Source organism: Brevibacillus sp. FSL L8-0520, from assembly GCF_037963895.1.
In the GTDB taxonomy this organism is placed as follows: Bacteria; Bacillota; Bacilli; order Brevibacillales; family Brevibacillaceae; genus Brevibacillus; species Brevibacillus borstelensis.
In genome coordinates this window covers 3,894,566-4,009,908 of sequence record NZ_CP150171.1, presented here as the reverse complement: position 1 = coordinate 4,009,908, position 115,343 = coordinate 3,894,566, and the positions used below count along the sequence as shown (strand labels likewise).

107 protein-coding genes, 3 tRNA genes and 1 riboswitch (2 of these 111 running past the window's edge) are annotated in these 115,343 nt (G+C 52.8%); of the genes, 77 read left to right on the top strand and 33 right to left on the bottom strand.

Annotated features, from left to right (window positions below):
- From NSQ24_RS19985 to NSQ24_RS19885, 21 genes are all read left to right on the top strand, one after another.
- On the top strand, positions 1-1,370 hold the 3' portion of the coding sequence (locus tag NSQ24_RS19985; RefSeq protein WP_275261608.1) for a putative 2-aminoethylphosphonate ABC transporter permease subunit. Its footprint begins 463 nt before the window's first position; the window shows 1,370 of its 1,833 coding nt (coding positions 464-1,833); its start codon lies beyond the left edge, outside the window; the stop codon is at positions 1,368-1,370.
- A gap of 100 nt (positions 1,371-1,470) precedes the next feature.
- Positions 1,471-2,268, top strand: coding sequence for a phosphonoacetaldehyde hydrolase (phnX, locus tag NSQ24_RS19980; protein ID WP_024983908.1), 798 nt, complete (start codon positions 1,471-1,473; stop codon positions 2,266-2,268).
- Positions 2,265-3,407 (top strand): 2-aminoethylphosphonate--pyruvate transaminase, encoded by a 1,143-nt coding sequence (gene phnW, locus NSQ24_RS19975; protein WP_227277815.1) that lies wholly within the window; start codon positions 2,265-2,267, stop codon positions 3,405-3,407. Before phnX ends, phnW begins: the two co-directional genes overlap by 4 nt.
- A gap of 275 nt (positions 3,408-3,682) precedes the next feature.
- On the top strand, positions 3,683-4,468 hold the full coding sequence (locus tag NSQ24_RS19970; RefSeq protein WP_024983910.1) for a DeoR/GlpR family DNA-binding transcription regulator: 786 nt from the start codon (positions 3,683-3,685) through the stop codon (positions 4,466-4,468).
- Between the two features lie 91 nt (positions 4,469-4,559).
- Complete coding sequence (locus NSQ24_RS19965) at positions 4,560-4,943, top strand: VOC family protein (RefSeq protein ID WP_024983911.1); 384 nt, start codon at positions 4,560-4,562, stop codon at positions 4,941-4,943.
- Positions 4,944-5,068: 125 nt separating this feature from the next.
- The gene (locus NSQ24_RS19960; protein ID WP_243014028.1) at positions 5,069-5,731 is read left to right on the top strand and encodes a CoA pyrophosphatase; all 663 of its coding nucleotides are present in this window, start codon (positions 5,069-5,071) and stop codon (positions 5,729-5,731) included.
- Between the two features lie 20 nt (positions 5,732-5,751).
- Positions 5,752-6,819, top strand: a complete 1,068-nt coding sequence (locus NSQ24_RS19955) for a nitronate monooxygenase (protein ID WP_024983913.1) — start codon at positions 5,752-5,754, stop codon at positions 6,817-6,819.
- 385 nt (positions 6,820-7,204) lie between these two features.
- Entirely contained in the window at positions 7,205-7,855 is a 651-nt protein-coding gene (locus NSQ24_RS19950; protein WP_031931873.1) for a hypothetical protein, read from the top strand.
- A gap of 105 nt (positions 7,856-7,960) precedes the next feature.
- Positions 7,961-9,343 carry an extracellular solute-binding protein gene (locus NSQ24_RS19945; protein WP_051925342.1) on the top strand — a complete coding sequence of 461 codons (1,383 nt, stop codon included), beginning with the start codon at positions 7,961-7,963 and terminating at the stop codon, positions 9,341-9,343.
- Between the two features lie 107 nt (positions 9,344-9,450).
- A complete protein-coding gene (locus NSQ24_RS19940) occupies positions 9,451-10,335 on the top strand; it encodes a sugar ABC transporter permease (RefSeq protein WP_251246962.1) in 885 nt (294 codons plus the stop codon).
- Positions 10,335-11,168, top strand: a complete 834-nt coding sequence (locus tag NSQ24_RS19935) for a carbohydrate ABC transporter permease (RefSeq protein WP_003388939.1) — start codon at positions 10,335-10,337, stop codon at positions 11,166-11,168. The genes NSQ24_RS19940 and NSQ24_RS19935 overlap by 1 nt, the downstream gene beginning before the upstream one ends.
- Before the next feature lie 5 nt (positions 11,169-11,173).
- On the top strand, positions 11,174-13,042 hold the full coding sequence (locus NSQ24_RS19930; RefSeq protein ID WP_031931872.1) for a sensor histidine kinase: 1,869 nt from the start codon (positions 11,174-11,176) through the stop codon (positions 13,040-13,042).
- The gene (locus NSQ24_RS19925) at positions 13,014-14,612 is read left to right on the top strand and encodes a response regulator (RefSeq protein WP_339166450.1); all 1,599 of its coding nucleotides are present in this window, start codon (positions 13,014-13,016) and stop codon (positions 14,610-14,612) included. Before NSQ24_RS19930 ends, NSQ24_RS19925 begins: the two co-directional genes overlap by 29 nt.
- 14 nt (positions 14,613-14,626) lie before the next feature.
- Positions 14,627-16,243: a glycoside hydrolase family 3 protein gene (locus NSQ24_RS19920; RefSeq protein WP_031931870.1), complete on the top strand. Its 1,617-nt coding sequence runs from the start codon at positions 14,627-14,629 to the stop codon at positions 16,241-16,243.
- A 30-nt stretch (positions 16,244-16,273) separates the two neighbouring features.
- Positions 16,274-16,765, top strand: a complete 492-nt coding sequence (locus NSQ24_RS19915; RefSeq protein ID WP_122957882.1) for a GNAT family N-acetyltransferase — start codon at positions 16,274-16,276, stop codon at positions 16,763-16,765.
- 175 nt (positions 16,766-16,940) lie between these two features.
- Positions 16,941-18,110, top strand: a complete 1,170-nt coding sequence (nagA, locus tag NSQ24_RS19910) for an N-acetylglucosamine-6-phosphate deacetylase (protein ID WP_339166448.1) — start codon at positions 16,941-16,943, stop codon at positions 18,108-18,110.
- Positions 18,111-18,575: 465 nt separating this feature from the next.
- On the top strand, positions 18,576-19,073 hold the full coding sequence (locus tag NSQ24_RS19905; protein ID WP_141334132.1) for a hypothetical protein: 498 nt from the start codon (positions 18,576-18,578) through the stop codon (positions 19,071-19,073).
- Between the two features lie 36 nt (positions 19,074-19,109).
- Entirely contained in the window at positions 19,110-19,232 is a 123-nt protein-coding gene (locus NSQ24_RS19900; RefSeq protein ID WP_339166446.1) for a hypothetical protein, read from the top strand.
- A 96-nt stretch (positions 19,233-19,328) separates the two neighbouring features.
- Positions 19,329-20,816 (top strand): IS21 family transposase, encoded by a 1,488-nt coding sequence (gene istA, locus NSQ24_RS19895; protein ID WP_227278712.1) that lies wholly within the window; start codon positions 19,329-19,331, stop codon positions 20,814-20,816.
- A 1-nt stretch (position 20,817) separates the two neighbouring features.
- A complete protein-coding gene (gene istB, locus NSQ24_RS19890; RefSeq protein ID WP_172921002.1) occupies positions 20,818-21,543 on the top strand; it encodes an IS21-like element helper ATPase IstB in 726 nt (241 codons plus the stop codon).
- A 31-nt stretch (positions 21,544-21,574) separates the two neighbouring features.
- A complete protein-coding gene (locus tag NSQ24_RS19885; protein ID WP_339166443.1) occupies positions 21,575-22,444 on the top strand; it encodes a hypothetical protein in 870 nt (289 codons plus the stop codon).
- A gap of 144 nt (positions 22,445-22,588) precedes the next feature.
- Here NSQ24_RS19885 and NSQ24_RS19880 read toward each other — a convergent pair whose 3' ends face one another.
- Genes NSQ24_RS19880 through NSQ24_RS19850 form a run of 7 tightly spaced genes read right to left on the bottom strand, consistent with a single transcriptional unit; the run spans position 22,589 to position 28,414 of the window.
- The gene (locus NSQ24_RS19880) at positions 22,589-23,344 is read right to left on the bottom strand and encodes a purine/pyrimidine permease (RefSeq protein ID WP_339166442.1); all 756 of its coding nucleotides are present in this window, start codon (positions 23,342-23,344) and stop codon (positions 22,589-22,591) included.
- The gene (locus NSQ24_RS19875; protein ID WP_339166441.1) at positions 23,341-23,787 is read right to left on the bottom strand and encodes a hypothetical protein; all 447 of its coding nucleotides are present in this window, start codon (positions 23,785-23,787) and stop codon (positions 23,341-23,343) included. The genes NSQ24_RS19880 and NSQ24_RS19875 overlap by 4 nt, the downstream gene beginning before the upstream one ends.
- Positions 23,784-25,322 (bottom strand): ABC transporter ATP-binding protein, encoded by a 1,539-nt coding sequence (locus NSQ24_RS19870; RefSeq protein WP_024983925.1) that lies wholly within the window; start codon positions 25,320-25,322, stop codon positions 23,784-23,786. Before NSQ24_RS19870 ends, NSQ24_RS19875 begins: the two co-directional genes overlap by 4 nt.
- A 24-nt stretch (positions 25,323-25,346) precedes the next feature.
- On the bottom strand, positions 25,347-25,901 hold the full coding sequence (locus NSQ24_RS19865; protein ID WP_265575874.1) for a BMP family ABC transporter substrate-binding protein: 555 nt from the start codon (positions 25,899-25,901) through the stop codon (positions 25,347-25,349).
- A 14-nt stretch (positions 25,902-25,915) separates the two neighbouring features.
- On the bottom strand, positions 25,916-26,431 hold the full coding sequence (locus NSQ24_RS19860; RefSeq protein WP_265575873.1) for a BMP family ABC transporter substrate-binding protein: 516 nt from the start codon (positions 26,429-26,431) through the stop codon (positions 25,916-25,918).
- Between the two features lie 46 nt (positions 26,432-26,477).
- A complete protein-coding gene (gene rbsK, locus NSQ24_RS19855; RefSeq protein WP_024983927.1) occupies positions 26,478-27,410 on the bottom strand; it encodes a ribokinase in 933 nt (310 codons plus the stop codon).
- Positions 27,407-28,414, bottom strand: coding sequence for a LacI family DNA-binding transcriptional regulator (locus NSQ24_RS19850; RefSeq protein WP_003388957.1), 1,008 nt, complete (start codon positions 28,412-28,414; stop codon positions 27,407-27,409). The genes rbsK (NSQ24_RS19855) and NSQ24_RS19850 overlap by 4 nt, the downstream gene beginning before the upstream one ends.
- A 355-nt stretch (positions 28,415-28,769) precedes the next feature.
- Here NSQ24_RS19850 and rbsK (NSQ24_RS19845) point away from each other — a divergent pair, with 355 nt between their 5' ends.
- Entirely contained in the window at positions 28,770-29,675 is a 906-nt protein-coding gene (rbsK, locus tag NSQ24_RS19845) for a ribokinase (RefSeq protein WP_003388958.1), read from the top strand.
- Positions 29,676-29,754: 79 nt separating this feature from the next.
- Here rbsK (NSQ24_RS19845) and NSQ24_RS19840 read toward each other — a convergent pair whose 3' ends face one another.
- Complete coding sequence (locus tag NSQ24_RS19840) at positions 29,755-30,297, bottom strand: PadR family transcriptional regulator (RefSeq protein ID WP_003388959.1); 543 nt, start codon at positions 30,295-30,297, stop codon at positions 29,755-29,757.
- A 280-nt stretch (positions 30,298-30,577) separates the two neighbouring features.
- Here NSQ24_RS19840 and sugE point away from each other — a divergent pair, with 280 nt between their 5' ends.
- The 6 genes from sugE (at position 30,578) to NSQ24_RS19810 (ending at position 35,797) form a co-directional block, all read left to right on the top strand.
- Positions 30,578-30,898 carry a quaternary ammonium compound efflux SMR transporter SugE gene (gene sugE / locus NSQ24_RS19835; RefSeq protein WP_003388960.1) on the top strand — a complete coding sequence of 107 codons (321 nt, stop codon included), beginning with the start codon at positions 30,578-30,580 and terminating at the stop codon, positions 30,896-30,898.
- A 162-nt stretch (positions 30,899-31,060) separates the two neighbouring features.
- On the top strand, positions 31,061-32,044 hold the full coding sequence (locus NSQ24_RS19830) for an ABC transporter ATP-binding protein (RefSeq protein ID WP_003388961.1): 984 nt from the start codon (positions 31,061-31,063) through the stop codon (positions 32,042-32,044).
- Positions 32,041-32,895: an ABC transporter permease gene (locus NSQ24_RS19825; protein ID WP_003388962.1), complete on the top strand. Its 855-nt coding sequence runs from the start codon at positions 32,041-32,043 to the stop codon at positions 32,893-32,895. The genes NSQ24_RS19830 and NSQ24_RS19825 overlap by 4 nt, the downstream gene beginning before the upstream one ends.
- On the top strand, positions 32,892-33,683 hold the full coding sequence (locus NSQ24_RS19820; RefSeq protein ID WP_003388963.1) for an ABC transporter permease: 792 nt from the start codon (positions 32,892-32,894) through the stop codon (positions 33,681-33,683). The genes NSQ24_RS19825 and NSQ24_RS19820 overlap by 4 nt, the downstream gene beginning before the upstream one ends.
- 44 nt (positions 33,684-33,727) lie before the next feature.
- Complete coding sequence (locus NSQ24_RS19815; RefSeq protein ID WP_003388964.1) at positions 33,728-34,783, top strand: spermidine/putrescine ABC transporter substrate-binding protein; 1,056 nt, start codon at positions 33,728-33,730, stop codon at positions 34,781-34,783.
- A gap of 189 nt (positions 34,784-34,972) precedes the next feature.
- Positions 34,973-35,797 carry an alpha/beta hydrolase gene (locus tag NSQ24_RS19810; RefSeq protein WP_327969798.1) on the top strand — a complete coding sequence of 275 codons (825 nt, stop codon included), beginning with the start codon at positions 34,973-34,975 and terminating at the stop codon, positions 35,795-35,797.
- 74 nt (positions 35,798-35,871) lie between these two features.
- Here the strand turns inward: NSQ24_RS19810 and NSQ24_RS19805 are convergent, their stop codons facing one another.
- On the bottom strand, positions 35,872-36,762 hold the full coding sequence (locus NSQ24_RS19805) for a LysR family transcriptional regulator (RefSeq protein WP_003388966.1): 891 nt from the start codon (positions 36,760-36,762) through the stop codon (positions 35,872-35,874).
- Between the two features lie 154 nt (positions 36,763-36,916).
- On the opposite strand from NSQ24_RS19805, the gene dat reads away from it, so the two are divergent.
- From dat to NSQ24_RS19755, 10 genes are all read left to right on the top strand, one after another.
- Positions 36,917-37,771 carry a D-amino-acid transaminase gene (dat, locus tag NSQ24_RS19800; RefSeq protein ID WP_003388967.1) on the top strand — a complete coding sequence of 285 codons (855 nt, stop codon included), beginning with the start codon at positions 36,917-36,919 and terminating at the stop codon, positions 37,769-37,771.
- Positions 37,772-37,848: 77 nt separating this feature from the next.
- Positions 37,849-38,772 carry a dipeptidase gene (locus tag NSQ24_RS19795; RefSeq protein WP_003388968.1) on the top strand — a complete coding sequence of 308 codons (924 nt, stop codon included), beginning with the start codon at positions 37,849-37,851 and terminating at the stop codon, positions 38,770-38,772.
- 28 nt (positions 38,773-38,800) lie between these two features.
- The gene (locus NSQ24_RS19790; RefSeq protein WP_251255126.1) at positions 38,801-39,868 is read left to right on the top strand and encodes a P1 family peptidase; all 1,068 of its coding nucleotides are present in this window, start codon (positions 38,801-38,803) and stop codon (positions 39,866-39,868) included.
- 2 nt (positions 39,869-39,870) lie between these two features.
- Positions 39,871-41,187, top strand: a complete 1,317-nt coding sequence (locus NSQ24_RS19785) for a serine hydrolase domain-containing protein (protein WP_031931862.1) — start codon at positions 39,871-39,873, stop codon at positions 41,185-41,187.
- Positions 41,188-41,344: 157 nt separating this feature from the next.
- Positions 41,345-41,563: a WYL domain-containing protein gene (locus tag NSQ24_RS19780; protein ID WP_243014037.1), complete on the top strand. Its 219-nt coding sequence runs from the start codon at positions 41,345-41,347 to the stop codon at positions 41,561-41,563.
- Positions 41,564-41,701: 138 nt separating this feature from the next.
- The gene (locus tag NSQ24_RS19775; RefSeq protein WP_251255703.1) at positions 41,702-42,064 is read left to right on the top strand and encodes a VOC family protein; all 363 of its coding nucleotides are present in this window, start codon (positions 41,702-41,704) and stop codon (positions 42,062-42,064) included.
- A 147-nt stretch (positions 42,065-42,211) separates the two neighbouring features.
- Positions 42,212-42,442, top strand: a complete 231-nt coding sequence (locus tag NSQ24_RS19770) for a hypothetical protein (RefSeq protein ID WP_171506416.1) — start codon at positions 42,212-42,214, stop codon at positions 42,440-42,442.
- Positions 42,443-42,712: 270 nt separating this feature from the next.
- Positions 42,713-43,783, top strand: coding sequence for a ribosome small subunit-dependent GTPase A (gene rsgA / locus NSQ24_RS19765; protein ID WP_003388975.1), 1,071 nt, complete (start codon positions 42,713-42,715; stop codon positions 43,781-43,783).
- A 192-nt stretch (positions 43,784-43,975) separates the two neighbouring features.
- A riboswitch (purine riboswitch) is annotated at positions 43,976-44,076 on the top strand.
- Between the two features lie 186 nt (positions 44,077-44,262).
- Positions 44,263-44,856, top strand: coding sequence for a xanthine phosphoribosyltransferase (locus NSQ24_RS19760; RefSeq protein WP_003388976.1), 594 nt, complete (start codon positions 44,263-44,265; stop codon positions 44,854-44,856).
- Between the two features lie 106 nt (positions 44,857-44,962).
- Positions 44,963-46,270: a nucleobase:cation symporter-2 family protein gene (locus NSQ24_RS19755; protein ID WP_122957889.1), complete on the top strand. Its 1,308-nt coding sequence runs from the start codon at positions 44,963-44,965 to the stop codon at positions 46,268-46,270.
- A 685-nt stretch (positions 46,271-46,955) separates the two neighbouring features.
- Here the strand turns inward: NSQ24_RS19755 and istB (NSQ24_RS19750) are convergent.
- Together istB (NSQ24_RS19750) and istA (NSQ24_RS19745) are read right to left on the bottom strand one after the other, a co-directional pair.
- On the bottom strand, positions 46,956-47,699 hold the full coding sequence (gene istB / locus NSQ24_RS19750) for an IS21-like element helper ATPase IstB (RefSeq protein ID WP_025846873.1): 744 nt from the start codon (positions 47,697-47,699) through the stop codon (positions 46,956-46,958).
- Positions 47,696-49,204, bottom strand: coding sequence for an IS21 family transposase (gene istA, locus NSQ24_RS19745; RefSeq protein WP_251256056.1), 1,509 nt, complete (start codon positions 49,202-49,204; stop codon positions 47,696-47,698). The genes istB (NSQ24_RS19750) and istA (NSQ24_RS19745) overlap by 4 nt, the downstream gene beginning before the upstream one ends.
- Positions 49,205-49,326: 122 nt before the next feature.
- Here istA (NSQ24_RS19745) and NSQ24_RS19740 point away from each other — a divergent pair, with 122 nt between their 5' ends.
- Both NSQ24_RS19740 and NSQ24_RS19735 read left to right on the top strand, forming a co-directional pair.
- A complete protein-coding gene (locus tag NSQ24_RS19740; protein ID WP_122957890.1) occupies positions 49,327-49,842 on the top strand; it encodes a hypothetical protein in 516 nt (171 codons plus the stop codon).
- Positions 49,843-49,856: 14 nt separating this feature from the next.
- The gene (locus tag NSQ24_RS19735) at positions 49,857-50,465 is read left to right on the top strand and encodes a hypothetical protein (protein WP_122957891.1); all 609 of its coding nucleotides are present in this window, start codon (positions 49,857-49,859) and stop codon (positions 50,463-50,465) included.
- 178 nt (positions 50,466-50,643) lie between these two features.
- Here the strand turns inward: NSQ24_RS19735 and NSQ24_RS19730 are convergent, their stop codons facing one another.
- Positions 50,644-51,513 (bottom strand): LysR family transcriptional regulator, encoded by an 870-nt coding sequence (locus NSQ24_RS19730; protein ID WP_122957892.1) that lies wholly within the window; start codon positions 51,511-51,513, stop codon positions 50,644-50,646.
- A 263-nt stretch (positions 51,514-51,776) separates the two neighbouring features.
- On the opposite strand from NSQ24_RS19730, the gene NSQ24_RS19725 reads away from it, so the two are divergent.
- The 4 genes from NSQ24_RS19725 to NSQ24_RS19710 all read left to right on the top strand — a co-directional run bounded on the left by NSQ24_RS19725 (position 51,777) and on the right by NSQ24_RS19710 (position 56,161).
- Positions 51,777-52,949 carry a PrpF domain-containing protein gene (locus tag NSQ24_RS19725; RefSeq protein WP_122957943.1) on the top strand — a complete coding sequence of 391 codons (1,173 nt, stop codon included), beginning with the start codon at positions 51,777-51,779 and terminating at the stop codon, positions 52,947-52,949.
- A 155-nt stretch (positions 52,950-53,104) separates the two neighbouring features.
- Positions 53,105-54,106, top strand: a complete 1,002-nt coding sequence (locus tag NSQ24_RS19720) for a tripartite tricarboxylate transporter substrate binding protein (protein ID WP_339166434.1) — start codon at positions 53,105-53,107, stop codon at positions 54,104-54,106.
- Positions 54,107-54,147: 41 nt separating this feature from the next.
- A complete protein-coding gene (locus NSQ24_RS19715; protein WP_327986160.1) occupies positions 54,148-54,624 on the top strand; it encodes a tripartite tricarboxylate transporter TctB family protein in 477 nt (158 codons plus the stop codon).
- Between the two features lie 16 nt (positions 54,625-54,640).
- Positions 54,641-56,161: a tripartite tricarboxylate transporter permease gene (locus NSQ24_RS19710; protein ID WP_122957895.1), complete on the top strand. Its 1,521-nt coding sequence runs from the start codon at positions 54,641-54,643 to the stop codon at positions 56,159-56,161.
- 27 nt (positions 56,162-56,188) lie between these two features.
- Here NSQ24_RS19710 and NSQ24_RS19705 read toward each other — a convergent pair whose 3' ends face one another.
- From NSQ24_RS19705 to NSQ24_RS19695, 3 genes are all read right to left on the bottom strand, one after another.
- Positions 56,189-57,919, bottom strand: a complete 1,731-nt coding sequence (locus NSQ24_RS19705; RefSeq protein WP_339166432.1) for a protoglobin domain-containing protein — start codon at positions 57,917-57,919, stop codon at positions 56,189-56,191.
- 210 nt (positions 57,920-58,129) lie between these two features.
- On the bottom strand, positions 58,130-58,555 hold the full coding sequence (gene fosB / locus NSQ24_RS19700; RefSeq protein ID WP_031931860.1) for a metallothiol transferase FosB: 426 nt from the start codon (positions 58,553-58,555) through the stop codon (positions 58,130-58,132).
- 185 nt (positions 58,556-58,740) lie between these two features.
- Entirely contained in the window at positions 58,741-58,965 is a 225-nt protein-coding gene (locus tag NSQ24_RS19695) for a hypothetical protein (protein ID WP_003388981.1), read from the bottom strand.
- 133 nt (positions 58,966-59,098) lie between these two features.
- Between NSQ24_RS19695 and NSQ24_RS19690 the strand changes: the two genes are divergently transcribed.
- From NSQ24_RS19690 to NSQ24_RS19675, 4 genes are all read left to right on the top strand, one after another.
- Positions 59,099-59,575, top strand: coding sequence for a hypothetical protein (locus tag NSQ24_RS19690; RefSeq protein WP_327926060.1), 477 nt, complete (start codon positions 59,099-59,101; stop codon positions 59,573-59,575).
- Between the two features lie 183 nt (positions 59,576-59,758).
- Positions 59,759-59,835: transfer RNA gene (locus tag NSQ24_RS19685), tRNA-Arg, on the top strand.
- A gap of 65 nt (positions 59,836-59,900) precedes the next feature.
- Positions 59,901-59,977, top strand: a tRNA-Pro gene (locus NSQ24_RS19680).
- A 15-nt stretch (positions 59,978-59,992) separates the two neighbouring features.
- Positions 59,993-60,075: transfer RNA gene (locus NSQ24_RS19675), tRNA-Leu, on the top strand.
- Between the two features lie 139 nt (positions 60,076-60,214).
- On the opposite strand, the gene NSQ24_RS19670 is transcribed toward NSQ24_RS19675, so the two are convergent.
- The 4 genes from NSQ24_RS19670 to NSQ24_RS19655 form a co-directional block, all read right to left on the bottom strand.
- The gene (locus NSQ24_RS19670; protein WP_024982838.1) at positions 60,215-61,027 is read right to left on the bottom strand and encodes a HipA family kinase; all 813 of its coding nucleotides are present in this window, start codon (positions 61,025-61,027) and stop codon (positions 60,215-60,217) included.
- Between the two features lie 134 nt (positions 61,028-61,161).
- Positions 61,162-62,568 (bottom strand): nucleoside recognition domain-containing protein, encoded by a 1,407-nt coding sequence (locus NSQ24_RS19665; protein WP_039071064.1) that lies wholly within the window; start codon positions 62,566-62,568, stop codon positions 61,162-61,164.
- A complete protein-coding gene (locus NSQ24_RS19660) occupies positions 62,546-63,274 on the bottom strand; it encodes a FeoB small GTPase domain-containing protein (protein WP_003388986.1) in 729 nt (242 codons plus the stop codon). The genes NSQ24_RS19665 and NSQ24_RS19660 overlap by 23 nt, the downstream gene beginning before the upstream one ends.
- A gap of 4 nt (positions 63,275-63,278) precedes the next feature.
- Positions 63,279-63,521, bottom strand: a complete 243-nt coding sequence (locus tag NSQ24_RS19655) for a FeoA family protein (protein ID WP_003388987.1) — start codon at positions 63,519-63,521, stop codon at positions 63,279-63,281.
- Between the two features lie 286 nt (positions 63,522-63,807).
- Here NSQ24_RS19655 and NSQ24_RS19650 point away from each other — a divergent pair, with 286 nt between their 5' ends.
- From NSQ24_RS19650 to NSQ24_RS19635, 4 genes are all read left to right on the top strand, one after another.
- Positions 63,808-64,179, top strand: a complete 372-nt coding sequence (locus NSQ24_RS19650) for a metalloregulator ArsR/SmtB family transcription factor (RefSeq protein ID WP_003388988.1) — start codon at positions 63,808-63,810, stop codon at positions 64,177-64,179.
- 572 nt (positions 64,180-64,751) lie between these two features.
- Positions 64,752-66,050 (top strand): group II intron reverse transcriptase/maturase, encoded by a 1,299-nt coding sequence (gene ltrA, locus NSQ24_RS19645; protein WP_024985477.1) that lies wholly within the window; start codon positions 64,752-64,754, stop codon positions 66,048-66,050.
- An 85-nt stretch (positions 66,051-66,135) separates the two neighbouring features.
- Complete coding sequence (locus NSQ24_RS19640) at positions 66,136-66,321, top strand: hypothetical protein (RefSeq protein ID WP_035979956.1); 186 nt, start codon at positions 66,136-66,138, stop codon at positions 66,319-66,321.
- 180 nt (positions 66,322-66,501) lie between these two features.
- A complete protein-coding gene (locus NSQ24_RS19635; protein ID WP_024984833.1) occupies positions 66,502-68,679 on the top strand; it encodes a heavy metal translocating P-type ATPase in 2,178 nt (725 codons plus the stop codon).
- 164 nt (positions 68,680-68,843) lie between these two features.
- Here the strand turns inward: NSQ24_RS19635 and NSQ24_RS19630 are convergent, their stop codons facing one another.
- The 5 genes from NSQ24_RS19630 to NSQ24_RS19610 form a co-directional block, all read right to left on the bottom strand.
- On the bottom strand, positions 68,844-69,368 hold the full coding sequence (locus NSQ24_RS19630; protein ID WP_122957897.1) for a type 1 glutamine amidotransferase domain-containing protein: 525 nt from the start codon (positions 69,366-69,368) through the stop codon (positions 68,844-68,846).
- A gap of 110 nt (positions 69,369-69,478) precedes the next feature.
- Complete coding sequence (locus NSQ24_RS19625) at positions 69,479-69,640, bottom strand: hypothetical protein (protein WP_003388993.1); 162 nt, start codon at positions 69,638-69,640, stop codon at positions 69,479-69,481.
- A gap of 12 nt (positions 69,641-69,652) precedes the next feature.
- Complete coding sequence (locus NSQ24_RS19620; protein ID WP_339166430.1) at positions 69,653-70,879, bottom strand: Ger(x)C family spore germination protein; 1,227 nt, start codon at positions 70,877-70,879, stop codon at positions 69,653-69,655.
- Positions 70,872-71,978, bottom strand: a complete 1,107-nt coding sequence (locus tag NSQ24_RS19615) for an endospore germination permease (RefSeq protein WP_003388995.1) — start codon at positions 71,976-71,978, stop codon at positions 70,872-70,874. The genes NSQ24_RS19620 and NSQ24_RS19615 overlap by 8 nt, the downstream gene beginning before the upstream one ends.
- On the bottom strand, positions 71,975-73,561 hold the full coding sequence (locus NSQ24_RS19610; RefSeq protein ID WP_339166428.1) for a spore germination protein: 1,587 nt from the start codon (positions 73,559-73,561) through the stop codon (positions 71,975-71,977). Before NSQ24_RS19610 ends, NSQ24_RS19615 begins: the two co-directional genes overlap by 4 nt.
- 209 nt (positions 73,562-73,770) lie before the next feature.
- Between NSQ24_RS19610 and NSQ24_RS19605 the strand changes: the two genes are divergently transcribed.
- Entirely contained in the window at positions 73,771-75,417 is a 1,647-nt protein-coding gene (locus NSQ24_RS19605) for a dynamin family protein (protein WP_339166426.1), read from the top strand.
- Between the two features lie 9 nt (positions 75,418-75,426).
- Positions 75,427-77,403 (top strand): dynamin family protein, encoded by a 1,977-nt coding sequence (locus NSQ24_RS19600; RefSeq protein WP_122957900.1) that lies wholly within the window; start codon positions 75,427-75,429, stop codon positions 77,401-77,403.
- Positions 77,404-77,894: 491 nt separating this feature from the next.
- On the opposite strand, the gene NSQ24_RS19595 is transcribed toward NSQ24_RS19600, so the two are convergent.
- Positions 77,895-78,470, bottom strand: coding sequence for a GNAT family protein (locus tag NSQ24_RS19595; protein WP_031931855.1), 576 nt, complete (start codon positions 78,468-78,470; stop codon positions 77,895-77,897).
- 138 nt (positions 78,471-78,608) lie between these two features.
- Here NSQ24_RS19595 and NSQ24_RS19590 point away from each other — a divergent pair, with 138 nt between their 5' ends.
- A complete protein-coding gene (locus NSQ24_RS19590; RefSeq protein WP_122957902.1) occupies positions 78,609-80,030 on the top strand; it encodes a PLP-dependent aminotransferase family protein in 1,422 nt (473 codons plus the stop codon).
- Positions 80,031-80,096: 66 nt separating this feature from the next.
- Here NSQ24_RS19590 and putP read toward each other — a convergent pair whose 3' ends face one another.
- Both putP and NSQ24_RS19580 read right to left on the bottom strand, forming a co-directional pair.
- Positions 80,097-81,563, bottom strand: coding sequence for a sodium/proline symporter PutP (putP, locus tag NSQ24_RS19585; RefSeq protein WP_031931853.1), 1,467 nt, complete (start codon positions 81,561-81,563; stop codon positions 80,097-80,099).
- A gap of 360 nt (positions 81,564-81,923) precedes the next feature.
- Entirely contained in the window at positions 81,924-82,406 is a 483-nt protein-coding gene (locus NSQ24_RS19580) for a hypothetical protein (protein WP_003389004.1), read from the bottom strand.
- 265 nt (positions 82,407-82,671) lie between these two features.
- On the opposite strand from NSQ24_RS19580, the gene NSQ24_RS19575 reads away from it, so the two are divergent.
- From NSQ24_RS19575 to NSQ24_RS19545, 7 genes are all read left to right on the top strand, one after another.
- Positions 82,672-82,878, top strand: a complete 207-nt coding sequence (locus tag NSQ24_RS19575; protein ID WP_122957903.1) for a cold shock domain-containing protein — start codon at positions 82,672-82,674, stop codon at positions 82,876-82,878.
- Between the two features lie 210 nt (positions 82,879-83,088).
- Positions 83,089-83,883: a thymidylate synthase gene (locus NSQ24_RS19570; protein ID WP_122957904.1), complete on the top strand. Its 795-nt coding sequence runs from the start codon at positions 83,089-83,091 to the stop codon at positions 83,881-83,883.
- 30 nt (positions 83,884-83,913) lie between these two features.
- Complete coding sequence (locus NSQ24_RS19565) at positions 83,914-84,390, top strand: dihydrofolate reductase (RefSeq protein WP_122957905.1); 477 nt, start codon at positions 83,914-83,916, stop codon at positions 84,388-84,390.
- A 115-nt stretch (positions 84,391-84,505) separates the two neighbouring features.
- Positions 84,506-85,600 (top strand): YheC/YheD family protein, encoded by a 1,095-nt coding sequence (locus NSQ24_RS19560; RefSeq protein ID WP_003389008.1) that lies wholly within the window; start codon positions 84,506-84,508, stop codon positions 85,598-85,600.
- Positions 85,601-85,805: 205 nt separating this feature from the next.
- Positions 85,806-86,639, top strand: a complete 834-nt coding sequence (locus tag NSQ24_RS19555) for an alpha/beta hydrolase (RefSeq protein WP_003389009.1) — start codon at positions 85,806-85,808, stop codon at positions 86,637-86,639.
- Between the two features lie 120 nt (positions 86,640-86,759).
- Positions 86,760-88,382, top strand: coding sequence for a citramalate synthase (gene cimA / locus NSQ24_RS19550; protein ID WP_003389010.1), 1,623 nt, complete (start codon positions 86,760-86,762; stop codon positions 88,380-88,382).
- Positions 88,383-88,583: 201 nt separating this feature from the next.
- Positions 88,584-89,801 carry a dicarboxylate/amino acid:cation symporter gene (locus NSQ24_RS19545; RefSeq protein ID WP_339166423.1) on the top strand — a complete coding sequence of 406 codons (1,218 nt, stop codon included), beginning with the start codon at positions 88,584-88,586 and terminating at the stop codon, positions 89,799-89,801.
- A gap of 163 nt (positions 89,802-89,964) precedes the next feature.
- Here NSQ24_RS19545 and NSQ24_RS19540 read toward each other — a convergent pair whose 3' ends face one another.
- Positions 89,965-90,195 carry a DUF1128 domain-containing protein gene (locus tag NSQ24_RS19540; protein ID WP_003389012.1) on the bottom strand — a complete coding sequence of 77 codons (231 nt, stop codon included), beginning with the start codon at positions 90,193-90,195 and terminating at the stop codon, positions 89,965-89,967.
- Positions 90,196-90,274: 79 nt separating this feature from the next.
- The gene (locus NSQ24_RS19535; protein WP_003389013.1) at positions 90,275-92,767 is read right to left on the bottom strand and encodes a U32 family peptidase; all 2,493 of its coding nucleotides are present in this window, start codon (positions 92,765-92,767) and stop codon (positions 90,275-90,277) included.
- Positions 92,768-92,926: 159 nt separating this feature from the next.
- Here NSQ24_RS19535 and NSQ24_RS19530 point away from each other — a divergent pair, with 159 nt between their 5' ends.
- Complete coding sequence (locus NSQ24_RS19530) at positions 92,927-93,271, top strand: ATP-binding protein (protein WP_339166421.1); 345 nt, start codon at positions 92,927-92,929, stop codon at positions 93,269-93,271.
- A 68-nt stretch (positions 93,272-93,339) separates the two neighbouring features.
- Here the strand turns inward: NSQ24_RS19530 and NSQ24_RS19525 are convergent, their stop codons facing one another.
- Positions 93,340-93,933: a TetR/AcrR family transcriptional regulator gene (locus NSQ24_RS19525; RefSeq protein ID WP_003389015.1), complete on the bottom strand. Its 594-nt coding sequence runs from the start codon at positions 93,931-93,933 to the stop codon at positions 93,340-93,342.
- Between the two features lie 200 nt (positions 93,934-94,133).
- Between NSQ24_RS19525 and NSQ24_RS19520 the strand changes: the two genes are divergently transcribed.
- The 9 genes from NSQ24_RS19520 (at position 94,134) to NSQ24_RS19480 (ending at position 105,171) form a co-directional block, all read left to right on the top strand.
- Positions 94,134-94,610 (top strand): N-acetyltransferase, encoded by a 477-nt coding sequence (locus NSQ24_RS19520; protein WP_003389016.1) that lies wholly within the window; start codon positions 94,134-94,136, stop codon positions 94,608-94,610.
- Between the two features lie 251 nt (positions 94,611-94,861).
- Positions 94,862-95,560 (top strand): sigma-70 family RNA polymerase sigma factor, encoded by a 699-nt coding sequence (locus tag NSQ24_RS19515; RefSeq protein WP_003389017.1) that lies wholly within the window; start codon positions 94,862-94,864, stop codon positions 95,558-95,560.
- Positions 95,561-95,604: 44 nt separating this feature from the next.
- The gene (locus tag NSQ24_RS19510; protein ID WP_339166419.1) at positions 95,605-96,435 is read left to right on the top strand and encodes a GNAT family N-acetyltransferase; all 831 of its coding nucleotides are present in this window, start codon (positions 95,605-95,607) and stop codon (positions 96,433-96,435) included.
- Between the two features lie 238 nt (positions 96,436-96,673).
- Positions 96,674-98,755 (top strand): methyl-accepting chemotaxis protein, encoded by a 2,082-nt coding sequence (locus tag NSQ24_RS19505; protein ID WP_003389019.1) that lies wholly within the window; start codon positions 96,674-96,676, stop codon positions 98,753-98,755.
- A gap of 98 nt (positions 98,756-98,853) precedes the next feature.
- Positions 98,854-99,609, top strand: coding sequence for a GTP pyrophosphokinase family protein (locus NSQ24_RS19500; RefSeq protein WP_003389020.1), 756 nt, complete (start codon positions 98,854-98,856; stop codon positions 99,607-99,609).
- On the top strand, positions 99,578-101,014 hold the full coding sequence (pepV, locus tag NSQ24_RS19495; RefSeq protein ID WP_003389021.1) for a dipeptidase PepV: 1,437 nt from the start codon (positions 99,578-99,580) through the stop codon (positions 101,012-101,014). The genes NSQ24_RS19500 and pepV overlap by 32 nt, the downstream gene beginning before the upstream one ends.
- Positions 101,015-101,262: 248 nt before the next feature.
- Entirely contained in the window at positions 101,263-102,750 is a 1,488-nt protein-coding gene (locus NSQ24_RS19490; RefSeq protein ID WP_172920286.1) for a DEAD/DEAH box helicase, read from the top strand.
- Between the two features lie 550 nt (positions 102,751-103,300).
- The gene (locus NSQ24_RS19485) at positions 103,301-104,791 is read left to right on the top strand and encodes a serine hydrolase domain-containing protein (protein WP_339166418.1); all 1,491 of its coding nucleotides are present in this window, start codon (positions 103,301-103,303) and stop codon (positions 104,789-104,791) included.
- 134 nt (positions 104,792-104,925) lie between these two features.
- Entirely contained in the window at positions 104,926-105,171 is a 246-nt protein-coding gene (locus NSQ24_RS19480; RefSeq protein ID WP_003389025.1) for a hypothetical protein, read from the top strand.
- A 66-nt stretch (positions 105,172-105,237) separates the two neighbouring features.
- Here NSQ24_RS19480 and NSQ24_RS19475 read toward each other — a convergent pair whose 3' ends face one another.
- Positions 105,238-106,650: an RsmB/NOP family class I SAM-dependent RNA methyltransferase gene (locus NSQ24_RS19475; RefSeq protein ID WP_339166416.1), complete on the bottom strand. Its 1,413-nt coding sequence runs from the start codon at positions 106,648-106,650 to the stop codon at positions 105,238-105,240.
- Between the two features lie 86 nt (positions 106,651-106,736).
- Between NSQ24_RS19475 and NSQ24_RS19470 the strand changes: the two genes are divergently transcribed.
- The gene (locus NSQ24_RS19470; RefSeq protein ID WP_003389029.1) at positions 106,737-107,498 is read left to right on the top strand and encodes a hypothetical protein; all 762 of its coding nucleotides are present in this window, start codon (positions 106,737-106,739) and stop codon (positions 107,496-107,498) included.
- A gap of 29 nt (positions 107,499-107,527) precedes the next feature.
- A complete protein-coding gene (locus NSQ24_RS19465; RefSeq protein ID WP_003389030.1) occupies positions 107,528-108,478 on the top strand; it encodes a methyl-accepting chemotaxis protein in 951 nt (316 codons plus the stop codon).
- A 243-nt stretch (positions 108,479-108,721) separates the two neighbouring features.
- Here the strand turns inward: NSQ24_RS19465 and NSQ24_RS19460 are convergent, their stop codons facing one another.
- The gene (locus NSQ24_RS19460; protein WP_339166414.1) at positions 108,722-110,419 is read right to left on the bottom strand and encodes a M14 family metallocarboxypeptidase; all 1,698 of its coding nucleotides are present in this window, start codon (positions 110,417-110,419) and stop codon (positions 108,722-108,724) included.
- Positions 110,420-110,624: 205 nt separating this feature from the next.
- Between NSQ24_RS19460 and NSQ24_RS19455 the strand changes: the two genes are divergently transcribed.
- Positions 110,625-112,049, top strand: a complete 1,425-nt coding sequence (locus NSQ24_RS19455) for a hypothetical protein (RefSeq protein ID WP_003389032.1) — start codon at positions 110,625-110,627, stop codon at positions 112,047-112,049.
- Between the two features lie 68 nt (positions 112,050-112,117).
- Here NSQ24_RS19455 and NSQ24_RS19450 read toward each other — a convergent pair whose 3' ends face one another.
- Positions 112,118-112,813: a class I SAM-dependent methyltransferase gene (locus NSQ24_RS19450; protein WP_031931842.1), complete on the bottom strand. Its 696-nt coding sequence runs from the start codon at positions 112,811-112,813 to the stop codon at positions 112,118-112,120.
- A gap of 249 nt (positions 112,814-113,062) precedes the next feature.
- Here NSQ24_RS19450 and hppD point away from each other — a divergent pair, with 249 nt between their 5' ends.
- A complete protein-coding gene (gene hppD / locus NSQ24_RS19445; protein ID WP_172920262.1) occupies positions 113,063-114,154 on the top strand; it encodes a 4-hydroxyphenylpyruvate dioxygenase in 1,092 nt (363 codons plus the stop codon).
- 148 nt (positions 114,155-114,302) lie between these two features.
- A protein-coding gene (locus tag NSQ24_RS19440) for a sensor histidine kinase (protein WP_003389035.1) crosses the window boundary here: on the top strand, positions 114,303-115,343 show its 5' portion. It continues 684 nt past the right edge of the window; the window shows 1,041 of its 1,725 coding nt (coding positions 1-1,041); its start codon is at positions 114,303-114,305; its stop codon lies beyond the right edge, outside the window.

Below are 115,343 nucleotides of genomic sequence, written 5' to 3'. Positions count from 1 at the left end.
TGCCGCTGTTTGCCCCGACGATGATGCACGGGATCGGGCTTACCTATCTCTTTGGCAATCAAGGGTTGATCACGACCGGAATTTTCGGGCTGCTGCCGTTTTCCTGGGATATGGAGCTGTACGGTGCCACCGGGATCGTGCTCGCGGAAATCGTCTACGTGTTTCCGCAAGCCTACCTGATTTTGGCCGTCTCGCTGGCCTTTGCCGACTACCGCCTGTACGAGGCGGCAGATACCCTCGGAGCGCGAGGCTGGCGAAAGTTTTGGACAGTTACCATCCCCGGCGTCAAATACGGCTTGATCAGCTCGGCTTTTGTTTCGTTTACACTGTCATTCACCGATTTTGGGGCGCCCAAAGTCGTAGGCGGGCAGTATTCCGTATTGGCGACAGATGTGTACAAACAGGTGATCGGCCAGCAAAACATGACGATGGGAGCGACCGTCGGCCTTTTGTTGATCGCGCCTGCCCTGCTGGCCTTTGTCGTGGACCGGATCGTGCAGCGAAAGCAAAACGCTGCTGTCACGTCCAAGTCGCTGCCCTATCAGATCAAGGAAAACAAGCTTCGTGACACGCTATTCTTTCTCTATTGCCTGGGAGTCACCAGTCTGCTGCTGCTCTTGATGGGAGCGGTCGTCCTGGCGTCGTTTATCAAGGTATGGCCGTACAACCTGACCTTTACTCTCGGCCATTACGACTTCTCGCAGGCAGCGGGAGCGGGGATGGAAACCTTGTACAACAGTGTGAAAATCGCCCTCTGGACGGCCGGAATCGGGACAGTCTTCACCTTTGTCGCGGCTTACGTCCTGGAGAAAATGCAGGTATGGAACAGGCTTCGCCAGGCAGGCTACTTTTTGTCCGTGCTGCCGCTCGCTTTGCCGGGCCTGGTCATTGGGCTTGCGTACATTTTCTTTTTCAACAATCCGGCGAATCCTTTGCACAGTATGTACGGAACGATCTGGATACTGGTGCTGGCCAATGTCGTTCACTTTTTCTCCGTGGCCTTCATTACGGCCACGACTGCACTGAAAAAGCTGGACCCGGAATTTGAAGCGGCTGCGGAATCGATGGGAATTCCCCAGTACAAAACATTTTGGCGAGTCACTGTGCCGCTGTGCCTGCCCGCTATCATCGAGATGGCTGTCTACTTTTTTATAAATGCGATGGTCACGATCTCTGCGGTGGTTTTCCTCTACGCGGCAGACTTCAAGCTGGCCTCCGTGGCGATCGTCAATATGGACGATGCCGGAGACGTTGCCCCGGCTGCGGCCATGTCCGTTCTGATCGTCGTGATCAATATCATTGCCCGCGGCTGCGCAGAGTGGATTTCGTTTCTTTTGAAAAAGCGGACAAACAAATGGCAGGAAAGATAACGTGTAAAAACATGCTGTCCACAAAGGCATTGCATCCAGCAGCGCCGTTCGGTTGACAGGACTTATATGTACGAGATAACGCGAGAAAGCTGGTGAACATGTGTTGAAAGCAGTTGTGTTTGATTGGGCGGGAACGATGATTGACTACGGTTGTTTTGCACCGCTCGCTGTATTTATCGAGGTATTCAAGCGACGGGGGATCGATGTCACGCCGGAGGAGGCCCGCGTGCCGATGGGCTTGCTGAAGCGCGATCACATCCGGGCGATCTGCCGGATGGAGCGGATTTGCACGCAGTGGGAAAAGCTCTACGGCAAGAAGCCGGACGAGACGGATGTGGACGCTCTGTATGCAGAGTTTGAGCCGATGATGGTTACCGTCTTGGAAAAGTATGCGCTGCCGGTCCCGGGAGCGGTGGAATTGGCAGAGCGGCTGCGCGAGCGCGGCTTGAAGATAGGCTCAACGACTGGTTATACCGCCGAAATGATGAAGATTGTGGCAGCAGCAGCCCGGGAGCGAGGATATGCGCCAGATGCGATTGTCGCTTCCGACGAAGTTCCCGCTGGCCGGCCGGAGCCATGGATGTGTTATGAAAATGCAAAGCTGCTGGGAGTCTATCCGATGAGCGCAATGGTAAAGGTAGGAGATACCGTAAGCGATATACGGGAGGGCAAAAATGCCGGCATGTGGACGGTCGGAGTCGTAAAAGGCGGGAGCGAGCTGGGCTGGTCGCGTGAACAGGTGGCAGCAGCCGATCCGGTCTTGCTTGCACAAAAAGCCGCAGAAGCAGCAGAGCGATTCAGACAGGCGGGTGCACACTTCATCATTGATGAAATCGGCAAATTGGACGAGGTGCTGGATGAAATCGTAGATCGTCTGGCGGGTGGTGAAAAGCCATGACAGCCAAGAAAAGCAAACTGCTCGCCAAAACAGAAAGCGGACCGGATAATCCATACCTGCTGCTGACGCCGGGACCGCTGTCCACCTCGCCAAGCGTCCGTGCCGCCATGCTCCGAGACTGGTGCACCTGGGACGACGATTACAACCAATTGGTCCAAAGCATCCGCCGCAGGCTTGTTTCTCTGGCTGCCGCGAAGCCGGACGGCTATACGTCTGTCCTGATTCAGGGCAGCGGAACCTTTTGCGTGGAAGCGGTGATCAGCTCGGCTGTCCCAAAGGACGGCAAGCTGCTTGTATTGACTAATGGCGCCTACGGAGACCGCATCGCCAAAATCGCAAACGTGCACGGGATTCCGATGGCGAGGATGGCCTTCGGGGAAATGGAGCCGGTGAACCCGGACAGCCTCGCGGAAAAGCTGGAACAAGATACGGCGATTACGCATGTAGCCGTCGTTCATTGCGAGACGACGACGGGGATGCTCAATCCGCTTGAACAAATGGCGCATGCCGTGAAGCGTTTCAACAAGATCCTGATCGTCGATGCGATGAGCAGCTTCGGCGGAATACCTCTCGACACGGCAGAGCTGGGGGCTGATTTTCTCGTCAGCAGCGCTAACAAGTGCATCCAGGGCGTCCCCGGATTTGGCTTTGTCATCGCCAAAACGGCGTCGCTAGAGGCGTGCAAAGGACAGGCGCGCTCCCTCTCGCTCGATCTGTACGACCAGTGGGAAACGATGGAAAAGCAAGGCGGAAAGTGGCGGTTTACCTCTCCGACCCACACCGTTCGGGCTTTTTATCAGGCGCTCGTGGAGCTGGAGCAAGAGGGAGGCGTCGGAGCGAGAAACAAGCGCTATGCGGACAACCAGCGCCTGCTCGTTGAAGGAATGGAGGGCCTCGGCTTTTCCTGTCTGCTTCCGGCTCGCTGGCAGTCGCCGATCATCACCTCGTTTCGCTATCCCGATCACCCGGAGTTCCGCTTTGAAACGTTTTACGAACGCTTGAAACAGGCCGGGTTTGTCATCTATCCGGGGAAAATTTCGCAGGCGGAGACCTTCCGCATCGGGAATATCGGAGAAGTGTACGCCGAAGACATCGACAGATTGGTCCAGGCTGTTAAAGCCAGTATGTATTGGCGGTAAGAAGAGAGAGGCGGCCGTGGCCGCAATAAGGCAATGACTTGGCGAGGCTCCAGGAAATCGGCGGGACAGGGCCAGGAATCCTTGATTGTATCGCCCAATTCCTCTACAATTCTCAGAGAGGGGAAAAATGGAACTGAACGGGTACGATTCAATCGCGAGAGGGCCAAGGACGGAGAAAGGCTGTGCTGGCTTGTCTCGCAGAATCTGATAGAACGGGACAACATACAAAAAGAATTTCCGGATAAATGGTAGAGCGGGGCAGGGGGCGTAACGGCGTGTCGTTGAACGGAGAAGAACGGAAAAAAATCATACTTCAGCTGCTGGATGCACAGGGCAAGGTGCGCACCAATGATTTGGTGGAGGCGCTGCAGGTGTCTTCGGAGTCCATCCGTCGCTATCTGGAAGAGCTGGAGGCGGAAAAGAAGCTGAAGCGCGTGTACGGAGGGGCAGTGAAGCTGCGGCAGGAGAGGGCTGAGCCTTCCCATCTGTCGCGAGAGGTGCTCAGAGCCGAGGAAAAGAAGCGGATCGGACGAGCGGCGGCAGCTCTGGTGCAGGATCAGGATACGATCATTATCGATGAAGGAACGACGCCATTGCAGATGATCGAATTCCTCGTGGATAGAAAGGAGCTGGTCATTATCACCAGCTCGGTCACTGCTCTTTCCATGCTCGTAAGCTATCAAAATCAGGGACTTCTGTCCGCCGAGCTGTTTTTTCTCGGAGGCAAAGTGAACGCCAAGCACCACCGCGTTGCGGGCCCCTTCGCCGAGAGCATGATGAGCAATTTCTACGTGGACAAAGCCTTTTTGTCCGTTGACGGCATCATGATGGACAGGGGGATCACCTGCTACGAGCTGGAGAGGGCTTTGCTTGCCAAGCGGTATATCGAGCATGCCAGTGAAGTGATCGTCATGGCCGACCATTCCAAAATCGGTACGAGCACCCTGTGCCAGGTGTCCGATCTGTCTGCGATCGACATGGTGATCTGTGATGAAGCGGCGCCGGAGGAATGGTTGTCCGACCTTGAGATGAACCGTGTAGCATGGATAAAAGCGGAATAACAGGTAAACGAAATCAAAGAGACGTGGTATCCTGAAACTAGGAGACTTCGTCTTTTTCTTTGGGCCACGAACCGCGATGGGAGGAAGAGAGATGATAGACAGACTGGACCATCTTGTGCTTACCGTAGCAGATGTAGAGGCAACCTGTGCATTTTATGAAAAGGTGCTGGGCATGACGGTTGTGACGTTTGGCGGTGGGAGGTTTGCGTTGCAGTTTGGACGGCAAAAAATAAATCTGCATCAAGCCGGGCAAGAGTTTGAGCCCAAGGCTAACAAAGCTGTTCCGGGTTCTGCCGATCTTTGTTTGATCGCTTCTGTTCCGCTGGAGCAGGTCATGGCACATCTGGAGACGTGCGGAGTCCCGATATTGGAAGGGCCGGTAGACAGAACGGGTGCTGTCGGGAAGATCCGCTCGGTCTATTTGCGCGATCCCGATCAAAATTTAATTGAAATATCGGTTTACATAGAGGCCTAGCTGCAGGTCATTCCGATCACAGCAGGACAGACAGAAAGGAACGGCTTGTAACCGGGGTGGAGTATGATCGTCCCAGCTCTATTACCCATGTTTTTCAGGCTGCATGAAATGGAGGCTTGAATCAAATGGCGGACGGAACAAACAGGAATATGGACAAAACGATTGCCGAAGTGGAAGCGGTACTGGGCAAGCACAGGCCGGGAATTATGGGAGAACAGGATTTCTCCCGTTTCGGCGTACTGGTCCCGCTGGTCAGAGGGGAAGATGGGCAATTGTGTGTGCTGTTTGAAAAACGGGCTGCAACGATGCGCAGACAAGCCGGGGAAATCTGCTTTCCCGGCGGCCGGATCGACCCGGAGGATGCGTCCGAGTGGGATGCCGCACGCAGGGAGACGAGCGAGGAGCTGGGATTGCCTCTGGAACAAATTCATTTCGTCGGCATGCTCGATACGCTGGTCACCCCTGCATCCTGTATATACCCCTTCGTTGGATTTCTGGATTCCCTTGAGGAGCTGCATCCGAATCCTGCGGAAGTAGGCGAAGTGTTTTTGGTGCCGCTGGCAGAATTGCTTGCAACAAGCCCTGATATCTACCAGGCGAAAATACGGGTCGAGCCTGGCCCGGATTACCCCTACCACCTCATACCGGGCGGAGAAGACTACCCGTGGCGGTTTGGCTCTGTCTCCCACTACTTCTACCAGCTTAAGGGACGGGTCGTGTGGGGGATGACAGCACGGATTCTGACTCATTTTATCGATTTGCTGCGACGGGCAAAAGAGCAGGAATGACCAGAGAGGAGCGAGCATGTATGTGGACCGGCAACGAAGTGACAAGCAAACTCGGAATCAAACTGCCGATCATCCAGGCGGGGATGGCGGGAGGAACGACGACTCCGCAGCTGGTTGCAGCCGTCTCTCAGGCTGGCGGACTGGGCACGCTGGGAGCGGGCTATATGAGCGGCGAGCAGATTCGCACAGCGATTCGGGCCATTCGCGAACTGACCGACAAGCCATTTGGCGTCAATCTGTTCATTCCGGAAGAAGAGACAGGCAAAACAGTCCCGGGCGAAGCAGTCCGGCAGATTATGAATGAAACGAGGCGCCGTCTGGGCATCCCCGAGGACCCGGAGCTGGGAAAGGTAGCAGAGCCGTTTGAAGAGCAGATGGCCGCTGTGCTGGAAGAGCGGGTGCCTGTGTTCAGCTTTACCTTTGGCCTTTTGGACAAAAGATGGATGGCTGCGTGCAAGCAGCGCGGAATCGTCGTCATCGGCACAGCCACGACAGTACGGGAGGGCGTGGCCCTGGAAGCGAGCGGCGTGGACATGGTGGTTGCCCAGGGAAGCGAAGCAGGCGGGCACCGCGGCTCGTTTTTGCCGGATTCGCCGGACAATCTCGTCGGATTGATGGCGTTGGTTCCGCAAATGGCAGACCGGCTTTCCATTCCGGTCATTGCCGCTGGCGGCATTATGGACGGCAGAGGAATCGCCGCTGCCTTCATGCTGGGAGCGCAGGCCGCTCAGCTGGGAACAGCGTTTCTGTTGACGGAAGAGAGCGGCGCCCATCGCTTGCACAAGCAGGCGGTGCTGTCGGCCAGTGACGAGGCAACGGTCCTGACCACGGCCTTTTCCGGAAAGGCGGCCCGCGGCGTAACCAATGAGTTCATGCAGCTGCTCGCCCCGTACACGGAAGAAATCCCGGCGTATCCGGTGCAAAACGCTTTGACCCGCGATATCCGCCAAGCGGCATCCAAGCAGGAGAGAAGCGAATTTCTCTCGATGTGGGCCGGGCAGGCCGGGGCGCTGGGCAGAGCGATGAGTGCGGAAGAGCTGGTGCGCAAGCTGGTGGAAGAGACGGAAGAATTGTTGGGGAAGCGGTGAGCCACCCTTTTTTGAGCTGTCAGCCGGCGGCGGATGCAAAATTGTAAGGATGGTGGCCGGTGTCCCGAAAGTCTCTCGGGTTCTCACTGTTGGACCTATCGGGCAAGGATTTATCGGACAACGAATACACGAATGGCTTCGCCGATTGACCAGGCGAAGCTTTTTTCTACTTTGTAAAAGTCTAATTTCGCTAACGCGATAGAGGGTGAAAGTATAAGTGCAACTAAGACCACGCCAAAAAGCTTGGCGTAGCCAAGTTTTCTAATTCCCTGCCGGCAAATCCGGCATACTCTCAGCCATCGGTCAATTGTTTCGCGGATGGTTATTGGTTACAATGGATTCGTTCTTGTGGACAGATTTACGGGAGACAAAGGAGACAAAGTCGATGAAAAAATGGCTCGGACTTATTCTTGTAGCTGGATTGGCCGTTTCGGCAGCGGCTTGCACGCCGGTAGAGAAGGCACCGGAGGCAGCCATGCAAGTGAAGCCGGTCGATTTATTTGCAGGCGATGCGCAAAAATTCAAACCGTTCTTGGGACTGATGTCCGGCGCGGTTCAAGTAAAATATCGCGGAAAGAGCAACGAGATCAAAACTACGCTGGAAGTATGGGAATACGGCAAAAAGACGCAGACCCTCGGAGAGCTTGGGGAAAGCATCAGGGACAAAGATGGAAAAGAGGGCAAAGAAGAGCAATACAGCTTTGACGGGGAAGCGATCTTTTCCGTAAAGGGCAGCCAGGGAGAGGACCCGAACAAGACGCATTATGAAATCACGGTTGCCCTCACCGATAAAAACGGCTCAACCAGCAGTCAGCTTGATTGGGTCGTGGATGCCAAGCAGGTCGCCAGCAGTCCGATCGAGCTGGCAGAAGAGCTGAATTTGCAGGAAGGCGAGCGTGCCGCGGTATGGGGCATGCAGGCGACTGATGAACAAGTCATCAAGACCGTTGATTTTACACCGGAATCATTAAAAAATGCGAAATGGGCATTGCTCGTTTTCATGTCGGCCGGGTCTGAGGAAACACCAGCGCCGTAGAGTTTTTTCCCCCTGTTTGTAAAGAAATTTCGACCTACCTGCCAAAAATTTTCAAATCTATAATGATCGTACAAAGGCAAAATCAGGAAAAAAGGGGGGTCTGAAGTGAAACAGGCAATGAAACATGCATGGAAACAGGCGGGAGCCCTGTTGTTGATGTCATCGATGCTGGTCGTCGCCGCCTGTAGCAGCGGCGGCGGTGCCAGCACAAGCACACAGCCGCAGGCGCCGGCAGGTTCGACGACACCTGCCGACAATTCTGGAAGCGCTGTCAAAAAGGAAGTCACCCTTTCGCTCAGACATACGCAAATCAAGGAGACCAGCAAAACAAGACTGAAGATTCTGGAAGATGTCGTCAAAAAGACAGAAGAAAAAAATCCGGGTCTGAAAATCGAGCTGGAAGGCATGGATGAAAACGTCAACCGCGATCAAAAGCTGAAGGCGGAGATGGCGGCAGGGAATCCGCCGAAAATCTTCGAGATGTTTGGCGGAGCCGATACGAAGCTGTACGTCAAGGCAGGAAGACTGCTTGATTTGACTGACTTTCTGGTCGAATCGGGCTTGAAAGACAAGTTTGTCAACCTCGAAGAGTTCACGGTCGACGGCCGCGTCTACGGTCTGCCGATAGGCGGGTACGCCGAAGGATTTTTCTACAACAAAAAGCTGTTTGCCGAGCTGGGTCTCAGCGTCCCGAAGACATGGGATGAATTTATCGCTGTAAATGAAAAGCTGAAGGCAGCGGGAAAAGTGCCGCTTGCCCTGGCGGCCAAGGACGGCTGGGTCAACGCGATGCTGTTCAACACGATATTGGAACGAAATGCCGGGATGCCGGCCATCGAAGGGCTGGTCAGCGGCACCCACAAGTGGACTGATCCGGAAATGGTGAAGGCACTTTCCGACTATGCCTCCCTGGTGAATGCCGACTACTTTACCAAAGGGGCGCTCGGCTTGCCATACTCCGATCAGGGAGCCCAGTTCCTGCGCGGAGAGGCCGGCATGGTCTTCACCGGAAGCTGGGATGCCACTCGCTACAGCGGCGACGAGGCGGGCGATCTGAAAGGGCAGATCGGTTTCTTCCCCTTCCCGGCGGTCAGCGGAGGAAAGGGCGACCAGACCTCGATCAACGCTGGTTACTCCAACGGCTTCGGCTTCTCCAAAGACCTGACCGAGGAGCAAAAACAGATGGTCTATGCCTTTATCAAGGAGCATTTCAACGAAGAGGTGCAAAAACGGATGCTGGTCGAGGATCGGGTGCTCCCGTCGATGAAGCTGAGCGATCTGTCCGGTGCCGATCCATTGATTACCGAGGTCATCCAGACGATCAACAACGCCAGCAGCACCTGGAGAGCGTATGATGCTGTCGTGCAGCCGCCGGTCAAGCTTGCCGTGGAAAATTCCCTGCAGGAGCTGATCGGCAAGGTGAAAACGCCGGAGCAGGTAGCAGAGCGTCTGCAAAAAGAGCAGGACAAGGCCAATCAGAGCAAATAAGCATTCCAAAAGGCCATAAATCAGCATGAAAAGAGGAGCCACTTCGCCCAGTCAAGTGGCTCCCTCTCTTACCCGATCATGCTTACTGGTGAATATGGAGGCATAAAATGAACAACGTGTTGACAAGGCCGTGGCTTTTTCTTATGTTTTTGCTACCAGCAATTGGGTTGTACGTTGTATTTATGGGAATTCCGCTGGTACAGTCTCTCTATTACGCCTTTTTCCAATGGGACGGCGTGACGGAGATGACCTTTGTCGGACTGGACAACTTCGCCGGGCTGCTCGAAGATGAAGTATTTCGCCGCTCATTTTTCAACAACGTGTCCTTTATCCTGTTCAGCACCTTCATCTCCATGCCGATCATCGTGGCTGTCGCTCTGCTCTTGAGCCAGGTGAGACGGTTTCAAACCTTTTACCGTACCGGCGTCTTTCTCCCGACCGTCCTCTCCACGGCGGTGGTAGGGGTCCTGTGGCTTTACATTTACCATCCGGACGCAGGGCTGCTGAACAATTTTCTGCGCCTGCTGAAGCTCGACTCCCTGACCCAGTATTGGCTGTCGGATCCCAAGTGGGCGATGATCAGCGTTTTGGTCGCCAATGCCTGGCAATGGACCGGTTTTTACGTCGTGCTGGTGCTGGCGGCGATACTGGGAGTGCCGCGTGAGCTGACGGAGGCGGCGGAGATTGACGGGGCCAATGCCTGGCAAAAAACGTGGTTTATCACGCTGCCGCTGATCCGGCCCGTCCTGGTGGTCATCTTCTTGCTCAATGTTTCCGGCTCGATGAAGGCGCTCGACATCATCATGGTGATGACAGAAGGCGGACCGTTCCAGACGACCGATGTGCTCGCCACCTACATGGTCACGAAGGCATTCCGCGAATACGAATACGGCTATGGAAGCGCGATTGCCGTCGTGATCTTTCTGCTCACGCTGCTGTTTGCCTGGATCATCCAGCGGGCCAACAAAAAAGAGCAGGAGGTGGAGCTCTGATGCGCACCTGGCTGTACCGCCGGAATGTCATTCCCCACATGCTTTTGACTGTATACGTCCTCGTCACCTTGTATCCGCTCGTCTGGCTGGCGATCTCGTCATTGAAGACGCAGCGGGAAATTACAGAAAGCCCCTGGGGACTGCCGTCGAGCTTTCAGTGGCAAAACTACGTGGAAGCGTGGAAGACGGCGAAAGTGAGCACGTATTTCTTCAACAGTCTCTACATCAGCACAGTCTCCTGCATCTTGATCGTCATCATCGGCTCGGCGGCGGCGTTTGCCATCACGCGGATGAATTTCCCCCGGTTGAGCAACTGGGTCTATCAGTTTTTTCTGCTCGGTCTGGTCGTTCCGGGCGGGGCGCTGCTCATCCCGCTCTACCGGCTGCTGCAGGAGATGAAGCTGATCGACACGCACTTGTCCCTGATTTTGATCAACGCCACATTCGCTCTGCCCGTCACGATCTTTATCCTGTCGGCTTTTATGAAGGCCATCCCGAGGGAGCTGGAGGAAGCGGCGATTGTAGACGGCTTGGGCGCGTTCGGCTTGTTTGTGCGGATCATCCTTCCGGTGACGATGCCGGCGATCGTGACCGTATTTATTCTCAACTTTATCAATGTGTGGAACGAATTCATCATGGCACTGCTGTTTCTCTCCAAGGAAACGCTGCGGACCCTCCCTGTCGGCATGTCCGTGTTCAAGGATGCGTTTCAGACAAACTACGCGCTGCTGTCCGCGGCGGTCATGTACAGTGTCGTGCCCGTCGTGATCGTGTACCTCTTTTTGCAGCGAAAAATCATTGAGGGGGTAACGGCGGGCAGCGTGAAAGGATAAGCCGTATGCTGCGTAACCTGCGCCATAAATTGATTGTCGCGTTTATCGGATTTATCATCATCCCGCTCTGCCTGCTCGGGGCAGTCACGTATGTTCTCTCGCAAAACGCCATTCAGCAGCGCTACGGCGAGCATACGGAAGAGACGCTGAAGGCTTTGGGCAGAAATCTCCAGTACGTTTTATCGGAGATTGGCAATGTCTCCGATGCCGGGATCACCAGCCCTGCCCTCCAGCCGTTTCTCACGGCCAACTCAACCTCGCAGGCCAACGAGCTTCTGGAGACGAACGAGGCGGAGATGGCACTGCGCCGCGTTTTTTTCATCCACCCGGCTGTGCAGTACGTAGCGTTGTACCGGCTCGATGGGCGCATGTTCAAAACGTTTCGCCCGCAGGGGCAGACGATTCCGTACGAGACATTTATCCATCATCCGATTGTCGGGCAGGTCATCGAGAAAAACGGCCACCCCGTGTGGATAGGTCCGTATGAACAGCCTGATCTGAGCGCAAACGACAAGGTATTTACGCAGGTGCGTCTCGTCAAGGACATGAACAACTTTGACGACAGGGCCATTCTTCTGATGGAAGTGAAAATAAACGAGCTGCACCGGATGTTTTCCCAGACGCCGCTGTCCTATCGGCAGAACGGCCGCTATCTGATCGCGAACAAGCAGGGGGCGGTTCTGTACGATTCGCGAACGGAGCTGGGCGGCACCAACCTCTTGAGGTCAGCTCCGTTTCAGCCGGATCTGGAGTATCAGAGCTATCGGGGCATGCTGCAGGACGAGGACAGCCTCTTTTCTGTCTACAAGCTGCCCGCGAGCGAATGGTACCTCGTTTCCGTCGCTTCCTGGGCGACTGTCTCCCATGACAGTACGACGATTGCCCGCTGGGTCGGCGGGGTCTTGCTGCTTTCCCTGATCGCCGCACTCCTTTTCAACATGCTGTTCGTCAACAGAATCACCCAGACGATCATTCAGATCGTGCGTTTGATGAAGCGGGCCGAGCGGGGGGACCTCACCGTTCGGGCAAAGCCGTCCGGGGACGACGAGCTGACGAGGCTGGCCGGAGGGTTCAACAGCATGGTCGGAACGATCCAGCATCTGCTGGAGGAGGTGAAGCGGGAGCAGGAGCGAAAAAAGCGGGCGGAGCTTGCACTGCTTCAGGCACAGATTCACCCGCATTTCCTGTTTAACACGCTGGAGTCGATCAATGTACTGGCGATCCAGAATGAAGGGCACAGGGTAAGCCAGATGATTTACCGGCTGGGCAATATTCTCCGCATCAGCATCAGCGACCGGGAGCACATCCCGATCAGGCGCGAGCTGGAGCATTTGCGCAGCTATCTGGAAATTCAATCGTTCCGGTTTGAAAATCTGTTCTCCTACGAAATTCAGATACCTGTTCATTTGTATGAGTACTCGATCCTCAAGCTAACCCTGCAGCCGCTCGTAGAAAACAGCATCCAGCACGGCTTCGAGGGAATCAGCCGGCCCGGATTCATCTCCATTACAGCGGAAGAGAGACAGGACTCGATTGTTCTCACTGTCCGCGACAACGGCAAGGGAATGACCGCAGACCAACTGGCCCTGCTGGCTGAGTCCGGCATGAGGAAGCAAGCGGAAGGGCAGGCAAAGGGGGCTACAGACGGCCGTCTGGCGAGGGACCGGAACGCGGAAAATGTCTCTTTGCAGGGACGCTCGGACCGCCGGGGCCTGGGCGTGGCCAACGTCGCTGACCGGATACGGATTTCCTATGGAAGGGCGTACGGACTCTTTCTGTGCAGCATGCCGGGCGAAGGGACGACGGTGCGGTGCGTGATTCCGAAGTACAGTCAGGAGGAGTTGCATGAGGCTGAACGTCATGCTGGTGGATGATGAGATTCATATTCTGAAAAATTTGAACATGGTCATCCCGTGGGAGATGCTGGATATGCAGGTCGTCTCCCTGGCGCAAAACGGGGCCGAAGCATGGGCCGCCTTTCAGGAGCATCGGCCTGATCTGATTTTGTCCGACATTCGCATGCCGATCATGGACGGAGTCTCTTTGGTCAAGGAAATTCGCGACGCGGGAGAGGCGTGCGAGGTGATCATGCTGACGGGCTTCACCGATTTTGAGTACACCCGCTCGGCGATCCGCTACGGTGTCAAGGACTACATCGTCAAACCGATCAACTATCAGGAGCTGCATGAGGTGATCGAGAGGGTAGGCGGGGAAATCCGCCAGCGCAAGCAGGCCCGCTTGCTGGAGGAAAAAGTGTGGCGGGAGTTTACCGAGCTGGCCAAGCAAAAGTACTTGTTCGATGCGCTGATGGGGCAAGCGGCAGGGCATAGCCATTACACAATCACGGGGAAAACGCAGACGTGGGGGGAGAAATATGCAGTGTTCGTCGCCGATCTGGACGATTACCCGCAGCTTGCTCGTCACTGGAGCCATGAGGAACGCAACCTGTGGAATTTTTCCGTGCAAAACGTGCTCCGCGACAGCTTTTCCTCGGTTGTGGGAAAAGAGAGTGCCTTGGTCCTGACAATGCGCGAGGGCGAATGGTGTTTGCTGGCGTTGAGAGAAAGTCCACTGGAGGAAGCGGAGATACGCTCCTGGGCAAGCCGCCTGCAAAAGGCCGTCTCCCAACACCTCGCTTTCTCGATCAGCGTCGGCTACTATACGGAAATTGTTGCCGTGCCGGAGCTTTCCGCTGTCTACCAGCAGATGAAAAAAGCGATTCACTTCGATCTCGCACGTCACGAGAAGGCGATTTTTGCTGTAGAGCCGGAGACATCGCAAGAAAGCGCCACCGGGTACAACTGGTGGAGTCTTCTCGAAGAGCTGCTGTCCGGTTTGAAGCGGCATGACCTGGCCTCGATCAAGCGGACGCTTTCCCGCATGCGAGATGACCTGCAGCCTACGTCCAGATATTCGCTGACGCGGACGGAGCAAATCCTGCGCTATTATCTGCTCCATCTGGTGCGGGAGATGAAGGACATGCAGATTATCACCGGACAGCTTGAGGAGCTGGTCTGGATGAAGCTGGAGCGGGCGCAGGGGATCAGGGAGCTTTTGCAGGTCATTCATCAGGTCCTGGAGGACAGCATCCGGGAAAGCGTAAAAAAGAAGACCGGCGACGTGCTGATGATCAGGGCGATGGAATACATCCAAAAGCACCTCACCCGGGATTTGGGCGTAGAAGAGGTGGCCGGGCATCTCGGCATCAGCTCCAGCTACTTCAGCCTTTTGTTCAAGCAGCATACGCGGCTCACTTTTGTCGAGTATTTGACACAGCAGCGAATGGAGCGTGCCCGTTTTCTCCTGTCCATGAGCGGAAAAACCATTCATGAAATCAGCCGGGAAGTGGGCTATCCGGACCGGCGGTATTTTTCCAAAGTATTTCAAAGGAACACCGGACTTACGCCGTCGGAATACCGCGAGCAGGCAGCACAAAAAGAATGAGGGAGTGGAGCGAAATGAGAACGATCGGAGATTTGAGCTTGCGAGAAAAAATCGGACAAATGCTGGTGTGCGGCTTTGACGGCCACCAACCGACGGACGGGATTCGCGACTTGATCCGGCAATACGGGCTGGGCAACATCATCTACTTTAGCCGCAATGCCGGCTCGGTAGAACAAGTGCACAGGCTTTCAAGCGAGCTAAAGCAGTGGGCGGCAGAGCACAGCGACATTCCGCTGGGCATCGCAATCGATCAGGAGGGCGGGATGGTAACCCGTGTGACGAACGGAGTCACGCCCTTGCCGGGAAATATGGCCATTGGAGCTACCCGGGATGAGTCTGCCGCTTTTGAATTGGCCAGGATTAGCGGAAGTGAACTTCGTTTATTAGGCATAAATATAAACTTTGCTCCCGCAGTGGATATCAACAATAACCCGCTCAATCCCGTGATCGGCGTCCGCTCCTACGGGGAAACGCCGGAGCTGGTGAGCAGGATGGGGGTTGCGGCGGTTCGCGGCTTCCAGTCGGCGGGGATCGCGGCGACGGTGAAGCACTTCCCCGGACATGGGGATACGAGCGTGGACTCGCATTTTGACATACCAGTTCTCCCGCTTGATCGCAAGCGCTTGGAGCAGCTGGAGCTGGTGCCGTTCAAAAAGGCGGTGGAAGCGGGAGTAGACATGGTGATGACAGCGCATATCGTGCTGCCTGAAATCGAGCCGAAGAAGCTGCCGAGCACGTTGTCTCCCGCAGTCATTACCGGTATTTTGAGAGAAGAATGGGGCTATGACGGCATCGTGATTACCGATTGCCTGGAGATGGACGCGATCGCCGCTCATTACGGTGTGGGGCCGGCTGCCGTCATGGCAGTCGAAGCAGGAGTCGACCTGATCATGGTCAGCCACCGGTACGACCGTCAGCGGGAAGCGTTTGAGGCCCTGCTGCAAGCCGTTATAGACGGCAGAATCTCTGAGGAGCGCATCGACCGATCCGTCACGAGAATCTTGCGGCTCAAGCAGCAGCGAAAGATGGAGGAGGCCATGCTTCCCTGGGAAGCTGTCGAACCCCGGCTGGAAGCAGCGGAAGAGCGGCGGACTGCCGAGCGGATCAGCGAGCAAAGCATCACGGTCGTAAAGGATGAAGGGAAGAACCTGCCGCTGCGGAGAGGAGCGGACACATGCGTCATCTGGCCGGTGGTCAGGGCGGCCAACGACGCGGACGAACGCTACGCGGACAAGGAGACGCTCGCTTCTTACCTGAGCAGTATGGGGATGCAGATTGTTGAAAACGTCGTAGCGACGAACCCGACACCCGAAGAGATCGCACAGGCAGTCGCCTCCAGCAAAGGCTTCGGGCAGGTCATCGTCGCCACGTACAATGCCGCCTTTTTCCCCGGGCAATCCAAGCTGGTCGACGAGCTGCTCGCCGTCCACGGAAAACGGCTGATCGTCGCAGCCATTCGCAATCCGTTTGATTACTCCCTCTTTCCCGAGGCGGGGACGTATGTATGCAGTTATGAAAGCAGACCGCTCGCCATGCAATCGCTGGCACGGGTGCTCACGGGCCGCGTTTCGCCGACGGGAAAGCTGCCGGTCACGCTGTCGACAAACTTTGCCTTCGGCTGGAGAGGGTAGTTGCGTTACAATAGAGGAGGACAAGGATCGATGAACGAATTTCAAGTCAGAGCGATTACACCGGAAGACAGGGGATGGCTGGCGGGCTTTTTGGAACAGCAGTGGGGCAGTCCGCAGATGGTCTACGGGGATCAAGTGTACCATTGCGACCAGCTTCCTGGTTTTGTCGCCCTGTACGGGGAAAAGACAGCGGGCTTGGTTACGTATACAGAGACAGGGGATGGCTGGCAGATCGTCTCCTTGGACAGCCTCCGCGAGGGAATGGGGATCGGCAGTGCCCTCATGCTCGCGGTAGAGCGGGCGGCTATGCAAAATGGAATAAAGCGGATATGGCTTTTGACGACCAATGACAATCTGAACGCGCTGCGTTTTTATCAAAAGCGCGGCTACGAATTGGTCGAGGTACGGCGAAACGCTGTGGAGCAGGCGAGAAGGCTGAAGCCCTCTATTCCCGTGATTGGCACGGACGGCATCCCTTTGCGAGACGAGATCGAGCTGGAGAAGCCGTTGAAGCTGGAATAACTGGTAAAGCTGGAACAGCTAATGAAGCTGGAGGAACCGTTTAAGCCGGAACAGCTGATGAAGCTGGAATACCCGGCGAGGCTAGGGCAAACCGTTTGCTTCCCCGTCAGGCGCAAGTCGCTCACAAGGCAGAAATCGTCTCAACACTAGCAGCATACGCATGGAGGGATACACAATGTCAGATAGATTTGCCCTGCGGGGAAGGGTGGTAGCGAACGGACAGGACATCCTGGACGGACTGGTCGTGGTGAATGGTACTGCCGTTGAGTATGCCGGAACGGCAGACGGGTACGGAAAGGAATGGCCGGAGCAAGTGGAGCGGGTGGAGAACGGCTTTATTTGTCCGGGGTTTGTGGATATGCATATGCACGGGATTGCCGGCAGCGACACGATGGACGGGACTCCTGAAGCGCTGCAGACGATTTCCCGTGCGCTGGCGGGCTATGGCGTCACTTCGTTTTTGGCGACCACGATGACCGCTCCTTATGCTGATTTGGAAAAGGCGATCCGCAATGTGGTGGCAGTATCTCGGCAGGGAATGGACGGAGCATCCATCGTCGGAATTCATCTGGAGGGGCCGTGGATCAACCCGAGGTACAAAGGAGCGCAAAAAGAGGAAAATATCGCAGTCCCCAAGCTGGAAGATGTTCGTCGTTTGCACGAGCTGGCCGATGGTCTTATGAAAGTAGTGACGATCGCACCGGAACAGCCCGAGGCGACCGAAGCGATTCAATGGCTGAAGGAGCAGGGGGTCGTCGTTTCCGCCGGGCATACCGGCGCCAGCTTCGACCAGGCAGGGAAAGCCGTGGAGAGCGGCGTCTGCCACTTCACCCACTGCTTCAATGCGATGACGGGTCTGCATCACCGCGAGCCGGGAGTCGTCGGCGCGGCCATGTACCACGAGCAGCTGAGCACCGAGCTGATCGCTGATGGCGTGCATGTGCATCCAGCCGTTATGCGGATTTTGTACCGCGTCAAATCGGCGGCGCGGCTCGCGCTGGTCAGCGACTCCATGCGCGCGGCCGCATTGGGCGAGGGCACGTACGATCTCGGCGGACAGGAAGTGCATGTCCGCGGTGCGGAAGCCCAACTGGCAGACGGTACCCTGGCCGGGAGCATCCTGACGCTGAACCGCGCCGTGCAAAACATGGTCGTGCTGTCGGGAGTGCCGCTTGCAGAAGCAGTGGCGATGGCATCGGAAACGCCTGCCAACATCCTTGGGCTTGGCACGCAGAAAGGAAAGCTGCAAGCCGGGTTTGACGCAGATCTGGTCGTGCTTGGGGACGATTTTGAAGTGCAATCTGCTTATGTAAGCGGAAGGCTTGTTTATCGGGTGCAAAAGTAGAGTGACTGGGCGCTGTTTCCCTTTCTGCTTGGTAAGAGATTGCAGTCCAGTGATTAGCTTAATAGATAACAGTGAAAGACCGCCTAACTTATTAAGCTAAAGGCGGTCTGTTTTTGGGTAAAAATAAACTTTTAGATTTATATATTAACATTAGTCCAATATAGCCTAACTTCGAATGAGTGAAAAAAACAAGACTTGTGCATTCTTGATTAAGGCTCTATTTCGTTTTCAGACGTAAATTGCAGTAGTGTCTGGGCAAAGGTTTCAAAAATCTTATAAAGGCTACTTTATACTCGGAGGGATGCGCGAAACGACTGAAATTGCAAAATAATGACCAAATATGGATTATTATGTAACATTCTCTCTTTTGCAACGTTAATGTAAATAGGAGGTGGTATCTACTATGTAATAACAATATGTTAGAGAATTAAAAAATATTAATTACGAAAGGTGGTAGCAAGATTAATGAAAAAATTTTTATCGTTAGGTTTAGCTCTCTCACTTGCGGTTGTTGGTAATTTTACTTTAATTGAAGGTGCATCTGCTAAAATATGTGACAACGACCCTACGTCAAGTTCAGGTTGCACCCATAATTACGATGGTTCTTGGACCTATAAAAGTGGCCAGTCAGGTAGTTATAACAAGGATCATCGCGTAATTTCAGAGCGAGGAGGTACTTGGTATGAATGGGGGATGGGGAGTCTACCAGCAGGACGTGCAACATTAGAAGTATACTTAGCAAATGCTGATTTCACAAATAGGGAAGCTATGTACTATATATTGCACCAAGGTTTGACATATGAGGAATATGTTGGTTCAGTCAATCAATATTCAGCTAGATCGGGTTGGAATGAAGTGGGGACCATGAGGCTAGATTCGGGTAAGACATGGGTTATTTTATATGGTAAGGATGAGAGTGGAAGATCAAATACCCAAACAGGTGCTGACGCTGTTTCTCTGTGATAAAAACGAATATAAATGAAAGGGAGGTTTTAACAGATGAAAAAGAAATTTGTAGCCATTCTTGCAACTTCCTTAGTAGGTCTTGGATTGACTGGATTTTATACACTGAAAGGGACTGCTGTTTATTGCACAATAGAAATGCCTAATATTGCAGCGTAAAAATGCTCAAAACAAATACAAAAAAGGCACTTGTCAGCATCAATAATTCCTCCTACCGTTAGGTTTGGGACAACTTAGCGAAGGAGAATGGAAAGGATGCTGAAAATGCCTCAACAACACTATATCAGGTTTTTACGCGAAGTAGAAGGATGCTCGGTAAACGAGATTGCAGGACGCGTAGGTGTTCACTGGCGGACTGCCAAAAAATATGCCGATAAAACCGATTGGAATGCCTCGATGACAAAACGAAAGGGCAGAAGTCCTGTCATGGGTCCATTTATGGAGATCGTCGATACCTGGTTAGAGGAGGACCGTTTGGTCCCCCGTAAGCAGCGACACACAGGTGTGCGCATTTTCCAACGTTTGCGCGATGAGCATCAGTTTACAGGTGGACAACGTACAGTATTGGCCTATGTGCAGAGACGAAAAAGTGAAATGGAACTGGACCGTGCCAAAACGTACGAACGGCTTGAACATCCACCGGGTGAGGCACAAGTGGACTTTACAACCATTGAGGTATGCCGAGATCATCGATTGGTCACATACAAACTGCTGGTAATGTCTTTTCCGTACAGCAATGCCGCTTTCGTCTATCCGACACCAGCGGAGAATCAGGAATGCTTTTTGGAGGCGATGAAGCTGTGCTTTGAACAAATGGGAGGTGTTCCTCAGCGAATCTGGTTTGACAATCTCTCCGCTGCCGTCGTTCATATCGAGAAGCAGGGCGAACGGCAATTAACGGATGGCTTCCAGCGATTCTGCGCTCACTACCGGTTTGAAGCTGTCTTTTGCAACCCATACAGTGGTCATGAGAAGGGGCACGTGGAGAACAAATGCGGGTACTCCAAGCGCAATTGGGCAGTGCCGATTCCCATCTATGAAAGCCATGAACAGTTAGTTGCCTACTTCGCCGAGCAAGCTAGCCGTGATCGTGGTCGTCAGCATTATGCCCTAAATCGTTGCATCGCAGATCTATGGGAGGATGATCGCCGTAAATTGCTTACCTTGCCGGAGCATGGATTTGAGGCTTTTCGCTTGGGTGCTGCAGTGGTGAATAAGTATGGAGAGATTCGGAAGGATGAATTGACGGTTCCGTTGCTGGGGATGGCAACGCCAGGCAGTGAGGTACTGATCCAAACGTTTTGGGATCGCCTTGTCATTCTAAACGGCCAACACCAGCTAATTCGGGAAGTACCCAGACCTTATACGGGACGAAATGTAGACATTCCGTGGTCACAAGTATGCGCTGGATGGCTGAAAAAACCACGTAGTGTAACGCACTCGCAGTTTCTCCGTATGCTACCGGAGATCTTGCAAGGGTATGTAACCGTGAAGGATCTAACAGAGCGAAAAGATCGTCTTCAGGCAATGTCGCACTGGTGTGATATTTACACCATCGAACAGATTCAAGAGGTAATTGCTCTACTAGGCCAAGACACACCGATTACGCGCATCACGGCCGTGCTAGGCGTAAAATATGGCAGTCGTGACCTCCCTGTCACGTGGGAGGAGACGTTGTCCCCTCCGGGAACTCGCGTAGAAGGTTCTCTCCAACGCTATGATCAACTTGTGGGGGTGAGCTGAGATGCCGACGGCATTGGGAGATTTGTGCCGACAACTCCGATTGGCGCATGTCGTGGACTACGTATCCGTTCAACAGAATGAGCAGATTCGTAGCATTGTGGAGCAAATCCTTGTTGCGGAACTGGACGGCCGCCGCCGTGCCAAGTTAGGTAAGCTTGTTCAGCAGGCGGGGTTCCCGCATATTAAGACTTTCGAGGGGTATGTGTATGACCATATCTCTTTCCCTAGTGGCAGTAGTCCGGAGCTGCTCCAGGAATTGGATTGGCTCGAACGCAAAGAAAATTTACTCTTAATGGGTGCCGTCGGCACAGGGAAAACCCATATGGCAACGGCACTGGGCGTGGAGGCTTGCCGCCGGGGCAAGGCGGTACAGTTCTACCGGGCTTCCGATTTGGTTTCTGTACTTCAGGAAAAATTTGTGGCGGGAACACTCAGCCGATTTCGCGAGAAATTGAAAAAGATAGATTTACTTATTCTCGATGAAGTCGGCTACGTGCCGTTCAGCCAAACCGGTTCTGAGTTATTGTTTAACGTGATTGCGGATTGCTATGAGCAACAGAGTGTGATCGTTACATCTAACCTGGAGTTTGGCCAATGGACATCGGTGTTTGGAGACACGAAGCTCACGTCGGCGCTCGTTGATCGTCTGGTACACCACGCTCATATCCTCTCATTCACAGGTGAGAGTTTCCGCTTCAAACAGGCAATGGATAGGATTCCTTTGTAGTTTCAAACGGCTGGCAAGTGCTTAGGCAATTTTGGCTGCAAAGCTGAGCATTTTCTACTTGCAAAACACAACTGCAGCGGAATCTACATCAAACGAAAGTAGTCAACAATACTCTTCACTTGAGGCGAACTCCACTAGTCATTCCTTGGTTTCCGTTCAAAATAAAATGCTGAATGCAATTGATCATTATCAAAGTGCTACAGGTTCTTACAGGGCTATACTGACGCCAATTGGCGTGGATGAGATAGTAGATTTTGAGGTTTATCGGGGAGCAAATCCTCGAAGCCATGTCAAAGTAATGGACAACAAGAGCAAAGTACTTAAGGAAACAGCTTTTGACGGAAACATGTTCATGTCGATTAATCATACCAATAAAACATATTTACAAAACAAAACAGCAACTCAACAGCAGACTGTGGCACTCGGCCAAAACACTCCTCGCTCATATAAAAATGATCAAGGAGAATTGGTATTCGTAAAAAGGCAGGACCCCGCTTTCTCAGGGGTGGCAAATGATGTATTATTCCCTCAAGACTATGCGTTTTGGTTAACACCTGACAATCATAAAGTAGTAGGAGAAGAAAAACTGTTAAATCGTACTTCAATCGTCATTGAAGGGGAGCATGACGATCCAATTTTGGCTGAAAAACATCAATCTACCCATTTTAAAATGTGGATAGATAAAGAAACGGGAGTATTGCTAAAATTAGTAGAGACAAATAGTATAGATGAAGTTACGAACTCCATAGAAGTCCTTTCTATCGAATTTGATAAACAGCAAGATGTTTCATCCTTGTCCAAAATGCAAGCTGTTCCTTCTGACTATAAAGATGTTTCGAAAAAGTTGAGGGATCGTGAAAATAGAGAGCAGAAAAAATCCGAGAAGGAAAATGAAAATTGAGTACGGAGATCATTTAGTAGGGCAGTTCCAAAAGTCTATCTGATGTAGACGAAAGGGACTGCCCTTTCTTCAGTGCGTAGGAGCTAGGCTTCCCTAAGAGTAGTTAGCCAGTTTTTTAAATCAAAACTACATACAAAAACACTTTTAATCCACGCTTTGTTTTTTCGTTGATTCACTACTCCTCTCCCTCCAAACCTGCTCCAGCCCCATCACAATCATCGTCCCAAACAACAGCCCGTTGCCCAGCGTATACCGGATGACCGACGGCAGCTCCTGAAAGACAGACGGCGGGAAAAACATCGAGCCTACACCAAAGAGCAGGCCGATCCCGATGATGGTCAGGCGGCGCTGGTCGAGCTGTGTCTGGACGAGCGATTGCAGGCCGATGCCGACCATCTGGACAAAGGAGGCGAGTACCGCCGCATACGCGACCGGGCTGGGAAGCATGGTCAGCAGCCGGATCACGCCGGGGAAGAAGGCAGCAGCAGCCATGATCAGGCAGGCCAGGAGAAACGGAATGCTGCTCCTTTGACCAGTGAGCCGAACGAAGCCGGCCGAGCCGGATAGAGGCACCATTCCAACTGTCGAGAAAAGGGCGGACAGCAGATGGGAAAAACCGCCGACTACCGAGCTGCGGGAAAGCTCCGCAGGCTCCAGTCCGGGCGTTCCCGTTTGCACCTGCTTCATCGCCGCGATGCTGGCAAAGGTGTTGGACAGCAGGATCATGACGATCAAAATGCTGGATGCGGCCATGCCTGGATCCCACAGCGGAGCTCCCCAGGCGAGCGCTTCGGGAACCTGGAGCAAGGTCTCGGCGGGGGCCGGATGCTTCCAGATGCCCGCCAGGTAGAAGGCCACACAGCCCGTCAGGATACCGATCAGAACCGCATAGCTTTTCACCCAGCCCTTACCGTAGATACGATCTCGTCGGCTTTGAAATAGGCCTTAAGCACACCGGGCAAAAAGCCGTACAAAGCGCCTCCGATCAGTGACGCCAAAACTACGAGCGGAATGTGTATCCATGGAGACATTTCCGGCAGATAGACGGCCACCAAAGCACCGGTCAACGCGCCGATATACAACTGGCCTTCCGCCCCCATGCTGAACACGCCGCTTTGAAAGACGACGACGATCGCCAGACCGGTGAAGACGAGAGGAATCATCCGGTTGAGAATCGAACCGAAGCTGAACAGCGTCGTAAATGGTTCGATCAGCAATGCTTGCAGCGCCGCGACAGGCTCATCGCTCACGAGAAAGATGACGAAAATACCGATGACCAGCGCCGCGACAATAGCCAATAAGATACCGAGGAGATCGAGGTATACTGCACTTCGCTGATTCATGTGGCACTCGCCCTCTTTTCTTGCTTTTTAACGCCCAACATGTAGAAGCCGATTTCTTCTTCGGTCAGGCTCTCTGAATTTTCCAAAATAACGGCCAGCTCTCCATTGTAGAGAACCCCGATCCGGTCGCTCAGGCTCATCACTTCTGACAGGTCGGCAGAGACGAGCAGGACCGCTGCTCCTTCGTCGCGCTTTTTGACGATCTCCTTGTGGATGAACTCGATGGAGCCGATGTCGACGCCTCGCGTCGGCTGGGCGGCGATCAGCAGCTTGGGATTTTTGGAAATCTCCCGGGCGACGACGATTTTTTGAATGTTTCCGCCTGACAGTGCCCCCGCCAGCGTATCGCGGCTCTGGGTGCGAATATCAAATTCCTGGATCAGCTTGTCCGCATGCTCATTGATTTTCTTTTGATTGAGAAAGAGACCGCGTCGAAACGATTTGTCACGATACAAATCCAGGATCAAATTTTCCTTGATAGAGGAAGTCAGGCAGGCACCTCTGGTCTGTCGATCTTCCGGAATGTGGCCAATCCCGATGTTGCGAATTTCTTCGATGCTTTTTCCTGCCAAATCTTGGCTGAGAAAGGTAATGCGGCCCTTGAAGTTTTTGCGGAAGCCGGTAATGACTTCGATCAATTCAGTCTGGCCGTTTCCTTCCACACCGGCGATGCCGAAGATTTCACCAGCTCGCACCTGGAAGGAAATATCGTTCAACACCTGCTTGCCCGTTTCTGATACATAGCTGACCTCATCGAGTGAGAGAACGGTCTCTTTGGGCTTGGCGGGCTGCTTTTCGACCCGCAACAGCACATCCCGTCCTACCATCAAGCGCGAAATCTCTTCTTTGGAGGTTTCGGAGGTAATCAGGGTAGAGATGGTTTTTCCTGCACGCAAAACCGTGATTCGGTCGGAAATTTCCATGACTTCATTCAGCTTGTGCGTGATAAAGATGATCGTATAGCCTTGTGACACCAGCTTCTTCAAAGATTGGAACAGTTCATCCGTTTCCTGAGGGGTGAGGACCGCGGTCGGCTCATCGAGAATGATGAGCCGCGCTCCACGGTACAAAACCTTCAAGATTTCTACGCGCTGCTTCAGGCCTACGGAAATGTTCTCTACTTTGGCATTCGGATCGACCTTGAGGCCGAACTCTTGAATCAGACGTTGCGTTTCCGCGATGGCTTTTTGATGGTCGGACAGGACACCCTTTGTCGGCTCGGAGCCGAGCACGATGTTTTGGGCGACAGTGAAGGAGGGGACCAGCATAAAATGCTGGTGCACCATCCCGATTTCGTATTTGATCGCATCTTTTGGACTCTTCAGAACGACTTTGTCGCCCCGGTAAAAAATATCCCCTTCGGTAGGGCTCTCAAGACCGAACAAAATCTTCATCAGTGTCGATTTTCCTGCACCGTTTTCGCCTACAAGTGCATGGATTTCGCCTTGTCGGACGGAGAACGAAACGCCTTGATTGGCTTTTGTGCCATTCGGATACACCTTGTGTATATTGCGCATTTCCAGCAGGTCAGCCATGGCGTACCTCCTAATTCATCTTGATTAATCTTGTTTAATCTTGATTTCTCCGCTGACTACTTTTACTTGAAGCTCGTCCATCTTGTCGCGGATTGCTTGCGGAACATGCTCGTTGTACAGATCGTCCTTCGCCAGGCCTACACCTTCTTCGTAAATACCGAGAGACTCGTTTTGGCCGAATGGCAGGTCGCCTTTTTTGTACAAATCGATGGCGCGGTAGATCGAGTTTCCAACGTTTTTCAGCATAGAGGTAAGAACGTGACCCGGTTGTACCATGTTTTGGTTGCTGTTGACACCGATTGCATATTTGCCGGATTCTTTAGCCGCTTCCAGACCGCCGATACCTGCAGGACCAGCAACGGTGAAGATGATGTCAACGTTTTGGGAGTTGTATTGGGCCAGGGACAGCTCTTTGCCTTTTGGCGCATTGTTGAAGTCGCCGACAAAGGAAGAGATGACTTTTACTTCAGGATCGATAAACTGTGCGCCTTGCTCATAACCAGCTTTAAAGTCGTTGATGATCGGAATGTCCATACCGCCGAGGAAGCCGATGGTTTTATCCGGGTTGGCCGCTTTCAAATCTGTGCTCGTAGTTACATCGCGGCAAAAGCGCCAGCCAGGAAGGAGCCTTCGCGTTGGTTGTATCTCACAGAGTAGATGTTTGGCACATCGGTAATGGTTTCATCAAAATAGATGAACTTTTGCTCAGGATAACGCTTGGCCAGATCGATCGTCGTTTCTTTCATTTGGCTTGTCCCAACGACAATGACCTCGTATTTTTTGCTTGCGACCATGGATTCCAGACCGGTAGGCCAGTCGGATTGGTTAGCTCCGCCTTGAACGGTTTTTACTTCGATGCCCAGCTCTTTTTCCGCTTTGTCCAGTCCTTCTTTCGCGGAGTCGAAGAACCCGCTGTCTCCCAGGTTTCCGCTTACATAGTAGCCGACAGACAATTTCTTTTCTGCCGATGCATCTGTTTTTGCATCGCCTTTGCTCGCCTCTTTCGGCTTCGCAGCGTTGTCAGCTCCGGAACCTCCGCCGCAGCCGGTCAAGGCCATGGACAGAATCAAAAGACTTGCTCCAATTTTTCCCAACAGACTTTTCTTCATGTTGTTTCCCCCATTTTTTATATGAAAATTAGTGAAACCGATGGAATTATTCCGGCTGCAGGAGCTGCAATGCGAACGCTTTCACTTCATCCAGCGTTGGCATTCCAGCCTGTGCGCCAAATCGGGTAACGGCAAGTGCCGATACTTTTCCGGCAAAGCGGACGGCCTTGTCCAGTTCGTAGCCGATTGACAGGGCGTAGCCAAGGCCAGCGTTGAAAGCATCGCCGGCGCCGGTCGTATCCATGACCTGCACATGATGGGCCGGGACGGATACGAGATTTTTCCCCGACTCCTTGTACACAGAGCCTGCTGCGCCAAGTGTAGTGACCACACAGCGGGGACCCATTTCCAGGAGGGCATCGATTGCTTTTTCGAGGCCGTCTCCATAAGGGTCAATACCGGTGAGCAGGTAAAGCTCGGAGCGGTTTGGCGTCATGTAGTCGACAGACTGCATCAGGCCCAAAGGAAGCTTTTGAGCAGGTGCTGGATTCAAAATGACGGTTTTCCCGTGCCGCTTCGCCAGCTGTGCCGAAGCGACTACTGTCTCCAACGGTATCTCCAGCTGGAGGAGGACCAGATCGGCAGCGGCAATTGTCTCCTCGAGTCCTTCGATATTCTCGGGCAGGCAAAGTGCGTTTGCCCCAGGAACGACGACAATGTGATTGTCATCGTGAGCAATCATGATAGAAGCAAGACCAGTAGGAGCATCGGAAGTCTTGGTCACGCGCTTGGTGACGACCTGGTTGTCTGCAAGCGACTGTGTCAGCGCTCCTCCGAAAGCGTCGTCACCAACCATTCCGACCATGACGGTATGCGCTCCCAGCCTGGAAGCGGCTACGGCCTGATTCCCGCCTTTGCCGCCGGGGATGAAGTGAGCCCTGGTGCCTGTAATGGTCTCTCCCACTTGTGGAAAACGGGGAGCTTCGACGACGATGTCCATATTCAGACTCCCGATGACCACAATGTTTGGTTGTCTCATGGTGTTTTCATGTCCTTTCTCGTAGAGCCTCTTGCGATCAATTCCACATCGAATTCATAGATTTGATTGTCAACAGCCACTCCCTCGATTTTTTGAATCAATAAGCGGGTCGACAATGCTCCCATGTCATAAATCGGCTGAGAGATGGTCGTCAACTCCGGCTCGGTAATTACGGTCAGCTCGATGCCGTCAAAGCCGCACAGGGCGACTTGATTCGGAACGGACAAGCCCATTTGCTGCAATTTTTTCAAAGCCCCGAGCGCCATCAGGTCATTGCCGGCAAAGATGCCGTCCACGTCGGGATGACGGGCCAGCAGATGTTCGACGGCCTCCATCCCTCCGTTGATCCGGAAGTGGCCGGGGACCATCAGGCTCGGGGTAAACCACTCAAAATGACGGACGGAGTCCTCGTAGCCGAGCAGTCGCTCTTTTCCTGTCGCCGTTTCCTGCGGTCCGTAGATGTGGGCGATTTTTTTGCACCCGATCTCCAGCAGATGGCGGACAGCCAGGGTCGCTCCCTCGTAATTCTTGGAGCGGACGACATAACAGGAGGCTTTTGAAGGAGCACGATCGAGAAGGACGAGTGGAATGCCGGCTTCGTTCATGGCGCTGATATCGGCCGCCTTCAATGAATGCGTGGCAAACAGAATGCCGTCAACATACCGTTTTTTCAGCACGTTGATATACGTTTGCTCTTTGCCGGAATCGTTGTCGGAGTTGCAGATCAGTACGGTATACCCGTACAAACGAGCGACGTCTTCCACTGCACGGGCCAGCTCGGAAAAAAACGGGTTGGAAATATCGGGCATGATGAGTGCGATCGTTTCCGTTTTTTTGCTGGCCAAGCCTCTCGCCACTTTGTTCGGTTCGTAGTTCAACATTTTGATGGCCTGCTGCACGGCCTGTTCCGTTTCTTTGTTGACGTAACCGTTCTTGTTGATGACACGGGAGACAGTTGCTACCGAGACACCGGCGAGCTTAGCCACATCTCTAATCGTTGCCAATCAGCACCATCCTCTTTGTAATCAGGATTGCAATGAAAAACCGATTACATATTGATGAAAAAGGGTGAAAACCTAGATTTTTCAGGCGTTTGCGAGTGTTTTTGATCATTGTGTGTAACCGGTTACACATCGGATAGGTCTAATAGTAAGCGATTAAGGATAATCTTGTCAAACATAAGATTCAGAATTTTTTGTTTCCATTATTTAGAAAATTTATGTAAATCTCTCCTCTGGCAAGGATGGAGTCCGACAGGGAAAACGATCGGACTGATCGGAATCAAAGGAAACGAAGGGATGAGAAGCGAAAATGGAGAGAATGAGAAACAGGCGATGTTAGAAAGCGGGGAAATCAGAGATGAATATTGTTGTTGTCGGCAGTCTCAATATGGATCTCGTATCGCACGTCCCTCGCTTGCCGAAAGCGGGGGAAACGATTACGAGCACATCGTTTCAAACCATTCCGGGAGGGAAGGGCGCCAATCAGGCTGTAGCCGCGGCAAGGCTGGGCGCTAACGTGCATATGATCGGAAAGGTGGGCTGCGATACATATGGGGACATGCTGCTGGAAAGCTTGGCTGATTCACTCGTAAATACAGGAGGCATCGGGAGGGAGGGGACGACGGGAATGGCCTTGATCAACGTCAGCGGCCGCGGCGAGAACAATATTGTGCTTGTTCCGGGCGCCAATGGCATGATGGGAAAGGCGGACATTGATCGGCACATACGGCTGCTGGAGGGCTGTGACGTTCTGTTGGTTCAACTGGAAATCCCGCTTGCAGTCGTGGAATATGCAGTCAAACTGGCGCATGATAGGGGCAAACTGGTTGTTTTGAATCCGGCTCCCGCCCAATCGCTGTCGCCTTCGTTTTTGCGGCATGTCGATACGGTCACTCCCAATGAAACGGAGCTTGAGCTTTTGTCGGGAATGCCCGTAGAGACGCTGTCCGAAATCGAAGCGGCTGCGGAAAAGCTGCTCGGACTAGGTCCGAAGCGTATCGTTGTGACGATGGGAGAGAAGGGGGCGCTCATCGTCAATGCGGATGGAGCGACACACATCCCCGCCCTTAAAGTGCAGGCGGTGGATACGACGGCTGCGGGGGATTCCTTTACGGCAGCCTTTACCGTCGGAATGGCAAAGGGGATGACCGACGAAGAGGCGGGCACATTCGCCAGCAGGGTTGCGGCGATTGCCGTGACCAGGCACGGAGCGCAGCCTTCCCTGCCGACCCTCGCGGAGGTGGATGCCCTGCAGGCAGAATAAACATGAAAGACAGGGAACGGCTGCAGCGGCGCCACCACAATGGAACGCTGCAGCCAGGTCCAAGGACAGGCAGCGTAAATTAAGCCTGCTGATCCAGCAGCTCCATCACCCAGCGGCACCAGTTCAGCTCCTCGCGCATACTGCTAACTCCCCTGCTCAAGAGGATGTATTCGCCGAAATACGGTGAACCGTGGTCTTGAGGCGTACCGTCGCAAGCAAGCTTCAGCTCTTCCAAAAAGGTTTCATACATGTTCAGTTGTTCCAGGCAATGGGCTTCTCTTTCTTCAAACAGCTTTCGAGCGGTGTTGCGGTCAGTCAGCCAGAGGCAATACGTTTTCAGAAACAGCTCGTCGCGCAGGACCGGCTCGGAGGTGGACTGGGTCAGCCACTCGCGAAGTGCAGTCCGCCCTTTTTCTGTAATGGAATACACTTTCTTGTCTGGCCGATCTGTCTGCGGAACCCGCGTAAATTCCAAATAGCCCTCCTGCTCCATCTTGGCCAGCAGAGGATAGATTTGACTGTGTTTGGCCTGCCAGAACGGTTGCAGTTGGAGCATCAGGTCATAGCCGGAGCTGGGTGTACGCGCTACCAGTCCAAGCAATCCATACGCCAGAGTGTTCAAGGGTGTACCCTCCTGATTCCTATTAATAGCGTAATTATATAAAGAGAGGACAGGGGTTTCAACCGAGCCTTGAGCTGTTGAAAGCCTCTTTTTTTGACGTTTCGCTAAATTGCTGGTAGTAGTGTGTGTAAAGAATGGATAGGTTATTTTCAGCAGGTGGGCCGCAAAGGTCACTGAGCATGCTCTCTCGCGTTCTTGCAGGCCGAAATATAACCCTGGCCGGGTATCAGTTCCTTCGGTGTTTGAAACAATAAGGGGGAACATCAGGAGGGATGGCAGCATGGCTTGGGTTTATTTGGTGATTGCGGGATTGTTTGAAGTCGTTTGGGCGATCGGGTTGAAATACAGCGAAGGGTGGAGCAAGCTGGTGCCGAGTGCAATTACTGTAGTTGGCATGGGCATCAGCTTTTACTTTTTGTCTATGGCACTCAAAGCGCTTCCAATCGGGACGGCATATGCGATTTGGACGGGCATTGGCGCGCTTGGAACGGTCGTTGTCGGCATGATCGCATTTGGGGAGCCGAGCAATATCATGCGGATCGTCTTCTTGCTTTGCATCATTGCGGGGATTGTCGGATTGAAGCTGACAGCCGGAGGGTGATTGAACGGTCGGGAAGCATTTTTCTTCAGGAGCAGCAAGGTTTTCTCCTGTCGGCAAAAAAAGTTTGCGCAACCTTTCGAAACTGTTTACAAAACGTGTCATACACGATATATTTACCTAGATTGGTATGAGCAAATAGACATATTGTGAGAAGATGACCGAATGAAAACGATGATAAATCTGGAATCAATTGAAAAACACTTTTCCGGTTCTGTCGTGGTTCCGCCACTCTCCCTTTCCATCCAGGAAGGGGAATTTCTAACGCTTTTGGGGCCAAGCGGCTGCGGGAAGACGACACTGCTCCGCATGATTGCCGGCTTTGAGCAGCCGACAGCGGGGGAAATTTACCTGGACGGCAAGGCGCTGACCAGCATTCCTCCCTATCAGCGGGACATGAACATGGTTTTCCAGCAATACGCCCTGTTCCCCCACATGAATGTCGAACAGAACATTCTGTTTGGACTGAAGATGAAGAAAGTAGAGGCGGCGGAGCAACAGCGGAGGCTGGAGGAAGTGCTGCAGTACACGCAGCTTGTCGAGCTGCGCAAGCGTACGCCGAAGCAGCTCTCCGGAGGGCAACAGCAGCGGGTGGCGATCGCGCGGGCGATCGTGAACAACCCGAAAGTGCTGCTGCTTGACGAACCGCTGGGAGCACTGGATTACCAGTTGCGAAAAAGCTTGCAGCTTGAGTTGAAAAATTTGCAGAAAAATTTGGGCATTACATTTATTTACGTAACGCACGATCAAGAAGAAGCGATGGCTATGTCTGATCGCATCGCCGTCATGAACAAAGGGCGGATCGAGCAAATTGCCACGCCGGCAGAAATCTACAATCATCCCAAGACGCTGTTCGTCGCTACCTTTATCGGGGAGAACAATATTTTCAGAAGCGGCGATGCCAGCATTGCGGTCAGACCGGAGAAGATCAAGATCTATCCGAAAGATTCCGAGCTGGACAAGCATCGCAAAAACGGCACGATCACCGATATGGTTTTCCTCGGCAACATGAGCAAGCTGTTTATCCGCCTCGAGAGCGAGGAGATGACGGTGCTGGCTCATGAGTACGCGACAGAGAGCCGGGGCTGGCAGGCAGGGGATCAGGTGGCGATCGGATGGTCGCAGGCAGACGAGGTGATGCTCACTTGAAAAACGGAAAGCAGTTGAAGATTTTGGCGCTGCCGGCTTTCGTTTGGCTGGGGGCGCTCTTCGTCTTGCCGATGTTGATGATTACTGCGCTGTCTTTTATGAAGCGCGGAACATACGGGCAGGTCGTCTATGAGTTTACGCTGAACAACTACGCCCGGATGATCGATCCGCTCTACATTCAGATTTTTTTTGACACCTTTCTCGTAGCGGTGCTGACAACGGCCATTTCTCTCGTGTGCGCCTACCCGATGGCTTACTACATTTCCCGCATGGATCGGTCTGCCCAGAAGATCTGGCTGCTGCTCGTCATGATCCCGTTTTGGATCAACTTTCTGGTCCGTTCCTACGCCTGGGTCATCATCCTGCGTTCGCAGGGAGTGATCAACACGTTCCTGCTCTCGACCGGATTGATTCAAGAGCCTTTGCCCTTGCTGTACAATTTCGGCTCGGTGATGGTAGGGATGGTGTACACGCTGCTGCCGTTCATGGTCCTGCCGATTTACGTTTCGCTGGAGCAGCTCGACAGGCGGAAGCTGGAAGCCGCCTACGATCTGGGCGCAACGCCGTGGAAGACGTTTTGGCACGTAACCCTTCCCTTGACGAAATCGGGTGTCATTACCGGCTCGATTCTGGTCTTCGTCTCCTCGATCGGGATGTTCGTCGTGCCCGACGTGATGGGCGGAGCGAAGTCCGCGCTGATGGGAAACGTCATCCAAAATCAGTTCTTGTCAGCTCGTGACTGGCCGTTCGGGTCTGCTCTCTCGATCGTCCTGATGCTGCTGTCCATGGTGTTGATCTACCTCTACTACCGCGCGGTCAACGCCGCCGAGGCAAAGGAGGGGACGGCATGAAAGCGCTGAGACATCGTACAATGGCCGGATATTCCTGGGCCATGCTCGTCTTTTTATACTTGCCGATCGCTGTATTGATGCTGTATTCGTTCAACGACTCGCGGATCAATGCTGTCTGGTCGGGCTTTACCTGGAAATGGTACGTATCCCTGTTTGACAACAGGCAGGTCATGGAGGCTTTGTGGAACAGCCTGAGCATCGCCTTGATCAGCAGTGTGCTGGCGACTGTGTTTGGCACCGCTGCCGCGCTTGCGATGAAGCACTACTCGCTCAGATGGAGAAGCGTGTTCAACGGGCTGACCTACTTGCCCATCGTTATCCCGGAAATCATGATGGGTCTGTCTCTGCTGGTCTTGTTCAGCCAGATTCATCTCGAGCTGGGCAAACTGACGCTGATCATGGCTCACGTCACCTTCAGTCTGCCGTACGTGATCGTCATCATCAACACGCGGCTGGCCGACATGGGCAAGGAGCTGGAAGAAGCGGCGCAGGATCTGGGCGCGACTGCGTGGGAGACCTTGCGTCACATCACGCTGCCTTTGATTTCACCCAGTATTATCGCCGGGTTTCTGATGTCCTTTACCTTGTCGCTGGACGATTTTGTTATCTCGTTTTTCGTAGCGGGTCCCAATTCGACGACCTTGCCGCTGTACATCTACGGACTGGTCAAACGCGGTGTATCTCCTGAGGTAAACGCCCTGTCGACGCTGCTGATCGTCTTTACTGTACTGCTCGTTGTTGCGGCTGAGTTGTTCCGCCGCAAAGATTCCAAGTCGCTCACTTTTTAAGTGGACATACACCCAAACAAAAGACTGGAGGTTGAAAAAGAAAGATGAAAAAGTGGAAATCCCTGATGATTGGCGCCGTGGCCGCCGCTCTTGCCGTTACTGCCGCAGGCTGTTCTTCTTCTTCTACCGAAGAGGAGCAGGTGCTGAATATCTACAGCTGGGCAGACAACTTCAATCCTGACGTGATCAAGGACTTTGAACAGAAGTACAACGTCAAGGTAAACTACGATATTTACGGCAGCAACGAAGAAATGCTGGCGAAAATCCAGGCGGGCGCATCCGGCTACGACCTGATCCAGCCGTCGGATTACATGGTAGCCACCATGATCAAGCTGGGGCTTCTGGAAGAACTGAACAAAGAAAATATCCCGAACGAAAAAAATATTGTTTCTACCTTCCAAACGCCGCCGTTCGACCCGGGCAACAAGCATTCGCTCGTCTACACCTGGGGAATTACGGGAATCGCGTACAACAAAAAGTACGTGAAAGGCGAGATCACCAGCTGGCAGGACCTGTGGAATCCGGAGTACAAAGGCCGTGTCATCATGCTCAACGACCCGCGTGAGGTCATGGGCGTCGGGCTGATCAAAAACGGGTTTTCCAACAGCACCAAGGACAAGGGCGAGCTGGAAAAAGCATTTGCAGACCTAAAAACGCTTTTGCCGAGCGTAGTCGCTTTTGACACGGACAACATCAAGCAAAAAATGATCGCAGAGGAAGCGTGGATCGGTACAGTCTGGTCCGGCGACGCAGCGATCATCAACGGCGAGAACCCGGATGTCGAATACGTCGTGCCGAAAGAGGGCGCAACGATCTGGGCAGACACCCTGGCAATTCCGAAAGGCGCCAAGCACAAGGAGCTGGCGGAGAAGTTCATCAACTACCTGATGGACCCGGAAGTAAGCGTGAAAAACTACGAGTGGATCGGCTACAGCAATCCGAACGAAAAGGCCTATCCGCTGCACAGCGAAGAATACCGCGCAAACAAGATGATCTTCCTGGATAAAGAGGACATGGCTCGCGCAGAGTGGCTCGTTGACGTAGGGGATACCCTCCAGGAGTACGACCGCTACTGGACAGAGATGAAGAGCGGCCGCTAAGAGACGAGTGGCTTCGTTGTACAGGATGGGACATAAGGTTTGACAACAGCAGCAGCCGAGCAGAAAATTTGTTTTCTGCTCAGGCTGCTTTTTTCGTTGCGCGATAAAATTGTGAAAAATATATGTTCCTTCGATATTTTCTGGATATTTAACGGCATCTGTGAGATAGTGAAAGGGAGGTGACAAAAAATGGGAAAAACTTCAGGGAGAGCAGCGGGGTTTATAGAAGCAAACGGCACGTCTTTTTACTATGAAGCGTGTGGCGAAGGAGAGCCTCTTCTATTGATTCACGGTCTCAATTTGGACACGCGGATGTGGGCCGAGCAGCTTTCCGCCTTTTCCGAGCGGTATCGGGTCATCAGCTTTGACCTGCGAGGGATGGGACAGACACCGAATGCAGAAGAGCCGTTTACCCTCTACGATGATGCCAGAGCAGTGCTGCAAGGACTCGGGATAGCCGCGGCTCGCGTTGTCGGCCACTCCTTTGGCAGTGTAGTCGCACAGGAGCTTGTCCTGGCCTACCCGGAGATGGTGAAAAGCCTTGTGCTCGTATCTCCGACCTTGACAGGGTATCCGCGGTCTGAGCGAAGGATGCAGGATTTTGCCCGCTTTGTCGAAATCTATGAAACAGGTACAAAGGGAGAGACCGTAGAAATGTCGGCCCGGATGTGGTTTGACGGGCCAGGACAAGCAGCACGGGATGAAAGCCAGCAGGCGAGAGCAAAGTACCTCCAAATGACAGCGCACGCTTACGATCTGCCGCAGCTGAAAAACCCGCCGCTCTGGCTTGCGCCTCCTCCGATTGAGCGACTTGAAGAGATCGCTGTGCCTACGCTGGTGATCGCTGGGCAGAAAGATTACGAAGACTTCCAAAAGATGGCGGAGGAGCTTGAAGCGCGGATTCCAAACGCTGAAAAAATCCTTCTTCCAGACTCGGCCCATCTCCCGCCAATGGATCAAGCCCCTGTATTTAACCGGATTGTCCTGTCGTTTTTGGAACAGGCACGACAGTAATGAGCTGTTTCAATCGGCCCATCTGCAGCGTTTTGCAGGCGGACAAGCATGCAGTCAGGCAGTCAAGCATGCCGTCATCCTTTGGTCCGGTTGGCAATCAAAAAGTCAATAAATGTCTTTGTAATTCCGTTTATCGTCGCGTCTTTGTGGTAAATCAGCTCAAAATTCCGATTGATATGCGGCAGGCTCAGCACTTCCACTTCCTTTAAGTCAGCCGCTGCTACTTCCTCCTGAATCGAGAAACGCGGCAAGAAGGCGATTCCCAGTCTCTGCTTCACCATGCGTTTGACCACTTCGATATTGTCCGCTTCCATCACAACATTGTTCTCTAGCTGATAATGGCTGAACGCTCCATTGACCAGCGTCCAGTCCAGAGATCCCCTGTTAAACAAAATCAGCTTTTCTCGCGACACGTCCTCAAGCGTAACTTGTGTTTTGTTTTGAAACGGGTGATCCGGATAGACAGCCAGCACCATTTCGTCAGGCATGAGCTGGACCCGCTTGATTTGGGGATGATTCACTGCTCGCGCGATCCCGAACGACACCTCATGGCGCAGCACCATCTCCAGGACTTGATGGGAGTGACCCGTGAAAATTGTCAGCTTGATCTTGGGGTAGAGCTGCGTAAATTTTTCCACCAGCTCTGGCAAAATGTAAAAAGCGGCCACGAATACAGCGGAGATGACCAGCTCGCCTTCCAGACGGCCGAATGAACGCTGGATCGCCATCTGCCCGTCCTGCAGCGATTGCAGTACGCTCTTGGCGTATGGGAGAAAAACATCCCCCTCCCGCGTGAGAAAAACGGTATTGCCGGAACGCTGGAACAACTTGCAGCCCAGTGTGTTCTCCAGCGCTTTGATCCGCATGCTGACGGTCGGCTGTGACAAGTACAAAAGATCGGCTGTTTTGCTGAAGCTGCCGGTTAGTGCGACAAAAATAAAAGCTTCGATTTGCTCCGCATTCATGTTGAACCCCTCATTGAAAATGTTAATAACGCATATGGCATTATTCTATTGGATTCGTGCGAAAAAATACATTACTTTGAAAGGGAGGATGGCTGCTTGCCGCAAGCGGCCAGGGAAACACCGTTACTTATCTAACTGAAGGAGGATAATTGAGATGAGCGTAGCTTATTTTAACGGTACATTTGTTGATTCAAACGATCCGGTGGTTCCAATAGATGAGAGAGGACATCAATTTGGCGATGGCGTCTACGAGCTTATAAGGATCTATAATAGCAAGCCGTTTATGCTGGAAGAGCATCTCGACCGGCTGTATATGAGTGCAAAAGCGATCGCATTGCCGTTTGACCAGGAGCGCGAGAGCTTCAAGGAGATCATCTTTCAGTTGATCGAGCGAAGCGGTCTGGACAATTTGGATGTCTATATGCAAATTACAAGAGGCATGGCTCCGCGCAATCACCTCTTCCCGGATGCGCCTGTTTCAATTTCGATGACAGCCAAGCCTTTTCGCAGCATCCCGCCAGAGCTGAGGGAGAAGGGAGCAAAGGCAATCCTGCATCCAGACGAACGCTGGATGAATTGCTATATCAAATCGCTCAACCTTTTGCCGAATATTTTGGCGAAGCAGGAGGCGCACAAGGCAGGCTGCCTGGAGGCGATCCTCCATCGGGATGGAAAGCTGACCGAAGGAACCAGCACCAATGTATATGTCATCAAGGATTCCCGTATCCAGACCACGCCGCTGTCCCGCCATATTCTCGCAGGGATTACGCGAATGGCTGTTCAGAAAATCGCTATGGAGGCCGCAATACCCTTTGAGGAGAAGCACGTGGACATCGAGGAGCTGTACGAGGCAGATGAAGTGTTCATCACCAGTACAACCAACGAGGTGATGCCAATCGTCCAGGTTGGCGACAAGCTTATTGGAGATGGACAGCCAGGGCCGATGACCCGGTTGCTCCAGCGGCACTTCCAGGAATTGACGACGACAACGGTGTCTGCTGACGCATAACGATCTAAACGAAGCACTCCGGATGGTCGATTTGTTGAAAGAGCCTGATATACCTGCTCGGAAAGGAACGATAAGCGATGAACATCGTAGATTTTCACTGTGATGCCCTTTATAAAATGTGGAAAAGCAAGGAACCTCTTTCATTCAGGGATTCTGCTGAGCTGCACACCAATCTGGAGCGTTTGAAGCAAGGGAGGGTAAAGCTTCAATGCTTTGCCCTCTACGTGCCGCCGCAATTGAAATCCGAGCAGCAATTTCAAGCAGTGCTGGACCAGATCGACTACTTTTACGAGGAGGTCCTGAAGCAGCCCGAGATGAAGCACGTCAAGGAATGGGCCGACCTCGACACTCTGGGGGACGGCGAGATCGGGGCGATGCTGACGCTGGAGGGCGTGGATGCGATCGGCAATGATTTGAAAAAGCTTCGCATCCTGTTCCAACTCGGCGTGCGTTCTGTCGGGCTGACCTGGAATTTTGCCAACCTGGCCGCCGATGGCGCATTGGAAAAGCGAAATGCCGGCTTGACAGCGTTCGGTAAGGAAATCGTCCGCTTAAACAACGAGCACAAGGTGCTGACCGACGTTTCCCATCTGTGCGAGCAGAGCTTTTGGGATGTCATGGAGCTGGCGGACTATCCGATCGCCAGCCACTCCAACGCCAGGGCGATTTGCGACCATCCGCGCAACCTGTACGATGAGCAGGCCAAAGCGATGTTTGACAAGGGCGGGATGATCCATATCGTCTACTATCCGCATTTTGTCAAGAAGGGCGGGCAGGCGACGATCGATGACCTGATCCGCCATATCGACCACTTTTGTTCGCTGGGCGGTGTCCGCCAGATCGGCCTTGGCTCCGACTTTGACGGGATTGAAAGCTTTGTGGAGGGGCTGGAGCATGCAGGGATGATTGACAACCTGCTCAACGAACTATTGAAGCGTTATTCAGAAAGCGAAGTGCGGGGCTTTGCCAGCGAAAACTTCCTGCAGCGGCGCCCGCGTTAACGAAGAGCAGACAGAGGGGCTTTTGGATATGAATCGGAAAAAAATTCGCGATCGCGGCATCGTCATCGGGAAGCTGCCGACCGGCAGGAAAAATTGCTTGACGGATGTGGAGGGCGTCCTGGTAGGACATGTGACGCTTGATTATTCGCTGGAATCGGGCGAAGGGGAGTACGTCTGTACAGGAGTGACAGCGATCCTTCCGCACAGCGGCAGCCTCTTTCGCGAAAAGGTGACAGCAGCAAGCTATGTGTTCAACGGCTTCGGGAAGACGACCGGACTGGTTCAGGTAAACGAGCTGGGGGTACTGGAGTCGCCGATCATGCTGACCAATACGTTTTCCGTACCGGCTGTCACCCAGGGGACGCTCAGCTACATGCTGGAGCAAAACAGCGAAATCGGCGATACCACGGGGACGGTCAACATCGTCGTGGGAGAATGCAACGACGGCCATCTCAATTCGATCAGGGCGTGTGCAGTAAAGCCGGAGCATGCGATCGAAGCGATCAGACGGGCGTCGGCGGAGCCAGCGGAGGAAGGGGCCGTCGGCGCTGGAAAAGGAATGGTCTGCTTTGGACACAAAGGCGGGATCGGAACCTCCTCGCGGCTTATCCGGACGCAAGAGGGGGAGTACACGGTAGGCGTACTCGTGCTGAGCAACTTCGGCAAGCCCGAAGACTTCCAGTCTGAGCGGTACGAGTGGCTCCGTTCGTCAGGGGTCCGCCCGCTGGACAACCCGCCGGACGGATCGATCATCATCGTGCTGGGCACGGACGCGCCGCTCAGCGACCGCCAACTGCTCCGCGTGGCCAAGCGGACGGGCATCGGACTGGGCCGGACGGGCAGCCATTACAGTCACGGCAGCGGCGACATTTGCATCGCCTTTTCAACAGCGCATAAAATCCCCCATGCAGCGGAGCAGATAACGGAAGCGAGGACCCAGCTTCGCGAGGACCACCCGGTAATGAATCAACTGTTCGCCGCAGCCAGTGAAGCGACGGAGGAAGCGATCCTCAATTCTCTTTCTCAGGCCGTCACGACGACAGGGAGAGGCGGCCGGACGATTTATGCGCATCCATTCGCCGAACAGGGGGAATAGCCGTGAGTGCAGGCCAGTGGCCGCTTTTTGAGGAGTATATGTCCCGCAAAATGGAAGAGGAGAGAATCGCAGGGGCGGCGGTTGCCGTCTCCCGGCATGGAGAGCTGCTGTTTCAAAAAGGCTTCGGCGTGCGCGATCTGGAAACGAAGGAACCGGTCACGCCGGATACGGTATTTGGCATCGCATCCGTGACGAAGTCCTTTACGGCGATGGCGGTCATGCAGCTGGCAGAGGAAGGGAAGCTGTCCATCGAAGATCCGGTCAACGCTTATTTGCCGGAATTTTCTCTGGCATCGCTAGAGGACACCTCCAGCGTCTGCATTCATCATTTGCTGAGCCACACGACCGGCCTCGCGCCGATTCGCCGCAGAGAGGAATTGTGCAGGCTGTCGGACCATCTGGAGTACCTGGCCGGGGAGCCGCACGAGCTGCTGGGCAGACCGGGCGAGTATTTCAGCTACTGCAACGACACTTTTTTGCTGCTGGGGCTGATTGTCGAGAGAGTGACAGGGCGCCTGTTCCGCAGGCATGTGACCAGCAGGCTGCTTGACCCTTTGGAGATGAACCGCTCCACCTTTAGCCTGGAAGAGGTGAAACGGCTGTCCGACGTATCGGTTCCTTATGTCAAGGATTCGGACGGCAATGGCCTGAAGAGGGCGGACTGGCCCCTGCTGGGCAATTATGAGGTAGGGGGAGGCATCCGCTCCAATGTCCGGGATTTGCTCAAATACGGTCAGCTTTACATAAACGGCGGATATTGCCAGGGGGAAAACATCGTCAGCGAGGCTTCGCTCAGACGGATGTGGCACCCGGTCCACAAGATCGGCAGAAACACGTACTACGGGTACGCGCTGAAGTCGACTCTAGGCCGGGAAGGAATGACGCTTGTCGAGCACGGGGGCTCGCAGCCGGGCGTTTCGTCCCACTTCGGCTTTGTGCCCGAAGAGGGAATTGTCGCGGTCGTCTTGACCAATGTCGCGGATGTGCCCGTCCGGGATTTGTGGCTCGCTGCTGTCCGCAACGCCCTGGGCCTTCCGTTGGAGCAGCAGGAGAAAGAGCCGGAATACGAGGCATCTGTCGAGGAGCTGGAGCGCTTTGTGGGCACCTATGCCTGCGCGGAAGGCAGCAGCGTACGTATAACCTTTGCAGGCGGAATGCTGCAAGCGGAAATGGCCGGCGAACAGTTCGCGCTTCGGGCGAGTGACAGCCGTACGCTGGTCATCCGGAAGCACGAGATGCCGCTTCCGTTTTTCTGGAAAGAGGGAGAAAAAGCATGGGCTGTTCTCCTTGGTTCTCGGATGTTGACGAGAAAGAAATAGCGGTTCGCATGGGCTTGTTCGCATGCGGAAACAAGACCTCTTTGGAGGGCGAATGCAGGCACGAATGCTCTGTAGTCCGCTCTTTGAAGGGGTTTCTTGCTTTTATCAGGCGTGTTCGTTATAATGGGAACAAATGTTCTTGTGTGGTGGTGACATCATGAGAAGCGAATTGGAGCGATATTGCCAGCGGCAGCAGACGGTCGAGCTGATCTACTTGAGCCGCTCCGGCGAGACGACCAAGCGAGCTGTAAATATTATTGCGGTAAACGGAGACCGGATAAAGGCGTACTGCTATACCCGCCGCGCATACCGGGTGTTTTGTCTGGCCAACATCCTGGCAGTTGCACCTCGCGACGATCAGGCAGCGGGCATGTGAGGAGGCCTGTCTGTTTATTCTGGGGAACCTATGCGTAGGCACGGTCATCCGTGTGCAGAATGTATGGTATATGGTATGGTAAATACGGCTACATTCATCTTTGCGACTACATTCATTTACTACAGGAGGCACATCGTTATGATTAAAAAAATTGCTACAGTGGCTGTTTACGTGGCGGATCAGGCGAAGGCTCGCGAGTTTTGGACCGAGAAGGTGGGGTTTGTCGTACATCGAGACGAGCCGATGACCCCCAATGCCTCGTGGCTGGAAGTCGGTCCAGAGGGAGCCGAGTCGCATCTCGTCATCTATCCCAAAGCGATGATGCCCGGATCTGAGCAGATGAAGGCCTCGATCGTATTCGAATGCGAAGACATCGACAAAGCCTATCAGGAAATGAGCCAAAGGGGCGTAATCTTTTTGGAGGAGCCAAAGAAAATGGCCTGGGGCAGCTTCGCCCGGTTCAAGGATGCGGATGGAAACGAATTTCTCTTGAAAGGCTGATACCACTGTTGCTCTATCGTTCTGTGACTTGCGGCAGCATGGCGGGTGCGGGCATTGCGTAAACCAGCATTGCGTGAACCAGAACTGCAACTCGTGCTATACTGTTAGGACAGGTAGAAAATAACAGAACGGAAGGAGAGCGATGGAGTGGAGATCTTTATTGGCGTACTTGTCGCATTTGTGCTGCTCATCGGATTTATGTCGCTAGCCTTTAAGAAAGAAGGACCTGGAAGACGTCATGCCTCCGGAGGAGACTCAGGCGGAGCCACGTCGTTTTACAATGACAACGACAGAACCCGCGATTCCGACAGCTCCTGGGGAGACGGAGGGGCCAGCGACAGCGGCGGGGGAGATGGCGGCGGCGGTGGCGGAGATTAGGCCAGTGAAAAAATTTCTGGCTGCCGATGGAAGCTGTCAGGCATCCGTGTTACAATGATTGGGAAATCATGACGTACGGATCGGGGAACCGGTCTGAAAGGAGAGATGTTTTATGGTATGCATGATGATTGTCGAGAAGAGCATTGCAGCAAGGGTCACAGGAAAGATCCTCCTTTCAGTCGGGCAGTAACCGTTCTTTAAGTGAGGATTTCCTGTGGCCGGTTTTGGAAAGACATCCAAATCAAAACCGAATGCAGGAGGAATCCGCACGTGAACCAATATCTAAAGTCTTTGGGCTGGAACGATTTTTTTGCCGGCCATGTTTCCCCTTTTATCGAGCAGGGATTTGAAGTAGGGCGTATCGCTCTTGAACATAAAAGGCTGTATCGGATTTTGACCGAACACGGCGAGCTGTTGGGCGAGGTTTCCGGAAAGCTTCGCTATGAAGCCGCTGGCCGAGAAGACTACCCCGCTGTGGGCGACTGGGTAGTGATCAGCGCCCGGCCTCATGAACAAAAGGCCACGATTCACGCGATTCTGCCGCGCAAAAGCAAGTTTTCCCGAAAGGCTGCCGGCGAAGGCGTCGAAGAACAGATCGTCGCTACCAACGTGGATACCGTTTTTCTCGTGAACGCTCTAAACAACGACTACAATTTGCGCCGCTTGGAACGCTATCTGATTTTGGCTTGGGAAAGCGGAGCCAGTCCCGTGATTGTACTGAGCAAATCCGATCTGTGCGACGACCTGGAAAACAAGATCGCCGAGGTAGAGTCAGTGGCAGTCGGAGTGCCGGTCCATGCGATCAGCTCGGAGCAGGGAGAGGGGCTCGATGCCTTGGCACCGTATTTGGGAGAGGGGAAGACAGTCGCTCTTCTCGGCTCTTCAGGTGTGGGGAAATCCACCTTGATCAACCGCCTGTCCGGAAGGAATGTCCAGCTCGTCAAAGAAGTACGCGAGGGAGATGACCGCGGGCGGCATACGACGACCCATCGCGAGCTGTTTCAGCTGCCTGGCGGCGGCCTGATGATCGATACGCCGGGGATGCGCGAGCTGCAGCTCTGGGAGGGAGACGAAGGCTTTCGCGATGCCTTCGACGACATCGAGACGCTGGCCGCCCAGTGCCGCTTCAGCGATTGCCTCCACGCCAAGGAGCCCGGCTGTGCGATTCGGCTGGCGATCGAAGAAGGCACACTGGATCGTTCCCGTTTTGACAGCTACCGAAAATTGCAGCGAGAGCTGGCCCATCAGGCGCGCAAAGAGGATGCCAGGATGCGGGCAGCCGAAAAAGACAAATGGAAAAAGATCAACATGGCTCTCCGGCAAACGAAGCCAAAGCGGTAGCCGTCTGCCGCGTCTGCAATCACAATCGGATCGGTGCCTTTTACACACCGGATCACATTGGCCCCCTTTGCAAGGCAAGGGGGTTTTTTCTATGTATGGCCGTTTCATTTTCAGCACGGGCTCGTGCTTTTCCTGAATTCCAAAAAATACGCTTGCCCCTTTCATAGCGGATATGATAGATTTGTCAGTATCAATTGAACATAGCTGATGACTCGTATAATTTTGGGAATTGGCCCATGAGTTTCTACCGGGTGACCGTAAATCGCCTGACTACGAGTGAACGAGCGACCAGGAGTTAGTCCTTTACCCGTAGCGGGAAACAGCCTCCTGCTGTCGCTTGCACGTTTTCGTGACCCCTGAAGGGATGTGCCCGGAGGGACAGGTTTCACTTGGAGTCGGTTTGAAAGACCGGCGAGTGGACTGTCTCGTCTGGGCTTTTTTGTTTCCATATAGATGAAAAATGGATAGGAGGAAATCGTGTGAAAGAATTGCAAGAGCGAATCATTCGGGACGGGCGAGCGCTGTCCGAAACTGTATTAAAGGTGGATGCTTTTCTTAATCATCAGGTTGATGCGGAGCTGACGATGAAAATTGGGCAAGCATTTGCGGATCTTTTCCGTTCGGAGAAAGTGACCAAGGTCCTGACGGTGGAGGCGAGCGGTATTCATTTTGCTCTTGCAACGGCGTATGCGCTGGGGGTTCCATTCGTTTACGCGAAAAAGAAAAAAGCGGTGACACTCTCCGATGACGTGTACTCTGCGCCTGTCTATTCCTTTACCCGGAAGGAGAACTACCAGATCAGCATCGCCAAGCAATACCTCAGCGCAGAAGAGCGCGTCCTGATCGTGGATGATTTTCTGGCGACAGGAGCAGCTTTGGTTGGACTGACACAAATCGTCGCAGATGCCGGCGCTCACCTCGTCGGCGTGGGTGCTGTCGTAGAAAAAAGCTTCCAGGAAGGAAGAGGATTGCTGGAGAAAGCAGGCGTCCGGGTGGAATCGCTGGCACGGATCAAGTCGATGAAGCCGGGAGAAATTCATTTCGTAGAGACAACGCCGGTTCACACATCCTAAAAGCACCACATGATACATGCTGCTGTCGTGATCAATCGCGATTTACAGGTACTGTATAGCGAATCAACATATCCTGCGCAGTCAATAAAGGAGAGGAGTTACGTTCATGTTGTCCAAACAAAAAACGCTCACGCTGGGCATGCAGCATGTGCTGGCGATGTACGCCGGAGCGGTCATCGTTCCTCTGATCATCGGGGATGCGCTGAATTTGACCCCGACGCAGATTGCATACCTGATCGCCGCTGATTTGTTTACCAGCGGGATTGCGACACTGCTGCAGGTGATCGGTACGCGCTATACCGGCATCAAGCTTCCTGTCGTTCTGGGCTGTACCTTCACAGCGGTCGGACCGATTATCGCCATTGCGTCGTCCAGTAACCTGGCCACGGCCTATGGAGCCATTATTTTATCCGGATTATTTGTCGTGCTGGCCGCTCCGCTGTTCGGCAAGCTGCTTCGGTTCTTTCCTACCGTTGTACAAGGTTCCGTGGTTACGATTATCGGGTTGTCGCTGATTCCTGTGGCAATGAACAATGTGGCCGGAGGAGCGGGCAATCCCGATTTTGGACATCCGCGCAATCTTCTCTTGGCACTGGGGACACTGGTTGTCATCCTGCTTGTCAATCGCCTGTTTAGTGGCTTTATTCGCGCTATTTCAGTGCTGATCGGACTTGCAGCAGGCACGCTGGCCGCGTACTTCATGGGAATGGTCAGCTTTGAAAGCGTGGCATCCGCTTCCTGGGTGAGCGTCGTTCAGCCGTTTTATTTCGGCGTACCTGAATTCAATATCGTTGCCATCGTGACGATGATTCTCGTCAACATTATCAGCATGGCGGAATCAACAGGAGTTTACTTCGCATTGGGCAAGGTGACCGATAAAGAAGTGACGAAGCAAGATGTCGTCAAAGGGCTGCGCGGGGAAGGCGTGGCGATTGCGCTCGGCGGTATTTTCAATGCGTTCCCGTATACGGCCTTCTCGCAAAACGTAGGGCTCGTCTCGCTGACCGGCATCAAAAGCCGCGACGTCATGATCGGTGCTGGCGGAATCCTCGTCGTGCTGGGACTTTTGCCGAAGCTGGCCGCCCTGACGACGATCATTCCCGACCCGGTGCTCGGAGGAGCGATGATCGCGATGTTCGGGATGGTTGTAGCGTCCGGCATCAACATCCTGTCCCGCGTGGACCTGCGCCAAAACGAAAACCTCCTCATCGCGGCCTGCAGCATTGCTGTAGGACTCGGTTCCGCAGCAGTTCCAACGATGTTTGACCAATTGCCGAACATGCTGAAAATGCTGATGCAAAACGGCATTGTCACCGGTTCGTTGACCGCGGTTATTTTAAATATCGTGCTCATTCATACGAAGAAAGAGAACAGGCAGCCTGTTCCGGCAGCCTCGACTGTTCCAGAGGTGTGAATTTATTTTCGTTTCAAGAAAAAAAGATGCTCCCATGGTTTTACCAATGAGGAGCATCTTTTTTTCTTGGGACAGAAGAACGTGTGAAATTGGGAAATTACCCAAAAAGGGAATTCTTGGAGGTGAATTTAGGGCTAAATAAGTTCGACATTTTTTGTTCATTGCTCGAAAACCCAAACAGAAATAAATACCGTAGCATATTATCTTCTTAATAACAAATAACCCGTAAAGTAGCACTGTTTTTGATTGCCTTAAAATCAATGATAATTTAGTCAATTTCCATTAATGTTACTTTTTTGTAACCAAACATTACCTTTATTTTACTATTATGGGTTTTGGATATAGCTCACAAAGAATTGTCGAAGTGGCTTACTTCTTAGGTTATTACATCAGCTTATTAAATACAAATGGTAAGGAGGTGGCCATCTGGAAATATATCTAGTTAGGTTTTCTTGTTTTTAGATATCACCAAGTGAAACTAATGGCAAAAAAGTAAGGGACCATCGATCAAGACTTTTTAGTAGGTTATTTGTGTAAATAGGTAATTGCCTTAGGGTTAAGTAGAAAGGGGATTGTTAAAATGAAAATGTGAATGTCAATCAAAATGTTGACCACCGTGCTCATCAAAAAATTGACCACCATGGCAAAAATCAATCCACCCGTCGGGTGGGTAACTTTTTCATGATCACGATCTTTGAATGCTCTGCTTAAAGCGATAGCTGTCTCCATTCATTGCAAAGATATGGGCACGATGGGTAAGCCGATCAACCAGGGCTGACGTCATTTGCTCATCTTTGAAAATCTGTGTCCATTCCGTAAATTCCAGATTACTGGTAATGATCATGCTTCCTTTCTCATAGCGGGCCGCACAAAATTGGAATAATAACTCCGCCCCGGTCCGACTCAGAGGGACAAACCCGACTTCATCCAAAATAATCAAATCTGTTTTCAACCATTGCCTCTCTAGCTGGAGGATTCGCTTTTGGGACTGAGCTTCCATAAGCTCGTTACATATTTTAGCGGCAGTCCAAAACTGAACGGAATAGCCATGATGGCAAGCTTCCTTCCCGAGTGCAATGGAGAGATGAGTTTTGCCAGTGCCAGAGTTTCCGATAAACATGATGTTCTCTGCCTTTTCGATGTACTCACAACGAGCCAGTTGAAGCAATTTGGGCTTATTGAGGGACGGAATCGCCGAGAATTCAAATTGATCGAGCGTTTTCATAGAAGGGAATTTGGCGTGCTTGATGCGACTCGCGATTTGGTTAGCATCCCTTTGCTGAACTTCTTGCTCTAGTAGGGCTAAGAGGAACTCCTCGTAGGGAATTTGCCGTTCAGCAGCATCATGGGCGATTTCCTTATAGACACGTTTAATCGCAGGTAAGCGAAGGCGTTTCGCGTAGGTTTCAAGCAGGAAACTCGTACTCAATGAACCACACTCCTTTTCTGTAACAAACGATTGTACTGGCTAAGATCTGGGGCCTTTACCTGAATACGTGGAACAGAGCTATCCTCCGCCAACGAGAGTTGGGGCAAACGGTGTTCCGGCAATGTTCGCTGAAACAATAATTGCCTTACGGCATCATACTGGAACATCCCTTTTTGGCAGGCCTCCCCCAGTGCTTCTTCGACGAGAGAAGTATCGAATTCACGGTGCAAAAGCAAGAGTCGAACGAACTCCTTCATCCCTCCTGGTCGGTTACGGCACTTGTCCAAGAACTTTTGGTAAATGGCGGGTAATCCTGCCTGATGCAATGGTCTAGCATAAAGAACTGCTCCTGGGCGAATAAGAAGTAAATCCAGATAATGATCGTATTGCAAAATCTCCTTTCCTTTTTCCAAGCACCGCTCATGCGTCGCAATCAGGCTTTTTCCGTGATACACCTCAATTTTTTCAGCAAATACTCGGCAAATAAGTTGGGTCGATGCATAGGAAACCGGGACGGAATAGGCATTTTTTTCAATGTGGATCATGGATAGCGTATTGCTTTTCACGGGTACAACACGGAAACAATCCAATGGCCGTGGAGGCAATGGAAGCATGATGGGCAACTCTTGAACAAATGCTTCTCCAACCGTTAGGGAAGACCGGGGAACGGTTGTATTCTCGTAAGAGATACATTTTTCGAGGAGGATTTGATTTAGCTCCTCCAGAGAAGAAACACTAGGAACAGGTGCAAAAAATTGCCTCTGGGCAAACTGTACGAGGTTTTCCACTTGGCCTTTTTGATGCCCTTTTCCCGGATCACAGAAATAGCTTTCAAACAGGTAGTGGGCACGTAGCTGAATAAATCGCTCTTGTTCCTCGCGATTTTTGCCTTCCAATACCTTCTTAACGGCTGTTGTCAGGTTGTCGTATGTGATGACTTGGGGAACAGCACCGAAAAATTCAAAAGCATCTACATGACCTTGGAGAAGAGCCTCTTGCTTCTGATGAGCAAATGTCTTGATGAAAATCTTTCTGCTGTATGTGCAACGCATACAAAAGACTTGAACCTTCACTTGTTTCCCTTGTAAATGAACCGTAACCTCACCCCAGTCAAATTGGGCAAATCGCCCTGGCGGGAAATCAAGAGGGACAAATGCTTTAGGAGGAGAAACCCGCAACTCTCTGACGTAGCGTCGTACAGTAGATTCACCGCCGGTGAATCCATGTTCGTCAACGAGTCTCTGGTAAATACGTTTGGCAGTATGACGCTGCTTCGGGGGAGCCTGTTCATCTTGACGCAGCCATTCCAAGATGATGGGCTTGACAAAATCAATGACTGGCTTCGGCTTCGGTTTTGAAAGCTGGTATACAGGGATTTCCGTTGATGTCAAGGCTTTTCGTATCACTTGACGCGAGTAGCCAGTTTCGCGAGAAATTTGACGAATCGACTTCCCTAGCAGAAAGTGTTGTTTCCTGATAAACTCATAATTAGCCATCTGAAGCATTTCCTTTCCTCCTATATCTTGTTGTCTAGACAACTACAAGATACAGGAAAGAGGTGCTCAGGTGGTCAACTTTTTTATGAGCGATGTACCACTAGGTGGTCAATTATTAGATTAGCATTCACATGAAAATTGGAAAAATTAGTTTGACGATACTACTTACCTCATTTTTTGTCTTAATATTTAGTTCATCAAGTTTTGCCAAAACAAAAGAAGGCGGAGATTCTTTTCTATCACACTTTTACCATCCAGACTGGGGGTACAAAAATATCTATTATACAGTACATACTATTGAGGAATATTATGTCTATACAAAATATGATGAAGTTGAGTTGGATCATCATCATGCAGTAGCTATCGGCAAAACTAGCGGATACCCCTATAGTCTGGAACTTTATGTTTCAGGAGTATACAAAGATGACGCTGGAACAATTGGAAAAATTAATGCTTCTGATTGGAGATGGAGAGATCGGTTAACAGATTATATAACCGATCGTGGTGAAACAGTATATGGCGGGGGGAATACAAAAACTTTTTATAGTACCGTAACCGACAGGCCAAAAGTTACTTTTACCAGTGGTGCTGTTGCAGATGGAATCTATTATGGCAGTACAGATGAAATAAGAATGTCGTTATATTAAAAGGAGTGACAAGTATGAAAAAGACGTGGGTTTTGCTCTCTGTGGTTGCCGTTGTGTCGCTAGGCAGTATCTCATATTCATTAGCAAACATTGAATTAAATGACCATGATAAAGGAACTGAATTCGCCAAGTATTACAAAAAAGCTTTGGAGAAAAATAATGATAACAAAATCACTATAGATACCGAATCCGAAAAAATCAGCCAAGATGAACTAACAGATAAACTAGCAAGGTACCAAGCATATTCAAAAGCTTTTGGCATCAAGCTAACTGAAGAAGACGCTATGAAGAAATTAGAAGAAAGAACAGTTCTTGCGGAATATGCAAGAGAACATGATATTTACCCTACAGAAGAAGAAATTAAAAAGCATATCAAGGAAATGGCTGATTCCTATAAAGAGCATAAATATGATGTTGTTGCTGGTATCATTGAAGGACTGGATATTACCGAGGATGAGTTCTTCTTTGAATTCTCAAGAGACGGTTATGAAGAGGAGTTGGTACGGTTGAACATACTCAACAAAATAAAGTCGGAGAATGAAATGTTAGATGGGGAGGATGAAATCGAGTATCACAAAAGGATGTTAAGTAAACTTAATGATTTGATAGAAGAATTAAAATAGATCATAATGCGAAGCCCCTTAGAACAAGGGGAGCAATCAGTATGTGACTTCAACAGTTTCAAAGGTGTAAACGGACAACGCTCCAATTGGATAAGCAGAAACAAATACGAACACACAAAAAAGATACGAAGGGTGCCCCGCCGTGAAAACACGGATGGGCACCCTTTTTTTGAGCCTTTCATCTGTATGGATGTTCTCTCTCCTCCAAGAAATTTACAAACGCTTTGACCACGGAAATCTCCAGGGATTCGTTGCGAAAGATCATCCAGGTTCTGCGGACGACGGGGACGCCATCCTTCGTCGTGCAGCGGGTGACGTACAAATCTTCGTTGGGGTCCAGCAAAATGCTGGGCAGGATCGCATAGCCGAGGCCGTTTATCACCATTTCTTTGCAGGTCTCCATTTTGTCTACCTCCATGGAGATCAGGGGCGGGTCAGAATAGCGTTCATGCCACCAGTTGTCGATCAGCTTCTTTAAGGAAGTATCCGTGTTGTAGTAGATGCGGGACAGATTGGGCAGGTCCTCGATGTCGATTTCGTGCTTGGAAACGATGAAAATTTCTTCGTCCATCAGCAGCTTGCGCTGATCGGGCCAATTGTAATCGCCGCGAATGATGCCGAGATGCACTTTTTGCTTGTAGACGGAGTTGATGACCTCCTCACTCCATCCGGAGGTAACGTTAAATTCTACATCGGGATACTGCCGGTGGAAGTCCTTCAAGATAGATGGAAGCTTGTAGCGGGCAAAAATGCTGGAAACGCCCAATCTCAAGGTTCCTTGCACTTTGTCGCCCATGTTTTGCAGGGCTTCTTTTGTCTTGCGCAGATGAAGCGTCATGTCGCGGGCGTATTTGACCAAATGCTCACCCTGCGGCGTGAAGGTAACGCCTCTTCTGCTGCGATAGACGATGGTAATGCCAAACTCCTGCTCCAACTGCTGCAGCCGGTAAGTAAGCGCCGGCTGCGAGATGCGAATTTTCTCCGCAGTTTTGGTGATATTCTTTTCGTCGTACAGCGTCGTTAATATGACCCAATCTCTGTCATCCATATGGTTCCAACTTTCTTTCAATAAAAAAAGTAGTGAAATTGGCTAAAAACGGAATGGAAAAACTTATCGTTAATTGTACAGAAAAGTCATGAATGATCAACATTCTTTTTTCAAACGAAAAACAAAAACATAAAAAATACTTATGGATCTTTATAAAAAATAAGTATTTTTTTTATTGCTTTTCTTTGGCTACTATTGTTGTAGAGTTAAACGAATATTCATTCTCTTTAATCTGTACTATCATGAAGGAGTTGGAACAACAGATGTACGTTTATGGGCAAATCTATCGAATCCCAAGCACGTTGGTGCGCGGGGGTACCAGCAAGGGGCTCATCTTGCGTACGGTTGATCTCCCCAAAGACCCGGTTGCCCGCGACCAGGTGATCCTGAAAGTGTTCGGCAGTCCCGGAAACAACCAAATCGACGGGATCGGCGGGGGAACGCCTCTGACGAGCAAGCTTGCGCTCATCGGACCGCCTGCCAGCCAGGATGTTCACATCCATTACACATTCGGGCAGGTCAGTCTGGAGAAAAAAGTGATTGATTACCATGTCACCTGCGGGAACATGGCGTCGGCAGTCGGGCTGTATGCGGCTGAAGAAGGATACGTGGAATTGCAGGAGCCGTTTACACGAGTTCGCATCTTCAATACCAACACGAACAGAGTGATTGAAGTGGAGGTCCCGGTCGTAAACGGGCAAATCCAGTACGAGGGGGACTTTTCCATCGCAGGAGTGTCTGGCACCGGAGCGAAAATCATGGTGAATTTTCTCGATACGGGGGGAACCTTTTCCGGCAGGACCTTGCCCACTGGAAATCCGATAGACACCATCGCATTGGATGACGGCAGAAAATTCCCGGTGACGATCATCGATGCGGCCAACATCCTCGTGTTTGTTTTGGCACAGGATGTCGGAGCGACCGGAACAGAGCTGTCCAAGGACCTAAACGGAAATGCCCGCTTGCTGGAAACGCTAGAGAAGATTCGCGTAAAAGCCGGAGTGATGCTCGGAATCATTGAGGATGAAACGACGGTCACCCCTGCGACACATGCTCTGCCCAAGATCGCGATGATATCCGCAGCCTGTGATTATCAGACCGAGGACAAGCAAATGGTACGGGCGGACAGCCTCGACCTTTTGGGACGCTATCTTTCCATGGGGACGCTGCACAGGGCTTTTGCAGTCAGCGGTTCCATCGCTTTGGGAGCGGCCGCGAACATTCCGGGCACCCTGCCGAACCGGTTGGCGAGGGGCACGGAAGCCGGCCTTCGGATCGGCCATCCCACAGGGACTTTGTACGTAGAAGCGCAGGTAGAACGAGAGGGGGAGGACTGGAGTGTGAAGCGGGCCGCCGTTGGACGGACTGCGAGAAGGCTGATGGATGGGTATGCCTACGTTCCGGTCTCGTCTTTGACAAGCGTGGTTCAAGCGTAGCGGCGAAGGGACGGGGGTTTCCCCGCCTCCGCAGAAAACAGTCGGCTCTTTGCAGACGACTGGAAGCGGTTTCAGCATGATCGGTTCAACCCCGATTAGTTTCATTATGATTCATCAATACCCTTATCCCGATTTGGTTTATGAGGAGGACTGACATGAAACGAACAGCGATCTGTTTATCGCTTACACTTGCTCTTGCCTTTAGTCTTATCGGCTGTTCCAGCCAACCGTCGTCTACGGCTGGCGGTTTGACGGAAGGCTACCCGAAACAGCCCATCGAGATGGTCGTTCCTTTTGGCGAAGGCAGCGCAAGCGACACATTTGCCAGAAAATTCGCCGACTTGCTGAACAAGCAAACGGCTCAGCCGGTTCAGCCGCTCAACAAGGATGGCGGCGGCGGTCTCGTCGGACTTCTTTACACATACAAACAGAAGAATGACGGATACACCCTATTGGAAATCACGCCTTCGCACGTCATTGCCGATGTGCTGGGAAAAGGGAAAAACATCAAATTGATGGAAGATTTCGAACCTCTTGCCCGGATCCAGAGCGATATTTACCTGCTGTCCGTACCGGCAAATAGCGGGATCAAGGACTTCGACGACCTGGTAAGGCAGGGCAAAGACAAGGAAATATCCTTCGCCGGCATCAGCCCGGGGGGGCTGGGCGACTTGACATTGAGCGCTCTGGCTGATGCCACCGGAATCAAGATCAAGTTCATCCCTTACAAGTCCGGTTCAGAGGTCAAAGCGGCGGTTCTGGGCGGAGAAGTCGACGTGTACTTCGACAAGCTGATCTCAGCGGTGTCATACATCCAAAACGAGAAGGTAAGGCCGATCGTCGTGCTGCATGATGAACGGGTGACGCAAATCGAAGAGTTGAAGGACACCCCGACAACGGTGGAAAAGGGGATTGATTTGACGATAGGCTCCTGGCGCGGATTTGCCGTAAAAAAAGATACGCCAGCCGAGGTGAAGCAGTATTTGATCGACAAAATGAAAGCGGTTTATGAGACGGACGAGTACAAGGAGTTCGCCAAACAAAATTTGGCAGATATTCGCGAGGGGTTCCTCGGCCCGGATGATTTCAAAAAAGAGTGGGAAGAGCAGTATCAAATTTTTGACAAAATTGCCCAAAAAACCGGGCTGAAAAAGTAGGATAAGCGGTTTTCCGCCGCTCTTCTTCGGAGGTGACCATAATGGGAGAAATCGTGTTTCATGTTCTGCTGATTGGAGCAATCGGCTACTTTTTCAAAGAGTCGCTTTTCATCGATACGGCGCGGGCCAGCGATCCGATCGGCCCGGCAGGTTTTCCGCAAGGCATTTTGATCCTGGCGATTCTGCTAGCTCTTTTCTCGTTTTTCCAGACAATCCGAAAGAGAAAAAAGAGTACCGGGGAGCAGCATCGGCCGCCTGAGCTTTCCAAGGAGTTTGTCGGGCTGCTGGTCAGCATCGCCGCCTTCGTGCTCGCCGTGGATATCATTGGCTTTCTGATTGCCTGCTTTCTTCTGCTGCTTGTTCTTCTCTTGCTGCTCGGAGAAAAAAAGGTGGGAAAGGTAGTCGGCCTATCGGCGGTCATTTCGATCAGCTTTACGCTTTTGTTCGGCAATCTGCTCAGTGTTCCGCTGCCAAGAGGAGTGGAAGCGCTCAAAACGCTGAGTTACTACATCTACTGAGAACGGGGAGAATATCATGGACATCAATTTATTTGCCGAGGGTCTGGCGACGACCTTGTCCCTTGGCAATTTGGCACTCATCCTGCTGGGCATGCTTCTGGGAGTGCTGTTCGGGTCGCTGCCCGGCATCAGCTCCTCCATGGCCATCGTGCTCATGCTTCCGTTCACCTATTACATGGGAATCATTCCCTCTATCATCCTGCTCGTGTCCATATATGCAGGGGCAGCGTACGGCGGCTCGATTACCGCGATCCTGTTCAATACGCCGGGCACTCCCGAAGCGGTCGCCACAACGTTTGACGGTTATCCCATGGCCAAACAGGGCAAAGCGGGGCGGGCATTGGGTTTGTCTATCAGCGCTTCTGCTTTTGGCGGTATCTTTTCCGTATTTGTCATGCTGTTTCTCTCTCCGCCGCTGTCGCAGGTGGCACTCAAAATCCAGAGCGCCGAGTATTTTGCTCTCGCATTTTTAGGCATAACGGTCATTTCCGCCATCGGTTCGAAAAACATGACAAAAGCGCTGATTTCCGGTTTGCTCGGGATTGCAATTGCGATGATCGGGATTGACCCAATCGTCGGCACGGAGCGTTTTACGTTTGGCCAGATTGAGCTTTTGAACGGGATCGAGTTCATTCCGATCATGATCGGCGCTTTTGCGCTGGGCGAAGTGCTGAATCAGGTGGCGGAGAGAGCAAAGACACAGAACTTTACGACCACCGAAAAAATCAAGCTGGAAGGGTACAAGCTCAAAGATTTGTTCGTCCATAAGTGGTGCGTGTTAAAAGCCTCCGTGATCGGGACCTTGATCGGAATCCTGCCGGGGACCGGCGGTTCGATCGCTTCGATTGTGAGCTATGGAGAAGCGATGCGGTCCAGCAAGAACAAAGAGAAGTTTGGCAATGGAGCAGAAGAGGGCGTGATCGCGCCGGAAGCAGCCAACAACGCCGCGGCCGGCGGAGCGATGATCCCTACGCTGGTGCTCGGGATTCCCGGGAGTCCGACCACCGCCGTTATCCTTGCGGCGCTGACTCTTCAGGGCCTGCAGCCCGGACCGCAGCTGATGACGGAGCAGCCGCTGATGCTGTACTGCATTTTCTTTGCGATGCTGATCGCCAGCGCCATCACGTTTATCGGTGGGCGCGTAGGCGTCAGAAGCTTCGGTCTGGTTCTCAAGCTTCCGTATTCCATACTCGCCTCGATCATCATCGGCTTGTCCGTCATCGGTTCGTACGCGGTTTCCAACAACATGTTTGAGGTGTGGCTGATGCTCGCGTTTGGACTGATCGGGTATTACATGAAAAAGTACGAATTCTCCCCGGCTGCGCTGATTTTGGGGTTAGTTCTGGGAAAGATGATGGAGGAAACCTTCCGTCGGCAGCTCCTGATCACCGACGGAGACTTCACTTCTTTTCTCACGCAACCGATATCGGCGGTCATCTTGCTGATGGCTGCAGTGTCGCTGTTGTACCCGCTTCTCTCAAAATCATTTTCACTCGGGCAAAACAAGCGTAAACCCCAGGCAACTGAAGTGAAGTAAATGGGCTTCATCGCTGCCAGGACATGCCTATAAGCTGTCAGCCAACTCATCCAGGCACCGGATCACCGCTTCGGACACCTCTTCCAGACGGGAGAAAGCTGCTTGTGCCTCCTGGTGTCTGCCTTCCTTTACATGGAAGAAGATAGAGCGTACCAGCTCGTGAAATTGGCGATGCGGCTCCTCGAGCTTTCGGAACGTTTCCAGAGAGCCGAGCGAGCCGTTTTCTTTGGCCGCGTCGTACCATTTCCCCAAACGGCATTGGTGATGGTTGACCAGCTCATTTTCTTCGATCTGGTGATATCCGAGCATGAAGTTGTAGAGCCACCACTTCCACAGCAGGTGATCGGTCTTGACGATTCGCAGGTAGTGCTTGTCCCGCAGGGAAGAGGTTTGGCTGATGCTGAGTTTATGCAATTCGTTGACAGCGACGCCGATGTCGTACACGTTCTGGCCAGCGGTGGACACATTGGCTGCGATCAATTCCATGTTTTCCTGAACGCTGGAGACGCGCCTGGTTATGTCGGAGGTGGCGGCGGACTGTTCTTCTGCGATGGCCGCGATATGTTCCGTAGAGCGGCTGACCTCTTTGATGCTCTCCACAATCAGGTTGAATAGCTGAATGGCCTCCCTTGTATGGGCGACTCTTTCATCGATCTGTCCGGTCATCCGCTCAGCCGTTTGGCCTACCAGATTGGCATCCGACTGAACATTTTGAATGGTGGCGGTGATCGTTTGGACGGAGGATTTTGTCTGTTCCGCCAATTTCCGGACCTCCCCGGCCACGACCGCGAAGCCCCGTCCTTGTTCCCCCGCCCGCGCTGCCTCGATCGATGCGTTGAGGGCGAGCAGATTCGTCTGATCGGCGATGGAACGGATCATCTCCACGACCTGGGATACTTTGTCAATCGACTTTTGCAACTGGGCGATTTTCGCTTTGGTTTCGTAAAATTCTTCTGCCATGGCCAAAAAGCCGATGAGGGAGGAGGCGATAATTTCCTTGCCCCTGTCCGCTTGTTCCATGGCGGACAGGGCATTTTCCGCTACCTCGGCTGACGATTGGGCCACCTTTTGAACGGACAGGGAGAGCTGCTCCGCAGCGGTGCTCACATTGCCAGCCTCGTCGGTGGTGCGGCCGAGCCTGTCCAGTACGTGTTTGATTTTATCGATCTGCATGACGAGCTCCAGCACATTGCCCAGCCGGTCAATTACCTTGAAGTCGTTGTCCGCCTGATAGGATTCCAGCACGATTTGAGAGTCGAGCGTTATGACCTTGAGCAGTGCGAGAAGGGCGTCAGACAGCTCCGCGGGACGTTTGGCGTAAGCGCTGACGATGGCTGGCACCAGATGTTCGTAGACACGCAAATACGAGCCCATGTACCACTCAGGGGCCAATCCGATTTTGCTATGAATGACACCGATTTTTTCCCGGCCGGCAATATAGTCCTCAGTCAGTTCTCCCGTGGCGAGCGATTGCAAGTAGCGGCGAAAAGAACCGGACAGCCGCTCAATCGTCGTGTTTTGGTCGATGATCGACAGAAGCTCGGGAAATTCGCCCAGCATGCGGTAATGCTGATCGGTAATGACAGGCGTTACCTCCTGCAAGAGTGGCTGCAAGCGACGGATCATCTCCAGATCGTGATTGGTCAGATGCAAAAATTTGACCTTGCTCTCAATTCGCTCGGGGGGCTCCACGTCGCTATCCTTGATCGGGAAGGCTCTGCTATTGGATGCGATTGAATTCGAATGTTTCCATAACATGAAAAATACCTCCGCTGTCGTAAAAATGACCTATTCCTGACAAGGAGATAGGCCGGTTTTTACACTGTTGTCTCTCACCGTTTTATTTGTGGGGAAAAAAGCTAATAAAATAGTTCTTTTGAACTAGTCTACCATGGATGACAAGCGGGAAAAAGGAAATTTCTCATGAATGGGAAGATTTTGCCACTAATTAGTCCGTAGCGTCTGGTATTAGTCAAAAAAAGTCATGTGAGGCTTGGTTTCCCGGTAGTAAGCCAGCCGATCCTCCCTGGTGCCGGTATGCAGCTCAAACTTGTGGCCATCCGGGTCTGTAAAGTAAATCGACAGCTTGTCCCGCTCATCCCGCTCGCGCCCGGGCAAAATGGCAGCACCCGACGCTATGAGATGATCTTTCCACTCTTCAAACTGGTTCTCCTCCACAGAAAAGGCGATATGTGTGTACGACTGGTGAATTTCATTGCGGGGGATGTCTGTCTCTTCATTTAGGGCGAGCCACAGGCCGTTTAAGTCAAAGTAGGCCAGCTTTCGGCCACGGACAAGCAGCTTGGCTCCAAGTGCGTCCTGATAAAAGCGGATGGAACGCTCCAGGTCGGAAACAGAAAAAAGCAAATGATTGATACCTTGCAGTTGCAACATGCGAATCCAGCCTTTCCAATAGGTTTGCTTCTGCTATTGTAACTGGGTGAACGTGCAGAAAGCAAAAAGACACTCCTGACTTATGCCAGGTCGGAAACGCGCTGATTATCGGTTGTTTCCTTGCAAAAAGCTCTTGGGTCTCTGGGAAAGGCAAAGGGCAGACCGCCACGGATCTGCCCTATTTTTCAGGCTTGCTGTCCTTGCTGTTGAGACTGTGTCTGGATCGTCGATTGCACCTGGGAGACCATCGTTTGCGCCTGGGCAATCTCTTCGGAAGCTTGCTTGAGTGCTTGCTCCGCCAATTGCGGGTTGGCGGCGGACTGTTCAATCGCCTGCGTAATTAGCGTTTTGGCAAGAGTGGCGGATACCTCCGCCTTTTTCAATTGGTCGGTGTTGATTTGTGCTGGCACGAGCACCATTCCTCCTGTTCGTCATCATCTGTCTCATTTAGATTGTCCGCCCGGAGGAAAATTATGTGGCATGACAGCAGCACAACCGTGCAGAAGGACAGATGCATACCTTTAAAACAGGAGGTGTTTGCGGATGAACAAAGCATGGATACGGGCGATTGCAAGGGCCGAGGATTCGTTTTGGACGATCGTCTTTTCGGCCAGGAAGCGAATCGGGGAAAGAGGAGTTTTGCTCCCGGAGCGCTTCAATTCCAAGGTAAAAATCAAGCGGTACTTGCAAAAAAGCATGTCTGCTTGTCTGGCGGAGCGAGTGATCCGGAATCTGCAATTGAGAAGGATTGGGGGACGTCTGGCCATACCCGTAGGGGACGGAATTGGAGCGCCGCCCATTCTCAAAAAGAAATTGCTCTCTCATGCAGAAGGCAGGGTGACGATCGCCGTCTGGTTTGGCTTTGACAAGGACGACCGGTTTTTCCGCGTGTATCAATTGCGCCGAAACGCAAAGGGACAATGGATTGTTTACGGACGCCATCCATTGGACTATCCGTTCAACCGATCTTTTCGAAAGGTATCGACGGGCTGCTGCTCTGCCTGTATCAATTGCGCGTAAATGAGCGGCAGCGGTCTTCCTGTACTCGCAAGCGAAACCTGCCTGTATCGGGGTGAAAAAAGCAGTCTTCCCGGGATGCAAGGGGAAGGAAATGAGGAGGTGGTAAAGATTTTACTTGCTTTTTTACATAAAAACATGTATATTATTGAATTGTCGCCTAGGTGCGACAAAATCAGACAAAATGTGCCCTTAGCTCAGCTGGATAGAGCGTTTGACTACGAATCAAAAGGTCGGGAGTTCGAATCTCTCAGGGCACGCCATTTGCCTCAAAAAGCTGGTTTTCCGAAAACGATATCTTTTCGGGAACCTGCACCACAGTCAATGTCGGGAAGTAGCTCAGCTTGGTAGAGTACTTGGCTTGGGACCAAGGGGTCGCAGGTTCGAATCCTGTCTTCCCGACCATCGAATTTCATACGTGCCGGTATGGCGGAATTGGCAGACGCGCGCGACTCAAAATCGTGAGGGAAACCGTGGGGGTTCAAGTCCCTCTACCGGCACCAATACATATTGTTTGCAAGGTGGGAAACAGTGATCAACTCCTGTTTCTCATCTTTTTTTTATCGAATATTTTCTGTACACGGCTGGTCGGCAGGGAGATGATCCGCTGCCTTTTCAGGAGCGCTTTCGACTTGAGCAGCTTCAGGTAGCAGGCCGGATGTGGGCCAGGACATCGTTCATGATGGCGGGCAGCGTTTTTTGTCTTGCGCACAATAACCTCTTGATATAGGCTTTCTCCGATTTTTTCAAGTATTTTTGCGGTACCTTGTTTATGGCTCTCTTGATATCCTGGGGAGACAAGGCTTGTATTTTTTCAACCATTTGCGAAACCAGTGAACGTTTGTCCGATGTGAAGCGTTTTAACCCGGCTGGAATGCGCAACTGCTTTTTTCTTCTGTTGGTACGGGGAAAGAGGGCCCCGCTTCTCTGCGGTCGGCGCGCTTTTTTGGTCTTCCACCTCTCCGGCGATCCAAACAGAGCAATGCCGTGATCGATCAGGTACCAACGGTAGCGATCATCGGCTTGATTGCGGTATAGAATCAGGTTTCGGTTGGTCCGATCCGGATTCATGATCCAGGCATCGAAAACCGCAAGCTGAGCCAACAGGTCTGATTGATGGACATGCTGCTCCGGGTTCCGGTGAACCTCTGGCGAAGCTTTCTTCCACGGGATCACTTCCTTTGCCGTGGCTTTCAAGGAAACAATCCCCCGTTTTTTCCATCCTCTTCGCCCTTTTACTCTGATCTCCTTTACCTTGGCTGCGGGGAGTCCGACAAGCTTGGCAAGCTCCGCTGCGATATACTCGTTTGCGAGCAGAATACGATAGTTTTTCCGCTGTCTGGTCACCGGGAATTTAAAATACCCCTGCGTTCCCTCTCGGTTTTTCACGATCCATATTTCTCTTCCGTATCTGTTGCGAAGAACCTTTTTGAACTTCCATTTCCATCGTCCCACAATGGTCCTCCTGAAAACATAAGTTTCATACAGTGTATGTGACGAAAGGTTATTTGGAGGTGAAAAAAGAAGGAAGGCGGCCAATAAGGGCCGCCCAAAATCGTTTGCTTCCATTTTTTCTTGTCGAAAAGGAGTTATACCCAGCCAAATGCATAGGCAATCTGTGTCGTTGCATACGTGACCGCAATGGCGATGCAAAGCGGAATGGCTGCCGAGAGCACCGTCCATTTGACGCTTTTTGTTTCTTTGTAAATAGTAAACAGCGTGGTTCCGCAAGGGTAGTGCAAAAGCGAAAACAACATCATGTTCAGCGCCGTAAGCCATGTCCAGCCGTGTGCCAGGAAAATATTCTTGATGTTCGCCGTGCTTTCCAGATCGACCATCGCGCCGGAGGAGAGATAGCCCATCAGGAGGATCGGCAAAACGATTTCATTGGCAGGCAGGCCGAGCAGAAAGGCCATGATGATATAGCCGTCCAGTCCGAGCGCGTGAGCAAATGGATCAAAGAACGAAGCCATATGTGCAAGGATGCTGGCATCTCCTACCGTGATGTTGCCCAAAATCCAGGTGATCACCCCTGCCGGTGCCGCAACAATAATCGCGCGGTTGAGAACACTCAGCGATTTGTCCTTGGAGGCGAGGAGGACGGTTTTCAGAATTTGCGGCTTGCGAAACGGCGGCAGCTCCAATGTATAGTGCGTCGGTACACCGCGCAGCGCAGTCTTGGACAAAATCCAGGAGACGGCAAGCGTCACGACGATGCCGATCAGTACCATTCCCATCAGGACCAGAGCTGTTACGAGCGTGGTGTACTGACTGGCGACGCCTGCAGCCATAAAGAGGGAGGCCAATAGGATCAAGGTAGGCCATCTGCCGTTGCAGGGAACGAAGTTGTTGGTCAGAATCGCGATCATTCTCTCGCGGGGCGACTCGATGATCCGCGTCGACAGAATCGCAGCCGCATTGCAGCCGAATCCCATGGACATGGTCAATGCCTGCTTCCCATGGCCCCCCGAGCTTTTGAACAAGCGGTCCATGTTAAAGGCGACTCGCGGCAAGTATCCGAAATTTTCCAACAGGGCGAAGATCGGAAAGAAAATCGCCATCGGCGGAAGCATGACGGAGACGACCCAGGAGGTCCCGCGATACAGCCCCAGAACCAGAACGCCGTACAGCCAATCCGGCGCATGAACAGCCTGGAATCCGGCAGTCAAATAGTCTTCGATTACGCCAAAGAAAGAGGCTAGCATCGAAGAGGGAACGTTGGCACCAGCGATCGTCAGCCAGAAGACCACGCCAAGAATGGCCAGCATGATGGGAAAACCCCAGATGGGAGAAGTCACGATGCGGTCGAGACGATACGTCTGCTCCAGCCTTTTTTTGTCCTCGTACTTTACGGCTTCGTGGCATATGGAATGAGTCGCTCTGTAGATGTCGCCGACGATCTCGTCACGGATCGACTCTCCGTTTGCCAGCCTTTGCGCCATTGCATAGAGAGCATCTAGCGAATCCGGTTTTTCAGTGGCAAGAGGCGTTCCCAAGCTGCATCACCTCCCCGGCTTCCGCCGCTGGAGCGCCCGCAGGCGACTTCAGTGTGGAGATGAGATCCGTGTCGCCGTCTAGGAGGCGAAGCGCCACCCAGCGCGGAGGAAACCGGTTCCCTAAAAGGCGGACAACGTGAGGCTCCAGCATTTTGATTTTTTCCTCGATCTCCCGGCTGTACACGATTGGCGCAGGCTCAGGGATCAATTGTCCTGAAGCGACTTGCCCGACTTTTTCCAGCAGTCCGTCGATGCCGATTTTTTTGCGGGCCGAAATCGTTGCGACTGGTACGCCAAGCCGTTCCTGGAGCTTTGCGACATCGATGCGCACGCCCAAACGCATGGCTTCGTCGATCAAATTGATGCAGAGGACGACCCGATTGGTCATTTCCATTACTTGCAGCGCAAGATTGAGGTTACGTTCCAGCGAAGTCGCATCCAGGACGACAACAGTAACATCGGGCTGTTCCAGAATAATATAGTTTCTCGCCACTTCTTCGTCAGTGGAGTTGGAATACAGTGAATACGTGCCGGGAAGATCAATGATCCGATATGCCTGGCCTTGGTATTCAAAATGGCCGGCAGCCATCGTGACGGTCTTTCCGGCCCAGTTTCCCGTATGCTGGGACAATCCGGTCAGGGCATTGAACAGCGTGCTTTTCCCCGTGTTTGGATTTCCTGCCAGAGCGATTGTTTTTTCCATCATGTGATTACACCTCCAGCAATTCTGCGAAGATCAGACCGCTTTCCTCTTTTCTGAGGGCAATCGTTGTATTGTTTACGCGAAAGGCAGTCGGGTCTCCGAGCGGGCTTTTTTGCAGAACTTCCACCACGTTTCCGGGGACAAACCCCAGATCGAGCAATCTTCTGCGAAGCACCCCTGTGACTTCCAGCTTTGTCAATCGGAGCTTGGTGCCGGTTTTCGCGTCGAGCAAACGGATTGGTGATGACATGGACACCTGCCTCCTTCTAAATAAAAGGCAAATTGCTTCCTCTTCCTTACACTATGAGCAATTGTCTATATGTTTCTCTTTAAAATTTAGTATAGACCAATATTTTTCGCTCAGCAACAAAAAGTTTACCGAGTGCAACTTTTGGGCCGGGTCTTCTCCGTCATGCGTAAAATGGGGCTGCGAGCAGGGCCGCGAATGCTCATGAATGATACAGTCGCGGACGACACCTTGCGCGAATTTTGCTATACTGACAAAAGAGGGTTTATTGATGAGGGTGGTGTGTTGGATGGGTCAGAGCGAAATGCAGGAAGCATGCGATGATACGTGTCAAGGGTCGGAGGCTTTGGACGCCGCAAGACTTGAGGATAAAATGATAGATGATCAAACGGCTGTTGATTTGGCCGATCTCTTCCGCGCACTGGGAGATCCGACGCGGGTCAAAATCATTTACGCGCTGCTGCAGCAGGAATTGTGTGTCCACGATATTTCGACGGCATTGGGGATGGGGCAGTCGGCTGTATCCCATCAATTGCGGTATCTGCGGAATTTGCGGATTTTAAAGCGGCGCAAGGTGGGCAAGACGGTCTTCTACTCGCTGGATGATGACCATATGGAACAAATTTTTGTTCAGACCCTGCAGCATCTGAAGCACGAATAAGCAAAAATAGCAGATGTTTTAGGAAAACTCGGTATCTGCCGGGTTTTTTTATTGGGGCGTGCCCAGCAAGCCGTTAATTGCTAGTTGGTGAAAGTCCAACCGAGGCAGGAGCCAAGTCACCTCGTAGCTGACAGGCAACTGGTGGAGAAATCCTAAGGTTGAAGCCCTGTGACAAAGTAACTCGAAAGAGTGCGAGCAAATCAGCAGGCCGTAACATAAAGTGAATCCTGCAGCCTCGTTAAGAAAGACCACCGAGAGGTGGACAAAGGGAAGCCGAGCTTGTTTCATATGGGCGAAGGCCAAGGACGGTGTGGAGAACTTGGAATACAGCACCTATGAATCCCTCGGGGTATGGGGAGCGGTATGTTGAGAAAGTAGTTAACGGAACTGGGGAGACCCTACTCTGCACGCCCCGTCAGGAGCGTAAAACGGAAACCTATAACCGTAAGGGAAGTGGTGGATGGCAGAGAGGGAGTCGGAGGGGTTCATAGTACCGATGAACATAAGGACAACACAACCTTATGGAGGGAAGGAGCCCTGCTTTGTTCACGGGTCGAAGGAGGTAAGAGTGAGTGAATGCAAGTAAACTTGCTAACTACACCGATGTAAAAGCTCGACAACTTTGGACAACCCTATATCTTTGTGCCAAGGCAAACTCAAAACGGCGATTTCATGCCTTGTATGACAAAATCTACCGCCCGGATATTCTAGCGACAGCTTGGAGGAGAGTAAAAGCAAATAAAGGGAGCGGAGGAATCGACGGACAATCCATCGCACAGATTGTGGAGGAGTATGGGGAGAGCCGTTTTCTTAACGAGATCTATCTAGATTTAAAAGAAAAGCGGTATCGTCCACATCCGGTTCGTCGAACTTACATCCCTAAACCGGATGGCAAGAAACGTCCACTCGGCATCCCGACGATCAAGGATCGGGTGGTCCAAATGGCTACTAAGCTAGTCATTGAACCGATCTTTGAAGCTGATTTTCGGGACTGTTCTTATGGCTTTCGGCCAGGAAGAAATGCTCACCAGGCAATTGCACAGATACGCAAAGCAAGCAAGAGGTGTTATTGGGTCGTAGATGTTGACATTAAAGGGTATTTCGACAACATCAACCATGAGAAGTTGATGAAACTGGTCGAAATGAGAATCAGCGACAGACGTGTTCTGAAACTTATCCGACAATGGCTGCAGGCTGGGGTCATGGAAAATGATCAATTCCATGAAACAGAACTGGGAACTCCGCAAGGAGGGGTAATCTCGCCTCTTCTTTCAAACATCTATCTAAACTACATGGACACCATTTGGGAAAATCAATTCTCCCATCTTGGCACACTTATCCGCTATGCGGATGACTTCGTTATCATGTGCAGAACCAAACAAGAAGCATTGGAAAGCATTCAAGTGCTGATGGCTATTCTAAACAAGCTGGAGCTTAGTCTCAGTAAAGAGAAATCTAGACTCGTTAATATTTGGGACAATTCCACTGGGTTTGACTTTCTTGGGCTGCACCATCGCAAATTCCCCGTGTTCAACAAAGGGGGGAGCAAGGTATTTGCTATGTCTCATGTACCAGCTAAGAAAGCAATGAAGGAAATGAGACGTAAAATTAAGGAATACACTGCACCAAGGAACAAACTGTTTCTGTCTCTAGAAGAGCTAGTGAAAGGGCTAAATCGCAAGCTAAGGGGGTTCAAGAACTACTACTTCATCTCGCCCATCGCCAAACGATGGGCAAGACGGATAGACTGGTATGTGATTGAACGCCTTACAATCTTCTGCAACAAGAAAAGAAGCAAGCGGAATAAACATGCCGGAAAGCTGAAGGTCATACAAAACACGCAGGGTAGTTTATTGAAATTAGCCGGATAAAGTAAGCCGAATGCCAAAGAAAGAAGAACATCGGAAAGCCGTATGAGGGAAAACCTCACGTACGGTTTGATGAGGGGGAGCTGAAATGAGCAAGGCGACCATACGGTCGCCCGAAAGTTTCAGTTCTCTACTCTACAAAAGGAAAGGACATGCACTCAAAAAAGCTGACGAGGCTATTTTGCGAAATCTTGCCATGGGAGAAAAAAGGGTGTTGACTTTTCGGACGATGGAAAAATATGATAAGGGTGAGATTTCAAATATGAACAATTAATCATATGTTGGGGTGTTGGAGATGTCCAGAAAACCTGGTTGTTGTGAGCCCCTGGTCCAGTCAGAGACGCTTGTCAAGGCAGTCTCACACGGAAGTGAAGCCGCTCCAGGCTCACAGTCTGCCTCATGCTGCAGTTCACATAGTCATTCGCACAGTCATCACGATGGGCATCATCATCATATGCACGATGGGGAAAAAGGTCCGGATGCCGCGGTAGCATCGGCCGATATCCAGGGGGACGGGCAGCGAACTGTCTTTCGCATCAGCGGCATGGATTGCGCAGACTGTGCCCGCGGCCTGGAAAAAAAGGTAGGGGCGCTCGCGTCTGTCTCTCAAGTGGTGGTCAACTTCGGCGCTGCCAAAATGACTGTGCTGCACGAAGAGAACGCTGAGGAGGCGATTGTTCGGACAGTCAAACAGGCCGGTTATGACGCGGTACTGGAGAAGGACAAGAAGCAGCTGGAAAACAAGAGCTTCTGGCAGCAAAACAAGAAGGCGTGGTCGACGCTGATCTCCGGTTCCATTTTTCTCGTGGCGTGGACGCTTGATCTATGGGCCGGGATTCCGGAGACCGTCATCACCTTGCTGTATGCGGCAACGATTGTCATCGGCGGCTTTCGCATTGCCAAGAGCGGGATATACGGCTTGAAGTCCAGGACGCTTGGCATCGATTTTTTGATGACGATTGCCGTTCTCGGCGCTGCGGCTATTGGTGAATGGGCAGAGGGGGCGGCTGTTGTCTTCCTGTTTTCACTTGGGGAGACACTGGAGGCGTATACGATGGATCGGACGCGTCAGTCTCTCCGCAGCCTGATGAAGCTGGCGCCGGAGGAAGCGGCCGTCATAAGGGAGGGGCGGGAAGTAAGACTTCCTGTCGAGTCGATCCATGTAGGGGAGATCGTCCTCGTCAGGCCCGGCGAGAAGATCGCGATGGACGGTACGGTCATCGAGGGTGTTTCCACGGTCAATCAGGCCCCGATCACAGGAGAATCCGTGCCGGTCGAAAAGAACGCAGGTGACGACGTCTTTGCGGGCACGATCAACGAGCAGGGCGCGCTGAAGATCAAGGTAACAAGGCGATTTGAGGAGAATACCTTGTCCAAAATCGTCCATCTGGTGGAAGAAGCGCAGGCGCAAAAAGCTCCATCGCAGCGGTTTGTGGATGTGTTTTCCCAGTATTATACGCCGGCAGTGATCGTGGTCGCCGCTTTGATCGCCGTCGTTCCCCCTTTGTTTCTGCAGGAGCCGTTTGAGCTCTGGTTTTACCGGGCACTGATGATGCTGGTAGTGGCTTGCCCGTGTGCGCTCGTCATTTCCACGCCTGTTTCCATCGTGTCTGCGATTGGCAACGCAGCCAAACACGGCATTTTGATCAAAGGCGGGGTCCATCTCGAACGGCTGGGCGCGATCAGCACCATCGCATTTGATAAAACGGGAACACTCACAGTTGGGAGGCCAGAAGTGACAACCGTCATCCCGCTGGAAGGAAGAGATGAGGCTGAGGTAATGGCCATCGCTGCTTCTCTGGAAGCGATGTCCGAACATCCTTTGGCAGCTGCGATCCTGCGGCGGGCACAGCAAATCGGAGTGAGGCCCATGCCGATCAACGGTTTTACATCAGTGACGGGGCGCGGTGTGCAAGCGACTGTGGACGGCAACGACTACTATCTGGGCAACCCACGCTGGTTCCAAAATGAGCTTCATTTTGCGCTCGACTCTGTACAGTCGAGAATCGAGGCGCTGCAGCAAAAAGGTCAGACACTGATGCTGCTTGGTTGCGGACAGCAAGTCATCGCCCTGATCGGATTGGCTGACCAGGTGCGGGAGGAGAGCGCTTCGGTCGTCGCCAAACTCCGGCAGCTGGGCATAAAACAGGTAGCGATGCTGACCGGGGACAACAGAGGAACGGCCCATGCCGTAGCGGAGCGGTTGGGGCTGACCGCGTACAAGGCAGAACTGCTCCCGGCCGACAAGCTTTCTGCGATTCAAGCGTGGCAGTCCACCTCGAAGGGCGTAGCCATGGTGGGGGATGGAGTCAATGATGCTCCGGCTCTGGCTGCGGCAACAGTGGGGATCGCGATGGGCGGAGCCGGCTCGGATACGGCGATGGAAACCGCCGATATTACACTGATGGCTGATGACTTGTCCAAGCTGCCATACGCGATTGGCCTCAGCAGGCGGACGCTTCGCATCATCAAGCAGAATATCGCATTTTCTCTGCTCGTCAAAGTTGTCTTTCTGCTGATGATTCTGTTTGGCTACTCGACGCTCTGGATGGCTGTGCTCGCCGACACGGGAAGCTCGCTGATCGTGATTGCCAACGGCATGAGACTCCTGCGCTCAAAGGATGGAGGATAAGACCGCGCCGCTTGCTGGAAAAACGCCTCGTATGCAGCGAGGTCGTCTTGCCGGGCATTTGGCCCATCCGCATACGATAAAAGACAGCAGCCGAAAGCAATAGCAAAAACAAAAGCCACCTTCCTGAAATACAGGGGTGGCTTTTGCCGCTTCAAAGGAATGGCTTATACACCTGCCAAGCGATCGCAAAATGCTTTTGCGTAAGCCGGCAAATCGGGCGGACGTCTGCTGGAAACAAGATGTCCGTCGACCACGACTGGTTCATCCAGCCAAATCGCGCCAGCGTTTTCCATATCGTCGCGAATGCCTGGCGTCGAGGTAACCCTGCGGCCATCCAGGATTTTTGCGGAGATCAAAACCCATCCTGCGTGGCAGATCTGTCCGATCGGCTTTTCCCGTTCGTTCATGCGGCGTACAAAAGCGAGCACTTCCGGATAGCGCCTCAGCTTGTCGGGCGCCCAGCCGCCAGGTACCAGCAGACCGTCGTATTCGTCGATGTTGATGTCAGCAAAAGCAAAATCCGCTTTTGCAGGCACGCCGTATTTGCCCGTATAGCTTTTGCAGCTGACGGGACCTGCCAGATGAACGACTGCTCCTTCCTCCTGCACTCTGTAAATCGGGTACCACAACTCCAAGTCCTCAAATTCTTCATCAACCAGGCATAAAACCTTTTTACCTGCAAGCCGCATCGAAAATACCTCCCCCAAGCGATGTTTCTGTATGCCATTATACATGAATCAAAATCAACTTGCGCTGTTCTTTGCAGGCTTCCCTTGCTCAGCAGGAAAAAAGGGGGAGGTCATTCCCCCTTCTGACCGGTGCTTCCATTTTTCCACGGCGGATCGCCATATTGGTGAAGCTTTTGAGAAGCCTTGTAGAACAGCCACGGGATCAAGATGGACAAAACCGCCCCGAAAAATGTCAAATAAGGCGGCAGAGTACCGAATATCTTTCTGAGCATAAACCGATCCTCCTAACGGATTTCCGTCCTGTTCACCGACCCTCCATTGCGGATGTAGACAACGGCCTTCACTTCAATCTCGCTGGAGGCAAACAGATTTCGGCCGTGGTCCCAGTCCTCTTTGAGTTGCTTCCACAGATCAGGATGGGTTTGTTTTACATATGTGCCCAGTTCCAACACGTCGGTTTTCATTTTCTTCTGCACTTTGCGGATGGCATCATGTGAAAGCCTTTCAATCTCTGCCGCGATTGTCTTTTGAAGGTTATCCATGATGCGACTCTCCATAAAGTCCAAGCGCTCGAAGGACTCGGCGATTACGCCCTCGCATTCGATGAAAAACTGAAAACGCATGCGTTTTTTATCCCGGACGTCGGCCTTGATCGTTCTTTTCGTTCCCTGAATATTGAAGATCACGAGATTGTCTTTCACTTTGGTTTTCAGCAGCCCTCCCTGGACGTTTCCCAAGAGAAAGTTCAATCCTTCCGTCTCCTCCTCTCCGAGAAAGCCGATCATCTTGTTTCCCTGGCCTTGAAATACGGCAGCGCCTGCTACTTTCACTTCATTGTTGGCGGCGACAATACGCGGGAGGACAAAGCTGAACTCGTTGATCATATCTTCATGTACTTCCCCCAAGCGAACCTCGGGGATCATGCGTGCTGTGCGGTCTGTATTTTCCGCAACAGAGTTGATGTAGAGGGAAGGGAGCTTTTCCGTTTTCGGTTTTACCTCCAGGACAGGCTTGGCCTTCCCTTTGGAGATCATGACCTTGCTGGTCCTCCTCAAATCAGGATCGCGCAAGAAGTAATCGAGAACATCGCCAAACGTATTGGGCGATTTCGCCACTTCCTCGGAGACGATGACAACCTTTAAATGTTGATAAAACGGTGAACGGCTTGTCCGGACAGCCAGCTCACGCGAGATTTCGAACAGAGAATCTCCCTCAGACGTCAGGTTCTGGAACGGGTCGCCCGTGCTGCTCTGGCTGCCGCCTCCTCCTTGCGAGTTTGAGACAAGTCCTCCCGGAACGACGAATTGATGCGTAACGAGATACCGCCGTTTCCCTTTCGGTTTGTCCGGAGCCTCCTTTTCTGCCTGTCTTTCCATCTCTTTGGAGGACGGCAAATCAATTCCAACGCCGACTACAAAGCCGCGTTCCTCGATTTGTACCTGGTCCCAGCAGCCGGAGAGGAGGGAGACGGATAATACCGCCACTAAAAGGCGAGCCGAGCTTTTACTCATCTCCCCGCACCCCCCTCCATTTGGCGATCAGCAAGAGAAGAATCGGGACCAGGTAAGTGATGAATATTCCAAAATAGACGAGCTGGTCCCCCAGCGAGAAAAACTGAACCAGATTTTGCGGCCAAAGCGAAATCATGTAGACCAGAGGGGAGATGATCAAAAGCCAGGTGAACTTTCTGACGTTCGGGAAAATCGATCCCAGGTTGAAAATCGCCAGATCGAAAAAGACCGTGCAGGAATTGAAAATCGTCATGATCCAGATGGTGAAAAAGAGCGACTCCACACGTTCGATAAACCCTCCGGGCACTTCGACGTCTTTGGCCAGTTCAATCGTCGGGTAGGTCAAGTTTTTCACCACCTCAGCGGAGAATACGCCGATGACAAAAATGTAGATCGTCAGGTACAGGAAAATAGGGATCAACAGTCCTTTCACGACGGCCTTGGGAGCGTCCTCGGCCCGGGTCATCAGCAGCGTATAAAAAAGGACGACCTCGTAGCCGGAAAACGACAGATTGACTTCTTTTGAGCCTTGCAAAAGGGCACCTAATCCGGTAGTGAACAGCGGTCTGACGTTATCCAGCTCGAGCATTTGGATCGAATAGAGCTGCACAACGGCACTGATCAGCAGCACAATCGGAAAAAACAGCATGTTCAGCCGCAGCAGGGCGATCCGTGTGCCAGCCACAGCATATTGAACGATCAGCAAGAAAGCGAGCGTAATCACTTCAACAGGAGTAGTCGTAAACAAATACTGCTTGGCGATATTGCCGAGAGCCCTGGCTTCAAAAGAAACAAACAGCAGGAAGTAGATGCCGACAAGAAAAGTAATGACCTGTGCGACGGGCCGGCTTACGATCAGGGACGCATATTCAAAAAAAGAGTTTGCGGGAAAGCGACTGGCCAATTTGCCCAGCAGCCAGCCGATCACCGAAGCCACCAGACCGGAGATGAGGATCGAGATCCATCCGTCGATCGAACCCGTCTTGGCAGCCAGAGTCCGGGGGAAAGTGAGAATGCCCACCCCGATGACGACATTGGCGACAATAAACACCATCTCTTTTTGTCCAATCTTCTGATCCGCGTAGGGTAAGGTGTTCATTGCGATCTCCCTGCTTTCATGCGGGTTTTGTCTTTCGTTTGCAGCATGTCCGGCCGTTTTTTGAAGAACGTGATAGGAGCGCGCAGGATGTAATCTTTCCAGTCGGAAACAAGCTGCGGAGCAAGTGGTGCCAGGTAGGGCACACCAATGCTGGTCAGATTGGTGAGATGGATGACGATGAGGATAAAAGCCAGAACCACGCCGTAGAGGCCAAACATGGCAGCGGCAAGCATGGCGCCAAAACGGATCATCCGAAAAGCGATGGCCAGATTATAGGAAGGAATGGCGAAGGAAGCGATCGCAGTAATCGCCACGACAATGACCATGACAGGGCTGACGATCCCGGCGGAAACGGCTGCCTCGCCGATGACAAGCCCGCCGACGATGCCTACCGTTTGTCCGATCGGCTTTGGCAGACGCAAGCCCGCCTCCTGCAGCAGCTCCATGGTGGTTACCATGATCAGGGATTCGACGGCAGCCGGAAACGGAACGCCGTCCCGGGTGGCGGCGATGGAAAAGGCGAGATCCGAGGGAATCAGTCCCGGATGAAAGGTGACCAGCGCGATATAGAGGGCTGGAGAAAAGACGGCCAGATAAGAGGCCAGGTACCGAAGCACCCGCGCAAGCGAGCCTACCATCCACCGTTCGTAAAAATCCTCGGGAGAATGAAGCATGATGCCCAGTGTAACCGGAGCCAAAAGCACCATGGGGGTACCGTCCAGGATGATGGCAACACGCCCCTGAAACAGGGCCGATGCGACTTTATCCGGACGCTCCGTGTTTTGTACTTGCGGAAACGGCGACAAGAAATTATCCTCGATCCATTGCTCGATATAACCTGACTCCTCCACCTGATCGATGTCAATGGTGGAGATGCGCCGTTTGATTTCGTTTACGATATTCGGATGTGCGATGTCTTCGATGTATGCGACGATCAGGTCTGTTTTGCTCCGCCTTCCGACAGTAGTGGCGTCAAAACGAAGCTTGGGATCCCGCACACGGCGGCGGATGCGGACTATATTGTCCCGGATGTTCTCGTTGAAGCCGTCTCGAGGTCCGCGTACGAGACCTTCCGAAACAGGTTCTTCGATGCCACGCGTCTCCCAGCCCCTGCTGTCAATCAAAATGGTTGTATGGGAACCGTCCACGAAAAAGGCGGTATCTCCCACCAGCATGGCGTCCAGGACTTCCTCCATGGTGGTTCCGGTTTTCACCTCAATAATGGACAGCACTTCATTGAGCATAAAAGCCATGATATCTTCGTCGGGTGCCGGGATAGCTTTGCCGGCGGGAGACATCAGCAGCTGTATATGTTTTACTACCTTGTCGTGAACGAGCTCGCTGTCTACCAGTCCATCGATGCAGGCTACAGCGCAAGCCCGTCCGCTATTGTCGATCAGAAATGGACGGATGATCAGGTCTTGCGGGTTCCCCAGGCGCTGTTTGATGATATCGAGATTTTCCTGCAAGCTTTCGGAAAGCGGAGTTTTATTGGAAGCCTGTTGATCAGAATGGCTGCTTTGCTGTTTCCGGCGAGATGCTACTGCTTTGTTTTTCCATTTTTCCCATACTCTGCGAAACAATCGGATTCGCCCCCCTCCCTTACAGGAAAAATGTGAAAGTTCTTATTGGGATTTTTTCCAATCTGCAGGAAAGTATGCGGGGCTGTCCTGAAGACAGATGCGTTTTCCTCTGTTCTCAAACAGTTCCAATGGAAACTTTCGCGCAAAAGAATTGATCAACCGGGGGAGGTATGATACATTCGGCATGGTAGAGTAGGAGAATGGAGAGGATGGTACAGGTGCAAAGTCACGTCATGGAGCGGGCAGCAGATTTCGCCCAGCTTGCTGATCGACTGGAACGGATGGCGTCGTCTATTGAAGAGACAAAGGACGATGCGACACCGGGGAAGCTGCTTCAGCTCGCGGAGAAAACACGCGGAGCGGAGTTGAATATCGCATTTTGCGGCCACTTTTCGGCCGGTAAGTCTACAATGATCAATACACTGTTGGGAGCCAGTCTCTTGCCTTCCAACCCGATTCCGACCAGTGCCAATGTTGTCAAAATCCGCGGCGGCGAAAAGGCGGCGCGTGTATACACGCATAATAACGGCGTGCTGACCTTTGACCCTGACACCGAAATGGAAAAACTCAAGCAATTTGCCGTCGACGGCGATACGGTTGAGTGGGTGGAGGTCTCCTATCCGGGGACTATGCTCAATGAGAAGGCCAGCTTGCTTGATACGCCCGGAATCGACTCTACGGACGCGGCTCACAAAATAGCGACAGAGTCGGCTTTGCACTTGGCGGATGTCGTCATTTACATGATGGATTACAACCACGTGCAGGCGGAAGAGAACTTCAATTTTACCAAAACGTTGAAAGACCGCGGAAAGCCAGTTTATCTTGTTATAAATATGATTGACAAGCATATCGATTTTGAACTCGATTTTGACAGCTACAAGGAGAGCGTGGAAGAGGCTTTCGCCACGTGGAATATTGAACCGGACGGGATCTTTTACACGTCGCTGGCGGAGCCTGATCACGAGGAAAACCAGTACGAAGCATTCCGGGCGTTGCTGGAGCAGCTGATCGCGGACCGCGAAAAGCTGGTCAGCAAAACGGTGGCGGACGCTGCCGAGCATTTGATCGAGGAACACGTTCAAGTGCTGCGCAGACAGAACGCTGCCGAGCGCCAGGAGTTGGAAAACAGGCTGGATGAGCTGCAGCTGCCCGCTTTGGACAGCCGGGATGCCGGTCGGGTAAAGAACGCCTTGCAAACAGCCGAGGAAGCAGCAAGCGAACTGGCGAGCCGGGTGGACAAGGCGCGCAAACAGATGGAAAAAGAGCTGGCGGCGCTGCTGGACAATGCCCGCCTCACCTATTACAGCACGAACGAGGCAGCGGAACAGTATTTGGAAAGCCGCAAGCCGGGCTTCAAGATGGGGTTGTTCTTTTCCGGGAAAAAGACAGAGGAAGAGCGGGCGAGAAGATTGGACGTACTGCTTGCAGACTTCCGCGAAAAGGTAGCGGCCAATCTCGATTTTCACTTCAAGGAGCTGCTCAGCAAATTTCCGGAGCAATTCGATCTGCGTGACGAGGCTTATCATGCCGCAGTCCACGCCACGACGATCGAGGTAACAGCCGAATTTCTCGCCTCCCACGTAAAGGATGGGGCGAGTACCCGCGAGTATGTCATGAATTACTGTTCGGACATTTCGAACGGTATCAAGACAGAATACCGCCGTGCCGGATTGGGCTTGATCGACCAGGTAGCAGCGCTCATCAGGAAGCAGACCGAACAGGAAAGCATGGCGCTGCAAAAGCAGCTCGCGGTGCTTCGTGAGCTGATGCAGATCCACACCCGCCTGGGGCAGCTTTCTGCGATGGAGCAGGCTGCACGGCAACGATTGCAAGCGATTTTGCGTGAAGGAGCGTAACTTTCAATCATGAACCAGCTAAAAGACAAACTGATCGCTGCGGCACAACGTCTGCAGCAGGCAAGCAGGGAGATTCAGTCAATACCGGGGATGCAGGCGCAAGCCGAGACCATGCTGGAGCGAGCCGAGCGCTTGCAGGCCAATCGTTTTACCGTCGCCCTGTTCGGAGCATTCAGCGCAGGGAAATCGTCGTTTGCCAACGCCTTGATGGGAGAGCTGGTCCTGCCGGTTTCGCCGAATCCGACGACGGCGGCGATCAATAAAATCATGCCGCCGACAGAAACGCATCCGCACGGCACGGTTCGCGTCGTGCTGAAAAGCCGGGAAGCCGTAGAGCAGGACGTCATTCGCTCGCTTGCGATTTTTGGCCTGGCTGCCTCCGATCTGGAGGAAGCGTTGGCAGAGCTGAACAAAATCGATGTTTCCAGCATCCCGCCGACGGCCAAGCCGCATTACACGTTCTTGAAAGCGGTCACCAAGGGCCTCGGCGAGATGTCCGCTCACCTGGGCGGCGAGCTGCTCGTCGACATGAAAGCCTTCAAAGGGTTTGTGGCAAAAGAAGAAAAGGCTTGCTTTGCCGAATATATTGAACTGTTTTATTCTTGTCCGCTCACCGATCAAGGGATCGTGCTGGTGGATACGCCGGGGGCCGATTCGATCAACGCCCGCCATACCGGTGTCGCCTTTGAATATATGAAAAATGCCGACGCGGTTCTGTTCGTTACGTATTACAACCACGCCTTCTCGCAGGCGGACCGCGAATTCCTGCTCCAGATGGGGCGTGTCAAGGACACATTTGACATGGATAAGATGTTCTTTCTCGTCAATGCCGCCGATCTCGCGGCTTCCGAGGAAGAGCTTGCCGGGGTTGTTGCCCATGTGGAGAAAAACCTGTTGAGCTGCGGCATTCGCCATCCGCGCATTTATCCGGTTTCCAGCCAGACCGCCTTGCTGGCCCGTATGCACGAAGCCGGGAAGCTCGCAGGCTCTGCGGAAAAGGTCTACCGTCAGCGCACAGGCACGCCGGAGGAGGAGCCGCTCGCTCCTGCAGAGGAAGCCCTTCGCCTGTCGGGCATGGCCGTGTTTGAACAGGATTTTCTTCGCTTTACGCTGGAAGAGCTGACGCAAATCGCTGTCAATGCAGCGATGGGCGAAATACGCCGGGCACACACCACCCTCGAAGAATTCATCCGCATGGCAGAGGCTGATGAATCGGAGCGCGACGCCAGAAGGCAGGCAGCCACGAAGGCTCGCGAAGCGGCCCTGGCTGCTGTGGAAGGCCTGTCGATTGCCTCGGCGGAACGCGATTTGCTGAAAGAGCGTGAAGAGCTGGTGTACTATGTAAAGCAGCGCCTGTTTTTCCGCTTTAATGAACTGTTTAATACCGCCTTTAACCCGGCCGTACTGAAAGAGGACGGCCGCAATATGAAGCAGGCGCTCCAAGGCTGCCTGGGCGATCTGCTCCGGTCGATCAGCTACGATCTGGCTCAGGAGCTGAGAGCGACGACCTTGCGTCTGGAGAAGTTTCTGGGCAAGCAGGGAGTGGCTCTCGTGCAGCAGTGGCAGCGGGACGTTCAGCAGTACGCATCCGGCTTGACGCTGGCGCCTTATCAGCCGCGAAAGGTGGAAACCTTGTCGTTTGCCGATGAGCTTCCGGTCTCTCTGGCAAGCCTCCAGCCATCCTTGTCGCTGTTCCGCAGCGCGAAAGACTTTTTTGAACAGGATGGCAAGGCCAAGCTGCGCGAGGATTTGGAAAAACGCCTGCAGGAACCGGTATCTGCCTACCTGAATACAGGAAGCGCCCAAGTAGGCGAGCAATTCGCGTCGCTCTTGACGCAAATGGTGGCCGAAGAACGAAGCCGCGTGGCCGGCCAGGTGGAAGCGTACTTCACCGGCATCTTTGCCGCTTTGGACATGAATCTGGACATAGATGAGCTGAAGGCCAAGCTGGAGCGTGTGGCTGCTCTCATAACAGCGGAAGAATAAAGTTTTTGATAGAGACTTTGAAACAGGAGAGAAGAAGTCAGGGCGATGGCGCGGAAAAAGCCGTCCCCTGACTTTTTTGCGCTGTCCCAAAAAAAAAGAAAGCCTTAGCCCCAAGCTCTCCAAAGCGGACCGCAAAACTGTCGAATTGCGCTCGCACGCATTTTCATTCTTTTGAAAAACGGGTGAGGATATTGAAAAGATCCTTCTTTTCTTCTCATCCCTGATCTACCCGCAAAAAAGCCAGGAATAGACCAACCGCTGTAGAGATGAAACAGGAGAAAAAAGCGAAGGGTCTTTGGGACACTACCCAGGCTCGCATGCAAAAGCAGAACCCGCATTTGCGTCCAACCTCTGAGATGCTGCCTGAATCGGCTGCTTTTGGACGCAGGTTCCGCTTTTGCATACGAGCCGGACAGTCAAACCTCCGAGAAGGTGTCCCACCGAACCCTGAGCGTTTTCTCCTGTTTCATCTCCTTCACACAAAGCACGATCTACTGGCTTTTCCGCGCCTCCCACTCTTCCCGCAAAATCCCCATCTTGATCGCATCGTAATACTCGCCGCGAACAATCCGCGCTTTCCGCACACGGGCTTCCTCAATCATCCCGCAGCGCTCAGCCAGCCTCATCATCCGCTCATTGCCGGACCAGGTGCCAATCCCCAACCGGACCGTATCCATATGCGTAAACAAATAATCGATCCACATCTGGAAGGCCTCGCTGCCGTAGCCGTTCGACCAGTAGCGGGAATCGTAAATGACGATGCCGATTTCAAACCAGTTGGTCACCTCCGACACCCAGTAACGCCCGACACTGCCCTTGAGCTCGCCGTCGATTTCGATGATCAGCTCGTGGCGGGGCAGTGTCGTGCCGACGACAGAGAGCGCTTCCTGATGTTTCGGCAGGTTGCGGTATTCCTCCAATGTCATCGGATCGGGATCTTTGTATGGGCCGTTCCAGCGGAGATGCTCGCGATCTTCGGCCTCGTAGGTCCAATAGTACATCGTGTCCAAATCCTCTTTGCGTATATCGCGCAAGGTTACTTTTTTTCCCTGAAGCGTTATGTTCATCGGATTCTTCCTCCTGATGAGATGATTTGATAGACTAACTGTACAAAAAATCTGTGCTTGTCGATAGTGACAGTTTGAAAGAATATGATAGGGACAATAGATGATTCAGTAGGAAGAACGAAAAGGGGGAAACGCACGATGAACATGGCTCCTGTTTTACATGTAAGTGGAGACCAGCCCCTGTACCAGCAGCTTTATGCCTACATCAAGGGAGAGATCGTTTCCGGACATATTCCGGCTGGCTTCAGGCTCCCTTCGATCCGGCAAATGGCGGTGCTGGCCGGCGTGGGGAAAATCACCGTAGAAGCTGCATACCAGCAGCTGGTGGCGGAAGGCTACCTGATCAGCAGGGAGCGAAGCGGATATTTTGCCGCCGACATCGAAAAATGGGTGGAAGCGGAGGCAACTGGGACGGCGCCGATCATGCCCATGCCGAAGGAGTTAAAAAAGAATAAAGGGGAGCATCTTTCGTACCGGTACAACTTTCACGGGTCGGTCGTGGACACGGAGCATTTCCCATACGCACTGTGGCGCTCCTGTATCCAGGAGGCTTTGCAGCGGTACCCGGAAGACTTCGCGTTTTACGGAGACGATCAGGGGGAGTGGGAGCTGCGGTTGGAGCTTGCCCGCTATTTGAGGAGGGCTCGCACGCTCATATGCGAGCCGGAGCAAATCATCATCGGAACGGGGCTGCAGCAGGCCCTCAGCTTCCTCAGCCTGATGACAAGAGACACTCACCCTGTCGCGGCCGTAGAAGACCCCGGATATGCCGACGCCAGAGTGGTTTTTCAGCATCACGGCTTTACGCTCGCGCCCATCCCCCTGGAGGAGGACGGCCTGTCGATCGAGGCGCTGGAAAAAAGCGGAGCCCGCATCGTATACGTGACGCCGGCCCACCAGTACCCGCATGGAATGGTTATGCCTGCCGCCAAACGGCTCCGTCTCCTGCAGTGGGCGAAACAAACCGGCGGCCTGATCATCGAAAACGACTACGATGGCGAATTTCGCTACAATGCAAAACCGACCCCTTCGCTGCAGGGGATGGACCAAGCAGGCACGGTTGTTTACATCGGCAATTTTTCCAAAGCGTTTTCTCCTGCGCTGCGGATGGATTATATGGTGCTTCCCCCTATGCTGCTGCGCCGTTATCTGGAGGAGTTTCAGGCGTATCCCTCCCCGGTTCCTCGTCTGCAGCAGCGGGCGATGCAGTTGTTTATGGAAAAAGGGTACTGGGAGAAGCACGTCAGAAAAATGCGGACCTTGTACCAGAGGAAGCATCAGCTTTTGCTGCAGGCGATTCACACGCATATGCCGCCGTCTGTCGCGGTGCTTGGCCATTCGGCAGGGCTGCATATTCTCCTGGAGGTAGATACGACGCTTACGGAAGCAGAATTGATTGGGGCAGCTGCAGAACGAGAGGTGCGGGTCTATCCCACTTCCCGCAATTGGCTTTCATCCCAGGCTCCGCCTCGCCCGCGGATCATCGTCGGATTCGGGGGGATGAAGGAGGCGGACATCGAAGAGGGGATCAGGCGGCTTGCGTTAGCCTGGTTTTCGTAAAAGAGCATTTGGCAGGCAAAAAAGCCCCTTGGTGCGAGAGGCTGCCAAGGGGCTTTCAGGGAATACCTATTCCGTTACTTTTTGATAGCTGTCAAACTGCTCTTCGATTTCTTTCGCCGGTCTCTGCGTCAACAGGCTCACTACGACGATGGCGAGCAGACTGACGGCAAATCCCGGGATCATTTCATAGAGGAGATCTTTCAGCATATCGGATTGCGTCCAGAGAATAACGGTCGCTGCACCCGCCACCATACCGGCCAGCGCCCCCCATTTGTTCATCCGCTTCCAATACAGGCTGAGCAGGATCAGGGGACCAAAGGATGCGCCAAATCCGGCCCAGGCATATCCGACCAGATCGAGGATCGTATCGTTCTTGCTGTAGGCGAGAATCAAAGCGACCAAGGATACAATCAGAACAGACAGGCGACCGACAAAGACGAGCTCCTGATCTGATGCTTCGCGGCGGAAGAACGTCTTGTAAATATCCTCGGTCAAGGAGCTGGAGGTTACCAGCAGCTGGGACGAGATCGTACTCATGATCGCCGCCAGGATCGCTGCCAATAGGAAGCCGGTGATCAGAGGATGGAACAAAATTTTCCCCAGTTCGATGAACACAGTTTCCGGATCAGTCAGTGCAAGGCCCTTCTTGGAGTAAAAGGCGATGCCGACCAGTCCTGTAAACATCGCGCCCACGATGGAAAAGATCATCCAGCCCATGCCGATGAAGCGGGCCTTTTTGATTTCTTTTACCGAGGAAATCGCCATAAAGCGGACGATGATATGAGGCTGTCCGAAGTAGCCAAGTCCCCAGGCGAAGAGTGAAATGATTCCGAGCAAGCTGGTGCCCTTGAAAATATCGAGCAGTGCGGGATTGATTGCATGGATTTCCGTAAACGTAGGACCGATGCCGCCTACGTGGAAAATAGTGACAAGCGGTACCAAAATAAGTGCGATAAACATGATCAATCCTTGCACGAAGTCAGTCCAGCTAACAGCGAGGAACCCGCCGAACAATGTGTAAGCGATTACGACAACAGCGACGATCCAAAGGCCCGTGTGGTAATTCAGATGGAATGTGTTTTCAAACAGTACGCCGCCGGAGACGAGTCCGGAAGAGACGTAGAAGGTAAAAAAGATCATGATGACCAGCCCGGATACCAGACGCAAAATGCGGGAGGCGTCCCCAAAGCGGTTTTCCAAAAAAGCGGGAATGGTAATCGAGTTGTTCGCCACTTCTGTATAGGTTCGAAGGCGAGGGGCAACATACAACCAGTTGGCATAAGCACCCAGCGTCAGCCCGATGGCTATCCATGAAGCGCTTATTCCTTGGGCAAACATGGCCCCCGGCAAGCCCATCATCAGCCAGCCGCTCATGTCGGAAGCGCCGGCACTAAGCGCCGTGACAGCCGGACCGAGCGTTCGTCCGCCCAACATATAGTCGGTCAAATTGGAAGTGCGTTTGTAAGCAAAGTAGCCGATGAGCAGCATGCCAACCATGTAGACAACAATAGAAGAAAGAAGCTGCAGGTCCATTTTTTAGCACTCCTTGATCATTTTTAATAATTGTAAACAAATTGTGAACGATTTATACTTTACCACGGTCATGTATAAAAATCTACTGCTAAAATCAGAAGATTCGATAACGTAAGCGCTTAAATTTTTTTTATCGAGAAAAGCCTAGAAAGTCTGTACCGATCATCTTGTGACAACGCTTCTTGTAATTTTTTCCGCCGGGTCGGTTTCCATGAGAAAGAGACAAAAGAAACCTGCATCGGGTACGCAGGTTTCAAGTCCATACTGGTTTTATATTCGCCCCGCAACGGTTCGGTTCGGGTCATCAGCCAAGAGAAATCGATGCTCGAAAGCAGGCTCGCACAGGCTCCTTAGCTTTTTTTACTGCACCTGGATTTGTCCGTTCGTATCCAGCGAGACGTTAAATTCCTTCACCACCTGCGGTTCCTCGCCTGGATTGTTCAGGTTTTTCTTCAGGACCTTGAATTTTCCGTCGCCGGTCAACTGGCCGGTATATTCAACGCCGAACAGGTCCGATTTGTAAAAGCTGAAGCTGGCCAGCTCCGTTTTTTGCAGCTCTTCTGCCAGCAATGTCCCGTCACCGCTGAACATCGCTTTGCGCAAAGGCTCAGACGATTCGTATTTCTGCTGCAGGTAGCTCTTCAATTGCTGTGCGATCTCGGATTCTGCCAATTGTTTCCCCGCTTCGACGACCTGCTTGCCAGCTTCAATCGCTTGTTTTCCGGTCTCTACAGCCTGCTTTCCGGTTTCTATCGCTTGCTGGGCAGTCTGTACCCCTTCCGATACCTCGGAGCAAGCGGTCAGCAGCAAGCTGCTGAGCAGGACGATCACCATTTTGCGCATGTGAGGACTCTCTCCTTTTCTGTCGAATATTTATCTTGTGAAGCTCTTTTGCGCCTGACACTCCTTTCAGCATTGTAACATAGACGGACGGGGAAATGAGTCCGACTCTGGCCGGAGATTCACCTTGGTCCAAAGGGAAAGCCGCGCTGGACTTATGCCCCTTCTGGCACACGAAAAAGCGCTGTTTCGTTGTCTCCACTTTCTCCGCTCCCGCATATGCTATGGTATGAAACAAAGCTGTTCCGAAGACAGGGAGGAAACAACGATGCAGGGGAAAGTCAAATGGTTCAGTAAGGAAAAAGGCTACGGTTTTATTGAACGAGACGGGGGACCGGATGTGTTTGTCCATTACTCCGCGATCAGCGGCTCAGGCTACCGCAATCTGGAGGAAGGCGAGCTGGTTACGTTTGAAATCGTCAATGGCCAGCGCGGTTTGCAGGCGGCCAATGTAACCCGCGCCACCAACGGATAACCAAAACAACACGCAAATGAAAGCCGGTTGTTCCATCAGGAGCAAACGGCTATTTTTATGATCCGCGTCCAGACTTTCGATTTGCTGTGGTCCCCTGCGGACGTTCCGCGCTCTTTTGAATTCACCAGTCCTCTGCTATAATGATGATGGTTTTCTTGGCGCGTGAGAAGCGGCATTTGTCATGACCAGATTTTGAAAACGAGGTGGCTTATGAAGGCTTATTTGGAACTGCTTCAAGATATATTGGACAATGGTGTAAAGAAAGAAGACCGTACAGGCACAGGGACGATCTCCGTCTTCGGAAGACAACTGAGAATGGATCTTCGGCAAGGATTTCCGCTTTTAACCACAAAAAAGGTGCATATGAAATCCATTATTCACGAGCTTCTCTGGTTCTTAAGCGGGGAGACGAACATTCGCTATTTACATGACAACGGCGTTACGATCTGGGATGAATGGGCGGACGAAGAAGGCAACCTGGGGCGAGTGTACGGTGCTCAGTGGCGTACCTGGCTTGGTCCAAACGGACAAGTCGTCGACCAGATTGCAAACGTCATCGAGCAGATTCGGACCAATCCCGATTCTCGGCGTCACCTCGTCAGTGCCTGGAACCCAGCCGAGGTGGAAGATATGGCGCTGCCGCCTTGCCATTACGCGTTTCAGTTCTATGTGGCGAATGGCCGCCTGTCGTGCTTGTTTAACATGCGGTCGGTGGACACCTTCCTCGGATTGCCGTTTAACCTCGCTTCGTATGCCCTCCTGACCCACATGGTAGCGCAGCAACGCGATCTGGAAGTAGGGGAGCTGATCTGGACAGGCGGGGACGTTCATATTTATTCGAACCATTTGGAGCAGGTCAAGCTTCAGTTGACGAGAGAGCCTTATCCTCAGCCGACGTTGCAAATCAAGCGGAAACCGGACTCTATCTTTGATTATAAGTACGAGGATTTTGAATTGGTTGGCTATCAATCTCATCCCGGCATCAAAGCACCAATCGCAGTGTAAGAGAGACAATTTGGGAAGGGAGGGATCGGTATGATCAGCCTGATCGTCGCCCATACGCGCAATCGCGTAATTGGCAAAGACGGGGCCATGCCTTGGCATCTGCCCAATGATCTGAAGCATGTAAAAGAAATTACGACCGGACAAACCATCGTCATGGGGCGAAAAACCTTTGCTTCCATCGGCAAGCCGCTGCCATACCGGCGCAATGTCGTTTTGACGAGGAGCAAAGACTTTTTTGCGGAGGGCGCAGAAGTCGTCCATACCAAGGAAGACGTGCTGGCTTTGGGCGATGTGATTATTTTTGGCGGAGCCGAGCTGTACCGCCAGTTTTTGGATGTCGTCGATCGGATGTATATTACGGAAATCGATATGGAAACGCAGGGCGATACGTTTTTCCCCGAATGGGACCGGGAGGCTTTTGAGCTGGTATGGAGACGGGAAGGCGTCGTAGACGAGAAAAATCCTGTACCGCATACGTTCTTACTCTATGAACGGATCCGGAGCTAAATAAAAGACAATCGCGTAAAAAGGCGTCTGTCCCTATGTGGATATGGCGCTTTTTCCTTTGGGCAACCATAAGCTAGAGATGAGGACTTTTCCGAGAAAGAAGGTGTTGCCACAAGTGGACAAACGAATCGGCATCTTGGTATACCGGGGAGATAAAGGTTATGGAAATCCGGCTTTTTTGCGTCGTCTCGTGGAAGAGGGGACGTCAATGGGAGTGGAGGTCTTTGTCTTTTCCCCTCAGGATGTAGATAGGATATTCCACCAAATCAGGGGCTATGAGCCATACGGTGCGGGATGGAAGTGGAGATGGCGCGAGTGGCCGGACATCGTCATTGACTATTATCGCTATTATCCGTTAGCAAAGCATAGGCATTACTTGCCCATTCGAGAGGGGAGCATCTTTCGCTTTGCGAACAATCGTTTCGCCAACAAGTTCCGCGTCCATCAGATCCTAGAGCAGGAACCGGAGGTGTACCAATGGCTCCCGGAGACAGTGCCGTTCAGCAAGAAAAATCTCAGTGACATGATCAAAAAGCATCCTCGTCTGTACCTTAAACCATCAAACGGCACTGCAGGCCGAAGCATTCTGCGGATTGAGCGAAAGGGAGACCGCTTTCTTTTGTGCGGACGGACCAAAAAGCAAGGACAGAAGAACGAGATTCTGCCGAACACAGCCTCCTTGACTCAGCGTATCAAACAGTGGGTGGAGCAGGAAAAGCGGGGAGACGAACATTTTTTCCTGCAACAGGGGCTTGACCTCGGCTTGCTGTCTGACCGAACCGTAGACGCCCGCCTGCTGATTCAAAAAGACGGGCAGGGAGTCTGGCGGACGACCGGTATGGGAATGCGTGTCGGGCCGGCTCACTCCTCCACGTCGAATCTGCACGGCGGGGGTACGGCTTTGCCAGCTGGCCAATTCCTGTCCAGCCGCTTCGGGGTGGACCTGGCCGAGATCATCATACACCAATGCCAGGAGCTGGCCCTGGTCACCGCCGAGAAGCTCGAAAGCCATTTTGGTCAGATGATGGAGTTTGGCTTTGATCTGGGGATAGACACAGAGGGGCGCGTTTGGATCATTGAGATCAACCCCAAGCCGGGACGGGACATCTTCCGTAAGCTCGGGCAGCTCAGTCGTTACCGGCAAGCAGTACGCCGGCCGCTGGAATACGCCTTGCACCTTTTGGAAAAGGATTCGCTTGTTTCACAATAGGCATAATGAAAAGTAATAGGTTGAAAAAATCGTCATGGGAGAATGCAGCATGTACGGACGTTCCAGAGTGTATCAGGACGTCCGTATGTGCAAAAGATCCGTCAGGAAAGGAAAAACATTCGGGCAAAAATGGACAAGCTGTCTTCATTTCGGGACCGATACCACGCATAATTAATATAGAAAAACAAAATGGAGGTGTCAGGAAATGATGGAGTCATTTCGCATTCCTGTCGACGAAGAATTGGTGATTCGGGGAGATTTTCATGCGCAGGAAAAGGACGCAGGACAACCGCTGTTGATTTTCTGCCACGGCTTTAAAGGCTTCAAAGACTGGGGAAGCTTTCCTTATGCGGCAAATCGGTTGGCGGAGCTGGGTATGGCTGTGGTCCGGTTCAATTTTTCCTGCAACGGTGTGGGAGAAAGCGGAACAGAGTTTGTTGAGCTCGAAAAATTTGGGCGAAATACGTATGCTCGTGAAATCGCTGACCTTCGGGTACTAACCGAGTGGCTGCACAGCGAAGCTTGCCCGTTTAAAGCTGCGTTTGACAGGGAGAAGCTGTTTGTCATGGGACATAGCAAGGGGGGGGCTGACGCCATCCTGTTCGGGGCGAACCATCCGCTTGTCAAAGGGATCATCACATGGAACGGCACGGCTGATGTCGACCTGTTCGACGCCAGACTGCGACAGGAAATTGCCGAAAAGGGAGTCGGATACATCGCCAATGCCCGGACCGGCCAGCAGATGCCGATCACAAAGGCAGTCATCGACGATGTCGACCAAAACCGGGAAGCGTACAATCTGCTTGCCAAAGTGAGCTCCATGGAGCAGCCGCTCTGCATCATTCAGGGAACAAAGGATTACGAACGCCTGGTAAAAGGGGCCAAGCGTCTGCAGGAAGCTGCCAAGGACGTCCGTGTCCACTGGATTGAGGAGGGGGACCACACGTTTAACACGCGCCATCCTTTCGCCGGTCCAAGTCCGCAATTGGAGAGCGCGATCGAGCATGCAGCAGCCTTTGTCCACGCCCTGTGTACATAAGCAAAAGCCGCGAAATCACGCGTTTTCTTTCCCTCTGGGCTATGGTATACTGAATAGCGTCATAAAGATAAATTCAGTGACAATTCTGAAAAATGAAGAAACTCATGGGGTGGAGAAACGATGAAACCAAACGTATGCTTGTACGATACGACTCTCCGGGATGGCACCCAGGGAGAGGGCGTCAGCTTGTCAGTGGAGGACAAGGTGAAAATCGCCCTCCGTCTGGATCAGTTCGGTATCGATTTCATCGAAGGCGGCTGGCCGGGGAGCAATCCAAAGGATATGGCTTTTTTTGAGAGAATCAAAGAAATTCCCCTGCAGCACGCAACGATAACCGCATTCGGCAGCACCTGTCGTCCGAATGTGCCTGCAGCCGAGGATGAAAACCTGCGGGCGCTGCTCCAAAGCGGCGTGAGTGCCGCAGCGATCTTCGGAAAATCATGGGATTTGCATGTCACAGACGCACTCAAGACGACCTTGGATGAGAATTTGCGCATGGTTGCCGATTCCGTCGGATTTCTTAAATCAAAAGGACTGACTGTTCTGTTTTTGGCCGAGCACTTTTTTGACGGATATAAAGCCAATCCGGTTTACGCTCTGCGCGTACTGGAAGCGGCGGAAGGGGCGGGAGCTGATTGGATCGTGCTGTGCGATACAAACGGCGGCAGCTTGCCCCATGAAATCTATGAAACAGTAAAGACGGTAAAAGGGAGCCTGCAGACGCGGCTCGGCATTCACCCGCATAATGACTGCGAGCTGGCCGTCGCCAATGCGCTGGCTGCCGTTCAGGCCGGAGCGGAGCAGGTGCAGGGGACGACAAACGGCATCGGGGAGCGCTGCGGCAATGTCAACCTGGTATCCGTCATTCCCAATCTGCAGTTGAAGATGGGATACCAATGTGTCGAGCCGGAGCAATTGCAGCAGTTGACCAAGCTATCCCGCTTCGTCGCGGAGGTAGCCAATATGGCAATGCCGAACAATCAGCCGTTCGTCGGCAACAGCGCGTTTGCCCACAAGGGCGGAATCCATGTAAGCGCCGTGCTGAAGGACCCGAAAACGTATGAGCATATCGACCCTGAGCTGATCGGCAACAAGCGGCGCGTACTCGTCTCCGAGCTGTCGGGACAAAGCAACCTGCTCGCCAAGACTGATGAGCTGGACATCGATGTGGCGCTGGATAAGCAGGAAGCGCGAGAGATCATCCAGCGGATCAAAGAACGGGAATTCCAGGGCTACCAGTATGAAGGAGCAGAAGCTTCTCTCTCGCTGATGCTGCTCGATGCCGGAGGCAAGCTGGAGCAATTGTTTACTCTGGATTCCTTTAAAATTTTGATGGAAAAGTCAGCGGACCGGTCGATTCTGTCCGAAGCGACTGTAAAGCTGCATGTGAACGGACAGTTGGTTCATACCGCCGCCGAAGGAAACGGCCCTGTCAACGCGCTTGACAATGCGCTCCGCAAAGCGTTGGAAAATCACTTTCCTTGTCTGTCCGAAATGCATCTCACCGACTACAAGGTGCGTGTATTGGACGAGAATGGCGCCACCGCGGCAAAAGTCCGCGTGCTGATCGAATCAGGCCGCAAAGGGGAGAAGTGGAGCACTGTCGGCGTCTCGACCAACGTGATCGAAGCGAGCTGGGAAGCGCTCGTGGACAGTATTCGCTACCTGTTGTGGAAGGAAGGCTGCGAGCTGTCCGAACCGCAGGAGCAGGCAGAAGTCCGTGCGGGCATCGTCAATCACTAGTCTCTGACGAGAAGAATATAGAGCTTATTGTGAAGTCTATCAAAGCGATAGGCTTCTTTATTTTGAAGAAAGGTTATCTGACCCCGGCTCCTCAGTGATCTCCCTCTCCGGAATTCCTCTATGCTGATCTATTTGTCCGCCTCTTCGCATAGATTTGTAGCAAGAATTCCTATCTTTCAAAATCAAGGGAGGGGGATTGGGATGAAAAAAGCGTGGAGTGGGAATCTGATCACGCAGATCATGGTCGCATTTGCAATCGCTATCATTGTGGGGATCATCGCAGGCACGAGCGCGGAGACCGTCAAGCCGTTGGGAGATTTATTTTTGCGTTTGATCAAGTTCATTATCGTTCCGCTCGTGTTGGCTTCACTGGTCACAGGTGTTTCCAGTACGGGAGATGTCAGAAAGCTGGGGAGGATGGGCGGCAAAACCATTGCCTATTACCTGGTGACGACCGCTCTGGCTGTGATCCTCGGTTTGATCATCGCCAGCCTGATGTCGCCCGGAGCGGGACTGGAGCTGAAGCCGGAGGAGGCCAGGGTAGAGGCCAAGGAGACTCCGGGAATCATCGACACCCTGCTTGCCATCATCCCGACCAATCCGTTCGCCGCACTTGTACAGGGCGACATGCTGCCCATTATTTTCTTTGCGATTTTTCTCGGTATCGGGATTTCGCTGGCAGGAGAGAAGGCGCGGACCGTTCAACTGTTTTTCGAGCAGTTCGCCGAAGTGATGTACAAGATTACCGGCATCGTCATGCGATTTGCTCCGATCGGCGTTTTCGGACTCGTGGCGCCGATCGTCGGGAAATACGGTCTCTCCGTATTGCTGCCATTGTCCAAAGTCATTCTCGGTGTCGCGATCGGCTGTTTGCTGCATGCCGTGATTGTCTATTCGCTGAGCGTCAAGCTTTTTGCCGGGATGAAGCCGCTGCAGTTTTTCAAAGGCATTGCTCCTGCCGGGATGATCGCTTTTTCCACCTCCAGCAGCTCGGGTACACTCCCCATCACGATTCAAAACGTGGAAAGCAATCTGGGCGTCTCCAAACGGGTAAGCAGCTTCGTCCTGCCGCTCGGAGCGACGATCAACATGGACGGTACGGCGCTGTACCAAGGTGTATGCGCCCTGTTTGTCGCCCAGTTCTACGGGATCGATCTGTCTTTTGCCCAGCTGCTGACGATCGTCCTGACGGCTACGCTGGCGTCGATCGGAACGGCAGGAGTGCCGGGGGCAGGCTTGATCATGCTGACAATGGTGCTGACCTCCGTCGGGCTGCCGCTGGAGGGAATGGCGCTGATCGCTGGGGTGGACCGGATTCTCGACATGTTCCGGACCTCGGTAAACGTCATCGGGGACGCTTCTGCGGCAGTCGTAGTTGCTTCCTCTGAGGGAGAACTGGAGCAAAGCGTCCATGTCTGAAGCGTGAAGATGCCAGAAGACAGACATAGAAAAGGAATCTGACAACACGGATCAAAAAAGATTCTCACGAAGCACAGAAATCACCGTTCGAAAACGGTCGCCCGTACACAACAAAAGCGCCGCTCCCCAACGGATACGGCGCTTTCGCTTTGGACACATATGCTTACGACTGCTTGCGCATACCGCCCAGCTCTTCGACGATGGCAGTCATTTCATTGATGCTGAAGCTCGCTTTCTTCTGAACCATATTGTACAGGTACAAAAGGTCTTCGTAATGCTCGAGGTCAAAATCCTCCGGCCGCATAACGGCGGTGTTGGCCATGTTCAGCTTCGCTTTGATGCCTTCGATGATCGTAGCCAGGTTTTCTTGCGTTGGCAAAGTCAGGTCTGCCATGGGCTATTCTCCTCCCTGTATCGGAAATGGGCGTCCGTCGCACAATTTCCGTGAGATATACATCAATTGGACTTCCGGTTTATTTGATCAGCTGGCCGCGGGTTACACCCAATTGGTTGGTCGCTTTCAGCGAGCGCCATACGTGGGAGCCGCTGACTTCGCCGCGCAGCGCTTGGCGGTACAGGCGAATCACTTCTTGCACTCGCTCCGGCTCTTCCTCCAAAAATTCGATCCGGTAGCTGCCTACGCCCAGCTTGGTAAATTCGCTCAAGTACTCGGCGCCAGACTGGTCGATGGCGTTGTAAACGGTATTGCGGCAGCCGGTATCGACACGCACCGGATGGGAGAAGCCGACCCGGTCGCGCAGCGAAACGCGGGAGGTTTCGCAAGGCGTTCCGCAGTTGGTATGGTCGGTGCCGGGACTGAGGAACGTGCAATATACGCAGTGCTCGGTGTGGAACATCGGCAAATGCTGATGAATGACCACTTCCATCTTGGACGCGTCCGCGTTTTCGAGGAGATCGACCATCTGCTGGATGTTCAGGTCATAGGAAGGCGTTACCATCTCCAGCCCGCAATCCAGGAACAGCTCGACTGCCTTATGGTTGGCGATATTGAGCGAAAAATCCCCGATCAAGGGAATACCCAGCTCGTGTCTGCGGGCCATGTAATAGTGAAGCGCTCCCGTATTTCGCACAAGAATGGCATCAGGCTGGCTTCTGGCGATCAGGGCGAGGACCCCGTTCTCGTCAGGCATGTGGATGCGCATTGTTGCGATTGCGATCTTTTTGCCATAGCGATGCGCCAGTTTGACCGCATCCGGGTACTGCTTGACGAATTCAAAATCGGCGTACAGGAAATCGACGTCGGTCTGAGCAGCGGCTTCCACTTGCTCAAGCGAACGGCAGAGAGCAGTCAGCTTCGGTTTTTCCACTTGGCCGCGCTCTTTTACATCTGCGTACGCGTCAACAGTGCGTTTTTGATAGACGGGCGGCTTGGTCCGCAGGAAGAGCAGCTGTTCGACAGCTTCCCGGCGCATCCGGTTCAGTTCGCTGACAGGCACGATTACCTCGCCGTCGAGTGCTACCGTCAAATCTGCCGCTTCGAGGCGGTAGATCGTGCCGCCGAGGCGTCCGAGCTGATCGAGCAGCAGCTCTGCAGTCAACGGGCGCTTTACGGCTGCTTCCAGCGGTATCTCCGATTGGCTCGTGACGGCGTTGTTCGCCATTTTGTCCACCCACGTGACAGACAGCTTTTCCCCGAGCTTGCCGCTCACATGTACGCTGAGCGGGAAGGTCCGGTACGGCTTTTCCGTTTCAAAGGTTTTGCGCAGACGTTTGTCCAGCTCCGGATCGCTCGTTTTCCAGACGCGGTCGCCGACATGAATGCGCTGCAGCTTGACGTCGTTTCGTCCCATGACGATCTCGTAGAGCCCGCTGTTTACTTCGCCCTCTACTTTTTTGCCGCGCTGGAGCAGATCGTACACGCGTCCGCCCTCTTCCTTCTGGGTCGGATCACCAGCGTCAAATACGATTCCGTCGCCGCGCTTCAATGGTGAAGACAGCTCGACGAGAACAGCGTTTTTGAGCACCTTCTTGACGGTTCCGAGGAAGACGCCGCGGCTTTTCGGGAAGCTGCCGTCCAGCAGGGTCTTGTTGTTGGTTCCCTCCAAAAAGCCGTGCGTAAAGCCGCGGGAAAAGCTTTGCTGCAGCTCCCGGATGTCCTGCTCGCTCACAGAGGCGTCCTGTCCGGCAAAATAGCGGTCGATGGCGGCGCGGTATTTGCTCACAACATTGGCCACGTATTCAGGCGATTTCAGCCGGCCTTCGATTTTAAACGAGGTGACGCCCGCTTCGATCAGCTCCGGTACCAGCTCGATCGCGGCCAAATCCTTTGGTGAAAGCAGGTAGGCGATATTGCCCATCTCTTTTTGAACACCGTCGACGATCAAATCGTACGGCAGACGACAGGCTTGCGCACACTCGCCGCGGTTTGCGGAGCGGCCTCCCCACATTTCCGAAGTCAGGCACTGACCGGAGTACGATACGCAGAGAGCGCCGTGGACAAATACCTCCATCGGCAGCTTCGCTTTTTCGCCGATGACTTTGATTTCCTTCAATGAGTTTTCCCGTCCCAGGACGACGCGCTCGATCGAGAACGGCTTCGTGAATTCGACTGCCTCCGGCGAGGTGATCGTCATCTGGGTGGACCCGTGAATCGGAAAATCAGGGGAGATTTCACGAATCAGCTTGACCAGCCCCAGATCCTGGACGATCAGCGCATCCACGCCGGCGTCAATACAGGCCTCGACCAGCTTGCGGGCTTCGTTCATTTCATCTTCAAAAACGAGAATGTTAAAGGTCAAGAAGCCCTTGACTCCATACATGTGCAAAAAAGCCATAATCTCCGGCAGTTCCGCCATCTGGAAATTTTCGGCTCTTGCCCGTGCGTTAAACTTCTCCACACCGAAAAAGACGGCGTTTGCTCCGTTGGCGACTGCAGCCTTCAGACACTCCCAGTTTCCTGCGGGCGCCAAAAGTTCAATATCTTCACGTTTGATACCATTTCGCATTTGTGTATGTTACCTCCAAGGTCAAAAACAGGCTATCTTCATCATCATAGGGAAATGTCCCAGTCTCCGCAAGGAAAACCTCGATCCAATGTGCGTTTTCAAAAACTTCCCTTTCCGTTTGTACCGACAGACTATTTTTCAGGGAAGAGTCAGACAATTGTGAAGAGCCGAGAGTATCATGCTGATTGTAAAAACATCCTGTTCCAGTTGCTTATCATTATGGTGCCTGCCTGGCTGTACAAAGCATATGGTGGGACAGGTCCGTATGAATCTGTTGAAAAACGGCATGGAAGCGATGCAGCATGGCGGAATGGCGGAATTTTGGAAATAGGAGCGAAACGGCAGGACAGGGATGTGGTTGTTTCCATTAAAGACGAGGGAAAAGGCATGACACAGATACAGCTTGAGCAGGTGGGAGCTCCTTTTTATTCGACACAGGAAAAGGGAAATGGACCGGGGCTGATGGTGAGGTGCAGAATTGTGGAAACGATAGGGGGAACTTGACCTGTGTATGGGGGAACGGGGGCAGCTGTCAATGCCGCCAGTATGAGAGAAGGTCCGGACGTCAGATGTTATTCTGCGTCCAGGCCTTCAAAAACAATCGAGACCTTCTCTTCCATGATTTCTTCCAACGCCCAGGCACCTTCGTTGCGTACCCAATCGTAAAGCGCATTGTAGTAAATATTCTCCAGCATGTTGGCTGCCACCAACGGATTGAAGCGCGTTTTCAGCCGGCCTTTTTCCTGCGCTTCCTCGATCAGATCGGCAAACAACTGGCGCAGCTCATAATAGACGTTTTTTTCGTTCTCCAGAATCTTTCTGTGCTTCATGGAGGACTCTACCAGCACTTTGATGAAGTCGTAGTTTTGGATATTGACCTCATTCATGATTTTGTAGATGCGAAGTACTTTTTGCTTGCAGCTATCCCCGTAATCCCACTCTTCCCGGCGTTCCTCGATTTCATGCAACCGCTCATATCCCCAGTTGGCGAGGATTGCTTCCTTTGACGTGAAATGAAGAAAAATGGTTCCGCGGGCAACATCCGCTTCTTCAGAAATCATGTCAATCGTGGTGGCTTCAAACCCGTGCTGTTTAAATAGTTTGATAGCGGCATTAAAGATTTTTTCGCGCGTTTCCCGCTTCTTTCGTTCTCTGCGTGTCGTCAAAAGGAAGACACCTCCTTTTTGGTTATAGAAGATTATAGCACAACTAATTCCTGCAAAAAAATTCCTGATCGTCGAAAAAACAAAAAAGAGGGGCGAAAAAAGGATAGACTTCTCACGATACCGGATGTATATTTATATATCATAATGAATATTTATTATGCCATAGATGACTGTGAGAGCATGGAGTGGGGGAGAGTAAAATGGTTGTCACCAAAGCGATAGCGGTGCGAAAGGCAACGATGAAAGACGTAGATCAGATGCTGGAGATTATTAATCAATATGCACAACAAGGACTGATGCTCCCGAGGACAAAATTATCGGTTTGTGAACATTTGCAGTCGTTTGTTGTCGCTCACGACGGCGAATCGGTAGTCGGCGTGGCGGGGCTGCATATTTTGTGGGAGGATCTGGCGGAGATCCGTTCTCTGGCCATCGCGGAGCGGGCAAAGGGATTGGGGGTAGGCAAACAGCTGGTGCTTCACTTGGTTGATCAGTGCCGGGACCTTGGCATCAATCGGGCATTGGCTCTTACCTACCAGAAGGAATTCTTTGAAAAGTGCGGTTTTCATATCGTCGCCAAGGAAACGCTGCCGCAAAAAGTATGGAAGGACTGCATCAATTGCTCCAAACTTCCTATGTGCGATGAGATTGCCATGATTTGCGAAACGGCTGTGTAAACAAAAGAAAAAGAGTTTCGAGAGAGAAGAGTCGTTGGGTGTGAGGTGTGCCGCTCTCTGCTGCTTGCATGGTCCAATCCGTGCCGGCGGTTTAGAGAACGGTGCAACCTGAAACCGGCGGCTCTTTTTTGCCTTGCAGCTGAGCGGGATTGTCAAAACATGAAAAATAGTCATTTTTTCGTGAACCGGTTGGCTCACTCGCGCGTCTAGACTCATGTAGATGAAATTGTGGACAAAGGAGGCTTTCCCATGTGAACAGCGAACCGAGCATGCTGCAGGATGTCCTGCTTGCAAAAAACGGCGACAGAGATGCTTTCGGCAGGCTGGTTGTGGCCTATGAGCGGAGACTTTACGGTCTGGCAAAAATGTATCTCAAACGCGACGAGGATTGCGCTGACGCGATACAGGAAGCGATTCTCAAATCGTATCGTGCCCTTCGCAGTTTGAAAGAGCCTGCATATTTCAAAAGGTGGCTGTTTCGGATTCTGATTCGCGAATGCATACAATTGCTGCGCATGCAAAAACGGATGCGGATCATCCAGTCGGGATTTTGCGGTGAAACCGTGGTTGGTCTGCAAGAAACGGTTGCATTGAAGGAGGCCGTCGCCGGATTGGATAACGATCTGCGCGTTGTCGTCCAGCTTCATTACTTCAAGGATCTGCCCGTCAAACAAATCGCTGAGCTTGTAGGTGTCCCGGCAGGAACGGTAAAATCCCGCCTGCACCGGGCTCGCATGATTTTGGCTGAAATTCTCGAATCCCCCGATGAAAGAAGGATTGATTATGACCCGATTATCAGAGGGGAGCACTGGCGCAAACGCTCTGCTCCCCTGCCTATCCCCGTACCGAAGCGAGTCGTTCAAGCATCCATGAGGATTCTGTTGAAGCACTTGAAGGGCCGGGACATTCATGAACAAAGAACAGACGGGGGGTGCCTGCATGCCCTTTAGACGAAAAGAAAAGCCGAGCATCGGCAAGAAAGGAGCCTGGACGAGTGATTTTCAAACTGGACCGGCAGGATCATCGCAAGGTCAGGAGCCTGCTCCCGGCAACGGAGCAGATCTACAACAGAACGGTACATGCAATTATCGATGGCGTAAACAGAGGGACGATTTATGTTGACGACCTGAGCCAGCCGAAAACGGCGCTGGTCGATGTCACGGGAATCAGCTCCTTATTCATCGGCGATCCGCACAATCAGAAATTTACTGCCCCTCTCCGGGAGTTTATCGACACAAAGCTGAAAATCGACACCTACGAATCGTGCGGAGGCACCTATTTCATCGCGGTATTGAGCGATGAAGCGTGGGAAAAAGCCATTGAAGAAGCAATCTCACACAGAGACTACGAGCCGGATTTTGAATGCTACTTCACGTTTCATCCCGATCGCTTTTTGGTCGCGAAGAGCAGCTTCAAGCCATTGCCAGGCGGGTATAGCGCGAGGAAAATAGACGCTGCGGTGATCGAAAGAGATCGGGACGAGTACCTGTCGAACGCGATTGCGGAATTCTGGTACTCGGTCGACGATTTTCTGAAACAGGGTCTCGGGTATTGCATCATGAAGGGCGACGAGGTCGTCAGCGCGTGTTTCTCCTGCTGTGTATACGGCAAGCACCACGAGATCAATGTGGAAACGTACAGGGAAGAAGAGAGAAGCCAAGGGCTGGCGACAGCAGCATGCGTCTTGTATTTGGAGCACTGCCTGCAATTCGGGCTTACCCCGCATTGGGCGACAATGGAAACGAATGAGGCGTCCATCCGGTTGGGAGAAAAATTGGGGTTCCAATACGACTCCAGGCTAAAGACGCTGGAATTCGAGTTTTGAAGAGCTGCCGGGAACGTATCGATTGTCTGAAAGAGGAAAAGAGTAGATGCCAGTTGCCTCGGGTTTACGGAGCGGCTGGCATTTTTTGCTGCTTTCTCCGGTTGCATTCCTTGCTTGCCGATCCCTTATTTAGGAAAAATGGTATGCCTCTGTGACATGTTTTCTGGTACTATGTTCTTACTAGTCATAAAATTTGAAAATATCTACCGGAGAACAAGAGAGACAAGGGGGCAACTCTATGAAACTGGGGGCTCGGATGTTGATTGCCTTGCTGTTGGCAGGAATTGTGCCGCTGACAGCTGCGGGTGTATTTGCCTATTCGCAAACGAAGCAGGAGCTGTTGGAGGGGAGCGCAGCCACACTGGAGGCGCTTCGCAACAGCAACAAGGAACAGGTGGAAAACTATTTTCGCGAGCGATCCAAGAACCTGGAGACACTGGCTGCATCCGGCTCGGTGATTGATGCCTTGCCTGCTTTTGAAGCCGTATGGAAACAGGGCAGGGAAGCCCCCGTTTATCAGGAGGTAGAGGAAGCGCGGGGCAAGGAGTTGAAGATGGAAGTGGCGAGATACGGCTTCGCCAATGCGTATTTGCTGAATGACAAAGGAGAAGTCGTCTTTGAGACAAAACCGCAGGCTGATTTTGGCACGAATCTCCTCAGTGGGCCATATAGTGGTACGACATTGGGGCAGACGGTGGCAAAGGCATTCAAAGGCTTGAGCCTTGAACTGTCAGATGTCAGCCGGTATGAACCGTCTGGCGGCGCTCCGGCCATCTTCATGGCAGTCCCGATCTTTGATCACGGCACCGTCATCGGACAATTGGCGGCAGAAGTCCCGCTCGATTACATATCCCGGCAACTGAACAGAAGAGAGGGACTCGGCGCCACTGGGAAGGTGTATTTGATCGGACAAGACAAACTGATGCGGACTGATCTTGGCGGCGGGGAGCCAACTCTGTTGCAGGTGAAGGTCGACACGGAGATTGCCGATCAGGTGTTGTTTTCCAATCAGACCGCTGCTACCGTGCAGTCGACAGACTATCGCGGAGAGGAAGTGCTGGTATCGTACGATCAGGTGAAGGTGGGCAAGCTGACCTGGGCGATCCTGGCGGAAATGGACATGACGGAAATTATGGCCGGACCGAACAGTATCCGCAATGCCATTTTGCTGTTCAACGGAATCGTCCTGATATTGGTGGTGGTTATTGCGTCTGTCACCGCTGCCTGGCTGCGCCGCTCTTTTGCCGGAATGCTGCTGGTAGCCAGAAGGATCGGGCAGGGCGACTTTACCTGTGCTGTTCCGCCTGCTCTTTTGAAGCGAAAGGACGAATTGGGAGAGCTGGCGCGATCGCTGTTTGCCATGCGGGATCAGCTGAGCGACATTTTGATCCAGGTCCGGCACGCCTCTCATTCGGTTGCGGAGTCGGTACGGGAGATCCACGGAAATACGGGGGAAATTTCCTCATCCAGCGGGCAAATTGTGCAGGTCGTCGACCATGTGGCAGCATCTGCAGATCGACAGGTCGACAAGCTGGCGCGCACGTTGCACTTGGCAGAGGATTTGACGGCAACGGTCTCGGGCGTAACGGGACACGTCGAGCAGGTGGCGATCTCCTCCAGGGAGATGAGAATTCACGCAGAGGAAGGGCGGCAGGCCATCGAGGCTGTCGTCAGCAGCATGGATCAGATTAACAGAGCTGTGGAAGCGACGACACAAGTCATTCACGGACTCGAGCTGCGCTCACGGGAGATTTCCAAAATCATCGCAGCGATTACGGAGATCGCCCGTCAGACAAATCTGCTCGCGCTCAATGCCAGCATCGAAGCAGCGAGGGCAGGCGAGCACGGCAAGGGATTCGCCGTCGTGGCCAATGAGGTTCGCAAGCTGGCAGAAGGTACGAATGAAGCCGCCCAGCAAATTGTCGCCATGATCAGCGACGTCCAGGCGAGCACGACTGCCGCTGTGGAGAAAATGGCCGAAGGCACGCGCACCGTCAAGGACGGTTCCCGTACAGCCCGTCAGTCCGGCGAGCTGTTTCAGCGAATCGAAGAGAATATCCGCAGAGTCTCCTCCGAAATGGAGGGGGTTCGGCAGGCTTTTGCCAGGATCGCTCCAGAGGCCCAGCAAGTCGTTGCAGTCGCACAGGAAGTATCCGCTGCCTCGACAGAAGCGGCTGCCGGTGTCCAGAGCATCTCCGCAGCGGTGGAAGAGCAGAGCGCAGCCATGGAAATGATCGCGGCTTCAGCCGATCAGCTCTCTGCACTTGCCGACAGACTACGAGAATCGCTGGCAGCCTTCCGGTTGGATGCGAAAAATTAAGAGACCCGCTGCGGTCTCTTTTCTCATTCAGGGGAGGATATCTCTAGCAAAATGTTGAATCATAAGGACGATGGAGTTTCGGGTCGGAGGGAACTAGCATGCAGAAACTAGACTGGGAACTATACCTGCTACCGTTCGAACAAGCCGTGGAAGAGATCAAGGTTAAGCTGAAAAACATCCGCAACGAGCTGCGGAAGCGAAAAGAGCACTCTCCTATCGAGTTCGTCACCGGTCGGGTGAAGTCGGTCCCGAGTATATACAACAAGGCAAATCGCCTTCAATTTCAAATCGATGAAAATATTTGCTGGGAGCTCCGGGATATAGCAGGAATCCGGATCATCTGCCAGTTCATTGACGATATTCCAGCTGTGGTGGAAATGATCCGGCGCCGCAAAGACATGCGGATTTATTTGGAGAAGGACTACGTGTCCAGGCCAAAGGAGAGCGGGTACAGAGGCTATCATCTGGCCGTAGCGTACGAGCTGATGACAGCCCGGGGGCAGGCGGTCATCCCTGTGGAAATCCAGATTCGCACACTGAACATGAATTTCTGGGCGACGATCGAACACTCTCTCAACTACAAATACGAAGGAATCATTCCCTCCGCGATCCGACAGCGCTTGATTGAAGCCGCCAAGGCGTCATCCAAGCTGGACAGCGAGATGAACAATATCCGCGAGGAAATCAAGGAGGCCCAGGTGGAGTTCACCGCCAAGGAAGTAGCGATGGAATCGCTGATTTCACTTGTGGAGCTTGATTTGGACGTGGACGATGAGGAAACGGGAGAAGGCATGAAGACCAAAGAAGGGAAGAAACATCTACATGACGACGATGAACTGGCTGCAGGAAGTTGAAAAGCGAAAAGACGACCTGATTTCCACGACGCAGGGATTTTTGCGGATCAAAAGCTTGCTGGACCCATCCACAGCACGGGAAGGGGCTCCTTTCGGCGAAGGCATCCGTGAAGCGCTGGACTTTGTGCTTGAACAGTGCAAGCAGGCAGGAATGACGGTAAAGGATGTCGGCGGCTATGCCGGTCATGCGGAGTTTGGCCAGGGCAGCGAATTGATCGGCGTGCTCAGCCACGTGGATGTCGTTCCAGAAGGGGACGGCTGGACTTCGCCGCCATACGCTGCGGAAATTGTGGACGGGAAGATCGTCGCCCGCGGAGCGATTGACGACAAAGGACCGACGATTGCGGCGATTTTTGCGGCGAAGCTGGTCAAGGAATCCGGTCTGCCGCTGTCCAAACGGGTCAGACTCATTTTTGGAACGGACGAAGAGTCTGGTTGGCAGTGTGTCAAAACGTACTTTGAAACCGAAGAGATGCCGACCATGGGCTTCACGCCGGATGCCGATTTTCCTTTGATATATGCGGAAAAGGGACTGACAGACCTGACTGTTTTGCAAACGCATGAAGCGTTCCTCGGGCAGCAGCTCCCGTCGGCCGACAGCCCGGCAGCTCAGCTTCTGGAGCTTGCCTCTGGCAGAAGGATGAACATGGTGCCGGACAAAGCGGAGGCCAGATTGTTGCCGATGGGCATGGGAGCCGAGGAATTGATTCAAGCATACGAGGCGTATTTGAACGATTCGGGCATGAAGGGCAAGGCCGAATGCTCAAATGGGCATGTGCTGCTCCATATGGAAGGCGTCTCCGTCCACGGAATGGACCCTGGCAAGGGCGTCAATGCAGGCACCGAGCTGATTCATTTTTTGGGAACACTGACGCTGGATGCCCGAGCGGATCAATTCGTCCGCTTCACCGAGCAGTACCTGTATCGGCAGCATTACGGCGAAGCGCTCGGCATCTCTCATCATGACGAGGAGATGGGACCGCTCACGCTGAATACAGGCGTAATTCAGTATGAGGCAGATGGCGATGCCCTGTTCCAGCTCAACATTCGCTATCCTCACTCCTTGCCGTTTGAAAAGTGGAGCGCCATTTTCAAGGAGCGGATTGCCCAGGCTGCATTCGTGTTCGAGGTGGTCGAGCATTTGCGCCCTCACCGGGTAGACCCGAATCATCCACTGGTGACGACTTTGCAGCGGGTTTACACGGAGCAGACCGGACTGGAAGCGGGAATTATCGCGATTGGCGGCGCTACTTACGGCCGTTCGCTGGACGTAGGCGTTGCCTTTGGCCCGCTTTTCCCCGGCCGTCCCGACTGCGCGCATCAGCGGGATGAATACATTCTCATAGACGATTTGATCAAAGCGACGGCTATCTACGCTCAAGCGATTTACGAGCTGGCGAAATAACCGGAAATGCAGGCGGTTCGAAGCAGCATGCACGCATGCAGCCGAGCCGCCTGTTTCATCCCTTTTGCGAAGCCAAAAAGGGGCATTCTGACCGTTTTGTTGTGTTTTTGAAAAGACTCCTATACTATAGGGAGACAGAACCAGCGCTCGTCGCTGAAAATGAAGGACGGATGCCGTTATCCGCTCGTCAGGCAGGGATGGCCGACAGACGGGGGAGGGCGGCTTCCTTTGAAAAGGAAGTGAGCATCATGACAAAGACATTTGCGTCGTTTGGCTTTCGCCCGGAACTGATGCAAGGCATACAGGATTCGTTTTACAAGGAACCGACGCCGATCCAGGCTGAAGCGATACCATTGATAACAGAGGGCAAGGACGTCATCGGTCAAGCGCAGACCGGTACGGGGAAAACAGCGGCTTTTGTGCTGCCGATCCTGAATCGTCTGCAAGCGGGCAGGAAGGATATCCAGGCTGTGATCCTTACGCCGACGCGTGAGCTGTCAATCCAGATCGCCAAAGAGGCTGAGAAGCTTGGCAAGCATATGGGTGTCAACGTTCTTTCTTTGCACGGCGGCACGGATATTGAAAAGCAGCTGAACAAATTGAAAGAAACGGTTCACATCGTCGTGGGAACGCCGGGACGGGTACTGGACCATATGAAGCGGGGCTCCCTGCACTTTGGCCGCATATCCACGCTCGTTCTGGACGAGGCCGACAAAATGCTGGAGATGGGCTTTCTCGAGGATGTCGAGCAGGTCATCGTGAACACGCCGCAGCAGCGTCAGATTCTTCTTTTCTCCGCCACGATGCCCGATCTGGTGAAAAAGCTGGCGCAGCAGTTCATGAAGCAGCCGCCGCATATCAAGATCGAATCGAAGCAAAAGACGGTTGAATCCATTGAGCAGTTTTACTATGTGGTCAACCAGACTGAAAAGACGGATGCGCTGGTCGATCTGCTGGAGCAAGAAAAGCCATATCTTTGCATTGTGTTTGCCAACACCCAGGTGCGCGTGCAGCAATTGACTGCGCGGCTTCAGGAAAACGGATTTTCGGCAAGCGCGCTGTATGGAGACTTGTCGCAAAACAAGCGGGAACAGCTAATGAAGCAGTTCCGCGATATCAAATTCCAGTTTCTCGTGGCTACCGACATCGCGGCGCGCGGGCTGGATGTGGAAGGCGTCACTCATGTGATCAACTACGACCTGCCAAATGACGTGGAGAGCTACATCCACCGCGTCGGACGGACGGGACGGGCCGGACAAAAAGGGAAGGCGATTTCGCTCGTCTCTCCTCGCCAGAAAAGCATGATGATCCGGTTTGCAAAAGCGACAAAGGCGTCGATCGAGGAAAGGCTGCTGGTAGTCGGACGCCATCTCGACGCGGGACGCCGCGAGCGCGCCAAAGAACGTGAAGCGTATTTTATTGAACTGCGCGAGCAGAAGGCAAAGGAAGAAGCGAAGGAAAAGGACAAGCAGATCGCTCCGGTCCGCGAAGCCATCAAAAAGAAGACAAAGGTAAAGCCGGGCTACAAGAAAAAGCTGGCTCGCGAGCTGGAAGAGCTGCAGACCAAATACGAAAAAAATCGCCGCCGCGCAGAAGCGATCGCTGCCCGCAAGGCAGGGAAATCGGGTGATGCGGGGAAAGCTGGCGGCGCTGGCAGATCCGGAAAACCGGGCGGAGCTGGCAGCCGTGGCGGAAACCGCTCAGGAAATTTCGGCGGGAAACGTCCGCGCGGTTAACAGTCGACGGGTAGAAGCAAAAGCACCCAGCGTGCCAGCCCAGAGTATGTGGCTAGCCTAAGTCTGGGGCAATTGATGCCGAAACAGCCTTAGTCCTGAATTTGCAGGGGCTAAGGCTGTTTGCTGTACAGATATTCTGGCAGCAGGATACCTTTCTGTTTCCAATGTCGGTATCATTTTCGTCACCTCAATCATTTGATTTTTTGATGGATAAGGGCGGCCAGAGACGAAGCGGACATAGGGCAGGTGGTCTTTGGATTCCATTTTGCGCATGCGTTTCCCAGCTTGGCAGGCCAGATCGTTGATCGCTGCGAATAATCATTGTCTGCTGGAGCGAAAAGAGCTGCGAGATTTTTTGAAAGATAATCAATTGGCTGACAGAGTGCTGGTACCCGAGGACGGAGAGCGCTTTTCATTTTCGCAAGCCGGGCCGCAGGTCCGATTTCCTCTCCGCCTCTTGACGGATTTCCAACTTGGTTTCATCTGGTAATGTAGTCATCGACAACGATTGACGCAACCGCCTCAGGATGACCAGGAAAAGGAGTCTGTCATGAAGAGCTTATTATCCGTGCAATCTTTTCGGTTTTACAGCTATTTTTTATGTTTGTCCTTGATCGTCTCAACCCTGATTTTGCCTAGTCAGCATGCTTCTGCGGCACAGCAGGCGATTTCCGCCGAGCTGCAAGCCAAGCTTGATGAGATCGATGCCTACATCGATGATGCCGCCGCGAAGCTGGGTGCCCCCGGAGGCTCCATGGTGCTGGTAAAGGACGGGCAGATTGTCTACAGAAAAACATGGGGAGTGACCGGAGACGGGAAGACGGCTGTGACGGCACAAACGCCGTTTTTGCTCGGTTCTCTCAGCAAGGGTCTTACTGCCTATGGAATCATGCTGCTTGTTCAGGCCAATAAAATCGACCTGGATGCGCCTGTCCGGCAATATTTGCCTTCGTTTACGCTAGAAAGCGAAGAGGACGCCGCGAAAATCACTGTCCGCCAACTGCTCACGCAAACGAGCGGGCTTGGTACGGAATCCGGCATGAAATTTGCCGACCAGGGAGCGGACGACAGCGAAGCAGTCCAGCGATATGTTCGTGAGCTTTCTACGGAAGCCACCACCGCACGGCCGGGTGAACGGCACCAGTACAGCAACGCAAACTACGGGATACTCGGAGCGCTGATCGAACGGATTTACGGCGTTTCGTTCGAGGAGTACATGGATAAATCCGTATTCGAGCCGCTTGGCATGTCCAACGCTGCAGCCAGTGTCCGGCAAGCCAAAGAAAAGGGCTGGATGTCCGGTTACCGCTCCTGGTTTGGTCTGTCTGTCCAAAGCGACATCGCATATGACAACGGGGGAGCTCCTTACGGGTACATTGCGGCAAGTGCCGAAGACATGGGACATTATCTGATCGGAATGCTGCAGCCGGATGCCGTGCTTTCTGCCCGCTACACCAGGATGATGATGGAGCCTGCCGTCTTGACAAGAGCCAATTCACAGACCTCTTACGGCTTCGGCTGGAGGATCACGCCGCTGGCTGAAGGCGGAGAACGCATCTGGCATGCAGGCTCAACCCCCGATTATCGCTCGGAGATCATGCTGCTGCCCGGGGAAGGATGGGGAGCCGCCATTTTGACCAATCGCAACAATTCGCTGGAGGAGATCAGGCTTACGCAAGTAATGAACGGGGTCCAGCAGATTTTGCTGGGAAAAAAGGCGCAGCCCGTAACCTTTTCAGTGCCGATGGAAAGATGGCTGTTTGCAGTTGTTTTTCTCGTCCTGCTCTTGGTAACGGCAATGGTGGTCTACAGATTGTTCCGAGTACGGCGGAAGTCAGGGAACAGGCGGATATGGGCCGGGCTTGCAACAGTCTTTATCCTGCTTGCCGTTCTCTTGCTGCCGGTGCTCCTGTACGGATTGAATGTGACCTGGCATACCTTTTCACTTTTTGTGCCCGATATGGCTGCTTTGGCTGTCGGATGCGTCGTTTTGCTTACCGCAAGCGGTCTTTTGTCAGTGAAAATGGCAGTGAACGGCTGAATCTAGTTCTATAGATGCAGGGTTTTCCTCTTACCCTAAAACGGGTACAATAAATAGAAGTACCAGAAAATATCGGCCACTTTGGACCTGGGTCCTGCTCAGGGGACAAATCAGGGTATGAGGAGAAAGCTGTCATGACTCAACTATTCTGTGAACAATGCGGTTTGCCTATTCCGGCGGCTGAATCGGCATGCCGTTCGTGCACACAGGAAGAACTGGATGAGTATCGGGTAGTTCGCGAGTATCTGCGAATGAACCCCAACTCCAATGCGATGCAAATCGCCAACGCAACCGGTATTTCCGTATCCAGAATCCTTCGTTACATAAAAAACGGCTCCTTGACGATGGTAAACGACGGGCCGAATCGGCGGAACCGCTAACAAAAACCCACCTGCGGGAAGAATCTGTGCTCCCGATGCAGGTGGGCTTTTTTCTTGCTAGCTGGATTACAGCCAGCGCAATCCCTTGGGATAATGGTTTTTCAGTTGTCCGTCAGCCTGCTTGCCCCAGCCGATGGGGAAGCCGTCCACACAGACCAGAGTCCAGCCAGCTTCTCCTTCCCGCGATAATGCTTCTCCCTTGAGATAGCGGATCAGGTCAGGATCGGCTGCAGAAAAGCTGGCGACGCGTGCTGCTGCCTCCGCACATACTGCCAAGGCGAGAGCGTGTGAGGGCTCCAGGCGATTTTTTTTCAGCGTTCCCAGGTGCAAGCCGGCCCGGTTGATGCGAAGGCCGTCCAAATCCAGTCCGGGTCGCGGGGTATAATAAAGCTGGTCGCCGAAGAGGAGAAGGGCAGAGTCGTCGGCGTACAGATCGCCAAGGTTCGGCAGGGCTTCCCGGACAAAGCTCTGCCAGATTGCGACCGCTTCCTTTTTGCCGGCAAAAGAGGCAGGTTTTGCTTTTTTCTTCGGACGGCTGCGGGACAGTTCTGCCGTGTCCGTTTCAGCCGACTTTCTCAGCTTGGCGACAAAGTGGCCTTCCCCTCGCAGTTTATGGGGCCAAAGGCGTGCGGCCAAAGACACATCCTGCAAGGACGGGTCGGCCCACTTGGGCTCGCCGGGCGAATACGAGTCTGCGGAAGGAAGCGGGATCATGTCAAACTCGGGATGGCGCTGTAGAAAGGCAGCCAAGGATTGCTCGTTTTCCAAAGGGGCGAACGTGCAAGTCGAATAGACAAGCGTCCCACCGGGCTTCAGCATGGCGCTGGCCGCATCCAAAATATCCAGCTGCATGAGGTGGCACTCCGTCACTTTTTCCGGTGTCCACTCCGCGACTGCCTCCGGGAGCTTGCGAAACATGCCCTCGCCGGAACACGGCGCGTCGACCAGTATCCGGTCAAAGAACAGCGGGAATCGCTCTGCCAGCCGCTCCGGTGTTTCGTTGGTCACGATAGCGTTGGTGATGCCCAGCCGCTCGACGTTTTCCGAAAGGGCCTTGACCCGCGACGGGTGAATTTCATTGGCGATCAACAGCCCGCTCCCTTTCATGGCCGCAGCCAACTGGGTTGTCTTGCCGCCCGGAGCCGCACATAGGTCGAGTACTGTTTCGCCGGGGAGCGCCTCCAGTGCTTCCGCAGGGGACATGGCACTCGGCTCCTGCAAATAGTACAGACCGGCTGCGTGGTAAGGATGCTTGCCGGGACGATCTCCTTCCCTGTAGCAGAAGCCATTTGGACACCATTCCACCGGCTCCAGGGAGAAGGGGGAGAGCGACAGGAAATCAGCCGGCGCAAGCTTCAACGGATTGATTCTGAGGCCGTGGCTCGCAGCCTCTTCATAGCTCGCGATAAAGGCTTCGTATTCGTCTTGCAATAGCGCCTGCATACGTGCCGTAAATGCAGCGGGCAAAGGGTTTTTCATGGTAGCCTCCGATGTCAGATTTTGTCTGGCCCTAAGAGGAAATTGGTGAATCATGGCGAATCCATTTGAAAGTGAGGTGAGAACAATTGAAAGAATCCCGTGCGGAAAGGTACCGCTCTCGCCGGCGCAACGATTCCGAAGTAAGCCGGTTTTGGATCATGGGTTTGCTCTTCTCACTGCTGGTACTCGCCTTTGAATTTTTGTTTGAGATTCCTGCCGATGCCACTTGGCTTCAGGAGATGGAAATGGCATTGTTCAGCGCGAGTTTTACTCTGCTTGCCTTTTATCTTTTGGGGCTGACGTTTGTTTTCTCGCGCCAGCAGGAGGCAGGCAAGGTAAACCACCATGTGATTATTTACGCATGGCTGGGGGCAATTTTGTTTCATCTGTTCTTGCTCATCAGCAACCTGGCAAACCAACATGTATACAAAGCAGGAATCATTTTGTTTTTGGGGCCTTTATTTTTAACTGTTTACCATTTTATCACGTACCTGTCCGCTTTGCGCGCCGCAAGACAGGAACAGGAACAAGCGACGGCCGCCTCCTATGAGCGCGCGGCTTATCAACTGATTCTCGAAGGTACCAAGGTATACGGTGAAATCAATCGGCTCAAAACCGCCTATCCGGAAGTGGAGCAAATGCTGCGGGCCAATGAATTTTACGGCAAGCTGGAGAGATACGCCCTGGAGATGCAGCAGTATTTGCAGACGAAGCAGTTTACCCGCAAGGACGTGGAAGTGCTGGAAGGCCATTATTACTACCTGGAAAACCTGCTTCTTTTGGCCAAGCAGCATCCGGGAATTATGGAATCGCGCGCTTTTGCGCACCGGGAGAGCCACACACGCTAGCCAGAAGAAAAAAGAGGAGAGTGACGTCAATGTTCTGGAAGAAAAAGAAGGACGAAGCCCAGCAGGAAATAGCTGCGACCGCCGTAGCACTGCAGGAGCCGGATGCGCGGGGAGACCGCGAAGAAATCAAGCGAGAGCTGATGGCGGTTTACGAGCAAATGGGCGCGATCATTCATCAGCATGGCGTTGTAAACGACCAGCACGGCTCCCTTGCCGAGCTGGCAAACCGGATGGAAGGCATTATCGCGAAAATTCAGCGGATCAGCACAGAGTCCGAGGAGTCGGCCGACAACCTTTATTCCCGCGGAGAGCGTTTGACGAGCATCTGCATGCAGTCCGTAGAACGGGCAAATGAAGGCAAGCTCTCAATGGCAGAGGTCGTCTCGGTGATGAGCGTGCTGGAACAGCAGTCTGCCAGCACGTCCGCATCCATGGGCCGTCTCGAAGAGCGTTCGTCGGAGATTACCAGCATCGTTCAAGTGATCAGCGATATCGCCAATCAGACGAACCTGCTGGCTCTCAATGCAGCGATTGAAGCCGCTCGCGCAGGCGAACAGGGAAGGGGTTTTGCGGTCGTGGCGGACGAGGTTCGCAAGCTGGCAGAAATGACAGCCAATTCGACCAAAAACATTGCCGAGCTGATCGGCAAAATTCAGGAAGAGACAAAAGAAGCGATCGCCAACAGCGAGAAGAGCGGCAGTGCGATCCAAAAAGGCTTGTCGACAAGCAAGGAAGCGGCTGAAAAAATGGAAAGCATCGTATCCGCCCTGCGGGAAGTGAGTGAAGAGACGGCGGGTGTCATGGAAACGATCCAGCAGCAAAAGCGCTACACGGACGAAAACAATCTGCAGGTCCAGGAAGCAAAACGGGCTCTGGAGCAGATGAATGAGGCGCTGCGCCATCACGTTCAGGAAGCGGGAGCAGTCGACAGGCAGCTGGAAGCCAGCTACCAAGACGTAAAACGATTGCTGGCTGAATAAAACAGCGCAAGCAAGTGAGCAAGTAATTATGTAAGGAAAAACCTCTTTGACAAAAAACGTCCCTCAACCGGCTGAAACAACCGGTGCAGGGACGTTTTTTTATTAGGTCGGGGTACCTGAGTGCCGGGGTACCAGGGTGCCGGGGTACCAGAGTGCCGGAGTATCTGAGTGCCGGGGTACCAGGGTGCCGGGGTACCAGGGTGCCGGAGTATCGGAGTGCCGGGGGACCGAAGTGCCGAAGTGCTAATTCGCCGGGAGCGGCTTTTCGGACATATAGCGGTATATAGGGATACGGTCACCTTTTTGCACAGGGAGGTAGCTGTTCGTCACGAAGCTGTCCACGGACTCCGGCTCCAGCGCGAGCGCAATAAAGTTGGCGAGCGGCTGGTCCATCGTAAATACGTAGCTGCCGGCAGGAAAGGTCACCTGCTCCTCAGTGACCCAGGTCTCCACCCGGTTGGGAAAACGGCCGTTTTCAAGGCGAGCCTGTACCTTGTTATCCGTGACAAGATAGCTTTCTACAGGGAGAGCAGCAGGCTCGGACAATGTCGCGATGTTCACGCCCAGCCGCTCCAGCCGGTCAGCGATATGGTGATAAGCGGGAGGCATCAAATAGGCAGTCGGCCTTTTCCTCTCCAGGGTCGGATAAGCATTTGTCGCGCTCACCCACGCAACCGGGATGGAGACGCGCTTGGACTGTGCCAAATCAATCACATCCAGTGAGTAACCGGTCATTCGTTTGTTTTCGCTAGTGACGACAATCCGGTCGTCGTCATCAGCTTTTTTCCCCTGCTCGATCAACCGGCTGCGTGATCTGGCGACCGTCTGTTTTATTTTTTCTGCATGTCGGGCTGTGGCCTGGATAAAGGCGGCATGTGTCGTCACCTGTCCATATACACGGCGTTCAAAATCGGCCCGGCCGATGCCGATTCCCCTCGTCTCCACCAAAAAGGAAAGGCTGTTTTTCAATCCGAGGGCATTGCGGCCGATTCGCGTTTCCGTACTGCCTTCTGTCGCGATAATCTGCCCGTCCTTGTTCTGGGATAACGTGTAGTAGGGGTGATGCGTCAGTTTGGCCTCATCCAGCGCTTTTTCAACTTCCGGCAGCAGCAGTTGATCGGACATGCTCCGCAGTTCTTTTGGGATGTTCAAATTTTTGGCCGAAGAGATCAGCACATCATAGGAAGAAAGCGCTCCTTTTTTCCCTGTCTTCGCCAGGGAAGCGGACGTGACGCCATACTCATGAGCGTCCAGCACGACATCGGGCCGGAAGCGGTCGAATGCCTTGTGGATCGCCTGCACCTCGGGGTATTCGGCCTTCATGTAATCGCGATTGGCATCTTGACCGACAGCGATCGTTCTTTGAAACCGGTAGGACCCATCGGGGTTGATTCGCGGAACGATGATTACATGTACCTGGTCCAAAAGGTCTTTTCCCAGATGTTCTGTTGCCAGCCATTGCGCGATGACCAGAGCGGACTCACCTGAAGCGGGCTCATTGCCGTGAATTTGGGCCTGGAGCCAGACGATAGGTTTTGTCTTGTCAGTTTGGACCTGGTCAGGCTGGCGGGACAGGATCAAAAGCGGAATGTCCCGACCTTCGAGGGATTGCCCGATGATTTCCAGGCGGACGTGAGCGTACTGACTGTCCAGCTTCTTGACGAACGCCATCATTTCTTCCTGACTGGTAAAGGCTTGGCTGGCCTTTTGAAAAGCAGGCGTATCGAAAGAAACAGAAGGGACGGGAAAAAGCGGGGCGATTGACCCGGGCTGCACGTAAACCTCTCCGGTCCCAAAATAGGGGAGAGGCTCTTTTGGCTCTTTGGCTGAAGGTGCTGCGGCAAGCGTCGGATGTGATTGGATTCCCCAAGCTGCCGGCGGGCAGGCGGCCAAAGAAATAAAGAAAAAGACGAGGGCAGCAGAAATAATTTTGTTTGTCATGACATCCCCTCCGTGTCGAATGTAATAGTCGCTTTCCCTACATCTTTATCAGATTGCAAGGCATTTCATCATGGTACTTTCTAATCATATTTGATAAATAATGGAGGAAATGCGAAGATAATGTGGAACCTATTACATCATGGCGTGGCAGTTACTCCGAAAACAGAGCGAGCGGGTTCGCAAACTTCTGAGCAAGGGGGATTACATGACCAAGGTAAGAAAGTCCGTATTGTTTTTTCTCGCATTGCTAGTCTCACTCGCAATGCCCCCTTCCGCCTCAGATGCTTTTCAGTGGGAAAAGCCGACGATCAAGGAAGAGTCTATTTCGGTAAGCGGTGGAGCTTTGAAACAGAAGATCTACCAGTTTAAAAATGGTGACGTGTTTCGCATGTACAGGCTGGAAGGGCAGATCGACAGCAGTCCGTATGTGCTGTCGGTGCCGTTTGCAGGCGAAGGGTCAACCTTTCGCCACGTTCTGAGCACGGATAATAATGGCCAGATCACGCGGGTATGGAATTTGCTCTCTTTGGCGGAGACAAATGAATTGCCGCTGGTTCCCGGCTTTATTGAATCACCAAGTCGTTACTTCTGGGTCGCCTCGCCGATTGTCTACAATCCTCTGGGGAGAACGACAATCGAGGAAAAAAAGGAATTGGCTCTGCCCATTGCCGTGAAAAAAGAGTGGTATCGCATGCATCTGGAGGTACAGCTCCCGGTAAAGGCGGGAATGGTCAGCGAATGGTGGATCATGGAGTCCAGCTCCCCGCTGGTTCCCTGGGATAGTGAGCCGACAGCCAATCTTTGGCTGGGAGTCGATCTCTCGGATAAGGCCAAGTGGTTGTACGACGGCTATTACTACACGAGTCCGTCTACATACGTTCCCTACACCGTCAATGCGTTTTGGCGCAATCCGGAGAACTATGTAGTCCGCTCCTTCCTGGCGAATCCAACCAGCAAAGCGGCGCAAAACATGGCCTACGTCATGCTCGATACCGCTGTCCGCAATCAGGAAGCGGAAGGGCACTGGAAGACGTATCCACAGTCCCAGTGGCTGGCTGACGATTACGGGATCCCTGATGGCTTTTACGATACGCGGTTTAATACCGGAATGGCCGAGCTGCTGCTTGATGGCTGCAAAAAGTATAATGAGAGTGAATTTTGTGAATCGGCCAAAAGGTACGCCCTGTATTTGCGCAATCACGCCAGTCAGTATCACTACGTAATACCCGGTCCTACAGATGGATGGCTGGTTGCCGATTACGCCCACCCGACACCGCATAAGCCGACACATGTTTCGCTCAACCACCAGTTGGCGGAAATTAACTTTTTGTGGAAAATGTACATGCAATTTCAAGATCCGGCCGACCAAGCGCTGGCAACAGTGATGCTTCAGGGAGTCACCAATCTGGGAGAACGATGGATCACGCAAAATGGAGATCTGCACTACGCCTGGTTCCCTGATGACACCTTTGGCAGACCGGATTACCCTTATCTGACCTACAATGATTTGCGGGAAACCCAGCGACTCTATCGGTCGCTTTACGGAACGGAACAGCCCGTAATCGCACAGCTGATGAAAAGCAAAGAAATGTGGATGGCAGCCAATAAAGTTGTCAATCCATTTCAGTAACAAAACGCCAAAAAAGGTGCCGGTCGCGGCACCTTTTTTTATGGCTGGCACGGGCGGGGCCGTTCTTTCTATCCTTTTTTCAGCACAAACAATGTCAAAAAGCTGAGGGCCTCGCGCAATTCCGCGGGTAACCGATTTGCCAGCTCGGCAGGTACGCCTTCTTTATAAACGGGTTCTTCCTCCAGCAGGACATAGCCATTTTCGCTGGCCAGTTGCTTCGCTTCCCACGGCATCATCGTGTTTTGGATCGTCGCCTCCCCGTACAGGCGGCGATAGCTGTGTCCCCGTGGTCCTGCCGTCGGGCCGAGTATGCCGAGGAGCAGGATGCCCCCCGGTTTGAGCAAACGATGGAACTCCAGGAGTGCAGCGAGTGGCGAAGGCGTGAATTCCGTCACGTTAATGCAGAGAATCCCGCTGAAGGTTTGATCGGAAAAGGGAAGGCTGGACACATCCCCAGTCTGAAAGCGGACAGCTATTTCACCGTTTTTTGCCCGGTCATTTGCCCGGTCTTTAGCCAGGCGAATCATTTCCCCGGCAATGTCGACTCCTTCCACAGTATAGCCGCTTGCGGCCAGCTTGCAGCTGGCGTATCCATCTCCGCAACCAGCGTCCAGAACAGGTCCATTTTCCGCGTGGACATAGCGGGTAAACAGCGGCAGGATCGTCCTGCGGCTGCCCGTTTCCCACATGGCTTCGCTGCGCTTATGCCAATCCGCCGAAAATTGGTCCCATTGCTCTTTTGCCATTTCACTCCATTGTGTCATTCGTATAGTCCTCCTTACCTTTCAGCAAGCATTTTACGCTTCATCCCTTGTTTTTCATCTATCCGGGCAAATATTCCTGCATCGTACCGGAAGACGCTGATGATGCGCACTTTATTGGAGAAAAGCTGTTGCGCGTTTTCGCGTTGTTCCGTGTTCTTGCGGGAGTAAACGCTTTCCATGTACTCTCAAGATAACAAACAAAATCATCCCAATCATGCAAAAATTTGAAAAAGTCGGAGGGGTAGGCAAATGAGCAACACCGATTTCTTTCCCATTCAGGACTGGGATTATGTGGAGTTCTATGTAGGAAATGCGAAGCAAGCCATGCATTACTTCACCAAGGCCTTCGGATTTCAGGCTGTGGCCTACGCAGGGCTGGAAACAGGCTCGCGGGAAAAGGTTTCCTATGTATTGAAACAAAAACATCTTACGTTTGTCTTGTCAGGGGCGCTTACTCCTGACAGCCCGATCAACGCGTTTGTGAGCAAGCACGGGGACGGCGTAAAGGACGTGGCTCTTCGCGTGGACGACTGTGAGCAGGCGTATTGCGAGGCCGTTTCCCGCGGAGCCGTGCCGGTCATGGAGCCGACCGAGTTTTCCGATTCCTTCGGCACTGTGAAAAAGGCAATCATCGGCACCTACGGGGACAACATCCACACCTTTGTCGAGCGGAAAAACTACAACGGTCCCTTCCTCCCGGGCTACCAAGCGTATGAATCTCCGGTTCAAGGAGAAGAAACCGGGCTGATCGGGATTGACCATATCGTCGGAAACGTGGAAGTCATGGACGAATGGGTGGCCTACTACCAAAAAGTCATGGGCTTCACGGCCGTGCAGAACTTCAGCGACGATGACATCTCGACCGAGTACTCCGCATTGATGTCAAAAGTGATGCAAAGCGGCACGGGGCGGATCAAGTTCCCGATCAACGAACCGGCCGAGGGGCGCCGGAAGTCGCAGATCCAGGAATTTCTCGAGTTTTACAAAGGGCCGGGTGTGCAGCATATCGCCCTGTTGACCAACGATATAGTAAAAACCGTTTCCGCACTGCGGGCAAATGGCGTGGACTTCCTCTACGTACCGGACACGTACTACGAAGAACTGAAGGAGCGTGTCGGAGAGATCGACGAAGACATCGAAACGCTCCGCAACCTGCGGGTGCTGGTGGACCGCGACGATGAAGGATACCTCTTGCAGTTGTTCAGCAAGCCGATTGTAGACCGTCCGACCCTGTTCGTAGAAATCATTCAGCGAAAAGGGGCGCGCGGCTTCGGCAACGGAAATTTCAAGGCGCTGTTTGAAGCGCTCGAGAGAGAACAGGAGCTGCGGGGCAATCTGTAAGAAGCGGCTTGGCTTTCTGTCCGTCGACAGCTATGGCTGTTGGCGGATTTTTTTGTGCGTCAATTCAGTCTAGACTGACGATTTGCTTGACCGCATAAGCACTCCGTGGCGATAATGATAACAACAGACTGGAAGAGGAGCGACAAGGATGAATTTGGCCCTCATGATCCCCTTGGCAGAACGAACTGCCGTACTGGTCGTAGCTGCCTTGCTGTTCACGCGCGTCAAAGCATTTCGCAGCCTATTAAACCAGCGAGCCACTTACAAAGACAAAGCAGTCATGGTTCTCATCTTTTCCGGAATTTCGATTTTAGGCACGTACAACGGCATCTGGTACCAGGACGCGATCGCCAACTCCCGCGTGATCGGCACCATCGTGGCGGGCCTTCTGGCAGGGCCGTGGGTAGGTCTGGCGACTGGGCTGGTCGCCGGCATTCATCGCTACACGCTTGGCGGCTTCACCGATCTGGCTTGTGCCATCTCCACGATCAGCGAAGGAGTTTTGGCCGGCCTTTTTTACAGGTTCCGGCGGACGCGGGAAATTCGCTGGACGACGGCAATGGCCGTCGGATTCGTCGCAGAGTGGATGCAGATGGCGATCATTTTGCTGGTGGCCAGGCCGTATGCGGATGCCCTGGCATTGGTGAAGGCCATCAGCGTGCCGATGTCGGTGGTGAATGCGCTCGGGATCGCCGTCCTGATCATCATTATCGATCTGGCAAAGACGGAAGAGGACCGGATTGGCGCTCTTCAGGCTCAGCGAACGATGCAGGTCGCGGACAAAACGCTTTCTTACCTCAGACAAGGGCTTACCTATGAGTCAGCCAAGCGCGTCGCCGAGGAAATCCTCCGCACGACCAGAGTGGCGGCCGTGGCGATTACGGACACGAAGACGGTCCTTGCCCATGTCGGCGCCGGCTCCTCTCATCATGTGGTCGGGCAGGAGATTACCACAAAAGCGACCAGGGAAGTGCTGGAGACCAAGGAAGTGAAGATCGCGGGGACAAAAGAGGAGATCGGCTGCCGGGAAAACAACTGCACACTGCGCAGCGCCATACTCGTACCGCTGATGCGCAAGCGGGGAGAGGTAGCCGGTGTGCTCAAGCTGTATCAGGATCGATCCCGCAAGCTGTCGGCGGTCGACCTGGAGCTCGTTCGCGGGCTGGGCAACCTGATCTCGACCCAGCTC

What these genes read in the sequence shown, in the direction of transcription:
- NSQ24_RS19905 (WP_141334132.1), top strand. Translation starts at nt 18,576, where the DNA reads ATGAAAAAATTTTTATCGTTAGGTTTAGCTCTCTCACTTGCGGTTGTT.
- NSQ24_RS19590 (WP_122957902.1), top strand. Translation starts at nt 78,609, where the DNA reads ATGAACATGGCTCCTGTTTTACATGTAAGTGGAGACCAGCCCCTGTAC.
- NSQ24_RS19775 (WP_251255703.1), top strand. Translation starts at nt 41,702, where the DNA reads ATGATTAAAAAAATTGCTACAGTGGCTGTTTACGTGGCGGATCAGGCG.
- pepV (WP_003389021.1), top strand. Translation starts at nt 99,578, where the DNA reads ATGACGACGATGAACTGGCTGCAGGAAGTTGAAAAGCGAAAAGACGAC.
- NSQ24_RS19805 (WP_003388966.1), bottom strand. Translation starts at nt 36,762, where the DNA reads ATGAATGCGGAGCAAATCGAAGCTTTTATTTTTGTCGCACTAACCGGC.
- NSQ24_RS19950 (WP_031931873.1), top strand. Translation starts at nt 7,205, where the DNA reads ATGAAAAAATGGCTCGGACTTATTCTTGTAGCTGGATTGGCCGTTTCG.
- NSQ24_RS19690 (WP_327926060.1), top strand. Translation starts at nt 59,099, where the DNA reads ATGAACAAAGCATGGATACGGGCGATTGCAAGGGCCGAGGATTCGTTT.
- NSQ24_RS19655 (WP_003388987.1), bottom strand. Translation starts at nt 63,521, where the DNA reads ATGTCATCACCAATCCGTTTGCTCGACGCGAAAACCGGCACCAAGCTC.
- NSQ24_RS19715 (WP_327986160.1), top strand. Translation starts at nt 54,148, where the DNA reads ATGGGAGAAATCGTGTTTCATGTTCTGCTGATTGGAGCAATCGGCTAC.
- NSQ24_RS19740 (WP_122957890.1), top strand. Translation starts at nt 49,327, where the DNA reads ATGAAAATTGGAAAAATTAGTTTGACGATACTACTTACCTCATTTTTT.
- NSQ24_RS19555 (WP_003389009.1), top strand. Translation starts at nt 85,806, where the DNA reads ATGATGGAGTCATTTCGCATTCCTGTCGACGAAGAATTGGTGATTCGG.
- fosB (WP_031931860.1), bottom strand. Translation starts at nt 58,555, where the DNA reads ATGTTGCAACTGCAAGGTATCAATCATTTGCTTTTTTCTGTTTCCGAC.
- NSQ24_RS19660 (WP_003388986.1), bottom strand. Translation starts at nt 63,274, where the DNA reads ATGATGGAAAAAACAATCGCTCTGGCAGGAAATCCAAACACGGGGAAA.
- NSQ24_RS19500 (WP_003389020.1), top strand. Translation starts at nt 98,854, where the DNA reads ATGCAGAAACTAGACTGGGAACTATACCTGCTACCGTTCGAACAAGCC.
- NSQ24_RS19490 (WP_172920286.1), top strand. Translation starts at nt 101,263, where the DNA reads ATGACAAAGACATTTGCGTCGTTTGGCTTTCGCCCGGAACTGATGCAA.
- NSQ24_RS19640 (WP_035979956.1), top strand. Translation starts at nt 66,136, where the DNA reads ATGAGCAAGGCGACCATACGGTCGCCCGAAAGTTTCAGTTCTCTACTC.
- NSQ24_RS19625 (WP_003388993.1), bottom strand. Translation starts at nt 69,640, where the DNA reads ATGCTCAGAAAGATATTCGGTACTCTGCCGCCTTATTTGACATTTTTC.
- NSQ24_RS19940 (WP_251246962.1), top strand. Translation starts at nt 9,451, where the DNA reads ATGAACAACGTGTTGACAAGGCCGTGGCTTTTTCTTATGTTTTTGCTA.
- rbsK (WP_024983927.1), bottom strand. Translation starts at nt 27,410, where the DNA reads ATGAGACAACCAAACATTGTGGTCATCGGGAGTCTGAATATGGACATC.
- NSQ24_RS19915 (WP_122957882.1), top strand. Translation starts at nt 16,274, where the DNA reads ATGAACGAATTTCAAGTCAGAGCGATTACACCGGAAGACAGGGGATGG.
- NSQ24_RS19480 (WP_003389025.1), top strand. Translation starts at nt 104,926, where the DNA reads ATGACTCAACTATTCTGTGAACAATGCGGTTTGCCTATTCCGGCGGCT.
- NSQ24_RS19720 (WP_339166434.1), top strand. Translation starts at nt 53,105, where the DNA reads ATGAAACGAACAGCGATCTGTTTATCGCTTACACTTGCTCTTGCCTTT.
- NSQ24_RS19460 (WP_339166414.1), bottom strand. Translation starts at nt 110,419, where the DNA reads ATGACAAACAAAATTATTTCTGCTGCCCTCGTCTTTTTCTTTATTTCT.
- NSQ24_RS19935 (WP_003388939.1), top strand. Translation starts at nt 10,335, where the DNA reads ATGCGCACCTGGCTGTACCGCCGGAATGTCATTCCCCACATGCTTTTG.
- NSQ24_RS19735 (WP_122957891.1), top strand. Translation starts at nt 49,857, where the DNA reads ATGAAAAAGACGTGGGTTTTGCTCTCTGTGGTTGCCGTTGTGTCGCTA.
- NSQ24_RS19575 (WP_122957903.1), top strand. Translation starts at nt 82,672, where the DNA reads ATGCAGGGGAAAGTCAAATGGTTCAGTAAGGAAAAAGGCTACGGTTTT.
- NSQ24_RS19790 (WP_251255126.1), top strand. Translation starts at nt 38,801, where the DNA reads ATGAATCGGAAAAAAATTCGCGATCGCGGCATCGTCATCGGGAAGCTG.
- hppD (WP_172920262.1), top strand. Translation starts at nt 113,063, where the DNA reads ATGAGCAACACCGATTTCTTTCCCATTCAGGACTGGGATTATGTGGAG.
- istB (WP_172921002.1), top strand. Translation starts at nt 20,818, where the DNA reads ATGCCGACGGCATTGGGAGATTTGTGCCGACAACTCCGATTGGCGCAT.
- NSQ24_RS19815 (WP_003388964.1), top strand. Translation starts at nt 33,728, where the DNA reads ATGAAAAAGTGGAAATCCCTGATGATTGGCGCCGTGGCCGCCGCTCTT.
- NSQ24_RS19955 (WP_024983913.1), top strand. Translation starts at nt 5,752, where the DNA reads ATGTGGACCGGCAACGAAGTGACAAGCAAACTCGGAATCAAACTGCCG.
- NSQ24_RS19450 (WP_031931842.1), bottom strand. Translation starts at nt 112,813, where the DNA reads ATGACACAATGGAGTGAAATGGCAAAAGAGCAATGGGACCAATTTTCG.
- NSQ24_RS19545 (WP_339166423.1), top strand. Translation starts at nt 88,584, where the DNA reads ATGAAAAAAGCGTGGAGTGGGAATCTGATCACGCAGATCATGGTCGCA.
- NSQ24_RS19570 (WP_122957904.1), top strand. Translation starts at nt 83,089, where the DNA reads ATGAAGGCTTATTTGGAACTGCTTCAAGATATATTGGACAATGGTGTA.
- NSQ24_RS19795 (WP_003388968.1), top strand. Translation starts at nt 37,849, where the DNA reads ATGAACATCGTAGATTTTCACTGTGATGCCCTTTATAAAATGTGGAAA.
- NSQ24_RS19925 (WP_339166450.1), top strand. Translation starts at nt 13,014, where the DNA reads ATGAGGCTGAACGTCATGCTGGTGGATGATGAGATTCATATTCTGAAA.
- NSQ24_RS19810 (WP_327969798.1), top strand. Translation starts at nt 34,973, where the DNA reads ATGGGAAAAACTTCAGGGAGAGCAGCGGGGTTTATAGAAGCAAACGGC.
- rbsK (WP_003388958.1), top strand. Translation starts at nt 28,770, where the DNA reads ATGAATATTGTTGTTGTCGGCAGTCTCAATATGGATCTCGTATCGCAC.
- NSQ24_RS19580 (WP_003389004.1), bottom strand. Translation starts at nt 82,406, where the DNA reads ATGCGCAAAATGGTGATCGTCCTGCTCAGCAGCTTGCTGCTGACCGCT.
- NSQ24_RS19870 (WP_024983925.1), bottom strand. Translation starts at nt 25,322, where the DNA reads ATGGCTGACCTGCTGGAAATGCGCAATATACACAAGGTGTATCCGAAT.
- NSQ24_RS19830 (WP_003388961.1), top strand. Translation starts at nt 31,061, where the DNA reads ATGAAAACGATGATAAATCTGGAATCAATTGAAAAACACTTTTCCGGT.
- NSQ24_RS19920 (WP_031931870.1), top strand. Translation starts at nt 14,627, where the DNA reads ATGAGAACGATCGGAGATTTGAGCTTGCGAGAAAAAATCGGACAAATG.
- NSQ24_RS19520 (WP_003389016.1), top strand. Translation starts at nt 94,134, where the DNA reads ATGGTTGTCACCAAAGCGATAGCGGTGCGAAAGGCAACGATGAAAGAC.
- NSQ24_RS19755 (WP_122957889.1), top strand. Translation starts at nt 44,963, where the DNA reads ATGTTGTCCAAACAAAAAACGCTCACGCTGGGCATGCAGCATGTGCTG.
- NSQ24_RS19620 (WP_339166430.1), bottom strand. Translation starts at nt 70,879, where the DNA reads ATGAGTAAAAGCTCGGCTCGCCTTTTAGTGGCGGTATTATCCGTCTCC.
- NSQ24_RS19635 (WP_024984833.1), top strand. Translation starts at nt 66,502, where the DNA reads ATGCACGATGGGGAAAAAGGTCCGGATGCCGCGGTAGCATCGGCCGAT.
- istA (WP_251256056.1), bottom strand. Translation starts at nt 49,204, where the DNA reads ATGCTTCAGATGGCTAATTATGAGTTTATCAGGAAACAACACTTTCTG.
- NSQ24_RS19710 (WP_122957895.1), top strand. Translation starts at nt 54,641, where the DNA reads ATGGACATCAATTTATTTGCCGAGGGTCTGGCGACGACCTTGTCCCTT.
- NSQ24_RS19505 (WP_003389019.1), top strand. Translation starts at nt 96,674, where the DNA reads ATGAAACTGGGGGCTCGGATGTTGATTGCCTTGCTGTTGGCAGGAATT.
- NSQ24_RS19540 (WP_003389012.1), bottom strand. Translation starts at nt 90,195, where the DNA reads ATGGCAGACCTGACTTTGCCAACGCAAGAAAACCTGGCTACGATCATC.
- istA (WP_227278712.1), top strand. Translation starts at nt 19,329, where the DNA reads ATGCTGAAAATGCCTCAACAACACTATATCAGGTTTTTACGCGAAGTA.
- NSQ24_RS19615 (WP_003388995.1), bottom strand. Translation starts at nt 71,978, where the DNA reads ATGAACACCTTACCCTACGCGGATCAGAAGATTGGACAAAAAGAGATG.
- NSQ24_RS19455 (WP_003389032.1), top strand. Translation starts at nt 110,625, where the DNA reads ATGACCAAGGTAAGAAAGTCCGTATTGTTTTTTCTCGCATTGCTAGTC.
- NSQ24_RS19780 (WP_243014037.1), top strand. Translation starts at nt 41,345, where the DNA reads ATGAGAAGCGAATTGGAGCGATATTGCCAGCGGCAGCAGACGGTCGAG.
- NSQ24_RS19820 (WP_003388963.1), top strand. Translation starts at nt 32,892, where the DNA reads ATGAAAGCGCTGAGACATCGTACAATGGCCGGATATTCCTGGGCCATG.
- cimA (WP_003389010.1), top strand. Translation starts at nt 86,760, where the DNA reads ATGAAACCAAACGTATGCTTGTACGATACGACTCTCCGGGATGGCACC.
- NSQ24_RS19725 (WP_122957943.1), top strand. Translation starts at nt 51,777, where the DNA reads ATGTACGTTTATGGGCAAATCTATCGAATCCCAAGCACGTTGGTGCGC.
- dat (WP_003388967.1), top strand. Translation starts at nt 36,917, where the DNA reads ATGAGCGTAGCTTATTTTAACGGTACATTTGTTGATTCAAACGATCCG.
- NSQ24_RS19965 (WP_024983911.1), top strand. Translation starts at nt 4,560, where the DNA reads ATGATAGACAGACTGGACCATCTTGTGCTTACCGTAGCAGATGTAGAG.
- NSQ24_RS19630 (WP_122957897.1), bottom strand. Translation starts at nt 69,368, where the DNA reads ATGCGGCTTGCAGGTAAAAAGGTTTTATGCCTGGTTGATGAAGAATTT.
- sugE (WP_003388960.1), top strand. Translation starts at nt 30,578, where the DNA reads ATGGCTTGGGTTTATTTGGTGATTGCGGGATTGTTTGAAGTCGTTTGG.
- nagA (WP_339166448.1), top strand. Translation starts at nt 16,941, where the DNA reads ATGTCAGATAGATTTGCCCTGCGGGGAAGGGTGGTAGCGAACGGACAG.
- NSQ24_RS19705 (WP_339166432.1), bottom strand. Translation starts at nt 57,919, where the DNA reads ATGTTATGGAAACATTCGAATTCAATCGCATCCAATAGCAGAGCCTTC.
- putP (WP_031931853.1), bottom strand. Translation starts at nt 81,563, where the DNA reads ATGGACCTGCAGCTTCTTTCTTCTATTGTTGTCTACATGGTTGGCATG.
- NSQ24_RS19930 (WP_031931872.1), top strand. Translation starts at nt 11,174, where the DNA reads ATGCTGCGTAACCTGCGCCATAAATTGATTGTCGCGTTTATCGGATTT.
- NSQ24_RS19565 (WP_122957905.1), top strand. Translation starts at nt 83,914, where the DNA reads ATGATCAGCCTGATCGTCGCCCATACGCGCAATCGCGTAATTGGCAAA.
- NSQ24_RS19650 (WP_003388988.1), top strand. Translation starts at nt 63,808, where the DNA reads ATGGGTCAGAGCGAAATGCAGGAAGCATGCGATGATACGTGTCAAGGG.
- NSQ24_RS19485 (WP_339166418.1), top strand. Translation starts at nt 103,301, where the DNA reads ATGAAGAGCTTATTATCCGTGCAATCTTTTCGGTTTTACAGCTATTTT.
- NSQ24_RS19535 (WP_003389013.1), bottom strand. Translation starts at nt 92,767, where the DNA reads ATGCGAAATGGTATCAAACGTGAAGATATTGAACTTTTGGCGCCCGCA.
- NSQ24_RS19875 (WP_339166441.1), bottom strand. Translation starts at nt 23,787, where the DNA reads ATGAATCAGCGAAGTGCAGTATACCTCGATCTCCTCGGTATCTTATTG.
- NSQ24_RS19475 (WP_339166416.1), bottom strand. Translation starts at nt 106,650, where the DNA reads ATGAAAAACCCTTTGCCCGCTGCATTTACGGCACGTATGCAGGCGCTA.
- NSQ24_RS19600 (WP_122957900.1), top strand. Translation starts at nt 75,427, where the DNA reads ATGAACCAGCTAAAAGACAAACTGATCGCTGCGGCACAACGTCTGCAG.
- NSQ24_RS19960 (WP_243014028.1), top strand. Translation starts at nt 5,069, where the DNA reads ATGGCGGACGGAACAAACAGGAATATGGACAAAACGATTGCCGAAGTG.
- NSQ24_RS19465 (WP_003389030.1), top strand. Translation starts at nt 107,528, where the DNA reads ATGTTCTGGAAGAAAAAGAAGGACGAAGCCCAGCAGGAAATAGCTGCG.
- NSQ24_RS19595 (WP_031931855.1), bottom strand. Translation starts at nt 78,470, where the DNA reads ATGAACATAACGCTTCAGGGAAAAAAAGTAACCTTGCGCGATATACGC.
- phnW (WP_227277815.1), top strand. Translation starts at nt 2,265, where the DNA reads ATGACAGCCAAGAAAAGCAAACTGCTCGCCAAAACAGAAAGCGGACCG.
- NSQ24_RS19900 (WP_339166446.1), top strand. Translation starts at nt 19,110, where the DNA reads ATGAAAAAGAAATTTGTAGCCATTCTTGCAACTTCCTTAGTAGGTCTT.
- NSQ24_RS19730 (WP_122957892.1), bottom strand. Translation starts at nt 51,513, where the DNA reads ATGGATGACAGAGATTGGGTCATATTAACGACGCTGTACGACGAAAAG.
- NSQ24_RS19860 (WP_265575873.1), bottom strand. Translation starts at nt 26,431, where the DNA reads ATGAAGAAAAGTCTGTTGGGAAAAATTGGAGCAAGTCTTTTGATTCTG.
- NSQ24_RS19605 (WP_339166426.1), top strand. Translation starts at nt 73,771, where the DNA reads ATGGTACAGGTGCAAAGTCACGTCATGGAGCGGGCAGCAGATTTCGCC.